Raw genomic sequence first — 115,343 nt, 5'->3', positions numbered from 1 at the left:
CAGACGCGACCGGTCACCAGCTGGAAAGGCCGGGTGGAGATTTCCTGACCGGCACCGGCCACGCCGATGACGACCGACTCGCCCCAGCCCTTGTGGCAGCACTCGAGTGCTGCACGCATCAGTTGCACGTTGCCGATGCACTCGAACGAGAAATCCACGCCGCCGTCGGTCATGTCGACGATGACTTCCTGGATCGGACGATCAAAGTCCTTCGGATTCACGCATTCGGTGGCGCCCAACTGCTTGGCGATCTCGAACTTGGCCGGATTGATATCGATGGCGATGATCCGCGAAGCCTTGGCTTTCACCGCACCGATCACGGCCGACAGACCAATGCCGCCCAGGCCGAAGATGGCCACGGTGTCGCCGGGCTTGACCTTGGCGGTATTGAGCACCGCGCCGATACCGGTGGTGACGCCGCAACCGAGCAGGCAGACCTTTTCCAGCGGTGCCTGTTTGTCGATTTTGGCGACCGAGATTTCCGGCAGCACGGTGTATTCGGAGAAGGTCGAGGTGCCCATGTAATGGAAGATCGGCTCACCCTTGTAGGAGAAGCGAGTGGTGCCATCCGGCATCAAACCCTTGCCCTGAGTGGAGCGGATTGCCTGACACAGGTTGGTCTTGCCCGAGCGGCAGAATTTGCACTGGCGGCATTCTGGGGTGTAAAGCGGGATGACGTGATCACCGACCACGACAGAGGTGACACCCTCACCCACCGCTTCGACGATAGCCCCGCCTTCATGTCCCAGAATCGAAGGGAAGATCCCTTCAGGATCGGCACCGGAAAGCGTGTAGGCGTCAGTATGGCAAACGCCGGACGCCACGACACGCAGCAGCACCTCGCCCGCCTTGGGCATGGCGACATCCACTTCCACGATTTCCAGTGGTTTCTTGGCCTCAAAGGCGACAGCAGCACGTGACTTGATCATCAATCTTCTCCGGCGAACTAAAACAAGGTGTGCAGTGTAGTACAGTGCCAATTGGCGAGTAATAGAGCCAAAAGCAAAACATTAATGCTGTACAGGGATAATCGATGTACACCAATCGCTGGGAAGGCCTCGATGAGTTCGTGGCGGTGGCCGAATGTGGCCAGTTCACTGCAGCAGCGCAGCGTCTGGGGGTGTCCTCTTCACACGTCAGCCGTCAGATCGTCCGGCTTGAAGAACGACTGCAGACTCGCCTGCTGTACCGCAGCACACGCAAGGTGGCGTTGACTGAAGCCGGTCAGACATTCCTGCATCACTGCCAGCGTCTGCAGGATGGACGCGAAGAAGCACTGCGCGCGGTGGGCGACCTCACCAGTGAACCCAAGGGACTGTTGCGCATGACCTGCGCCGTGGCTTACGGCGAGCGTTTCATCACGCCACTGGTGACTCGCTTCATGGACGTTTATCCGCATCTGCGGGTCGACATCGAGTTGAGCAACGACACACTCGATCTGGTCCACGAAGGCATGGACCTGGCGATACGGCTGGGACGCCTGCAGGACTCACGCATGGTGGCCACGCGCCTTGCACCTCGCCAGATGTACCTGTGCGCAGCACCGTCCTACATCGCACGCTACGGCCGTCCTCACAGCCTGTCGGAATTGAGTCGCCACAACTGTCTGATCGGTGGCAGCGATACCTGGTTGTTGCAGCAGAACGGACGGGAATTCTCTCAGCGTGTGCAGGGCAACTGGCGATGCAACAGTGGTCAGGCCGTCCTCGATGCGGCGTTGCACGGCGTCGGTCTGTGCCAGCTACCGGATTATTACGTGCAGAAACACCTGAAGAGCGGCGCGCTGATTTCGTTGCTGGAGATGCATCAGCCGCCCAACACGGCCGTCTGGGCGCTGTACCCACAGCAACGGCACCTTTCGCCCAAGGTGCGCAAGCTGGTGGACTATTTGAAGGAAGGTCTGTTGATGCGAGATGAGTACCGGCAGTAGCTGACGAAACTCTCAGCGACCGAACTCGCCCCGACGCAAACGCAGCCATTCAAGGTCTTCAGGTCGGGTGACCTTGATGTTGTCGGATCGTCCCTCGATCAGACGCGGCGACTGACCCGCCCACTCAATGGCTGAAGCTTCATCCGTGATGCTGACATCAGAGACCAGACTGTCCGCCAGCGCACGATGGAGCGCTCCAAGGCGGAACATCTGCGGCGTATAGGCTTGCCATATCATGCTGCGATCAACCGTTTCAGTTACGCGACCATTGCTGTCAGCGCGTTTGAGCGTGTCTCGCGCCGGAACGGCCAGCAGGCCTCCGACCGGGTCATCCGCCAGTTCGCTGAGCAGGTTGTCCAGGTCGCTACGGGCCAGATTCGGACGCGCCGCGTCGTGAACCAGCACCCAGTCATCATCACTGGCGCCCTGCGCATGCAGATGCAGCAAAGCGTTGAGCACCGAACCTGAGCGCTCCTTGCCACCGTCCACCCGCTGGATCCGGGAATCCAGCGCACAGGGCAAAGCGGGCCAGTAAGGGTCGTCCACGGCAAGGCTGATCACCAGACCCTTGAGACGGGGGTGATCCAGAAAACTTAACAGGCTGTGTTCGAGAATGGTCAGGCTGCCCAGTTGCAGGTACTGCTTGGGCCGATCTGCTGCCATACGGGCACCAATGCCCGCTGCAGGTATCACCGCCCAGAAGGCAGGGAGAAAGTCTTTCATGACACCTACTTTTTATTATTGCGCGAGCTGATAGAGGGTCTCGCCGTCCTTGACCATGCCCAGCTCATGGCGCGCACGTTCCTCGACGGTTTCCAGCCCTTTCTTCAATTCCATGACTTCAGCATCCAGCACGCGATTGCGCTCCAGCAACACCTGATTCTCGGCATGCTGATCCGCGATCTGCTGATTCAGGCTGGCCACTTGCGCAAGGCTGCCATTACCCACCCACAGGCGATATTGCAAACCGGCAAGCAACAGCAGCAGGATGAGGAACAACCAGTTAGGACTGCGCATTGAAATATCAGGTACCCAGTAGAAAAGACGGCAGAGCCAACACAACAAACAAATGACTGAGGGCATTGAGCCTGACATAAGCCAGGCTCAATCACTCCAGGTTAAAGCGGAGCGTCAGCATCGGCAGGGCGGACGGAACCGGATGAACCGTTTTCCCGCAACGCCCTGCGTCTTTTACCATCTATGGATCAACCGCGAAACTCGGCGCGGCCGTTATAAACGGCTTTGGAACCCAGTTGCTCTTCGATACGCAGCAGCTGGTTATACTTGGATACACGATCGGAACGGCACAGGGAGCCGGTCTTGATCTGGCCAGCAGCCGTGCCCACGGCCAGATCGGCAATGGTCGAATCTTCGGTTTCACCGGAACGGTGCGAGATCACGGCAGTGTAACCGGCAGCCTTGGCCATCTGAATGGCTTCCAGCGTTTCGGTCAGCGTACCGATCTGGTTGAACTTGATCAGGATCGAGTTGGCGATCTTCTTGTCGATGCCTTCCTTCAGGATCTTGGTGTTGGTCACGAACAGGTCGTCGCCCACCAGCTGGATCTTGTCGCCGATCTTGTCGGTGAGAATCTTCCAGCCTGCCCAGTCGGATTCGTCCAGACCGTCTTCGATGGAGATGATCGGATGCTTGCTGACCAGATCAGCCAGATAGTCGGCGAAACCGGCAGAATCGTATTCGCCTTCTTCGCTGAGCTTGTACTTGCCGTCCTTGTAGAACTCGCTGGCCGCGCAATCCAGGGCCAGGGTCACATCGGTGCCCAGCTTGTAACCGGCGTTGGAAACGGCTTCGGCGATGGCGCTGAGCGCTTCTTCGTTGGACGCCAGGTTAGGCGCAAAACCACCTTCGTCACCCACGGCGGTGTTCAGGCCACGTGCCTTGAGAACAGCCTTGAGGTGGTGAAAAATCTCGGTACCCCAACGCAGACCTTCAGCGAACGACTTGGCGCCCACCGGCTGAACCATGAATTCCTGAATGTCGATGTTGTTATCGGCGTGCTCGCCACCGTTGATGATGTTCATCATCGGGACTGGCATCGAGTAGACGCCCGGCGTGCCGTTCAGATTGGCGATGTGCGCGTACAGCGGCAGATCCTGATCCTGGGCAGCGGCCTTTGCGGCAGCCAGGGATACAGCGAGGATCGCGTTGGCGCCCAGGCTTGCCTTGTTCTCGGTCGCGTCCAGCGCGATCATCGCGTGGTCCAGCGCCTTCTGGTCTACCGGGTCCTTGCCCAGCAGCAGGTCGCGGATCGGACCGTTGATGTTGGCGACTGCCTTCAGAACGCCCTTGCCCATGTAACGGCTCTTGTCGCCATCACGCAGCTCCAGCGCTTCGCGCGAGCCGGTTGAAGCACCGGACGGCGCGCAGGCGCTGCCAATGATGCCGTTATCGAGGAGCACATCTGCTTCCACGGTGGGATTGCCACGGGAGTCGAGAACTTCACGACCTTTGATGTCGACGATTTTTGCCATTGTTGTAAACACTCCAAGATTGACGAAAACGACGCAGCTGGAAAACGATGTTCGCAATCAGACGCAGAAAACGGCAGGCCTGAATGCGACAACCCCGTCACGAATGACGGGGAACGGCACTTTACCGGAGAACCCTGCTCAAGCGGTCTCTACGATCGGAAAACTTTTCACAAGTTCATCCAGCGATTTGAGCTGAGCCAGGAAGGGCTCCAGCTTGTCCAGGCGCAATGCGCAGGGACCATCGCATTTGGCGTTGTCAGGATCCGGGTGGGCCTCGAGGAACAGACCGGCCAGATTCTGGCTGATACCCGCCTTGGCCAGGTCCAGGACCTGAGCGCGGCGACCACCGGCTGAGTCGGCACGACCGCCCGGCATTTGCAGGGCATGGGTCACGTCGAACAGAATCGGGTACTCGAACTGCTTCATGATGCCGAAGCCGAGCATGTCCACCACCAGGTTGTTGTAACCGAAGCTGGAACCGCGCTCGCACAGGATCAACTGATCGTTACCGGCTTCTTCGCACTTGGTCAGGATGTGCTTCATTTCCTGAGGCGCGAGAAACTGGGCTTTCTTGATGTTGATGACTGCACCGGTCTTCGCCATCGCGACCACCAGGTCGGTCTGGCGCGACAGGAAAGCAGGCAACTGGATGATGTCGCACACTTCGGCAACGACAGCAGCCTGCTCGGGCTCATGCACATCAGTGATCAACGGCACGTTGAAGGTGCGCTTGATCTCTTCGAAAATGCGCATGCCCTCTTCCAGGCCGGGACCACGGTAGGACGTCACCGAGGAACGGTTGGCCTTGTCGAAGCTGGCCTTGAACACGTAAGGGATACCGAGCTTTTCGGTAACCCGCACGTATTCTTCGCAGACCTGCATGGCCATGTCGCGGGACTCCAGCACGTTCATGCCACCGAACAGAACCATTGGTTTGTCGTTGGCGATCTCGATGGAGCCTACGCGGATGATTTTCTGAACCATGTGCTTATCTTCCCTATCAGGCATTCTTTTGACGTTGAGCCAGTGCGGCTTTCACGAAACCGCTGAACAGCGGGTGACCGTCGCGCGGCGTCGAAGTGAACTCCGGGTGGAACTGGCAAGCCACGAACCATGGATGATCAGGCGCTTCGACCACTTCGACCAGCGCACCGTCGCCGGAACGGCCGGAAATCTTCAGGCCGGCTTCGATCAACTGCGGCAGCAGGTTGTTGTTCACTTCGTAGCGATGGCGATGACGCTCGACAATCACGTCATTCTGGTAGCAATCGTGAACCAGCGAGCCCGACTCCAGTTGGCATTCCTGGGCGCCGAGACGCATGGTGCCACCCAGATCGGAGCTCTCGGTACGGGTTTCCACAGCACCGGTCGCATCTTCCCACTCGGTGATCAGACCCACGACAGCATGCGCGCTGGTGCGGTCGAATTCGGTGGAGTTGGCGTCTTTCCAGCCCAGCACGTTACGGGCAAACTCGATAACCGCCACTTGCATGCCCAGGCAGATACCCAAGTACGGAACCTTGTTTTCACGAGCGAACTGAACGGCTGTGATCTTGCCTTCAACGCCGCGCAGGCCGAAACCGCCCGGAACCAGAATCGCGTCCACGCCTTCGAGCAGGCCAGTGCCCTGATTCTCGATGTCTTCGGAATCGATGTAGCGCAGGTTGACCTTGGTGCGGTTGGTGATACCGGCGTGGCTCATGGCTTCGATCAACGACTTGTAGGCGTCGAGCAGTTCCATGTACTTGCCGACCATCGCGATGGTGACTTCGTGTTCAGGGTTGAGCTTGGCATCGACGACCTTTTCCCACTCGGACAGATCGGCGCCGCCGCACTGCAGACCGAAACGCTCGACGACGAAATCGTCCAGACCCTGCGAATGCAGGATGCCAGGGATCTTGTAGATGGTGTCGGCGTCTTCCAGCGCAATGACCGCGCGCTCTTCAACGTTGGTGAACTGGGCGATCTTGCGACGCGACGAGGTGTCGATCGGGTGATCGGAGCGGCAGACCAGAACATCAGGCTGCAGGCCAATGGAACGCAGTTCCTTGACGGAGTGCTGGGTCGGCTTGGTCTTGGTTTCACCGGCGGTGGCGATGTACGGCACCAGTGTCAGGTGCATCAGCATCGCGCGGCGTGCGCCGACTTCGAAACGCAGCTGACGAATGGCTTCGAGGAAAGGTTGGGACTCGATGTCGCCGACCGTGCCGCCGATTTCGACCAATGCCACGTCGGCATCGCCTGCACCCTTGATGATGCGGCGCTTGATCTCGTCGGTAATGTGCGGAATGACCTGAATGGTCGCGCCCAGATAATCACCACGGCGCTCTTTGCGCAGGACGTGTTCGTACACACGGCCAGTGGTGAAGTTGTTGTTCTGGGTCATGGTGGTGCGGATGAACCGCTCGTAGTGACCCAGGTCCAGGTCGGTTTCAGCGCCGTCGTGAGTGACGAACACCTCACCGTGCTGGAACGGGCTCATTGTGCCTGGGTCCACGTTGATGTAGGGATCCAGTTTGAGCATGGTGACTTTAAGCCCCCTCGCCTCCAGGATGGCCGCCAATGAAGCCGAGGCAATGCCTTTCCCCAATGAAGAAACAACACCGCCCGTGACGAAGATGTAGCGCGTCATGAAAAACCCTAGAAGTCTGCGTTAAAGCGGTCAGAGCCGCCGGGGAAAGCGAAGGAAGGCCGAAGCCCCCGATTACCGACAAAATTCACGGTGCACTCCCGAAACTGCTGCGTTGAAACCGACCGGCCGAAAGCCTGCCTATTACGCGCTACATTTTAAGAAATCGCCCCGTAAATACGGGTTGGTAACCGGCAACTTGTGTTGTTTCAAAAGAACCAACAGAAGCTGTATCAAGAAGGGAGCGTAGTCTACCTGAAAGGCCCTTTCAGCTCAAACTTTGGTCGCTGGTCGGTGCTGCCCAGCGCAATTGCCAGCTTCCATTGGGTGAAGCGTCCAGTCCAGCCAGCCCGGCGACCGCCAGCAGTTGGTCATCGCAGTACAGCAGCGGCAATCTGCCGCGGACGAACGTAGGCACACCGTGCTCGTTGAACAGGCGTTTGAGATCGCGATGACCTCGTCGTGCCACTTGCATGACTTCGCAGCCCTGACGATAACGCACCTCGAGCGGCCCTTGCGGCGCATCGCCCTGTATCGAGACACGCCCGTTACCGGGAAGGCTCAACCGCTGGTGAGGATCAGGCCAGATGAATACGCCTTCGACGGGGCGAAGCCAGGCCCGGGGCAGCCACCAGATGTGTCCCCGGGTGCGATGCAATTCTCCGTCGACCAGTCGCCAGACCGGCTGTGCGCCCTCTCCCGCGTCGCGCAAGGTGTCCCAGCCCGCCCAGTGATCGGTATCAGGCAAGCGGGTAAGTGGCGCGAGCCAGTGACGCAGTGCGTTGCGTTGGCGAGTCGCGGACAAATCTGCAAGAGGCCCGACAGCCAGCACGGGAAGGCCGAGCCAGACAAAGGACGTAGTGGCTTGAGCGGCGGCCAGATCCTGCTCGGCAAGCTCTCCCAGGAGCTCCTGGGCTTCGCCGAGATGACGGGCAGTGCGCGCCATACTGGAAACAGCCTGCGGCCATCTGGAGGTCAGCAACGGCATGACCTGTGCGCGCAGGAAATTACGGGAAAAGCGGACATCGTCGTTGCTGGAGTCTTCGATCCAGCCAAGGCCGTGCTCGCGTGCATAGCCTTCGAGTTCGCCACGCGAACAGTCAAGCAATGGCCTGACCAGATGCCCTTTTCCGAGCGCACGAGACTCAGGCATCGCCGCAAGCCCTCGAACACCTGCACCGCGCATCAAACGAAACAGCAATGTTTCAGCCTGATCGTCGCGGTGCTGTCCCGTCAGCAACACCTCACCCTCGCCCACCTGCGCCGAGAATGCTGCATACCGAGCCTCGCGGGCTGCCTGCTCGAGGCTGGCGCCTGACTCCACGTTCACTCTGATCATCTGCAGCGGCATATCGAGCGCCTGACAGACCTGCCGACAATGCTCAGGCCAGTCATCGGCAGCAACCTGCAGACCGTGATGAACATGAATCGCTTTCAGAGCGGGCAAAGTTTTGCGCCTGGCCAGTTCAGCCAGAAGATGCAACAGGACAGTGGAATCGAGACCGCCGGAGAAACCGACGTGCCAGACAGGCGCATCGCGCCAGGGCGCCAGGGCTTGGAGCAGCCTGGTGGGGAGATCATGACCGCTATGGCTTGAATGGGTCATTGATAAGGCCATTTGAAAAGTGTTGCTACACGCACGAGCGCAGGCTGCGCCACCAATGCCAACGCCAAATCCCTGAAGCGACAAAACTGTGGGAGACGCCTCCCACAGTTTTGCGTTTGCCATGAGAGGTGCCGCGTCAGCAACACAGCGCCCTCTCCACGATCACCTTACAAGCCGTAGCTCATCAGACGATCGTAACGACGGGCCAGCAGCGCGTCGTTGTCGAACTTCTTGAGCATTGCCAACTGGCTGCTCAGCTCTTCACGAATCGAAGCCGAGGCGGCAACCGGGTCGCGGTGTGCGCCGCCCAATGGCTCGGTGATCACCTTGTCGACGATGCCCAGGCCTTTCAGGCGCTCGGCGGTAATACCCATGGCTTCGGCGGCGTCCGGCGCTTTCTCGGCGGTTTTCCACAGAATCGAAGCGCAGCCTTCCGGCGAGATCACCGCGTAAGTCGAATATTGCAGCATGTTCAACTGGTCGCACACGCCGATGGCCAATGCACCGCCCGAGCCGCCTTCGCCGATGACCGTGGCGATGATCGGGGTTTTCAGACGCGCCATGACACGCAGGTTCCAGGCAATCGCTTCACTCTGGTTGCGCTCTTCAGCATCAATGCCAGGGTAGGCGCCCGGTGTGTCGATGAAGGTCAGGATCGGCATTTTGAAACGCTCGGCCATTTCCATCAGACGGCAGGCTTTGCGATAGCCTTCAGGGCGCGGCATGCCGAAATTGCGGCGTACCTTTTCGCGCACTTCACGGCCTTTCTGATGACCGATCACCATCACAGGCTGACCTTCAAGACGCGCAACGCCGCCCACGATGGCCGCGTCGTCGGAGAAGTGACGATCACCGTGCAGCTCATCGAACTCGGTGAAGATGTTCTGGATGTAATCCAGTGTGTACGGGCGACGGGGATGACGCGCCATGCGCGCAATCTGCCAGCTGGTCAGGTTGCCGAAGATACTTTCGGTCAGAGTCCTGCTCTTGTCCTGCAACCGGGAGATCTCGTCACCGATGTTCAGCGAGTTATCGTTGCCCACCAGGCGCAGTTCTTCGATTTTGGCTTGCAAGTCAGCGATAGGCTGTTCGAAATCCAGAAAATTCGGGTTCATAGGCATCCGTCTTGGGTCGACGGCCAAGAGGCCGGCCGGTTGATCCGTCTGCGCCTTTCCCTCAGGGAACAGGCGCGGTCAGGTCGAAATTAAAATTCAGGGCTGAGCGCAGATCTAGCCTGCGGCCTTCAGCGATACTGGAGAAAGACGTTCTCACGTCCGAACTGGTCACGCAGCGCTTGAATCAAGCTGTCTGCGGGATCGATTCGCCATGCTTCTCCGAACTGCAGCAACGCTTTGGCATCCTTACCGGTGTAATCCACCGTGATCGGACAGGCGCCACGATGGCGCCTGCACAGATCGCCGAGCCAGCGCAGCCGGTCACCCTTGAGCGCATCGGCATGCACCGTCACTCGCAGGCTTTCAGCCAGATTGGTCCGCGCATCCTCGATGCTCATGACGCGCTTGGCACGCAGCCTCAAGCCGCCGGAGAAGTCATCATTACTTACTTCGCCTTCAACCACCACCATAGCATCGGTCTGCAACAGTGACTGAGCCGAATGGAAGGCTTCGGCAAACAGTGACGCTTCGATGCGCGCCGAGCGGTCATCCAGGGTGATGAACCCCATCTTGTCGCCCTTCTTGTTCTTCATCACCCGCAGGGCAATGATCAGGCCTGCCACCGTCTGGGTGTCTCTGGCCGGTTTCAGGTCGATGATGCGCTGCCGGGCGAAACGACGTATCTCACCCTCGTATTCATCGATCGGGTGTCCGGTCAGGTAGAGACCCAGGGTTTCCTTCTCGCCACGCAAGCGATCCTTGAGGCTCAGCTCACGGGTCTTGCGATGATTGGCGTAGACGTCTGCATCTTCTTCGACGAACAGACCGCCAAACAGGTCCGAGTGACCACTGTCGCGGCTTCGCGCAGTCTGCTCTGCCGCCTGAATGGCTTCTTCAAGGGCCGCGAGCAACACCGAACGGTTACGGTCGATGTTGGCCTGATAGGCCTTGGGTTCCAGTTCAAAATATGGGCCGAGACGATCCAGCGCACCACTGCGGATAAGACCATCGAGGGTCCGCTTGTTCACGCGCTTGAGATCGACCCGGGCGCAGAAATCGAACAGGTCCTTGAAAGGCCCTTTCGAGCGCGCCTCGGTGATTGCCTCGACCGGCCCCTCGCCCACGCCCTTGATCGCGCCCAGACCATACAGAATCCGGCCATCGTCGCTGACGGTGAACTTGAACTCGGACGTGTTCACGTCCGGCGCGTCGAGGCGCAGCTTCATGGTGCGCACTTCTTCGATCAAGGTCACGACCTTGTCGGTGTTGTGCATATCCGCCGACAACACGGCCGCCATGAACGGCGCCGGGTAGTGAGTCTTCAGCCAGGCGGTCTGATACGACACCAGACCGTACGCGGCGGAGTGGGACTTGTTGAAACCGTAACCGGCGAATTTTTCCACCAGGTCGAAAATGTTACCCGCCAGATCCGGGTCGATATTGTTGGTCTTGCAGCCGTCGATGAAACCGCCGCGCTGCTTGGCCATTTCCTCGGGCTTTTTCTTACCCATCGCACGACGCAGCATGTCTGCACCGCCGAGGGTATAGCCCGCCATGACCTGCGCAATCTGCATCACCTGTTCCTGATACAGAATGATGCCGTAGGTCGGTGCCAGTACAGGCTTCAGGCCTTCATACTGATAGTCGACGTGCGGATAGGACAGCTCGGCGCGACCGTGCTTACGGTTGATGAAGTCGTCCACCATGCCCGATTGCAGCGGCCCCGGACGGAACAGGGCCACCAGTGCGATGAGGTCTTCCAGGCAGTCGGGCTTGAGCTTTTTGATCAGCTCTTTCATGCCCCGCGACTCGAGCTGGAACACGGCCGTGGTCTCGGCGCGCTGCAACAGCTGATAGGTCGGCATGTCATCCAGCGGGATGAACGCGATGTCCAGCGGCGCTTCGTTGACCTTGGCGCGGTCGCGGTTGATGGTTTTCAGCGCCCAGTCGATGATGGTCAGGGTTCGCAGACCGAGGAAGTCGAACTTCACCAGACCTGCCGCCTCGACGTCATCCTTGTCGAACTGGGTTACCAGACCGTCACCGGCTTCGTCGCAATAGATCGGCGAGAAATCCGTCAGCTTGGTGGGCGCAATCACCACGCCCCCGGCGTGTTTGCCCACGTTACGCACGACACCCTCGAGCTTGAGGGCCATCTCCCAGATTTCAGCCGCCTCTTCATCGACCTTGAGGAAGTCGCGCAGGATCTCTTCCTGTTCAAAGGCCTTCTCGAGTGTCATGCCGACTTCGAACGGGATCATTTTCGACAGGCGATCCGCAAGCCCGTAGGACTTGCCCTGCACCCGCGCCACGTCCCGCACCACCGCCTTCGCGGCCATGGAACCGAAGGTGATGATCTGGCTCACTGCGTTGCGGCCGTATTTCTCGGCCACATAGTCGATAACCCGATCACGACCATCCATGCAGAAGTCGACGTCGAAGTCGGGCATCGAAACCCGCTCCGGGTTCAGGAAGCGTTCGAACAGCAGGTCGTATTCAAGCGGATCGAGGTCAGTAATCTTCTGTACGTACGCCACCAGCGAACCGGCACCCGATCCACGGCCAGGACCTACCGGCACGCCGTTGCTCTTGGCCCACTGGATAAAGTCCATCACGATCAGGAAGTAACCGGGGAACCCCATCTGGATGATGATATCCAGCTCGAAATTCAGCCGGTCGACATAGACCTGGCGCTTGGCTTCGTAATCTTCGGTGGTGTCCTTGGGCAGCAGGACCGACAGGCGCTCCTCCAGACCATCGAAGGATACCTTGCGGAAATATTCATCGATGGTCGTGCCATCGGGGATCGGGAAGTTGGGCAGAAAGTGCGTGCCCAGCTTCACGTCGATGTTGCAGCGCTTGGCGATTTCGACGCTGTTGGTCAGCGCCTCGGGCAGGTCGCTGAACAGCTCGGCCATTTCTTCCGGGCTTTTCAGATACTGTTGATCGCTGTAGTTGTGCGAACGCCGAGGGTCATCCAGTGCGCGACCTTCACCGATACAGACGCGGGTTTCATGCGCTTCGAAATCGGTCTGCTTGATGAAACGCACATCGTTGGTCGCGACCAGCGGCGCGCCGTGGCGGTCAGCCAGGGCAACAGCGGCGTGCAGATGTTCTTCATCGTTGGCGCGGTTGGTGCGCTGCACTTCGATGTAGAAGCGATCCGGAAAGACCGTCATCCACTCACGCAGCAGCTCGTCAGCCTCGCCCGGATTACCGCCGAGCAACGCCATGCCAATCTCGCCTTCCTTCGCTGCCGACAGCGCGATCAGACCATCACTGGCCTGAGCGACCCATTCACGCTGGATCACGATCTGGCCGTTGCGCTGCCCTTCGATGAAGCCGCGCGAGATCAGCTCTGTCAGGTTGCGATAGCCCTGGGCGTTCATGACCAACAGACTGATACGGCTGAGCGCCGCGTCCTGGTCACGGCCAGCCAGCCACAGGTCGGCGCCGCAGATCGGCTTGATACCCGCGCCCTGGGCTGCCTTGTAGAACTTGACCAGCGAGCACATGTTGTTCTGATCGGTCACCGCGACGGCAGGCATGTTCATGCTGGTCAGCGCCTTGATCAGCGGCTTGACCCGGACCAGACCGTCGACCAGAGAGTATTCGGTGTGCAGGCGTAGATGAACGAAAGAAGCCGGCATGGTGATCCTATAGCGCGAAAACTGAAAACGAGGGCGCGATTGTAGCGAGACCTGACTGAAACGTCAGTCCTGCAACAACCCGATCGACGATGAAACCTGCGCCATCATGATGGCCGCTCGCGCCTCATGAGCAGCACGGACCGGCGCGAAGGAGCGCCGATGAATGGGGGTTGGCCCCAGACGAGCCAGAGCTTCGAGGTGTACCGGCGTCGGATAGCCCTTGTGACCACCCATGCCATACCCCGGATAAATGAGCTCGAACGCGGCCATTTCCCGGTCGCGGCTGACCTTGGCAAGGATCGAGGCTGCTGCAATCGCAGGCACTTTTGCGTCGCCCTGCACCACGGACGCCGAAGGCACTGACAACTGCGGGCAACGATTACCGTCAATCAAGGCCAGTTTCGGGGTGATGCTCAGGCCTTCGACAGCCCGTTTCATGGCAAGCATCGTGGCGTGCAGAATATTCAGCTCGTCGATTTCCTCGACTTCAGCCCGGGCGATGAACCAGCACAGGGCCTTTTCCTGAATTTCGTCGAACAGTTTCTCCCGGCGGGCTTCGGTCAGTTTCTTGGAGTCGTTGAGCCCCAGGATAGGCCTCGTCGGGTCCAGAATCACGGCAGCGGTGACCACAGCGCCGCACAGGGGGCCTCGCCCCACTTCATCGACACCCGCGACAAGGTCCTCGACCAGCGTGAAATCCAGACCTGTCTGTATCATTGGTTTACTCACAGTGAAGACGTTTGCCCAAGCAGACTCAGAACCGCATCGGCAGCCTGATTCGAGGCATCGCGGCGCAGCGTCCGGTGAATCTCGTCGAAGCCCTGAGTCTGCGCCTGACCTTCATCGATCAGCGGCAGCAGCGTTTCTGCCAGCGCTTCAGGTGTGGCCGCATCCTGCAGCAGTTCCGGCACCAGCAAGCGCTGAGCCAGCAGGTTGGGCAAAGACACATAGGGGCTTTTGACCAGTCGCTTCAGAATCCAGAAAGTAACCGGCGCCATACGATAGGCAACCACCATCGGTCGCTTGTAAAGCAGCGCTTCAAGCGTCGCCGTGCCGGAGGCTATCAAGACCGCATTGCACGCAGCGAGGGCCGTATGCGACCGACCGTCGAGCAGCGTGATCGGCAGATCGCGCCCCCGCAGCAGTTCTTCAATCTGGGTCCGACGCTGGGGGCTGGCACAGGGGAGCACGAAACGCAGGGTCGGACGCTGGGCGAGAAGGCGCTCGGCGGCATCGAAGAACAAGCCTCCCAGACGCCCTACTTCGCCACCGCGGCTGCCTGGCATGAGGGCAACAACTGGCACATCACCCGCCAGACCAAGCTCGCCACGAGCAACTGCACGGTCAGACTCAAGAGGAATCGTGTCAGCAAGTGGATGCCCGACAAAGCGGACCGGCACGCCTTTCTCTTCATAGAATCGGGCTTCGAACGGCAGAAGGGTCAGCATCAGATCGCAACCTTCGCGAATCTTCAGGACACGCTTCTGACGCCACGCCCAGACCGAAGGACTGACGTAGTGGACCGTCTTGATCCCGGCACGGCGCAGTTGAAGTTCGATATTGAGGGTGAAATCCGGGGCATCGATACCGATGAAGACATCGGGCTTTTCATTGATCAGCGTCTGAACCAGCAGCTTGCGTCTGGCGAGCAACTCGCGCAATCGGCCGAGCACTTCGACCAGCCCCATGACCGACAGGCGCTCCATGGGAAAGTACGACTGCATGCCCTGCGCTTCCATGAGCGGACCGCCAACGCCGATGAACTCGGCATCGGGATGCCGCGCCTTGATGGCACGCATCAGGCCTGAACCAAGGATGTCGCCGGAGGCCTCACCCGCCACCAGCGCGATACGCAATGGGCTTGCCATGTTCAGCGGGTAATGCCGCGGGTCGAAACCTGGATCGACTCGAGGAACACTGCCACTTCAGGGAAGAGCGCGGCAGGCTCGGCCAGATCGGCAACGGCCTGATCAATGGTCAGACCCTGGCGGTAGACAGTCTTGTAGGCCCGGCGCAGCGCATGAATGGCTTCCTCGGAGAACCCCCGACGACGCATGCCTTCGAAGTTCATGCTGCGCGCTTCGGCAGGGTTGCCGAACACGGTCACGAACGCCGGAACGTCCTTGCCGATGGCGGTGCCCATGCCGGAAAAGCTGTGCGCGCCGATATGGCAGAACTGATGCACCAGGGTGAATCCCGAAAGAATCGCCCAGTCATCAACATGCACATGACCGGCCAGCGCGGTGTTGTTGACCAGAATCACATGATTGCCGATCACGCTGTCGTGACCGATGTGCGCGTACGCCATGATCAGATTGTGATCGCCCAGCGTGGTCTCGGCGCGATCCTGGACCGTACCGCGGTGAATCGTCACGCCTTCACGGATCACATTGTGATCCCCGATCACAAGGCGAGTCTCCTCGCCCTTGTACTTGAGGTCAGGTGTATCTTCGCCTACCGATGAGAACTGGTAGATGCGATTGTGCTTGCCGATCCGGGTCGGTCCCTTGAGGACGACATGAGGACCGACCACTGTACCCTCGCCAATTTCCACACCGGGTCCGATGATCGACCAGGGGCCGACCTCCACGTTGTCGGCCAGAACGGCCGTCGGATCGATGATTGCGCGAGGGTCAATCAAACTCATAGCTTGCGTTCCGCACAGATGATTTCAGCGGAGCATACCGCTTTACCGTCAACAGTGGCCTTGCATTCGAACTTCCAGATCTGGCGCTTGGAGCTCAGAAAGTTGGCTTCCAGAACCAGTTTGTCACCCGGCAGCACAGGCTGACGGAAGCGCAGCTTGTCCGAACCCACAAAGTAATAAAGGGTGCCGTCGGACGGCTTCGCGTTCAACATCTTGAACGCCAGAATGCCTGCTGCCTGGGCCATGGCCTCAATGATCAGCACGCCCGGCATGATCGGATGCTGAGGAAAGTGGCCATTGAAAAAAGGCTCGTTGACGCTGACATTCTTGTAAGCGCGAATGGTCTTGTTCTCGATATCCAGTTCCGTGACGCGATCCACCAACAGGAACGGATAACGATGAGGCAGGTATTCGCGAATTTCTTTGATGTCCATCATTTCGAGGGGAAGCCTGTAGTAAAGATTAGGGGTGCTTCGCGATGGCGCAGCACCCCTCTACATCAAGGGGGCAGTTTATCGACTGTGCACGCTTGATATTAAAAAGGTATCAGCCATCAGATGGAGGATTACCGGCGCTGGTCACGGTCTCGACCATCTTTTCCAGTTTTTGCAGACGCCGGGCCATGTCATCGATCTTGCGCAGACGCGCCGCACTCTTGCGCCACTCGGCGGCTGGCTGCATTGCAGTGCCCGAAGAGTAGGAGCCTGGTTCGGTGATGGAATGGGTCACCATCGTCATGCCCGTGATGAAAACGCCATCACAGATCTCGATATGCCCCACCAGCCCCACGCCACCGGCCAGCATGCAGTGCTTGCCGATCTTCGTGCTACCGGAGATGCCTACGCAGGCCGCCATGGCCGTGTGATCACCGATCTGAACGTTGTGAGCGATCTGAATCTGGTTGTCCAGCTTGACCCCGTTACCGATCCGGGTGTCCGCCAGCGCACCACGGTCTATGGCGGTATTCACGCCGATCTCCACGTCGTCGCCAATGGAAACACCGCCAATCTGGGCAATCTTCTGCCAGACACCTTTCTCATTGGCAAAGCCGAAACCTTCTCCGCCCAGCACGGCCCCGGACTGAATCACCACACGCTTGCCAATGCGAACGTCGTGGTAAAGCGTCACACGGGGGGCCAGCCAGCCACCCTCGCCGATCTCGCAACGGGCACCGATAAAGCAATGTGCACCCACGGTGACCTGCGCAGCGATCCGTGCGCCGCTTTCGACGATCGCGAAAGCACCGATGCTGGCCGCAGGATCGACGACAGCATCGTCAGCGATGACCGCTGTCGGGTGGATACCGGCTGCAGCCTTCGGCTTGGGATCGAACAGATGGGAGATTCGGGCATACGCCAGATAAGGATCGGGCACCAACAGCGCGTCCCCGGCGAAACTGTCGGCATCTGCGGGCTTGAGCAGCACGGCAGCAGCCTGAGTGTCGATCAGGAATTTACGGTATTGGGGATTTGCCAGGAAGCTGATCTGATCAGGGCCGGCCTCTTGTAAAGTGGCCAGCCCATTGATGTCCTTATCCTGATCGCCACGTAACATGGCACCCAGGAACTCGGCCAACTGGCCGAGCTTGATGGTCGCGCTCATATTACTTCAGCTGATTCATGCGCTCGATGACCTGGCGAGTAACGTCATACTGAGGTTTGACGTCAATCACCGCACCGCGCTCGAATACCAGGTCGAAACCACCTTTCTTGATGACTTCTTCAACGGCCTGATCCAGCTTCGGCTTGAGCTGCTTGAGCATTTCACGGTCAGCAACGGCCTTGGCTTCGTTCAGCTCCTTGGACTGGAACTGGAAATCACGTGCTTTCTGCTTGAATTCAAGCTCCAGACGCTCGCGCTCAGGCTGAGCCATCTTGTCGCCGCCGCTTACCAGACGATCCTGGATGCCCTTGGCGCTGCTTTCCAGGCTTTTCAGCTTGGTCAGCTGCGGACCGAATTTCTTCTCGGCATCAACTGCGTATTTCTTGGCGGCGTCAGATTCCAGCAGGGCCATCTGATAGTTCAGTACAGCGATCTTCATGTCAGCAAAAGCAGGGCTTGCAACCAGAACGGTGGCCAGCAGTACCAATTGAGTCAACTTACGCACAATACAACTCCTACAGAATTCGTTGCGTTATCAAAGATCAGGCGCTTAGAAGGTCTGACCCAGGGAGAATTGGAAAACCTGTGTTTCGGAATCGTCGTCCGGCTTCTTGATCGGCATCGCCAGGGCGAAGCTCAAAGGACCAAGAGCGGTGATCCAGGTCACACCGACGCCGACAGAACTGGCCATGCCGGACAAATCGACGTTGTTGCATTCGACACGTTGACCATTGCGCGTTCTGCTGGAATCGCAATTGCTGTCGAAGACGTTACCCACATCCCAGAACACGGAGGTGCGCAGCGAGCGCTGATCCTTGATGAATGGCAGCGGGAACATGACTTCTACACCACCCTGGACCAGTACGTTGCCACCGAACGGCAGTGGATCCTGATCGGGGTCGACCGCTGTTCCAGGGTTGCGACCCGAACTTGGCGTGCTGCGAGGACCCAGCGTGCTGTCCTTGAAACCACGAACCGAGTTGAAGCCACCGGCGTAGTAGTTTTCATAGAACGGCAGGCCCGAGGTCGAACCGTAACCGTCGCCATAACCCAATTCGGTGTGCAGGCGCAGCGTGTAGTTGTCGGTGATCGGGTGGAAATACTGTGCACGGTAGTCAAGCTTGTAAAACGACAGGTCGCTTCCCGGCAGCGTGGTTTCGAACACCAGGCTCTGGGAATGACCACGGGTCGGCAGTACGCCCTTGTTCAGGGTGGACTCGGACCAGCCGGCGGACGCCTTGAAGTTCAGGAACTTGTCGCCTTCGCGGTTGGTGAAATCGAAGATTTCGTCAACGGTGTACGTACCGGTCTTGATCTCGTCCTGCTGTACGGTCAGGCCGTAGGTCAGACGGGAAGTTTCGCTGATCGGGTAACCCAGGCTCACACCGGCGCCAAGGCTGTCGACCGCATAGCTCGCCACGTCCACGTCGAGATCGTCGTAGTCGGTGGTGCGATAGAAGGCGTTGTAGCCCAGGCTGACACCGTCCGGCGTGTAGTACGGATCGACGTAGCTGAAGTTGTAACGGCTCTGGTACTCGGAACGGGTCAGACCGATGCTGACCTTGTTACCGGTACCCAGGAAGTTGTTCTGGCTGATCGACCCCCCCAGAATCAGACCGGCACTCTGTGCAAAACCGACGCTGGCGGTGATCGAACCGGACGCCTGTTCCTCAACCGCGTAGTTCACGTCCACCTGATCATCGGTGCCCGGCACGGCCGGCGTTTCGACGTTGACTTCCTTGAAGAAGCCCAGACGATCCAGACGGGTCTTGGACTGGTCGATCAGGTAGGTGGAAGCCCAACCGCCTTCCATCTGACGCATTTCGCGGCGCAGCACTTCGTCCGCAGACTTGGTGTTGCCACGGAAGTTGATACGGTTCACATAGGCGCGCTTGCCGGGATCGACCACGAAGGTGATATCGACCGTGTGATCTTCGTTATTCGGCGTCGGCACGCCGTTCACGTTGGCGAAGGTATAGCCTTCGTTACCCAGACGACGGGTGATCAGCTCGGAGGTCGTGGTCATGACCTTGCGCGAGAATACCTGACCTGGCTGAACCAGCATCAGGGACTTGACCTGGTCTTCAGGGACTTTCAGGTCACCGCTGAGCTTGACCGACTTGACGCTGTACTTCTCGCCTTCGTTGACGTTCACAGTGATGTAGACATTTTTCTTGTCAGGCGTGATCGAGACCTGGGTCGAGGCTATATCCATATTGATATAGCCACGGTCGAGGTAGTACGAACGCAGACGTTCCAGGTCGCCGGAAAGTTTCTCACGGGCGTACTTGTCGTCGTTCTTGAAGAAGGACAGCCAATTGGAGGTCTTGAGTTCGAACAGGTCGATCAGGTCCTCGTCGGGGAACACGGTGTTGCCCACGACGTTGATGTGCTGAATGGAGGCGACGGTGCCTTCATTGATGTTGATCTTGAGGCCGACACGGTTGCGAGGTTGCGGCACGACTTCGGCGGCAACCTCGGCAGAGTAGCGACCCTGGGCCACGTACTGACGCTGCAGTTCGTTACGCACGCCCTCGAGCGTGGCGCGCTGGAAAATTTCACCTTCAGCCAGACCCGATTGTTTGAGGCCTTTCATGAGGTCTTCGGTGGAGATCGCCTTGTTGCCTTCGATCTCGATGCTGGCAACAGAAGGACGCTCGACAACGGAGATGACGAGTACGTTGCCATCGCGACCCAGCTGGATATCTTGAAAGAAGCCGGTCTTGAACAACGCACGAGTGGCATCGACCAGACGACCGTCATCCGCCTGCTCGCCCACGTTGAGCGGCAGTGCGCCAAAGACACTGCCGGCGGAAACCCGCTGGAGGCCGTTGACACGGATATCGGAGATGGTGAAGGACTCGGCGTGAACTTCAGCGATCATCAGTGCGGCAAGAACCGCAGTTAGCAGCAGACGTTTCATGAAGTCCTTTCTTATTCCAACTGGCAATAAACAAACTGCCGCAAAATGCGGCAGATTCGCAACTCGGCAACGCTTTACAGTCGGCCCAGATCGTTGACCAGCGCGAGCAACATAACGCCCACAACCAGACTGATACCGATCTGCGCCCCCCAACCTTGAACCTTTTCCGAAAGGGGACGACCACGCGCCCACTCGATCAGATAAAACAGCAAATGCCCCCCGTCCAGGACGGGAATGGGCAGCAAATTCAGAACCCCGAGGCTTATACTCAGATAAGCGAGGAAGTTCAGAAAGTCTCCGATACCCGACTGGGCCGAAGCGCCCGCCACTTTAGCAATGGTTATCGGTCCACTCAAGTTTTTTACCGAGAGCTCACCGAACAACATTTTCTTGAGCGAATCCAGCGTCAGCACACTCATGGTCCAGGTACGCTTCACGCCCTCCGCCATGGCGGCGAAAGGACCGTAGCTGACCTCGCGGACCATTTCGGCTGGCCAGTCTACACCTTTGACGCCTGCACCCAGGTATCCGGCTGCCGCCTGACCTTCGCCACGCGCTGCCAGGGTGACAGGGATATCGAGCTGCGCACCATCACGCTCGATACGCAACGAAACCTTTGCCCCCGGACGCTCACGCACCCAGTCGACGACCTGCTGCCACTCGTTGAGCGGTTGACCATCCACAGAGATCAGACGATCCCCCATTCTGAGACCTGCTGCCTGAGCAGGTCCCTTCGGATCAAGCTCTTCCAGCACCGGCGGCAAGGCAGGTCGCCATGGGCGAATACCGAGGGACTTGATCGGATCGGGCTCTTCCGCGCCTTTCAACCAGTTATCCAGAACCAGCTCGCGGGAAGTATCGGCCGTAGAGCCAGGCTCACGAAGCGTGACAGCGACTGTACCGCTTTCGCCCAAGCGACGGACCAGTTGTAAATTGACCGCAGACCAGCCCGAAACAGGCTCGCCGTCGATGGACATGATTTCCTGCCCTGCTGCCAGACCGGCGTGCTGGGCGATACTTCCAGCTTCAACTGCGCCGATCACAGGACGAACCTGCTGCGTGCCCAGCATCGCCAGGACCCAGAAGAACGCAATGGCCAAAAGGAAATTGGCAACAGGACCTGCCGCGACGATGGCGAAACGCTGATACACCGTCTTGCGATTGAAGGACTGCTCGGCGAGCTCGGGCGGAACATTGCCTTCGCGCTCATCGAGCATCTTCACATAGCCGCCCAGAGGAATGGCCGCAACGACATACTCGGTGCCCTGACGGTCGTGCCAGCGCACCAGCGGCGTGCCGAAGCCTACGGAAAACCGCAGAACCTTCACACCACAGCGCCGTGCCACCCAGAAGTGACCGAACTCGTGAAAAGTGACCAGCACGCCCAGCGCAACCAGGGTGCCGACAATCATGTATAACGCACTCATCGACTTTCTCCGGGTACCGACTCATCGGCAAGTGTGTTTATCATCGCAGACCTTGGGACCTGCACGTGACGCACCACATCAATCCCTTCACTGATTCCTGCAGCTTCAACGACCGTGTCGTTCCAGCCACTGAGTGGCAAGCATTCGAGCCCGGCCATCTGCTGCGAATACCGCTTCGAGGTCTTCGACCTGAATGGCCGGCTCGAGATTCAACACATCCTCGATGATAGCGGCGATCTCCAGGTAACGAATACGCCCGTCCAGAAACGCAGCCACCGCAACTTCGTTCGCCGCGTTGAGCATCGCGGGAGCACTGCCGCCCGCCTCCGCCGCCTGACGAGCCAGTCGCAGACACGGAAAACGCTCTTCATCGGGTTCCTGAAAGTCCAGTTGGCCGATGCGAAACAGATCCAGCGGCGCCACACCCGATTCTACACGCGCAGGCCAGGCCAGCGCATTTGCGATTGGCGTACGCATGTCAGGATTGCCAAGCTGGGCGAGCACCGAGCCATCGACGTAATCCACCAGCGAGTGGATCACACTCTGCGGATGAATCACGACTTCCACCTGAGAGGGACGAGCATCGAACAGCCAGCAGGCCTCGATGAGCTCAAGCCCCTTGTTCATCATGGTGGCGGAGTCGACGGAAATCTTGCGCCCCATGGACCACACCGGATGGGCGCACGCCTGATCGGGTGTCACATGGTGCAGTTGATCCAGAGGCGTCTGACGGAACGGACCGCCCGAAGCGGTCAGCATGATGCGCCTGACACCGACCGCACCCAGACCGCGGGAAAAATCGGCAGGCAGGCATTGAAAGATCGCATTGTGTTCGCTGTCGATGGGCAGCAGGACCGCTCCGCTGTGACGGACCGCCTGCATGAACAGCGCGCCGGACATGACCAGCGCCTCCTTGTTGGCCAGCAGCACCTTCTTGCCCGCCTCGACAGCCGCCAGTGTCGGGCGCAGACCTGCTGCACCGACAATGGCTGCCATGACGGCATCGACCTGAGGGTGAGCCGACACTTGGCAAAGCCCTTCTTCTCCCACCAGCACGCGCGTGTCGAGCCCGACGGCAGCGAGATCATCCTGCAGCTTGCGCGCCGCGGCCTGCTCGGGCACCACGGCAAATTGCGGCGTATGCCTGATGCACAACGCCAGCAGCTCGCTCAGACGCGTGAAACCCGTCAGCGCAAACACCTGATAGAGCGACGGATGACGAGCGACCACATCCAGCGTACTCACACCGATGGAGCCGGTCGCACCCAGAACAGTGATCTGTTGCACACGACTCACATGACACCCCAGTCGGCAGCCCAGAGCAGCACTGCAAACACTGGAATGGCCGCAGTCAGACTGTCGATACGGTCCAGAACGCCGCCATGTCCCGGAAGCAGGTTGCTGCTGTCCTTCACACCCGACTGACGCTTGAACATGCTCTCGGTCAGATCACCGATCACCGAAATGAACACCACAACAGCAGCGCCCAGCAGACCGCCAATGAACTGAGCGACCGTCCAGTCGCGGGAAATGCCGACTGCCGCCGTAATACCGAGACTGACCGCCAGACCGCCGTAAACGCCTTCCCAGCTTTTACCCGGACTCACCTTGGGTGCCAGCTTGCGCTTGCCGAATGCCTTGCCCGAGAAATAGGCGCCGATATCGGCCGCCCATACCAGAACCATCACCGCAAGGATCAGCCAGTTGCCCAGCGGCCACTGCTTGATCAGCACCAGCCCCTGCCAGGCAGGCAGCAGGATGAGTAGACCGATCACCAGCTTGCAGGCGGCACTGGCCCAATGCTCACTGGAGTCCGGGTAGGTCAGCACCAGGAAGGTGGCTACCGCCCACCAGATGACGGCTGCAACCAGAACCCATGGCTCAAGGCCGGGCAGCAGGTACATGAGAAAAAGCAGCACAGCCACCACAGCGGCGTAGCCAATGCGCATCGACTGGGCGGCAAAGCCTGCAAGTCGAGCCCATTCCCATGCACCCAGCACGACCACGAAACCGATGAACAGCGCGAAGTACGCACCGGTCAGCAGAAAAAAGCCGCAAAGGGCAATCGGCAACAGAATGAGTGCCGTGATGATCCGTTGTTTCAGCATTAAGCCCGGGCTCCAGCTTCTACCTGCTCGCTCGTTTTACCGAAGCGACGTTGGCGGGAAGCGAAATCAGCCAGCGCAGCGCGCATGGCATCGTGTTTGAAGTCCGGCCAGAACAGGTCGGAGAAGTACAGCTCGGCATACGCCAGTTGCCAAAGCAGAAAGTTGCTGATGCGGTGCTCGCCACCCGTACGGATACACAGGTCCGGTAAAGGCAGGTCACCTGTGGCCAGGCAGGTCTGCAGCAGTTCCGGCGTAATGTCTTCCGGCTGCAGGTGACCGGCCTGAACTTCACGCGCCAGACGTTGAGCGGCCTGGGCGATATCCCACTGACCGCCATAGTTGGCGGCGATCTGCAGAACAAAGCGGCTGTTACCGGAAGTCCGCTGCTCGGCCTCACGCATTGCTGCCTGAAGCTCGGGATGAAAGCGCGAGCGATCACCGATGATTCGCAGACTGATGTCGTTTTCGTTCAGGCGCTTGGTCTCACGGCGCAAGGCCGTGAAGAACAGTTCCATCAGCGCACCGACCTCATCGGCGGGGCGCTGCCAGTTTTCACTGGAGAACGCGAACAGCGTCAGTACTTCGACCTTGGCTTCCGCGCACACCTCGATAACGGCACGCACGGCATCAACGCCCGCCTTGTGACCGGCAACACCTGGCAACAGGCGTTTCTTGGCCCAGCGATTATTGCCATCCATGATGATCGCAACGTGGCGTGGCACCGATGACGGCCCGGTCGGTTTTGTCTTTTCCATTAAAGCGCCCCGAACCTTATACGGCCATCAGGTCAGCTTCTTTTGTCTTGGTTGCAGCATCGATATCCGCTTCAGCCTTGTCAGTCAGCTTCTGGATATCGGCAGCGGCACGACGCTCTTCGTCTTCACTGATTTCCTTATCCTTGACCAGCTTTTTCAGGTCACCCAGCGCATCGCGGCGAATGTTGCGCACAGCAACGCGAGCATCTTCGGCAGCACTGCGCGCCTGCTTGGTGAAGCCCTTGCGGGTCTCCTCGGTCAGGGCAGGCATGGAGATCAGCAGCATCTCACCAAGGTTGGTCGGATTGAGGTTCAGACCCGCGCTCTGGATCGCCTTGTCGACGGCTGCCAGCATGTTGCGCTCGAAAGCCACGACCTGCAGGGTACGCGAGTCTTTCACAGTAACGTTGGCCACACCGCTCAACGGGGTGTCGGCTCCGTAGTAAGGCACCATCACGCTACCCAGGATACTCGGGTGGGCCTTGCCGGTACGAATCTGGCCAAAGGCATGGCTCAGGGATTCGAGCGATTTCTGCATGCGCGCCTGAGCATCTTTCTTGATTTCGTTGATCATTGTTGAACTTCCTCGATCAGGGTTCCTTCGGCGCCACCGTGGACAATATTCAGGAGGGCACCGGGTTTGTTCATATTGAAAACGCGCAACGGCATCTTGTGGTCGCGGCACAGGCAGATTGCGGTGAGATCCATGACGCCCAGCTTGCGATCCAGCACTTCATCATAAGAGAGACGATCGAACTTCTCGGCATTGGGGTCTTTGAACGGATCTGCGGTGTATACACCGTCAACCTTGGTTGCCTTGAGCACCACGTCAGCGTCGATTTCGATAGCACGCAGACAAGCGGCCGAATCTGTCGTGAAGAACGGATTACCCGTACCCGCAGCGAAGATCACCACTTCCTTGGCGCTCAGATGACGCATGGCCTTGCGGCGATCGTAATGATCCGTCACACCGACCATCGAGATGGCGGACATCACGATAGCAGTAATGTTAGCCCGCTCCAGCGCGTCGCGCATGGCCAGCGCGTTCATCACAGTGGCCAGCATGCCCATGTGATCGCCGGTGACGCGGTCCATGCCGGCAGCACTCAGTGCCGCACCACGGAACAGGTTGCCCCCGCCAATGACCAGCCCGACCTGAACACCAATACCGACCAACTGGCCGACTTCCAGCGCCATGCGATCCAGCACCTTGGGGTCGATGCCGAACTCTTCCGAGCCCATCAGGGCCTCGCCGCTGAGCTTGAGTAGAATGCGTTTATAGCGAGCCTGATAACCACTGCCCTGCTGAGCCATTGCGAATCTCTCCTGCGGCGTTTTCTGAAAAAATCTGTGCGGGCTATATGGAGCCTGCGCTTACTCTAGCCTGACGCTCCGAGAGCGTCGGGAGAATGCAGCCTTGTGAGCCGATTCTCAAAGGAAATTATTCCTTTTCTCTTTCGACAAAGAGGCCGCACGCGTGAGCGGGCAGCCTCTTTGGGGCGACGTATGGAAAACCGTCTTACTTCTTGCTTGCAGCTACCTGGGCAGCTACTTCTTCAGCGAAGTTGTCGACTGGCTTCTCGATGCCTTCGCCTACCTTGTAGTAGGTGAACGATACGATTTCAGCGCCAGCTTTCTTCGCCAGAGCACCCACGGTCAGCTCAGGGTTCTTGACGAACGCCTGCTCTACCAGGCTTGCTTCAGCCAGGAACTTGGAGATACGACCGGCAACCATCTTCTCGACGATTTCAGCAGGCTTGCCTTTGATCTTGTCTTCGTTCAGTTGCAGGAAGACGCCCTTCTCGCGCTCGATCGCTTCGGCCGAAACTTCCGAAGGCAGCAGGAATTCAGGGTTGCTGGCAGCAACGTGCATCGCGATGTCTTTGGCCAGTTCAGCGTCGCCGCCTTTCAGGACAACCACAACGCCGATCTTGTTACCGTGCAGGTAAGCATTGACCACGTCGCCTTCGATACGCGCCAGACGACGGATGTTGACGTTCTCACCAACCTTGGCAACCAGAGCGGTACGCTCGACTTCCTGAGCTTCGATCAGCGGAGCTGCGTCGGTCAGTTTGTCAGCGAATGCCTTCTCGATGCTGCTGGTCACGAAGTTCTTGAAGTCGTCCTGCAGAGCCAGGAAGTCGGTCTGCGAGTTCACTTCGATGATGACAGCGGACTTGTTGTCTTCAGCAACCTTGACAGCAATGGCGCCTTCAGCAGCAACGTTGCCTGCTTTCTTGGCGGCCTTGATCGCGCCGGAAGCACGCATGTCGTCGATTGCCTTTTCGATGTCGCCGCCAGCCTTGGTCAAGGCCTTTTTGCAATCCATCATGCCTTCGCCGGTACGCTCGCGCAGTTCTTTGACCAACGCTGCAGTAATCTCTGCCATTTCAAAATCCTCTTGGATAGGTCTTCAACCATTCCACCCGACTGAACGGGCGTGCAATTCTTGAAAATTCAGGGTGGCAGCGGCACATGACACTAAATCCATGCTCGCCCACCAACAAATCATTTCCTAGGTGGCAAAAAGGGGGCTAAGCCCCCTTTTCGCGTACTGAGTAAACGCCAGGCGTTTTTACTCAGCCTTCTACAGCTGCTGCAGCTGGAGCTTCTTCGACGAATACGTCGGTGCCGCCAGCAACATTGTTACGACCACGGATTACAGCGTCAGCCATCGAACCCATGTACAGCTGGATGGCGCGGATTGCGTCATCGTTGCCCGGGATGATGTAGTCAACGCCTTCAGGGCTGCTGTTGGTATCGACAACGCCGATGACCGGGATGCCCAGCTTGTTGGCTTCGGTGATCGCGATGCGCTCGTGATCAACGTCGATAACGAACAGAGCGTCTGGCAGACCGCCCATGTCCTTGATACCACCCAGGCTACGATCCAGTTTTTCCAGATCACGGGTGCGCATCAGGGCTTCTTTCTTGGTCAGCTTGGCGAAAGTACCGTCTTCTGCCTGTACTTCCAGCTCACGCAGACGTTTGATCGACTGACGGATGGTCTTGAAGTTGGTCAGCATGCCGCCCAACCAGCGATGGTCGACGTACGGCGAACCGCAACGTGCTGCTTCTTCAGCGACGATCTTGCCAGCGGAACGCTTGGTGCCGACGAACAGAATCTTGTTTTTGCCCGACGCCAGGCGCTCAACGAAAGTCAGAGCTTCGTTGAACATCGGCAGGGTTTTTTCAAGGTTGATGATGTGAATCTTGTTACGCGCGCCGAAAATGTATTTACCCATTTTCGGGTTCCAGTAACGGGTTTGGTGACCGAAGTGGACGCCGCACTTCAGCATATCGCGCATGGTGACTTGGGACATGATAGTTCCTTGATAAGTCGGGTTAGGCCTCCACGTATCCCAATGACCAACCAGTGGCATGAGCCAAAGGCACCCAGGTCATCGTGTCGACACGTGTGTGGGTTTAAGCTTTCAGGACGGACCTTGGAAAGCGGCGCATTTTATATCACAAAAGGAAAGAGAACGGAACTCCAATCAAGTGCTTGTTTCGCCACGTCTTTGCCGCCGTCTCGCGTGCATATAAAGGAAGCGATGATCACTCGTCGCGCGGCGGTCTGGTAGAATCGCGCCTTTGCGCACAGAACGCGCACACGACATGCCGAGAGACCCTGTATGACTATCACCCTCAAAACCCCGGAAGACATCGAAAAGATGCGCATTGCCGGCCGCTTGGCCGCCGAGGTCCTGGAAATGATCGGCCCTCACGTCAAGCCCGGTGTCACCACTGAAGAGCTGGATCGCCTCTGCCACGACTATATCGTCAACGAGCAGCAGGCCATCCCCGCCCCACTGAACTACAAGGGCTTCCCCAAGTCGATCTGCACCTCGATCAATCAGGTCGTCTGCCACGGTATTCCCGGTGAAAAACCGCTCAAGAACGGCGACACCCTGAACATCGACGTCACGGTCATCAAGGATGGCTATCACGGCGACACCAGCAAGATGTTTCATGTAGGCACCGTACCGGTATGGGCCGAGCGCCTGTCGCAGGTCACTCAGGAGTGCCTGTACAAAGCCATCGAGATCGTGCGCCCGGGTACCAAACTGGGTGACATTGGCGCCGTCATTCAGAAACACGCGGAAAAGAACGGCTTTTCGGTGGTTCGCGAATTCTGCGGCCACGGCATCGGCAAAGTGTTTCATGAAGAGCCGCAGGTCATGCACTTCGGCGAAGCGGGCACGGGTATCGAGTTGCTTGAAGGCATGACCTTCACCATCGAGCCAATGATCAATCAGGGCAAGGCCGACACAAAAATTCTCGGCGATGGCTGGACGGCGATCACCAAGGACCGCAAGCTCTCTGCCCAGTGGGAGCACACGATTCTGGTGACTGCCGATGGATACGAGATTTTCACCCTGCGCAGCGACGACACCATCGCGCACAAATCGCCATGAGTGATCGATAGACCCGTCCAACCGTCCGACACGAGGAAACCCGCTCCATGCCGCAGGTAGATCCTGATTTGTTCGACCGCGGCCAGTTCCAGGCCGAACTGGCACTGAAGGCAAGCCCCATCGCTGCCTTCAAGAAAGCCATCCGCAACGCGCGCGACGTGCTGGACGCGCGCTTCAGGTCAGGGCGCGACATTCGTCGCCTGATCGAGGATCGCGCCTGGTTCGTGGATAACATCCTGTGTCAGGCATGGGATCAGTTCGACTGGAGCGAAGACGCTGACATCGCGCTGCTGGCGGTCGGCGGCTATGGGCGGGGCGAACTGCACCCCTACTCCGATATCGACCTACTGATCCTGCTGGACAGTGCAGACCACGAAATCTTTCGCGAGCCCATCGAGCAGTTTCTGACCCTGCTGTGGGACATTGGCCTGGAGGTCGGACAGAGCGTTCGCTCAGTGGATGAATGCGCACAGGAAGGCCTCGCCGACCTGACCGTCATTACCAACCTGATGGAAAGCCGGACCATCGCAGGCCCCGAGCGCCTGCGCCAGCGCATGCTGGAAGTCACCAGCCCGCGTCACATGTGGCCCAGCAAGGATTTCTTCCTGGCCAAGCGCGCCGAACAGAAAAGCCGTCACCACAAATACAACGACACCGAGTACAACCTTGAGCCGAACGTGAAAGGCTCACCCGGTGGCCTGCGCGATATCCAGACCATCTTGTGGGTGGCCCGGCGCCAATACGGCACCCTGAACCTGCATGCCCTGGCAGGTGAAGGCTTTCTGCTGGAAAGCGAGAACAACCTGCTGGCGTCTTCTCAGGAATTCCTGTGGAAGGTCCGCTATGCCCTGCACATGCTGGCCGGACGCTCCGAAGACCGGCTGCTGTTCGACTATCAGCGCAGCATTGCCAGCCTGCTGGGTTATGAAGACAGCGACGCCAAGCTCGCCATCGAACGCTTCATGCAGAAGTACTACCGCGTGGTCATGAGCATCGCCGAGCTGAGCGACCTGATCATCCAGCACTTCGAAGAAGTCATCCTGTCGGACGACGACAGCGGCACGCCGCAGCCCCTCAACTCCCGCTTCCAGTTGCACGACGGCTATATCGAAGCGACGCACCCGAACGTGTTCAAGCGTACCCCGTTCGCCATGATCGAGATTTTCGTGCTGATGGCCCAGCACCCGGAGATCAAGGGCGTGCGCGCCGACACCATTCGCCTGCTGCGCGAACACCGGCACCTGATCAACGACGACTTCCGCAACGATATTCGCAACACCAGCCTGTTCATCGAGCTGTTCAAGTGCGAAATCGGTATCCACCGCAACCTGCGACGCATGAACCGCTACGGCATTCTGGGTCTCTACCTGCCTGAGTTCGGCCACATTGTCGGCCAGATGCAGCATGACCTGTTCCACATCTATACCGTCGATGCGCACACGCTGAACCTGATCAAGCACCTGCGCAAATTGCAGTACACCGAGGTGTCGGAGAAATTTCCGCTGGCCAGCAAGATCATGGGCCGTCTGCCGAAGCCTGAACTGATCTACCTGGCCGGCCTGTATCACGACATTGGCAAGGGCCGTGGCGGCGATCACTCCGAACTGGGCGCGGTAGATGCCGAAGCCTTCGGCGTGCGTCACCACTTGCCGAACTGGGACACCCGTCTGATCGTCTGGCTGGTGAGTCATCACCTGGTGATGTCGACCACCGCGCAGCGCAAGGACCTGTCCGATCCGCAGGTCATCCACGATTTCGCTCAGTTCGTGGGCGATGAGGTTCATCTGGATTACCTGTACGTGCTCACCGTTGCCGACATCAATGCGACCAATCCCACGCTCTGGAACTCGTGGCGCGCCAGCCTGCTGCGCCAGCTGTACACCGAGACCAAGCGTGCACTGCGCCGTGGCCTTGAGAACCCGGTCGATCGCGAGGAACAGATCCGTCGCACTCAGATCGCAGCGCTGGACATCCTGGTGCGCAACGGCACTGATCCCGATGACGTCGAACAACTCTGGTCGGCTTTGGGTGATGACTACTTCCTGCGCCACACCGCAGGCGACGTGGCCTGGCACAGCGATGCGATCCTGCAGCAGCCCGCCGATGGCGGCCCGCTGGTGCTGATCAAGGAAACCACGCAACGGGAATTCGAAGGCGGTACGCAGATTTTCATCTATGCACCGGACCAGCATGACTTCTTCGCCGTGACCGTGGCAGCGATGGATCAGCTGAACCTGAACATTCACGACGCACGCATCATTACCTCCAGCAGCAAGTTCACACTCGACACCTATATTGTGCTGGACAACGAAGGCGGTTCGATCGGCGACAATCCGATACGCGTTCAGGAAATCCGTGAGGGCCTGACCGAAGCCCTGCGCAACCCGGATGACTACCCGACCATCATCAAGCGGCGCGTGCCCAGGCAGCTCAAGCATTTCGCCTTCGCGCCACAAGTCACGATTCACAACGATGCACAGCGCCCGGTCACCGTACTCGAACTGCTGGCCCCGGATCGCCCGGGCCTGCTGGCACGCATCGGCAAGATTTTCCTGGAGTTCGACCTGTCGCTGCAGAATGCCAAGATTGCGACACTGGGCGAGCGGGTGGAGGACGTGTTCTTTATCACAGATGCCGACAATCACCCGCTGTCCGATCCGCAGCTGTGCAGCCGATTGCAGGAGGCGATCATCAAGCAACTGAGTGTCAATTCGCAGCCAAGCGGCGAGATGCGACTCAGTATTTAACCTTCGACGCAGTCCTTGAGAGCCTTTACCTCATGAACAACGCCATGCAACTGCTTCAGCCTTATCCGTTCGAGAAGCTCCGTGCCCTGCTCGGCGGCGTGACGCCCAACCCGGAAAAACGTCCGGTTGCGCTGTCCATTGGTGAGCCCAAGCATCGCTCTCCCGACTTTGTCGCCAAAGCGCTGGCCGACAACCTGGACCAGATGGCGGTCTATCCGACCACACTGGGCATCCCGGCACTGCGTGAAGCGATTGCAGGCTGGTGCACGCGCCGGTTCGACCTGCCTGAAGGCTGGATGGACCCGGCACGCAACGTTCTGCCGGTCAACGGCACACGCGAGGCGCTGTTTGCCTTCACGCAGACTGTGGTCAACCGCAGCGACGACGGGCTGGTCATCAGCCCTAACCCGTTCTATCAGATCTATGAGGGCGCAGCCTTTCTGGCAGGTGCACAGCCTTACTACCTGCCGTGCCTGAGCGAAAACGGTTTCAACCCGGATTTCGATGCGGTGACGCCGGATATCTGGAAGCGTTGCCAGATTCTGTTTCTGTGCTCACCGGGCAACCCGACCGGTGCATTGATTCCGGTGGACACCCTGAAGAAGCTGATCGCCCTGGCTGACGAACACGACTTCGTGATCGCCGCCGATGAATGCTACAGCGAGCTGTACTTCGACGAGCAGACGCCGCCACCCGGCCTGCTCAGCGCCTGCGTGGAACTGGGTCGCAAGGACTTCAAACGCTGTGTGGTGTTCCACAGTCTGTCCAAGCGCTCCAACCTGCCTGGCCTGCGCTCGGGCTTCGTGGCGGGCGATGCGGACATTCTCAAGGCATTCCTGCTGTATCGCACCTACCACGGCTGCGCCATGCCGGTTCAAACTCAACTGGCCAGCATCGCAGCCTGGAACGACGAAGCGCATGTTCGTGCGAACCGCGACCTGTACCGTGAGAAGTTCGATGCTGTGCTAGACATCCTCGCACCCGTGCTGGATGTGCAACGCCCGGACGGCGGCTTCTATCTGTGGCCGAACGTCGGCACAGACGACGCTGCCTTTTGCCGCGACCTGTTCGTCGATCAGCATGTGACCGTCGTGCCCGGCTCATACCTGTCACGTGAAGTCGATGGCGTCAATCCGGGCGCCGGCAGGGTTCGTCTGGCGCTGGTTGCGCCGCTGGCCGAATGCATCGAGGCCGCCGAACGCATTCGTGATTTCGTGCGCAAGTAAGCCTGCCACTGCGCCGCGCGCAATGTGCGGCGCAATATTTACTTAACACCTGCACCCTTTTTCTGCTGGCTATCTTCGTGGCCCATTTATCGCGCATCCCGACAGGGACGCGCCTCACACGAAGATGACCCGTATGCCCGAATCACAAACCCGAGAAAACCTGCCACTGCTCTGTTCCATGCGCGACGCAGAGGACTATCAGGCGTCCTACGAGACCGCCATTCGCGAAAACCCGGCCAACGCTTCCATCACACCGACCTACGAATCGGAAACAGGCTACGCCTCGGACGTCACCGAGCGCGAACCACGCATTCTGGTTGCGTTCAACAAGTACTGGGCGCGTGGCAGAACCCTGAAGATCGAATTCCTCAAGAACCCACCCGCCCCGCTGACTCAGCCAATCATCGATGCAGCTCGCAAGTGGCTGCCGCACGTGAACCTGAAGTTCGAATTCGTCACCAGCGGCCCCAGCGACATTCGTATCGGCCTCAACACCCACCTGAACTGGAGCGAGCTGGGCACTGACGCCCTGCTGGTCGCGCAGGACAAGGCCACAATGGAATTCAATTTCGGGGAGATATTCGAGGGCGATCTACGGCCAAAAGCCGAGCTGGAACGCATTGTCCTGCACGAGTTCGGACATGCGCTGGGCGCCGTTCATGAGCATCAGCATCCGGATGCCGGAATCCCCTGGAACGAGCCGGTGTTGCGTCGCCTGCTTGCCCAGGCAGGCTACAGCGATGAATTGGTGGCCAGAAATTTTCTCGATCAATACGAAGCGGCTGACTTTCACTATTCAGCCTATGACAAGGACTCAATCATGCACTTCGATATTCCGAACGGCCTGACGCTGGGCGATTTCGAAATCATCAATACCGGCAAGACACTGAGTGCAAAAGACATCGAACTCATGCAGTCGATCTACCCTGACCGCAGCAATTCGAAATTTGAAAAGCCGTAACACAGTCTGATTCTGAACTGATTGGCGCGTCATTGATGCACAAGGCTTACGTGACGCGCCTTTCAGAGAACGCCTAATCCCGAACCCTCAACGTTTCAGCAATCCATCCCACAGCCCAACTGACAGGATCATGAGACCGCATCGGCAACAGCGGTTTTCCTTCCCGCGCTGCCATCCGCCCTTCTACCTCGGCCTGGCTGTGTATCCAGATTGTGTTCTGTTTGAAGCCTTCCGCGCGTTGACGTTCCCTGTAATAACGTTGTCGGATAAGCGCCGCTTCCCTCTTCTTTTCCTGTTCAGACATAACGCACCCGATCTTACATGTGGTACATCATCATTACTCTTCACCGCCCATCGCTCAAGAGTAAGACGGGTGAAATGTTCTTCACCTAAAGTGGTCGAGGCGCCTGTGCCAGACAGCCAAAGCGCTAACTGCGCTGACGTGGCATAATCACCGGCCAAAATTCACGGGAGGCAACAGGGAACATCCGGCAACGCCCGTCTCCCTGCACAATTCAATGACTTACACCCTGTTCGGCATCAAAGCCTGCGACACCATGAAAAAAGCACGTACCTGGCTCGACGAGCATTCCGTCAGCTACGACTTTCATGATTACAAGACGCAAGGCATCGACCGCGAGCACCTGACTCAGTGGTGCAACGAGCACGGCTGGCAAGTGGTGCTGAACCGGGCGGGCACGACTTTCCGCAAGCTCGACGATGCGCAGAAAGCCGATATCGATCAGCCCAGGGCCATTGAATTAATGCTCGCGCAACCGTCCATGATCAAGCGCCCTGTGCTCGATCTGGGCGACAAGACCTTGATTGGCTTCAAACCAGACCTGTATGCAGCGGCCGTTCAGTAAGCCGGGACGCTACTGATTAGCCCTTAGATAAGTTACGAGGTATTCGCATGTCCACTACCCTGTTCAGCCTGGCCTTCGGCGTTGGCACTCAAAATCGCGAAGGCGCCTGGCTGGAAGTGTTCTACGCACAGCCTGTGATCAACCCTTCGGCCGAGCTGATTGCGGCCATCGCGCCAGCGCTGGGCTACACCGGCGGCAACCAAGCGATCACGTTCAATGTCGATCAGTCCTACAAGCTGGCCGATGCTGTCAAATCGATCGACGCGACGCAGGCTGCATTGCTCAACCGTCTGGCCGAGAGCCACAAGCCGCTGGTTGCCACACTGCTGGCTGAAGATGCACCGCTGACGTCGACCCCTGAGGCTTACCTCAAGCTGCACCTGCTGTCCCATCGTCTGGTCAAGCCGCACGGCCTGAACCTGACCGGCATTTTCCCGTTGCTGCCGAACGTGGCCTGGACCAGCCAGGGCGCTGTGGACCTGAGCGAACTGGCCGAGCGTCAGCTGGAAGCCCGCCTGAAAGGCGAACTGCTGGAAGTGTTCTCGGTGGACAAGTTCCCGAAAATGACCGACTACGTCGTGCCGAGTGGCGTTCGTATCGCTGACAGCGCACGTGTACGCCTCGGCGCCTACGTCGGCGAAGGCACTACTGTGATGCATGAAGGTTTCGTCAACTTCAACGGCGGTACCGAAGGTCCGGGCATGATCGAAGGCCGTGTGTCGGCTGGCGTCTTCGTCGGCAAGGGTTCCGATCTGGGCGGCGGCTGCTCCACCATGGGCACCCTGTCCGGCGGCGGCAACATCGTCATCAAGGTCGGCGAAGGCTGCCTGATCGGTGCCAACGCAGGTATCGGTATTCCGTTGGGCGATCGCAACACCGTGGAATCGGGTCTGTACGTGACGGCCGGTACCAAGGTTGCCCTGCTCGACGAGAACAACGAGCTGGTCAAAATCGTCAAGGCGCGTGAGCTGGCCGGTCAGAACGACCTGCTGTTCCGTCGCAACTCGCAGACCGGCGCTGTGGAATGCAAGACCCACAAGTCGGCCATCGAGCTGAACGAAGCCCTGCACGCTCACAACTGATGCCGTGTGCGGGTTCGGAACGCCGTGTTCCGAACCCGCTTCACCCAGCCGGATGAATCATGCCCCTCCTTTCCCCCTGGCGCGCTGACTTTCCTGCCATCGCCGCCCTGCAACGGCAAGGCCAGACCTATCTGGACAATGCCGCCACTACGCAAAAACCCCAGGCATTGATCGATGCCCTGACTCATTACTACGCCAACGGTGCCGCCAATGTGCATCGTGCGCAGCATCTGCCCGGCGCCCACGCCACCCAGGCATTCGAAGACAGCCGCAGCAAGACGGCCCACTGGCTCAATGCGGGCGACTCGGGACAGATTATTTTTACCCACGGCGCGACCTCGGCGCTGAACCTGCTCGCCTACGGTCTGGCACACGAGTTCGCGGCGGGTGACGAAATCGTCATCAGTGCGCTGGAACATCACGCCAACCTGCTGCCCTGGCAGCAACTGACGCAACGCCTGGACCTCAAGCTGGTGGTTCTGCCGCTGGACACCAACGGCGTCATCGACTGCGTGGCCGCCGCTCACCTGATCGGGTCCCGTACGCGACTGTTGGCGATCAGTCAGCTCTCCAATGTGCTCGGCACCTGGCAGCCACTGCAGCGGCTCATCAACCTGGCCAAGGCACAGGGCGCCCTGACGGTCGTGGACGGTTCACAAGGCGTGGTCCATGGACGCCATGACATTCAGGCGCTGGGCTGCGACTTCTATGTGTTTTCGAGCCACAAGCTATACGGCCCCGAAGGACTCGGCGTGCTGTTCGGCCGCAACGACGCGCTGCCCAGCCTTGCGCACTGGCAGTACGGCGGCGAGATGGTGTTGACCGCCGACTATCATCATTCGAAGTTTCGCCCTGCCCCGCTGGGTTTCGAAGCCGGTACGCCGCCTATCGCCAGTGTGATCGGCCTCGGTGCGACGCTGGACTATCTCGACAGCCTGGACCAGCAGGCGGTGGCAGAACATGAACTCAAACTGCATCGCCGCCTGTTCGAAGGCCTGCAACAACGTGACGGCATTCAGGTGCTCGGTTCCCCGGACCTGGCGCTGGTCAGCTTCGTGGTCGAAGGCGTGCACAATGCCGATCTGGCGCACCTGCTGACCGAACAGGGCATTGCCGTACGTGCCGGTCATCACTGCGCCATGCCGTTGCTCAAGAGCCTGGGGCTGCCGGGCGCGATTCGCGCTTCGCTCGCGCTGTACAACGACTCCGATGACCTTGTTCATTTTTTCAATGCGCTGGATCAGGCACTGGAGCTGCTCAGATGAGTCTTCCTCCGCTTGCCCGGACCGCACTCGATATCTTCAGCCAGCAGCAAGGCTGGGAGCAACGCGCGCGCCTGCTGGTGCAGTGGGGCGACCAACTGCCGCCGTTGAGCGATGACGAAAAGTCGGATGAGCATCTGGTGCATGGCTGTGAAAGCAGGGTCTGGTTGAACGGCGAGGTCGACGCAGGACACTGGCAGTTCCGCGCCAGCAGCGATGCGCGCCTGATACGCGGTCTGGTTGCTCTGCTGCTGGCAAGAGTGAATGGCCTTTCGGCAGAGCAACTGCAGGCTGTGGACTTGCCGGACTGGTTCAGTCAGTTGGGGTTGAGCCGCCAGCTGTCACCCTCGCGCAGCAACGGCCTGAACGCCGTACTGCAGAAGATGCGAACGCTCACTCAAGCCTGATCGGCGACTGGCGCAGCAGGTTTGACCCGCTCCGAAGGGCGTCGTGTGCCCGCCACCAGTTTGTCCACGGCGCGCGTGGCGGCGATCATGCCGAACGATGCGGTGACCATCATCACTGCGCCAAAGCCGCCCGCGCAGTCCAGCTTGACCCCTTCACCGACAAACTTTTTCTCAAGGCAGATGCTGCCATCCGGCTTCGGATAACGCAGTTGCTCGGTGGAGAACACGCACGGAACGCTGTAGTGACGGTTCGGGGTTCGCGAAAAGCCATAGTCGCGGCGCAGGGTCGAACGCACTTTGGAAGCCAGCGGATCGTTGAAGGTACGGTTCAGGTCGGCGATCTGGATCAGCGTCGGATCGATCTGCCCGCCTGCGCCACCGGTGGTGACCATCTGGATCTTGCGCCGTTTGCACCAGGAGATCAGTGCCGCCTTGGCGTTGACGCTGTCGATGCAATCGATGACGAAATCCAGCTCCGGCGTGATGCACTCGGCCATGGTGTCGCGGGTCACGAAGTCAGCCACCGCATGCACCACGCAGTCCGGGTTGATGGATCGAATACGCTCGGCCATCACCTCGACCTTCGCACGACCAACGGTGCTGTCCAGCGCATGCAGCTGGCGATTGGTGTTGCTCACGCAGACATCGTCCATGTCGAACAGCGAAATCTCGCCCACACCGCTGCGCGCCAGCGCTTCCGCCGCCCACGACCCCACGCCGCCGATACCGACTACCGCCACGTGCGCGGCACGCAGACGCTCCAGCCCCTCGATGCCGTACAACCGGGCGATGCCTGCGAAACGTGGATCTTCTGCGCTCATGACCAATACCTCAAAAACCGGCGCGCATTATAGGGTGTGATGCGCGATGAAGCATCTGCCAGTGCACATGGCTCGTCAGAAACGGCTTATCGTGGCAGAGACAGTCATATCCGAACGCTGGATTCTTCGTTTTGCTATAAGATAACGGCCTTTTCGCGCCCCCAGTCTTGCTACCGGAGTTCTGTACATGACGGCCCCTTCCGATCTTTCGCCTACCCTGCAGCTTGCCTGCGACCTGATCCGTCGACCGTCGGTCACGCCAGTCGATGCCGACTGTCAGACCGTGATGATGCAGCGCCTGGGCGATGCCGGTTTCAAGCTTGAGCCGATGCGTATCGAAGACGTGGACAATTTCTGGGCGACCCATGGCAACCACGAAGGTCCGGTGCTGTGTTTCGCCGGTCACACCGATGTGGTGCCGACCGGCCCGGTCACGGCCTGGCAGAACGATCCGTTCGATGCGCTGATCGACGAGCACGGCATGCTATGCGGACGTGGCGCAGCGGACATGAAGGGCAGTCTGGCGGCCATGTTGGTGGCGGCCGAGCGGTTCGTGGCCGACCATCCCGATCACCGTGGTTCGGTTGCATTTCTGATCACCAGCGATGAAGAAGGTCCGGCGCATCACGGCACCAAGGCCGTCGTCGAGCGTCTGGCGGCGCGCAAGGAACGTCTGGACTGGTGCATCGTCGGCGAGCCATCGAGCACCACGCTGGTGGGCGACGTGGTCAAGAACGGTCGTCGCGGTTCGCTGGGCGCCAAACTCACTGTGCGTGGCAAGCAGGGTCATGTTGCCTATCCGCATCTGGCGAAGAACCCGATTCACCTGACTGCGGGCGCGCTGGCCGAGCTGGCTGCCGAGCATTGGGATAACGGCAACGACTTCTTTCCACCGACCAGCTTCCAGATTTCCAACCTCAATTCCGGCACCGGCGCGACCAACGTGATTCCGGGCGATCTGGTGGCGGTGTTCAATTTCCGCTTCTCCACCGAGTCGACCGTCGAAGGACTGCAGCAGCGCGTCGCCACGATTCTCGACAAGCATGAACTGGACTGGCACATCGACTGGGCGCTGTCCGGCCTGCCATTCCTGACCGAACCGGGTGCCCTGCTGGACGCTGTGTCCGCGAGCATCAAGAGTGTGACCGGCCGCGACACCAAGGCTTCGACCAGCGGCGGTACGTCCGACGGGCGCTTCATCGCGACGCTGGGTACTCAGGTCGTGGAGCTGGGCCCGGTCAACGCGACGATCCATCAGGTCAACGAGCGCATTCTGGCCAGCGATCTTGATGTATTGACCGAGATCTACTACCAGACACTGGTCAAGTTGCTCGCCTGATGCTGACTTGTCCTATCTGCTCGGGGCCGCTCGTTTCGGCCGACAATGGCGTGGTCTGTCCCGCCAATCATCGCTTTGACCGTGCGCGGCAGGGTTATCTGAACCTGCTGCCGGTGCAGCACAAGAACAGCCGCGACCCTGGCGACAATCAGGCGATGGTCGAGGCGCGGCGTGATTTTCTCAACGCGGGCCATTACGCACCGATAGCCCGCAGGCTCGCCGAACTGGCGGCTGAACGCATGCCCGCTCACTGGCTGGACATCGGCTGTGGCGAGGGTTATTACACCGCGCAAATTGCCGAAGCCCTGCCAAGGTCCGACGGGTATGCGCTGGATATTTCCCGCGAGGCCGTGAAGCGCGCCTGCCGCCGGGATCCGAAGGTGACGTGGATGGTGGCGAGCATGGCCCGCGTACCGTTGCCAGACGCTAGTTGTCAGTTTCTGGCCAGCGTCTTCAGCCCGCTGGACTGGGCCGAAGCCAAGCGCCTGCTGACACCCGGTGGCGGGCTGATGCGCGTCGGGCCGACCAACGACCACCTGATGGAACTGCGCCAGCGCCTGTACGATGAAGTGCGCGATTACGCCGATGACAAACACCTGGCGCTGGTCCCGGAAGGCATGCAACTCCAGCACAGTGAAACGCTGCGCTATACCTTGAAGCTGATCGACGGTCAGTCACGCGCCGATCTGCTGGCCATGACGCCTCATGGCTGGCGCGCCAGTGCCGAACGTCGCACCGCGGTCATCGAACAGCCCGGACCATTCAAGGTCACCGTTTCCATGCGCTACGATTATTTCGTGCTGCAATAAGCATTCAAAAAGAGGCACCCATGCGCCAACCCGATATCGAGATTTATCTGAAAGACGAAGACGTCGACCACAAGGCCATCGCCCAGTGGCTCGGCGAAGCTATTGGCCCCTGCAGCGAGTGGGTACAGAAAGGCCAGACCTGGAAGTGCAAGGCAGGCAACGTGCCTGTGACCTGGCTGCCGAAGGCCGTGGGTAAGTGGAACAGCCTGTTCCTGGAAAGCGACCAGACGCCATGGGACGACGACATCGCCTGCGCCCGCGCCGCGTTTGCTGCGCTGAACGTGGAAGTGCGCTGCGCACCCGGGACATGGGTGGAAGAGGAAAGCGACGATACCGCCGATCGCTGGATGCGCATCAGCGCCGACGGTGAAGAAGAGATCACCTGGAAGACGTCGTAAGCGACAGGATTGCAGCGGACTCAACAACAGTCACAAACCCTGCCGAACTGATCATGCCGGCGCATAGCGTTGACCGGCAGCCCGGACGCGGAGCGTCCTGAGAGGCGTTACCACGCTGGAGCGTGGGAACGATCAGGGATATCAAGCACACTGATCGTGCCCATCGCGTGGGCATGCAGCCCGTGACGCTCTGCGTCACATCACGGCCGGACGCGGAGCATCCTGAAAGGCGTGGTAACGATCCGCGCTTGCACGTCACCGCTTTTGCCCATCGCCTCGGGATGCGTCACACTGACGCCATCTCGGGCAATCGCCCTTTATTCAGCAGAAGCCGTATGACCCGCTCTCCGTTCCGCCGTCTTGTATTCGGCACGCTGCGCCGTTTGCTGTACCTCTGGGTTCGCTCGGAAACCATCAATCAATCGTCTTTCACGCTCAATCTGGATCGCAGCCGGCCGGTGTTCTACGCCCTGCAATCGCCATCGATCAGCGATCTGGCCGTGCTCGACACCGAATGCCGCAAGGCCGGTCTGCCTCGCCCGGTGTTGTCGGTGTCGGTCGGCGATCTGATGGAGCCTGCTGCGTTCTTCTACCTGACGCCCTCTCCCGACTGGCTAGGCCGTCACGACAAACGCGGTGCGCCACCGACGCTGGAGCGGCTGGTGGCTGCGGTCGGTCAGAACCCGACCGAGGATGCGCAGATCATTCCAGTCAGTGTGTTCTGGGGGCAATCACCTGATCGTGAGTCGAGCGCCTGGAAGCTGCTGTTCGCCGACAGCTGGGCGGTCACAGGACGCCTGCGTCGTCTGGTGAGCATTCTGATTCTGGGCCGCAAGACCCGTGTGCAGTTTTCTGCGCCCATTCACCTGCGTGAGCTGGTCGACGAGAACAAGGGCTACGAGCTGACCCTGCGCATGACCCAACGTCTGCTGCGCGTGCACTTTCGCAACCTGAAGAGCGCAGTGATCGGACCTGACGTGTCGCACCGGCGCAACGTGGTCAAGGGGCTGCTGGACGAGCCGCTGGTCAAGCAGGCAATCCTGGAAGAAGCCCAGCGCGAAAAGATTTCCGAGGAAAATGCTCGCGAGCTGGCACTGCGCTACGGCAACGAGATCGCTTCGGACTACACCTACTCGGCGATCCGTTTTCTGGAAGTGGTGCTGAGCTGGTTCTGGAACAAGATTTACGACGGCATCAAGGTCAGTCACATCGAAGGCGTGCAGGAAGTCGCGCCGGGTCATGAAGTCATTTATGTGCCTTGCCATCGCAGCCACATCGATTACCTGCTGCTCTCCTACCTGCTGTTTCGCAATGGTCTGACGCCTCCGCACATTGCTGCGGGCATCAACCTCAACATGCCGGTCATCGGCAGTCTGTTGCGGCGCGGCGGCGCGTTTTTCATGCGTCGCACGTTCAAGGGCAACCCCCTGTACACCGCCGTGTTCAATGAATACCTGCACACCCTGTTCACCAAGGGTTTCCCGGTCGAGTATTTCGTGGAAGGCGGCCGCTCGCGTACCGGGCGCATGCTGCAACCCAAGACCGGCATGCTGGCCATCACGATGCGCAGCTTCTTGCGCAATTCGCGCATGCCCATCGTGTTCATCCCGGTGTACATCGGTTACGAGCGCGTACTTGAAGGCCGTACGTACCTGGGCGAACTGCGCGGTGCGACCAAAAAGAAAGAATCGATCTTCGACATCTTCAAAGTCATCGGCGCGCTCAAGCAGCGCTTCGGTCAGGTATCGGTGAACTTCGGCGAACCGATCAAGCTGGCCGAGTTTCTCGACTCCGAACAGCCGGACTGGCGTGAACAGGAGCTGGCTCCGCAATTCAAACCGGACTGGCTGAGCGGCACCACCCATCGTCTGGGTGAGCGCGTGGCTCAGCACTTGAACGAAGCGGCTGCCGTCAACCCGATGAATCTGGTGGCCGTGGCGTTGCTGTCGACGCATCGTCTGGCGCTGGATGATCAGGCCATGGAACGGGTGCTCGACCTGTACCTGACGCTGCTGCGCGCAGTCCCTTATTCCCCTCACACGACGCTGCCGGAAGGCGACGGCCGTGCGTTGATCGAACACGTGAAAGGTATGGACCTGCTGGCCGAGCAGAAGGATGCGCTGGGCAAGATTCTGTACCTGAACGAACAGAACGCGGTACTGATGACCTACTACCGCAACAACGTGCTGCACATTTTTGCGCTGCCGTCGTTGCTGGCCAGTTTCTTCCAGAGCTCTTCGCGCATGAGCCGGGAGCTGATCCTGCGCTACACACGGGCGCTGTATCCGTACCTTCAATCCGAGCTGTTCATCCGCTGGCCGCTCAACGAGCTGGATGAGGTCGTGGATCAGTGGCTGGCCGCCTTTGTCGAGCAGGGCCTGCTGCGTCGCAAGGACGACGTGTACATCCGCCCGGAGCCAAGCTCGCGCGAGTTCGTCCTGTTGACCCTGCTGTCCCGCGCCATCGCCCAGACCCTGCAGCGCTTTTACATGGCCATCGCTCTGCTGCTTAACAGCGGCCAGAACACCCTGAGCCCGGAAGAGCTGGAGGACCTGTGTACGGTCATGGCCCAGCGACTGTCGATTCTGCACGGCCTCAACGCGCCGGAATTCTTCGACAAGAGCCTGTTCCGCCACTTCATCCAGACCCTGCTCGACCTGGGCGTATTGCGCAAGGACACAGCGGGCAAGCTGAGTTACCACCCGCTGCTGGGCGATCTGGCTGAAGGCGCCGCGAAACGCGTATTGCCAGCCGAAATCAGGTTGTCGATCCGTCAGGTGGCATTGCATAGCGGTGAAGATGAGCAAAACATCAGCGCCGAGGAAGGAGCGGCGTAGTTCTCACTTGAAGAAGCCTGTCTCAGCGGGGCATTTTCGTGCCTCGCTGTCCGTACAACAGCCGCGCCCCCTCCTTGCCCGCCCCATATAGGGTCCGCCTGATATTCGTTTGAGCGTCGCTCATTTTCCCGGTGTCAAACACCCGCACCGACTTCCTGATACGCTCAATGCTTACAGCGCCGATATCTGCCTCGACGCTGCTTCCAAGACCTCACCAAAAAGGATGCTGCCATGCTTCGCCCCACGTTTTCCTTTGCCGGCCTCTGTGCAGGCCTGCTGCTGTCGGCCAACGTCTTCGCCCTGTCGCTGGGTGATCTGTCGCAATCCGATGCTACGGGCGGCCTCAAGGATGCCCTGACCCAGGGCGCACAGGTTGCGGTCAAGCAATTGGGCGTGCCGGGTGGTTTCAGCAAGAACGAGGAAGTGCGTATCGAACTGCCCGGAAAACTGGGTCAGGTCGCCAAGAAAATGAAAATGCTCGGCATGGGCACTCAGGTCGATCAACTGGAAACCAGCATGAACCAGGCAGCAGAAGCTGCCGTCCCGCAAGCCCAGGCGCTGCTGGTGGATGCGGTGAAGAAGATGAGCGTGACCGACGCCAAGTCGATTCTCAGCGGTGGCAAGGATTCGGCAACGCAATACTTGAGCAGTAGCAGCCGCGAGCAGATCCGTACCAAATTCCTGCCCATCGTCAAGAAAGCCACCGATCAGGTCGGTTTGGCGCAGAAGTACAACGCTTTCGCAGGCAAGGCCTCATCACTGGGCCTGCTGGACACCAAAAGCGCGAACATCGAAAGCTACGTGACAGAGCAGGCGCTCAATGGCCTGTTCGAGATGATCGCCAAGCAGGAAGAAAGCATCCGCGCCAACCCGGCCGCCGCCGCAACAGGACTGGCGAAGAAAGTGTTTGGCGCGTTGTAAGTACGTCGTCATGAACTCGTGGGAGGCGGGTTGCCGGCGATGAGGTCGACGCGGTATGCCAGAAAAACGCGTCATCGTTCATCGCCGGCAAGCCGCCTCCCACAGTCCGGTGAGCTGCGGTCGACGACAGGGTGACGCCTCCCACGGTCCGTTACTCACCGCGATAACAGCCGACTTATATACCCTCAACCTTCTTCACCCTGAACCACGCCGCATACAGCGCGGGCAGAAACAGCAGCGTCAGCGCAGTGGCGACGATCAGACCGCCCATGATGGCAACGGCCATCGGGCCGAAGAACAGGCTGCGCGACAGCGGGATCATCGCCAGTACGGCCGCAAGAGCCGTCAGTACGATGGGCCGGAAGCGACGCACTGTGGCTTCGATGATCGCGTGCCACTGATCCAGGCCTGCGGCAATGTCCTGCTCGATCTGATCCACCAGAATCACCGAGTTGCGCATGATCATCCCCGAGAGCGCAATGGTGCCCAGCATGGCCACGAAGCCGAACGGTTGATTGAAGATCAGCAGGAACAGCGTTACCCCGATCAAGCCCAGCGGTGCGGTCACGAACACCATGAGCATGCGCGAGAAGCTGCGCAACTGGATCATCAGCAGGGTCAACACGACGACGATGAACAAGGGAACGCCTGCGTTCACCGAATTCTGTCCGCGTGCGGAATCCTCCACCGTACCGCCAACCTCCAGCAGATAACCGTCCGGCAACTCGGCACGTACCCCATCCAGGGTCGGCATGATCTGCTTCACCAGCGTCGCCGGTTGATCCTTGCCATAGATGTCAGCACGCACGGTCACACTGGGCAGGCGGTTGCGGTGCCAGATCACGCCTTCTTCAAATCCGTACTCCAGCGTCGCCACCTGAGACAGCGCGACGCTGGCGCCGTTTTGCGTCGGAACGGCCAGGCTGGACAGCGCTTCCAGTTGCTCGCGCTCATTGCGTGTGCCGCGCACCATGATGTCCACCAGTTCGTCGTCTTCGCGATACTGACTGACGGTTGAACCCGTGAGTGAGTTTCGCAGGAAGGCCGAGAGGTCGGCGGTGGTCACGCCCAGCGCCCGTGCGCGATCCTGATCGATGTTCAGGTGTACGACCTTGCTCGGCTCCTCCCAGTCCAGGTGGACATTGGACACATGAGGATTCTCGCGAACCTTGTCCTGCACCTTGCGGGCCAACGCCCTGACCACTTCGATGTGCTCGCCAGTGACACGGAACTGCACCGGATAGCCCACAGGCGGGCCGTTTTCCAGACGCGTCACCCTGGAGCGCAGGGTCGGAAACTGCTCATTAAGATGAGTGATCAGCCAACCGCGCAGCGCCTCGCGATCCTCGATGCTGCGGGTGAGCACCACGAACTGGGCGAAGCTGGGCGCAGGCAGTTGCTGGTCCAGTGGCAAATAGAAACGCGGCGAGCCGGTGCCTACATACGCGACGTAGTTGTCGATGCCTTCGTGGCCCTTGAGCATCTGTTCCAGACGCTTGACCTGCTCGCCGGTGTTGACCAGCGACGAGCCTTCGGCCAGCTTCAGGTCCACCATCAGTTCCAGACGCCCGGAAGCCGGGAAGAACTGCTGCGGGACGAACTTGAACATCACTACCGACAGGACGAACAGGCCGACCGTGGCAACGATCACCGTCTTGCGGCGCCGTACGCACCAGCCCACCAGTGCGCGAACACGTTTGTAGAACGGCGTCGCATAGGGATCAGGGGCATGGCTGCCATGCTTGGCTGCATGCCGCTTGGCGAGATCCGGCAACAGGCGGTCGCCCAGATAAGGCACGAACATGACTGCCGCGATCCACGAGGCGATAAGCGCGATGGTCACCACCTGAAAGATCGAGCGTGTGTACTCACCGGTACTCGATTGCGCGGTGGCAATCGGCAGGAAGCCCGCTGCCGTGATTAGCGTGCCGGTCAACATCGGGAATGCCGTACTGGTCCAGGCGAAGCTGGCGGCCTTGAGCCGGTCGTAGCCCTGCTCCATCTTGATTGCCATCATTTCCACGGCGATGATCGCGTCATCCACCAACAGACCCAAGGCAAGCACCAGCGCCCCCAGCGAAATCTTGTGCAGGCCGATGCCCAGGTAATACATGGTCGCAAAGGTCATCGCCAGCACCAGCGGAATGGCCAGCGCGACCACCATGCCGGTGCGGACACCCAGCGAGAAGAAGCTCACCAGCAACACAATGATCAACGCTTCGGCCAGTACCTGAACGAACTCGCCGACGCCGGTCTTTACCGCAGCCGGCTGATCGGACACCTTGCGCAACTGCATGCCGACCGGAAGGTTCTTCTGTAACCGGGCGAACTCGGTTTCCAGCGCTCGTCCCAGCACCAGAATGTCGCCGCCGTCCTTCATGGCCACTGCCAGACCAATCGCATCCTCGTCCATGAAGCGCATGCGCGGCGCAGGCGGGTCGTTGAAGCCACGGTGTACATCCGCCAGATCGCTGATTCGAAACGTGCGGTCGCCCACGCGGATCGGGAAGTTGCGTATCTCGTCCACGCTCTGGAACTGCCCGCTGACCCGCAGCTGGATTCGTTCACTGGAGGTCTCGAAGAAGCTTGCCGAGGACACCGCGTTCTGCGCCTGCAGTGCCTGTTGCACCTGTTGCAACGGCAAGCCCAGCGTGGCCAGCTTGACGTTGGACAGCTCGATCCAGATCTTCTCGTCCTGCAACCCGATCAGTTCGACCTTGCCGACATCCTTGACCCGTTGCAGCTGAATCTGAATCCGGTCGGCGTAATCCTTGAGTACCGCGTAATCAAAACCCTGGCCGGTCAGCGCATAGATATTGCCGAAGGTCGTACCAAACTCATCGTTGAAGAACGGCCCCTGAACGTCGGGCGGCAGGTTCTGGCGAATATCGCCGACCTTCTTGCGGATCTGATACCAGAGATCAGGCAGGTAGGCAGAAAAGATCGAATCACGCGCCACGAAGGTGACGGTGGATTCTCCAGGCCGCGAGAACGACGCGATGCGCTCATACTCGCCGGTTTCCATGAGTTTCTTTTCGATGCGATCCGTGACCTGTCGGGCCACTTCCTCGGCGCTGGCGCCCGGCCACAATGTGCGGATCACCATGGCCTTGAAGGTGAAGGGCGGGTCTTCACTCTGCCCCAGTTTGGTGTAGGACAGCGCGCCCACGATGGCCAGAACGATCATCAGGTACAGCACGACCTGGCGGTGACGCAGCGCCCATTCGGAAAGATTGAAGTGCATCGGGCCTACTCCCTGGCAGCCAGTTTCACGGCCCGATTGCTGCGATCCACCGGACGGACACGCTCACCCTCACGCAATACATGTCCACCTGCGGCCACGATCCAGTCGGTTTCCTGCACACCCTGAACGATTGGCACCGACTCCTGACCATACGGGCCAACCTGGACCGGGACTCGCGTCACAGTGCTGTCAGGGCTGACACGCCAGACATACGTCGCTCCGTTCTCGGCGGTGACCGCCGAGAGCGGCACCGCCAGCGGCACGGCATGCTCGGCCGCAATGAATACCCGCGCGCTCTGGCCAAGCTCTGCGGGAACCTGCCCGCTGGCAAACGCCACCCGCGCCGCGAAGGTGCGCGAACGGGGATCGGCGGAAGGTGAAAGCTCACGAATGCGGCCTGGGAAGCGCCGATCGCGAAGTGTCCAGAGCTCGACAGAGACCGGCTGGCCGACCTTGAAGCGGGCAAAATTCTGTTCCGGAAGGCTGATCAGCACTTCTCGCTCACCGTCGGCGGCCAGGGTGAAGACCGTCTGCCCGGCAGCAACCACCTGCCCGACCTCCACCGAACGCCTGGCGATCACGCCGTCCTGAGACGCACGCAGAACGGCGTAAGCCGTCTGATTGTCAGCCACCGTCAGCTCGGCCTTGATCTGCTTGAGTCGGGCTTCGCCTGAGCGATAGAGGTTTTCGGCGTTGTCGTATTGCGAGCGGCTGACCATCTGCCGGTCCAGCAGGGTCTTGTACCGATCCCGCTCGGAACGCACCAGTTGCAGGTTGGCTTCGGCGGCAGCGACCTGTGCACGGGTGGCGTCCAGTTGCAGGCGTACGTCCTGCGCATCCAGTTCGGCAAGGGGCTGGTTGGCCTTGACCCGCTGCCCCTCCTCGACCAGCCGCTTGCTGACCTTGCCGGCAATACGAAACGCCAGCTCAGGCTCAAAGCGGGCACGCACTTCGCCAGGGTAGCTGTCCATGGATTGAGCGGAAGGCAGCGGCTGCACCACCATCGCGGGGCGCACGAAAACCGGGGCGGTGGTTTCCTGACCGCACGCTGTCAGCAGCGAGACCAGACACAGCGGCACGAGAAGCGGCATGACATCGCGGAGCATGATGTAAACCTTCATCAAAACAGGCTTGGAATAATTGTACTGGCGAGTATATTAAAAATTATCAAACTCACCAGTACATTATTTGAACCTTATGCCTGATACCCCATCCAACAGCGGCCCCGGCCGCCCCAAGGACCTCGAGAAGCGCAAGGCCATTCTCGAATCCGCGAAGAATCTGTTCGTCAGCAACGGCTACGTGAATACCAGCATGGATGCGATCGCCAGCGAAGCCGGCGTCTCCAAACTCACGGTCTACAGCCATTTCACCGACAAGGAAACGCTGTTTTCAGCCGCCGTGGTGGCGCGTTGCGAAGAGCAGATGCCTGCCGCGCTGTTTCATCTGGCAGAAGGCGCGACGGTCGAGACAGCGCTACTGAATATCGCCCGAGCCTTTCAGTGCCTGGTCAACAGCCCGGAATCCCTGGACCTGCATCGCTTGATGGTGACGCTGGGCACTCAGGACCCGCAGCTGTCGATGATCTTCTTCGAGGCCGGTCCGCAAAAGCTGGTCAGCGAGATGGAACGCGTGCTGGTCGAGATCGACGCAACCGGCAGCCTGCGCATCGAAAGCCCGCGCAGGGCTGCCGAGCATTTTCTGAACATGGTCAAAGGCATTCACAACTTCCGGCTGCTGGTGGGATGCAGCACACCGCCGGACGCGGATACCGCTGAGCGGCATGTTCAGGAAGTCGTGAAACTGTTCATGCGGGCCTATCAGCCTGAACAATGATGGACAGGCACGACCGGGTTAATCCACAGCCTTGGGCTTGAGGGCTTTCTTCGGGTAGATGTCGTAGCGGCTGGATTTGCCATCCAGCGCGTAACCCGGCTTGGGGCCATCGATGCAGGGTGCCTTGCGCGGACGCTTGACGACCACACGGTGCGTGGCCAGTGCCAGCGCGGCTTCCAACAAGGCAGGCGCGTCCATGTCATCGCCTACCAGCGGGCGGAACAGGCGCATCTCTTTTTTGACCAGTGCGGTTTTTTCCCGGTGCGGGAACATCGGATCGAGGTAGATCACCTGCGGCGCCTCGCCCTGCCAGTCACGAATCAGCTCAATCGAGTTGCCGGTCAGCAAACGCATCTGACCGATGATCGAACCCACGTCGCGGTCATGGCGCCCGCGTGACAGCCCATCTTCCAGCAAGGCGGCGATAATCGGTTGCCGCTCGATCAGGCTCATCTCGCAGCCCAGGCTCGCCAGTACGAACGCATCCTTGCCCAGCCCCGCCGTGGCATCCAGCACGCTGGGGCGGATACCCGGTTGAATGCCGACGGCCTTGGCAATCATCTGCCCGGTGCCACCGCCAAAAAGCCTGCGATGAGCCACCGCTCCTTCGACAAAATCGACCCGCACCGCGCCGGGCGCATCGTCACCCAGCTGTTGCAATTGCAGGCCATCGTCGGTCACCTGCAGCGCAAAATCAGCCTGTTCATCCTGCAACGGCAGACCCAGACGCTCGGCCCACGCGGCCGCCTGATCCTGCCCGTCCGCTGTCAGGGCTTCGACCCGGATACGACTGCCTGCCTGCTGTTCACTCATTACGTCCACACACTCAAAAAATGTTAATGATCAGCAAAATCTGCCGATAACCAAGTATCCGGCATTTTGCCAGACCCAACGCCAGTACTGATCGCTATGTCAGACATTGTTCAAACATCCATTGGCTATTTGTCGCACTCAGGCGACTTTAGCGTCCGCAACAGCCGCACCCTTGGTGGTGTCACGCAGTTGTGGTCGGATGCTTTTGCACGTGCGATGGCTGATCAGGTTGCCGACAGCACGCCGATTCCGGTCCACCCAAGCAGTGTGGAAGTGGACGTCGAGACCGGCGAACCCGTCGCAGGCGCCAAGACCCTGAGCAAGATCGTCGAGCAGCGTGCCTGCCCGGTGGCCGACACCGAGGTCAAGCCGCCAGAGCCGCTGTTCCTGCCAATCGCCGAATTCGAACTCGATCTGCTGCCACCGCCAGCCGAGCCGTTCAGCATTGCCGACATGATCGAGCAACAACGTCATCTGGAATTCGAAAGCAACTGGGTGCGCCCGACCGTCCTCAATGCTCACAGCGATGTGACACCTGGCCCGGCACCACAGACCCGTCCACTGCACCTGCCTATCGCAGAGCTCGAATGGGACCTGGCTGACAAGCCTGCCCTGCCCCTCGACGAAAAGACCATCGCCACCCAACAGCGCCAGTTCGATTACGAGAACGTCTGGGCTCGTCCGCTGATTCTGCAAAACCTGCGCATGGCAGCCTGATCAGCGACACACCTGCCAACGCCCCATGTCCACATGAAAATGATCACGATGCGCCGCGTTGTATTCCGGCCCCAGCACCGTGCTGAAATTCCTGCAGGCCCCGTCGCGAACCAGCCTTAGAAAACGCCCCTTGTCCCCTGCGTCATTCCAGTCCTTGAGCAGGTTGATGCGCTGACCATCTGCCAGGCGAAAACCGGCGATGTCCAGCGCATTGGCCGTCGCATGCTGGCTGAGCCGGCTATTGGCGCGGTTATAGATATTGCGGCAGGCAAAACTGCCCAAGTGATCAATACGTGCAACGCGCTGACCGAACACTGTCTCGGCTGCCGGCTGCAGCGTGTGAATGTCGAACAGCACATAGGCCACAGCAAGCGGGCAGCTGGCCAGAAAGCTGCTGCTCAGTGCCACATCGCCGCCCTGCACACGCAGGGTGTTCTCCAGCGGACATCGCGCCGACGCAGGGCTGTCCGCCTGCCGGCTGAAACGCAGACCCGACGCACTCAACACCTGATCACACAGCGCCGGATCATCACGCAGGCGCGACAGTTTGAACGGCGTCAACAGATTGGGTTCGGCGCGCACATCCAGCGGTGCCCAGGGATTCCATTGCGGCGGTACGTCGATCCAGCCCCGCCACACCGCAACCACTCCGACCGCACACAGGATCAGCAACAACAGGAACACACGCATGCTCAGCCCTTGAACAGATCGTTCAGTTGATCGAAGGGCAGCGCCTGTCCGGCGTAGTTGAAGGTGCCGTAGTTGCGGATTTCCTCGGCAGCGCGATAAAGACCACCGAAGGCTGCCCGCGCCAGCGAGGAACCGACGCTGATGCGTTTGACGCCGCACTCGCTCAGATCCGCCACCGACAGTGTCACGCCGCCCAGGCCCATGAGGATATTGACGGGCTTGGGGGCGACCGCACGCACTACCGCGATGACTTCATCCCGGGTCCGCAGGCCCGGTGCGTAAAGCACGTCCGCCCCTGCTTCGGCGTAAGCCTCAAGTCTGCGCAAGGTGTCAGCGAAATCCATCCGCCCGTTCAGCAGGTTTTCGGCCCGCGCCGTGAGCATGAACGCAAATGGCAGGCTGCGCACCGCAGCGGCCGAAGCCCGGACGCGCTCCACCGCCAGATCGAAGTCGTAAATCGGATGGTCTGCCCGCCCGCTGGCATCTTCGATGGAGCCACCCACGATGCCCGCCGCTGCCGCCTTGAGCAGCGTTTGCGCGCAGCCTTCGGGGCTGTCGGCGAAGCAGTTTTCCAGATCGGCAGCGACAGGAAGCGAGGTGGCCGCCACGATATCCGCCACGTTGGCGAGCGTGTCATCACGGCTGATCGCACCCTCGGCGTCCGGACGACCCAAGGTAAACGCGAGGCCTGCGCTGGTCGTCGCCAACGCTTCGAACCCCATCGAGGCCAGCAGTTTTGCCGAACCGGCATCCCAGGGATTGGGCATCACGAAGGCGCCATCGCGTTCATGCAAGGCCTTGAACGCCTGCGCTTTGAGAAGTTGTTGCGAGTCCATGTGCGTGCTCTCCGGGTGAAGGGCTTCAATCAACCCACACCTATCGACCTCAGAGCAAGCCCAACTGCTCCACCTGTGGACCTCGGTCCAGCTCAGGCAGCGGTGGCAGCCCTGGCAGGCGCACCCTCAATTGCTCATGAAAACGTCGCGCCAGCTCGGGCGCGCGCAGGTTGTCCGGTGTGTGCAGGAACACGTAAGGCACCCGCCCTTCTTCGATCCAGACCGCGACTTTTTCCACCCACTGCACCAGAAACGGGTCATTGGCCTCAAGCTCAGGGCGGCCAATGAATCGGACCTGAGGGTGCTGAGTGAGCGCTGCCGGACGTGCAGGCACCTTGGGTTTCTTGGACTGCGCGTGCAGGACCGCGGGGTCGCTGGATATGCAACTGAACAAGGCACGCGAATCCAGACAGATGCGCTCGATACCGCGATCCAGCAGCAGACGATTGAGCATGCGTTCCTCATCGCCCTTCATGAAGAACGCCATGTTGCGGACTTCCACAGCGAGCGGCACATTCAGTTCATCAATGAAACCGACCAGCTCAGCCAGGCGTTGCGGCGTGAAACTGGCCGACAGTTGCAACCAGAACGGTGCAACTCGCTGACCCAGCGGAGCCATCAATTGAATGAAAGTCTCAGCAGCGGTTACTTGGGCACGCAGGTCACCGTCGTGGCTGATGTCACGGGGAAATTTGGCGGTGAAGCGAAAGTCTTCAGGCATCACTTCAGCCCAACGCTGCACGGTGGAGGCCGCGGGACGGGCATAGAAAGTGGTATTGCCTTCGACAACATTGAAAACCTGCGAGTACAGGCTCAGGAAATCAGTCGGGCGGGCGTCATCGGGATACAGCGAATCGCGCCAGGCGTTTTCGCTCCAGGACGGGCAGCCGAGGTAATAAGGCAGACCGGACACAATCAGACGTGAAGATCGAGCCCCGATACTTCAAGGTCCCAATCCACAAAGCTGGCCGTAGTCAGGTAACTGGCCAGGGCGTTGGCGACACGAGAGCTCATGGAGCGGGGAAAGATGATGTCCTGAGGACGTGCAGGTACGTTGCCAGTACTGCCGATCGGACCCTGGTCAGCGTCGCGACGGGACGCGCGCGCAGGCACCGGCAGATCAACGTCGGTGGTGACTTCTTCGAAAGAACCCTCAACCGTCGAAGGCTGCTTCTGCGGCTTTCGCTTGATGGGGTAAGAACGTTGTGATGGTCCGTCGATGCGCATCAATATTTACTCGGCTTCTGTAGTGGCAATTTAACGTTACAGTCCGGATACTGGCAAACTTCCTAACGTTAACTAGACCACACATATTGCAAATTGTTTGAGCCCGAGCGTTTTAAGTCACACTAAAACGATAAACGGTAGATGGCAAATTGATACAACCGTTGCAATCGCCCTAACTTGCGAGTTGCCGCGCGAGTACTAACGCGCCTTCGGCGTGGCAACCTTGTCACGCAGATACACCGGCTGCGCATCATCGGCCTGAACGGCTTCGCCGCGCTGCCAGGCAAAGGTGGCCAGTGTCAAAAGGTCCTGAGCGTGCGGCAGCAGGCCTGCATCATGCCCTGACAACGCAACCGGGATACGCTCGGCGTAGCCCCACCCCGTACCGGCACCGAACCACTCACCCGTTATGTCAGCGGGCAGTGCAGCCAGTTCCGGCGCCATCACCGCTTCGGCACCGACCAGACGCATCTCGCCTCCTGTTTCACGATAACAGCCCCAATACACCTCATCCATTCGCGCATCGATGGCAGCCGCCACCTGCGACACGCCTCGCTCGCGAAAGGCACGCTGTGCCAGCACTGCCAGATTGGAGACCGGCAATACCGGACGCTCCAGCGCGAATGCCAGCCCCTGAACCACGCCAATAGCAATCCGTACGCCGGTGAACGCACCCGGACCACGGCCGAACGCAATGGCATCCAGCGCCGACATCGCAATACATGCCTCGGCCAGCAGGTCCTTGATCATCGGCAACAGGCGCTGGGCATGCAGGCGCGGAATCACCTCGTAGTGGCTCAGTACCTTGCCGTCATGCAGCAAAGCGACCGAGCAGGCTTCAGTGGCGGTGTCCAGGGCCAGCAAGGTGGTCATCGGTGTGTCCGTCGTCGTGGAAAAGTGGCGCAGTATAAATGACAAATGGCCCGCAAGCGGGCCATTGTCGAGAAGCGATGTCGAATCAGCTCAGTGCTTTCAGCACTTTGGCGGTGATCTCTTCTACAGAGCCAACACCTGGGATGTGGCTGCACTTTGGCTTGCCATTCTGAGCGCTGAGTTTGCTGTAGAACTCCACCAGCGGCTTGGTCTGCTCGTGGTAGACAGCGAGGCGATGACGCACGGTTTCTGCCACATCGTCAGGGCGCTGAACCAGATCTTCGCCAGTCACATCGTCCTTGCCTTCAACCTTGGGCGGGTTGTAAACCAGATGGTAGGTGCGACCGGATGCCGGGTGAACACGGCGACCGGACATACGCTGGACGATTTCTTCGTCATCGACAGCGATTTCCAGCACATGGTCGATTTCCAGACCGGCTTTCAGCAATGCCTCGGCCTGTGGAATGGTGCGCGGGAAGCCATCGAACAGCACGCCGTTCTGGCAGTCCGGCTCAGCCAGACGGTCCTTGATCAGGCCGATGATCAGATCATCGGAGACCAGACCGCCCGAATCCATGACGCTCTTGGCCTTGATGCCCAGTTCTGTACCGGCCTTGACCGCTGCGCGCAGCATGTCGCCTGTCGAAATTTGCGGGATGCCGAACTTTTCAGTGATGAATTTTGCCTGAGTACCTTTACCGGCCCCGGGAGCTCCCAGCAGAATCACGCGCATCGTCATGCTCCTCAAATTTTTTATATGGAAATCATCGGATTCGCCTCAGGGGCCAATCTAAAAAATGAATCAGGCCAATAGGCCAAAAGGCTGATCAAGATACACAGCAGACCGTAGCCGCACAAGCCGCCAAAAGTCGCAGTAACCGCAGGGGCACTGGCGTGCAGGCCGAGGTCATTGAACGGTACGACCTGCTGCAACCCCTCCGGCAGGTTAGCCTTTAAACGCTTCACCCGCCGTGATCCTGATCAAACCCAGCGCCTGCCACTCGGGCCAGGCCGTCAGCCGGTGTTGCGCAGCCCGGCGGCAATTCCCGCCACAGACACCAGCAACGCCAGTTCCAGAGGGCTGTCCAGATGCGCCTCACGGTGGCGCGAGCGCGACAGCAGTTCAGCCTGGAGCAGATGCAACGGATCCAGATAGGTATTGCGCAGGCTTATGAATTCGAGGGTTTCGGGGCTGTGTGCCAGCAATTGCGTCTGCCCGGTCAGGCCCAGCACCACATCGCACGCCTGCGACAATAGGTCGCGCAAATGTGAGCCTAAATGTTGCAGCTCTTCGCTGACCAGACGTTCGTCGTACAGCCGTGCAATATCTGAATCCGCCTTGGCCAGTACCATTTCCAGCATGTCGATGCGGGTTCTGAAGAACGGCCAGCGTTCGCGCATCTGCGCCAGCACATCGCCGTCTCCACGCTCCAGCGCCTTGGTCAGCGCCGCTTCCCAGCCCAGCCAGGCGGGCAGCATCAGGCGTGTCTGGGTCCAGGCGAAGATCCACGGGATGGCACGCAGACTCTCCACACCGCCTTCGCGGCGTTTGGCCGGTCGGCTGCCCAACGGCAGGCGACCCAATTCCTGCTCGGGCGTGGCCTGGCGGAAATACTCGACAAACTCCGGGTTCTCTCTGACCACCGCCCGATAGGCGCTGACGCCATCACTGGCCAACTGGTCCATCATCGTGCGCCACGCCGGCTCAGGCAGTGGCGGCGGCAACAGGGTCGCTTCCAGTACAGCAGCCAGATAAAGGTTGAGGTTCTGCTCGGCAATGTCCGGCAGGCCGAACTTGAAGCGGATCATTTCACCCTGCTCGGTGGTGCGGAAGCGTCCCGCCACAGAGCCCGGAGGCTGCGACAGAATCGCCGCGTGGGCCGGGCCACCACCACGTCCGACCGTACCGCCACGGCCATGGAACAGCAGCAGTTCGACCTGTTGATCGCGACAGATCTGTACGAGTTTTTCCTGCGCCCGGTACTGCGCCCAAGCCGCTGCGGTCGTGCCAGCGTCCTTGGCCGAGTCGGAATAACCGATCATCACTTCCTGAGGACCGTGCAGACGCGACCGATAACCCGGCAAACCCAGCAGTGTTTCGATGACCGGTCCGGCGTTGTCCAGATCCGCCAGAGTTTCGAACAACGGCACGACGCGCATGGGTCGTTGCAGCCCGGACTCTTTAAGCAGTAACTGCACCGCCAGCACATCCGACGCTGCGCCCGCCATGGAGATGACATAAGAGCCCAGCGATGCCGCCGGTGCCGCCGCCACTTCGCGACAGGTTGCCAATACTTCGGCTGTGTCTGCGGCGGGTTTGAAATAGCCGGGCAGCAGCGGACGACGGTTGTTCAGTTCACGCAACAGAAACTCGATGCGGGTCTGCTCGTCCCATTCCTCGTAACGGCCCAGCCCCAGATAATCGGTAATTTCAGTCATGGCCGCGCAATGGCGGCTGGAATCCTGACGCACGTCCAGACGCACCAGGAACAGACCGAAGGTCACGGCACGACGCAGGCAGTCCAGCAGCGGACCGTCAGCAATCACGCCCATGCCGCACTCGTGCAGTGACTGAAAACAGAGCATCAAGGGTCCGATCAGCTCGCGATTGTCGTGCAACACGGCTTCAGGCGCAGGCTGAGTGACGGTCAACGACGCATTGGCCCAGTTACGGGTCGCTCGCAGGCGTTCGCGCAGGCGCTTGAGTTCGGTGCGATAGGGCTCGGCACTGTCGCCGACACGGGCGCGCAACGCGTCGCTGGCCTGCTGCATCGACAGGTCGGCAGCCAGACTGTCCACATCACGCAGATACAGGTCGGCGGCCATCCAGCGCGCCAGCAGCAATACTTCACGAGTGACAGCCGCCGTGACATTCGGGTTGCCGTCCCGGTCACCGCCCATCCACGAGGCGAAGCGGATCGGGGCCGCTTCGAGGGGCAAATGCAGGCCGGTCGCTGCCTGCAGCGCCAGATCGGCCTTGCGCAGGTAGTTGGGAATGGCGTGCCACAGCGAATGCTCGATGACCGCAAAGCCCCACTTGGCTTCATCGACCGGGGTCGGGCGGATACGACGGATCTCTTCGGTGTGCCAGGCTTCGGCGATCAACCGCTGCAGACGCGAGGTGATCTGTTCACGCTCCAGACTGTTGAGATCACGATGGTCCAGCGCAGCAAGCTGCGCGGCAATCGCGTCGTATTTCTGAATCAGCGTGCGCCGGGCCACTTCGGTGGGGTGCGCGGTGAGCACCAGTTCGATCTCCAGCTTGCCCAACTGTCTCGCCAGCGCATCAGGAGCATGACCTTCGGCCTTCAGGCGCTCCAGCAGTTCGGGCAGTACCCGGGATTCGAACGGGTGCGGCTGCGAGTCGTCGCGGCGATGCATGAGCTGGTATTGCTCGGCGATGTTCGCGAGGTTAAGGAACTGGTTGAACGCGCGGGCCACTGGCAGCAGTTCATCGTCTTCCAGGCCATCGACACTGGAGCTGAGGGCTTCGGCACCTTCAGCAGAGCCACGTCTGCCTGCCTTGGCGCTCTTGCGAATACGCTCGATCTTGTCGAGAAAATCAGCCCCGCGCTGTTCGCGAATCGTATTGCCCAGCAGCTCACCCAGCAGGTGAACGTCTTCGCGCAGTCGCGCATCGATATCGGCCATCGTTCCCTCTCCCGGTTTTTTATTGGGGCTTTTTGTCTGATCGCTTACCCGAACTGAACGGGTGTATTGAAATCCGCTTTGCCAACAGTGCATCAAAAGCGCGCTCGCCGACAAATCCTTGTGCATGAAATTATCTGTCCGTGCCACGAATGCCATACAGGCTAATCTCATGCATGAGCCACACAACGACTCCATCACGCAACAGACTCGCCACAAGCGAGCCCATCGAGAAGACAGTCAGGAGAAGTCACCATGAAAATCCGCGAACTGGCCCGCCACTGGGAAAATAATGCCAAGGGTCGCCTGACCAGGACCCGCTATGCGATTCATCTGGATATCGAATCCGCCGCGCGACTGGCCGCACTGTGCGAGATGTACCCCAAACATCACCCTGAAGAGTTGCTGGGCGAGTTGATCGGCGCGGCAATGGAAGAACTGGAAGCCAGCTTTCCTTACGTCAAAGGGCCGCATGTCGTGGCGACAGATGAGGAAGGCGACCCCCTTTATGAAGACATCGGCGCCACGCCCCGCTTCCTGGCACTGTCCAAACGTCACCTGCATGAACTGTCTGAGGAGCTGGACACGCCAGTCGATGAACCCGGCCAGGTGTAACACCGCCGATTCTGCCAGGGCCCACGCCCGTAAAGGGCCGGGCCTGACGGCTCGCTCTGTATGTGCACCCTATTGAGTACGACATATAAAACGTTCTCGCCCGCTCACGAAATATTTATGTGAACTATTCAAAAACCCCGCAGGTCCGAGCCATTAACCATTACAGGAAAGCCTGAAGAGCATCAGGTGGTTGCATGACCCGATGCCCGGCCTGAATAAAAACTGTCATGGATAACCACGTTCGGAGTCAGACAATGGAGTTGATCACCATGAACACCCCTACTGCCAATACCACGTTCAAAAGCCTGCGCGGGCTGAAACTCGCTGCGCTGGCGCTGGGTAGCACCTTCATCCTGGCCGGCTGTGCGGGCAACCCGCCGTCGGAGCAGTACGCGGTCTCTCAGTCGGCCGTCAACAGCGCAGTGAGCGCCGGCGGTACTGAGTTCGCAGCGGTGGAAATGAAGTCGGCTCAGGACAAGCTCAAGGAAGCTGACCTCGCCATGCAGGACAAAAAGTACGACGAAGCGCGCAAGCTGGCCGAACAGGCCGAGTGGGATGCCCGAGTGGCAGAGCGTAAGTCTCAGGCTGCCAAGGCTGCCAAAGCCGTGCAGGATGCTCGTCAGGGCGTCAACGAACTACGTGACGAAGGCATGCGCCAGGTGCAGTGAGCACCGCCATCAACCTTTGGTTTTCATGCATTCGTAATCGATTAAAGGACGACCCTAATTATGCGTAAACAATTGATGATCCCTGCCCTGCTGGCCATGAGCGTTGCTTTGGCTGCCTGCGCCACCAAGCCGAACCCTAATCTGGAACAGGCGCGTACCAACTTCACCTCCCTGCAGACCAACCCGGACGCCACCAAGGTTGCCGCGCTGGAAACCAAGGACGCGAGCGAATGGCTGGCCAAGGCTGAACAGGCGTTCCGTGATGACGCTGACGCCAAGAAAGTCGACCAACTGTCTTACCTGACCAACCAGCGTGTTGAACTGGCCAAGCAGACCATTGCCCTGCGCAACTCCGAAGCCGCTCTGCAGAACGCTTCTGCCGACCGTGCCAAGGCTCGTCTGGAAGCGCGTGACGCCCAGATCGCTGCGCTGAAGAATAGCCTGAACGCCAAGCAGACCGAACGCGGTACCCTGGTGACTTTCGGTGACGTGCTGTTCGACTACAACAAGGCCGAGCTGAAGCCAGGCGCCCAGGGCGACATCGGCAAGCTGGCTGCTTTCCTTCAGGAAAATCCTGATCGCAAAGTGATCGTTGAAGGCTACACCGACAGCACCGGTTCGGCTTCCTACAACCAGTCGCTGTCCGAGCGCCGCGCCAATTCGGTTCGCATGGCGCTGACCCGCATGGGCGTAGACCCGACTCGCATCGTTGCGATGGGCTACGGCAAGGAATATCCGGTTGCTGACAACACCAGCAACTCGGGCCGTGCCATGAACCGTCGTGTAGAAGTGACCATTTCCAACGACAACCAGCCGGTTGCTCCACGCTCTTCGATGAAATAATCGACTGAGCGGCTGTACCTGAAGCCCCGCCTGCGCATACAGGCGGGGCTTTTTCATGGGCGCTTCACGGGCGTGTCGACGCCTGCTTAGTGATACAGCGCACGGCCTGCCTGCGATCGTCGACCAGCACGCCGGACAGCCCGGTACGCGACGTGTCGAACAGCACCAATACCCCATTGATGCACTGCGCCACTTCTGCCGCAGGCGTGGCGGCGATCTTGTAGTCCTCTCCGGGCACGGTCTTGAGCAGCGTGAACTCGCTCAGTAACAGCGCGTCCTCGGGTCTCGCGAAATGCAGGTAGCCGTAGTACCACAGGCAACCGACCGTACCGATGATGCTCGCGATGCCGGTGAGAATCATGCCCCTGACGTTACGCTCATCACTCATTCCTGCGTCTCGGGTTGCTTTGAGGTTGCCGGGTAATTGGGTACTTCGGCGAGGCGGCGCAGCCCGTTGAAATGCTGTGGATCTTCCAGATAGCGGAGCATGACCTGCCGCCACAACGGATCGGCGAAGGTCTGCACATGCCCGCCGCGGGTCAGTTGCAGCACACGAGGCGGTGGTGCGGCCTTGTAGACACTGATTCCGTTGACCAGCGGCACCAGGGTGTCATCCATGCTGTGAAAGATCAGCATCGGGGTGCCAGCCATCCTGGGCAGACCGTTGACGGCACTGTCGCCATCAGGAATGAACCATGACAATGGCGTCCTGAACGGCAACGTCAGCCAGGAGTTGCTGAGTGAATTTCGCGCGACGTCCCTGTAGCTCGCAGGCACACCGTCGAGAACCAGCGCCTTGATTCTGGATCGCTCGTCGGGATGCTCCGACAGGTAGTGCACAGCCAGCGCACCACCGATGCTCTGACCCAGCACCACCAATGGTTTGCCTTGCACCTCTGGCGCGGTTTTCAACCAGTCGAAGGCGGCCTGAATGTCCTGATAGATCGCGGGCAGGCTAGGCTCGCCCTGCGACTGGCCATAGCCGCGATAGTCGAGCATCAGGACCTGATAGCCCTGTTCGGGCAGCCACCAGCTTCCGCCCAGATGCCAGGACATATTGCCGCCATTGCCATGCAGGTGCAGCACCGTGCCCTTGACCGGCACGCCCGCCTTCGCCGGGAGCCACCAGCCGTGCAGGCGAGTGCCGTCTGCAGCGGTCAGATTGACGTCTCGGTATTCCAGACGCGCCTTGTCCGGGGTGAACGGCAGACCCGGTTCCGGGTAGAACAGCATCGAACTGCAGCCGGCAAGACTGAGGAGCAAGGCAAGGATGCTGATCAGTTTCAAATGTGGGGTTCCTTGAGAGAGTCAAAATGGTGCCCGTGACGCCCTGCGTCACCTTCGAGAGCGGACGCGGAGCGTCCTGAGAGGCATTCCCACGCAGAGCGCTCGTCGTTATACACAAGCCTATCAAACACTGATCGTGCCCATCGCTCCGCGTGGGCATGCCTCCCGTGACGCTCCGCGTCACAAATGGCACAGACTGCGGATTCAGTGAGCCGAGCGCATGGCTCCAGTCACCTTTTCGCCCCTCGGCGACTTACTTTGAGAGGCCAAAGTAAGCAAAGCCTTTTGCTCCGGTTCCGGCCCCGGCTTCGCCGGGGTTCCTTCGTCCTGACACTGATTCGGGGGTCGCTGCAAATGGGCCATCCATGGCCCAGTGCAGCTCAATCGGCATCCATGCCGATTGCCCCCCGAATCAGCGCCAGGACTCAGCCTTCACCCACGTCGCGATCTGCGGTGTTCATGCCATCGCGCTACAAAAGCGCATCAGTGCTGCTGCCTCACTGGATGGCCAGATGACTTGTGTATAACGATGAGCGCAGAGCGTGGGAACGATCATCAGGCCACATCACACGGCTAGAGAATATTCGAGTAATCCGCCTCGATACGATCCAGGCTCAGGTGGTTGAGGAAGTTGGAGAAGCACATCCAGGCTGACAGGGCGTTCATGTCGCGGAACTGCTCGGGCAGGTATTTGGGTGCGACCACCAGGCCTTCATCGACCAGTTGGCGAAGGGTGCGCATGTCTTCCAGCGTGGTCTTGCCGCAGAACAACAGGGGCACCTGTTCCAGCTTGCCCTTGCGCACGGCCAGCTGAATGTAGTTGTAGACCATGATGAAGCCTTTGAGGTACGACAGGTCCTTGGTGAACGGCAGCCCGTTGGGCACCGAACCTCGGAACACCCGGCTGGCGTTGCCGTAGCTTTCCGGCATGCCGAAGCCCTGCTCGCGATAGAACTCGAACACCTGCAGAAAGTCCGCGCCCTCTTCGGCCATGTGAATGGCTCGCGTGCGGTTGGTGAGCTTGCGCAGACGGCTGGGGTAGGAGGCAAAGGCGATGACTTCCATGAGAATCGCCAGCCCTTCCTGAGTCACGGTCGATGAAGGCGGGCCTTTGGAGAGGAAGGTGCAGATCGGCTGGTTCTGCCCGTTCAGCGTAGTGCCGACATGGACCAACCCTTCATGAACTTCCAGCGCCCGCACGTCGCGCTCGTTGAACATCGCGTCGCTGCGAATCTTGATGTAGTCCGCGCCCGCTGCCGCATCTGCCACGATACCGTCGGACTCAAAGACACGAATGGTTTCCTCGGCCTCGCCGAACACCCGGTTCAGACGCGACTGCAGCAAGGCCACGGCGTCCTTGGCAGTCAGAGTCTTCGGTTCGTCCTTGAGATCGCCACGCCCGGCGATGTTGTTCAGGTAATCGGACAGCATCAGTCCCAGATCGGCCAGCGTTGGATCGCCTGCGTGAAACGCATCGGAGGCCGCGCCATACAGTTCCTGAGAGATCAGCCCGAAGTCCGGTGTGCCACGCGCTTCGAGCATGCGGATCACCATGCGGTATTCCCGACACATCCGGCGCATGATCTGCCCCACCGGATTGAACTGGCCCAGTTGGCGCGTGACGTCGCGCTCGATGTTCTGGAATTCCTGCTTGAGGGCACTGGAATCGAAGCCCAGCGGGCGATTCTCGTAATAGGCACGGTCCACGGCAGGCAGGGCCTTGCCCTTGGCGGCGAGAAAATCCCGGCGAACCGTGTCGTCCCACTTCACTGCATCCAGCACGCGAATCGGTGTCTGCGCGGCAACGATCCGATCCGATAAAACACGAATAGTCTGCTGGTACTCGTCCACCCGGTACTCCTTGGCTGGCGGGCTATTGCCCTGCTACTTGGCGGCGCGCCTGTAACGCGCGACCTCCTGAAAAACATCTGAATTGGCGGGATCGTCAAGGTACCCGAATACCTGCTCCAGAGGGCTGGAAATCAGGAGTCCCTTGCCCGTTTCATTTTCGACCGGCTGACCAGCCAGACTGCCTTGCTCGACCCACTGACCGACGCGGTCCATGTCCAGACTATAGACAACCAGCTCACCGCTGCGGGTCAGCTCGAAACCTCCAATGCCATAGTCAGCGCCATATTTGGCCGGTAGCTTCGCCGAGAGGTACCAGCGACTGCCGTGGTGCGTCACCGTCACGGTGTACTCATCGCCGTGACGTCGATCGCCCTTGCGGTAGCTGACGGCCTTGTAACGGTTGACCCCGGCACGCGAGACGTCCAGTTCCAGCGGCTCGCCCCAGGCGTTCTTGCTAGTCCACTGGCCCAGCAACCCCGAAGGCGCAGCTTCATGGGCGGGTATCGGGTCCTTGAAGGTCACCAGACAGCCGCTCAACAACAAAAACGACAGCGCAATCAACACGCGCCAGGTCTTCATGGGGTTCTCCTGAACAGAAGCAGCGTCACCCTCGAACCGGTTGAGGGGTTCCCAGCACCAGACGCATCTGGCGGGTGAGCATACAGAGGATTTCTTCGTCCGCCTGACGCAGCGGGCCATGAAGCAGGCCCTGATATTCCATCCGGCGGATGAGCCCCGTCAACACTTGCGCGTCCTGATAAGGCTGCAACGAGCCAATCACCTGAAAAAACTGGCAACTGCCCTGCAGCAGGATTTCCTGATGCGCCATGACCAGCGGGGTCAGACGCGGGTTGATCAGCGCCTCGTGGTAGAACGCATGTTCGGCAATCAGGTAGTCGCGCCGGGTGAGCAACTGGTGGCGAATGTGCTCCATCACCATTTTGGCAATGTCGTCGGCCAGCTTGAAACGGTCGCTGGGACTGCCGGAACTGCGGGCCATCATGTCGCGCAAGATGACTTCGGTGTTCTGCCATAACCTGGCCAGGTAGTCTGCGCTGCGCTGCACGTACTGGGCGAAGGCATCGGTCAACAGGTCGTCGATGTCCTTGAAGTAATAGGTCGTCGCCGACAGCGGTACGCCCGCCTCCGCAGCCACGGCCCGGTGGCGTACGGCACGCACGCCGTCACGCACCACAATGCGCATGGCGGCATCGAGAATCACCTGCCTGCGCTGCTCGCTCCCTTCTCGACTGGCCTTGCGACCCTGATACTTGACACTTCTGGCCACCGCGCTCGCTACCCCGGCAGCCCCTTCTCTGGCAATCGTCACACTATCGTCCTTATAAACTCGTCCTGAAAAAGACCCAAAAAAAAGCCGCCCATTCGAGGCGGCTTTCTTTTTTTTCGTTACGCCTGCGGGCGCATGTGCGGAAACAGGATCACATCCCGGATCGACGGCGAGTTGGTGAGCAGCATCACCAGGCGGTCGATACCGATCCCCTCACCGGCTGTCGGCGGCATGCCGTACTCCAGCGCACGCACGAAATCAGCGTCGTAGTGCATGGCCTCGTCGTCACCGGCGTCCTTGTCGGCCACCTGAGCCTGGAAGCGTTCGGCCTGGTCTTCCGCGTCATTGAGCTCGGAATAGGCGTTGGCGATTTCGCGACCACCGATGAACAGCTCAAAACGGTCGGTCACGCTCGGGTTGTCATCGTTGCGACGTGCCAGCGGCGAAACTTCGAACGGGTACTGGGTAATGAAGTGCGGCTGCTCCAGCTTGTGCTCGACCAGTTCTTCGAAAATCATCACCTGCAGCTTGCCCAGACCTTCGAAGCCCAGCACCTTGGCGCCGGCCTTCCTGGCGATGGCGCGTGCCTTGTCGATGTCCTGCAGATCGGCTGCGGTCAGTTCAGGGTTGTACTTGAGGATCGAGTCGAACACCGACAGGCGCACGAACGGCTCGCCAAAGTGGAACACCTTGTCGCCATACGGCACGTCGGTGGTGCCCAGAACCAGTTGAGCCAGTTCGCGGAACAGCTCCTCGGTCAGGTCCATGTTGTCTTCGTAGTCGGCATAGGCCTGGTAGAACTCGAGCATGGTGAACTCGGGGTTGTGCCGGGTCGAAACGCCTTCGTTACGGAAGTTGCGGTTGATCTCGAATACCTTCTCGAAGCCACCGACAACCAGACGCTTGAGGTACAGCTCAGGCGCGATACGCAGGAACATTTCCATGTCCAGCGCGTTGTGGTGGGTTTCGAACGGCTTGGCTGCCGCGCCACCGGGAATGGTCTGCAGCATCGGCGTTTCGACTTCGAGGAAGTCGCGCTTCATCAGGAAGCTGCGGATGTGGGCAATCACCTGCGAACGCACGCGGAAGGTCTCGCGCACGTCTTCGTTGACGATCAGGTCGACGTAACGCTGACGATAGCGCTGTTCGGTGTCGGTCAGGCCGTGGTGTTTGTCCGGCAGCGGACGTAGCGACTTGGTCAGCAGGCGCACGGACGTCATTTCGACATACAGGTCGCCCTTGCCGGAACGGGCCAGGGTGCCTTCGGCGGCAATGATATCGCCCAGGTCCCAGGTCTTGACTTCGGCCAGGGTTTCTTCCGGCAGTGTCTTGCGGTTGACGTAGACCTGGATGCGACCGGTCATGTCCTGAATCACCATGAACGAGCCACGGTTAAGCATGATGCGACCGGCAACCTTGACCGGAATAGCTGCTGCAGCCAGATCTTCCTTGGTCTTGTCGACGTACTGTTTCTGCAGGTCGTTGCAGTAGCTGTCGCGGCGGAAGTCATTCGGGAAGGCCTGACCCTTGGCACGGCCGGCAGCAAGCTTTTCCTTGCGCAGGGCGATCAGGGTGTTTTCTTCCTGTTGCAGGGCTTGCGGGTCGAGTTGTTGGTCGCTCATGTCTTCAGTCATTCCATCACAGGTTCGTTGCCCCGGTTCATCCGGGTTCGCGGGCAAGGCGGATAGCCGTCCCGGACGCTTGCACAGGATCGCGCTCACGGCGCGAATACTGCGAAGCGTGCATTACAGCCCTTGTTTGAGGCTTGCGATCAGATACTCGTCCAGATCACCGTCGAGCACCTTGTCGCAGTCGCTGCGCTCGATGTTGGTCCGCAGGTCCTTGATGCGCGAGGCATCCAGCACGTAGGAGCGAATCTGATGACCCCAGCCGATATCAGACTTGGTGTCTTCCAGCGCCTGGGACGCTGCATTGCGTTTCTGAACTTCCTGCTCATACAAACGGGCCCGCAGCATTTTCATGGCGGTGTCCTTGTTCGCATGCTGGGAACGTTCGTTCTGGCAGCTGACCACGGTGTTGGTCGGAACGTGGGTGATACGGACCGCCGAGTCGGTGGTGTTTACGTGCTGACCACCGGCGCCGGAGGAGCGGTAGGTGTCGATCCGCAGGTCCGACGGGTTGATGTCGATTTCGATGTTGTCATCGATTTCCGGCGACACGAACACGGCCGAGAACGAGGTGTGGCGACGGTTGCCGGAGTCGAACGGGCTCTTGCGCACCAGACGGTGTACGCCGATCTCGGTCCGCAGCCAGCCAAAGGCGTATTCGCCCTTGATGTGCACGGTCGCGCCTTTGATACCGGCGACTTCGCCAGCGGAAAGTTCCATGATGGTGGCGTCGAAGCCGCGCTTGTCAGCCCAGCGCAGGTACATGCGCAGCAGGATGTTGGCCCAGTCCTGCGCTTCGGTACCGCCGGAGCCGGCCTGGATATCCAGGTAGGCGTTGTTCTGGTCCATTTCGCCGCTGAACATGCGACGGAATTCCAGCTTTTCCAGCGATTCGCGAAGGCGTTCGACTTCGGCGGCAACATCATCGACGGCAGCCTGGTCTTCTTCCTCGGCCGACATCAGCAGCAGGTCCTTGGCATCGACCAGACCGGACGTCATTTCGTCCAGCGTGTCGACGATCTGCGCCAGCAAGGCACGTTCGCGGCCCAGGTTCTGCGCGTATTCAGGGTTGTTCCAGACGTTTGGATCTTCGAGCTCGCGATTGACTTCGGTCAGACGATCATGTTTGTGATCGTAGTCAAAGATACCCCCGAATAGTTTCGGAGCGCTCGGACAAATCCTTGATGCTGTTTAGGATCGGGTTGATTTCCATGGTGGGCAGCACTCGCAGGCGAAATTTTCAAAGCCGACGAGTATACCCCAGGCAACACCATGAAAGCAGCCCGTCGGGCAGGCGTTGTGCAGCCAATTTTATTGAATACGTGCGTTTCTGGCAGGAGATGCCCCGTTGCCCCTGATACGGCACTGTCTGGCTGCAAACACCTCCCGCAAAAACGTATTCATTCAGCAGATCACGTGTTGTTTGATAAGAGTCGGCCTGGCAGCAACTCCGGACGGCTCAGCCCACCGATACCTGATTGCGGCCATTGTGCTTGGCCACGTACAACCCCTTGTCGGCGTCAAGAATCAGTTGGCGACTGTGTGAGCCGACCTGTGGAGAAACTGTGGCCACGCCGATGCTGACGGTGAGGTGAGAGCCTTCGGCAGGCGCTACGTGGGGGATGTTCATGCCCACCACGCTCTGACGCAATTTTTCAGCGATCAGCCGCGCGCCACCCGGCGAGGTGTTGGGCAGCACCATCGCAAACTCTTCGCCACCATAGCGGGCAGGCAGATCCGAGGGCCGACTGCAGCTGTTGCGAATGGCCTTGGCCACCTGCCGAAGGGCCTCGTCGCCTTCCAGATGCCCGAAGCTGTCGTTGTAGGCCTTGAAGAAATCGACGTCGATCATCAGCAGCGACAACTGGGTCTGGTCACGGGTCGCGCGACGCCATTCCAGCTCCAGATACTCATCAAAATGACGGCGGTTCGACAGCCCGGTCAGGCCATCGGAGTTCATCAGGCGCTGCAGGACCAGATTGGTATCGAGCAATTGCTGCTGGCTGACGCGCAGTGCACGGTACGCCTCGTCACGCTGCAGCAGGGTCATGTAAGAACGCGAGTGATACAGGATGCGGGCAACCAGTTCGATGTTGTCCGGCAGCTTGACCAGATAATCATTGGCACCGGCGGCGAACGCGGCGCTCTTGATCAGCGGATCTTCCTTGGTGGACAGCACGATGATCGGGATATCGCGGGTCAGCGGGTTGCTGCGGTATTCACGCACCAGCGTCAGACCGTCCAGGCCGGGCATGACCAGGTCCTGAAGAATGACCGTCGGCTTGATCTGCACAGCCTGGGAGATGGCCTGATGCGGATCGGCGCAGAAGTGGAAATCGATCGAGCTTTCGTTGGCCAGACCACGCCTGACCGCCTCGCCGATCATCGCCTGATCGTCGACCAGCAGCACCATCGCAGAGTTTTCATCCGGTGTTTTGATCTCGTCCATCTGCAGATCATGCATGAAGTTTCTCCTGGTGACCAAGCAGCGGTGAGTTCATCTGGACAGTCATTGAGCGAATACCTCCACGAGCCGCGGAGCGATGGCCGTCAGTGGCCGAATCTCGACCGCCGCATCAATGGCTGCAGCCGCCTTGGGCATGCCGTACACCGCAGAACTTGCCTGATCCTGAGCGATGGTCAGGAATCCGCGCTCACGCATGGTCTTGAGCCCGGTCGCGCCGTCGCGCCCCATGCCTGTCAATAAAACGCCCACAGCATCTCCATTCCAATAACGAGCCACACTTTCGAAAAACACGTCGATCGAGGGCCTGTAGATTTCATTCACTGGCTCTGCCGTGTAGGCCAGCGTGCCGCCTTTCAACAGGCGGATGTGGTGGTTGGTGCCCGCCAGCAGAACCTTGCCACTCTGGGGCACCTGACCTTCGCGAGCCAGTAGCACAGGGATTCCTGACGCACTGGACAGCCACTCGGCCATGCCGGCTGCGAAGACCTGATCCACATGCTGCACCAGCACGACTGCCGCCGGGAAGTTCGAAGGCAGGGCCTTGAGCAGAATCTCCAGAGCAGCCGGCCCGCCCGCCGACGAACCGATGGCAACCAGACGGTCACGCCGGACAGACTCACGCAGCGGCGTGGCGACGGTCCGCTCATGGGTGTTGCGCTGCCCCATGAGCCATTCGATATTCAGAATCTTGCGCAGCAGCGGTGCCGCCGCCTCTTTGGGATTACCTGCGCCAATGGCGGGGGTGTCCACCACATCCATCGCACCGTGCCCCATGGCTTCGAATACGCGATGCACGTTCTGCTCGCGGTCCACGGTCACTATGACAATAGCGCACGGTGTGCTGGCCATGATCTGGCGAGTGGCTTCGACGCCATCCATGACCGGCATGATCAGGTCCATCAGGATCAGATCAGGCGTCTGTTCAGCACAGCAGCGCACCGCTTCGGCGCCGTTGCCGGCCACCCATATCACCTGATGCAATGGCTCGAACGCCAGCGCTCGACGCAGCGCTTCGACAGCCATGGGCATGTCATTGACAATAGCGATCTTCATGCCTGCGCATCCCCTATCAGCTCGACCACAGCGTCGAGCAAGGCATCATCATGGAAACTGGCCTTGGCCAGATAATAATCGGCGCCCGCATCCAGTCCGCGGCGTCGATCTTCCTCACGATCCTTGTAGGAAACCACCATTACAGGCAGTGATTGCAGCCGAGTATCCCGACGCAACAGGGTGACCAGCTCGATACCGTCCATGCGCGGCATGTCGATGTCGGTAATCAGCAGGTCAAAATCTTCGGAACGCAAAGCGTTCCAGCCGTCCATGCCATCCACGGCAACCGACACTTCGTAGCCGCGCCCGACCAGCAGCTTGCGTTCCAGCTCACGCACCGTCAACGAGTCATCGACTACCAGCACGCGTTTGCGCGATACGCTGTCTGCCTGACGGTTACGACGGTCGATGCGTTCCAGACGTCCGGTATTGAGCAGCTTCTCGACGGAGCGCAGCATGTCTTCGACGTCGATGATCAGCACCACCGAGCCATCGTCGAGCAGCGCACCCGCCGAAACATCCTGAACCTTGCCCAGCCGCGCATCCAGCGGCATCACCACCAGCGTGCGCTCACCAATGAAGCGCTCGACCGCAACGCCGTAGACCGCGTCGCGCTCGCGAATCACCACGACCTTGAGCGCTTCGCCAGTGTCTTGCGATGCAGGACGGTGCAACAACTGACTGGCGGACACCAGGCCGACATGACGTTCTTCGTCCCAAAAGTGCTGGCGTCCCTCGAGCTGCACAATCTCATCGGGCTGCAGATCGCGCATACGCTCGATATGCGCCAGCGGGAAGGCGTAGGCTTCGCCGCCGACCTCGACCACCAGGCTGCGCACCACCGACAGGGTCAACGGCAACTCGATTCTGAAGCGACTGCCCTCGCCTGCCCACTGCTGCAATTCGACGCTGCCATGCATCTGGCGAACCATGTGTTGCACAGCGTCGAGACCGACTCCGCGACCGGACACCTGTGTGACCTTGTCGCGCATGCTGAAACCGGGCAAAAACAGAAAACTCAGCAGTTCCTCTTCGCTCAACTGGGCGGCGGTGGCGGCAGGCGACAGGTTGCGCTGCACAATGTTCTGACGCAGACGCTCAAGGTCCACGCCGCCGCCATCATCACTGAGTTCCACCACCAGCAGACCGGCCTGGTGCGAAGCCTGCAGACGGATCAGCCCTTCCGGTTCCTTGCCGTGTGCCGCCCGCTTTTCAGGTGACTCGATGCCATGATCGACCGCATTGCGCAGCAGGTGCGTCAGCGGAGCCTCGAGTTTTTCCAGCACGTCCCGGTCGACCTGGGTCTTGTCCCCCTCGATCTGCAGACGAACCTGCTTGCCCAGCTCGCGCCCCAGATCACGCACCATGCGTGCCTGCCCCGACAATACGTCGGCGAAGGGCCGCATGCGACAGGCCAGCGCAGTGTCATACAACAGCTGCGCTCGCTGCCCCGACTGCCAGCCGAACTCGTCCAGCTCGGCAGTCTGCTGAACCAGCATCTGCTGCGCCTGGGACAACAGGCTGCGGGCGTCTTCCAGGGCCTTTTGCGCATCGGCATTCAGACCGCCCTCGCCGACGCTGACACCCAAGGCTTCAAGCGCCCGGTCGGTGCTGCTCTGCAAGCGCTTGAGGCGTTGCATGCCGGCCAGCAGAGGCTTGAGGCGCTGGGTCTCGACGAGGGATTTGCTCGACATGTCGAGCAGACCGTTGAGTCGCTCGGCGGTGACTCGCAGCACCCGTTCGCCGCCCTCGGCCACCCGGCGATCCTTTAGCGGCGCAGCGGACGGCGTCTCGGGTTCGGCCCTGGGCGGAACGCTCGCTGGCTCCGGACGCAGATCGGCCGCCAGTGGATCGGCAGGCGACTCGCTCGGTGGCGCTGGCGTGGCCGATGCTTCGAGCTGTTGCAAGGCGCTCGCCAGCAGCGGATCCGGCATGGGCACGCTGACTGTTCGTGCCGTCCCGGCACCTGAAGCCAGCAACGTGTTCAGCCTTTCGACGTAAGCGTCGATGTCGGGCTGGCCGACGCTGTTACCGCCCGGCGTCGCAATGCGCATCAGCAGATCGGTGCCGAACAACAGGGCGTCGATGTGATCAGGCTGGAGCAGCAGTCGCCCTTCCTGAGCACTGACCAGACAGTCCTCCATCACATGCGCAACGCTGACACCGAACTCGACGCCGACAATCTTTGCCGCGCCCTTGAGCGAGTGAGCGGCGCGCATGCAGGCTTCCAGTTGATCGGCCTGGGTCGGGTTACGCTCGAGCGCCAGCAGACCCGCACTCAGGACTTGAGTCTGCGCATCGGCTTCCAGCGTGAACAGTTCGAACAGCGAGGCGTCGCGCATTTCATCTGGGGTCATGTAAGGCTCCGGTGCACCGCCGACAGCAACTGATCTTCATCGAGCCAACGCAGGCTTCGGCCTTTCCATTGCAGAACCCCTCGGGTAAAGCGCGCATTGGCGTGCGTGCCGGAGGCCGAAGCAGCTTCCAGTTCGCCTTCTTCAATGGCATGAATACCGTCGACTTCGTCCACCGGCACAACAACAGGACCACCTTCCGCCGCCACGATCAGCATGCGCGGCACCGTTCGTGCGGACTGGGCAATCATTGGATTGCTGTCCAGCCCCAGCAACTCGACCAGCGAGATACAGGCCACCAAAGCACCGCGAACGTTGGCGACGCCCAGCAACGCGCGCGAGCGTTGATGCGGCAGGGAGTGGATCGTCTGCGCAGGCGCAACTTCGGACAGGCAACGCGATGCCAGACCCAGCCATTCTTCGCCCAGACGAAAGACCAGAATCGAGCGCGTCTTGATATCGCGCTGCAGGACAGAGCCGTGAAACTGTTCGTGGTTTTCCTGTGCATGGGAATAGCGGTCAAGCAGCCGTGTGGCCGCCGCCGAATAGACCGCACAGTTTCGGCAATGAATGTGGTCTTCCAGCAAGGGACAGGAACGATCACCGTGAACGCCGATGCGATTCCAGCAGTCGTCGATGTCCTGGGCCTGGTCATGGGTAAGGCTTGAAAAACCGGACGGGCCCGTCATCAGTTGTTTCCTTGTTTATTCGCACCGCGCACGGCGCGGTCCTGCAATCGGCGTGCACCGGCGCTGTCGCCTCTGGCGGCCAGCAACGCCGCCATCTGCGCCAGTGATTCCGAATGCTGCGGCTGAAGGTAGAGCGCCTTGCGGTAAAACCCTTGAGCCTCCGCGACGCGACCCTCCACTTCACTGAGCAACCCCAGCCAGTAGAACACCTGAGCCACTGGCTCGTGCTGTTGCAGATAACGCTCGCAGGCAGCTCGCGCCTCGACTGTCTTGCCCTCGTTTGCCAGGCTGGCAATGCTCGCCAGCAGCGCGGCACTGTCGGCGTTGCCGGTTGCTGCAGCCGGTTTATTGCCGGGGGCAAACGCCGTCGTGTTTCGCGACGCAGGCTGGGCGGCAGGCGTGCGTGGAGTTGGCTCGGGGGCCGGGCGTGCTATCGGTTTGTTTACCGGAGCAGGCGCAGTGGCTGTCGCAGCCATTTCCCGAGGCGCATGACGAAAAACGAAGGACTGGGCGATGCCCAGCGAGCGCATGCCAATGGCGGACAGCAGGTTGCCCTCGGCCGGGCCGATGAAGAGCACGCCGTCTTCACGGGTCAGCTGCTTGAGGACCTGAAAGACATGTTGCTGCGTCGGCCGGTCGAAATAGATCACCAGATTGCGGCAGAAGACGATGTCGTAGGCCACCTGGGTCGCCAGTTTGGGATCGAGCAGGTTGCCGGGCTGAAAATCGATGCAGCCACGAACCAGATCGGAAATCTCGAAGCTTTCGCCTACCGGGGTGAAAAAACGCTCGCGAAAGCTCAGGTCGCTGCCACGAAACGAGTTCTTTCCGTATACGCCGTGCTTGGCGCGTGCAATCGAAACAGGACTGATATCAATGGCATCGACCTTGAACTGCCGGACGCCGATACCGGCCTCAATCAGCGCCATGGCAATCGAGTAAGGCTCTTCACCCGTCGAACACGGCAGACTGAGAATGCGCAACGGTCTTGCGCCATCCAGCGTAGTAATGCGCTCGCGGGCCAGTTTACCCAGCGTCACGAAGGATTCCGGGTAGCGAAAAAACCAGGTCTCCGGGACGATCACGGCCTCAATCAGCGCCTGCTGCTCCTGAGCTGAAGTCACCAGCAGATGCCAGTACGCATCGCTGTCAGGGCATTTCGCCAAGGCCGCTCGCTGGCGCAAGGCACGCTCGATGATGGCCTCGCCAACCGACGTCACGTCCAGTCCGATGCGTTCCTTGAGGAAACTGAAAAAGCGCGAATCATCACTCATGGCGCATCCTCGAGCGATTCCAGATCCAGTGGCGGCACCGGATACAGCAACTCGCGCACCGGTTCACTCAGCAGTTCCTGAACATGGATCCATTGCAGCAGGCCCTGCTCGTCCTCACGGACCGGCCCCAGATAAGGTGACAGGCGATTGTCCAGCCCGTACTCCTTGAACTGCGAAACCGGGCAACGCAGGGTTTCGGTGGCCTGTTCCAGAATCAGCCCGAGCAACTGCGCAGGATGCTGGTCGTCGTGCCGGTAATGCACCAGCACCATACGCGTGCTGGTCCGCGCCCTGGCAGGCTGGCCGGAGTTCAACGCGCTGATATCGATCACCGGCACGATCTCGCCCCGGTGGGCGAAAATGCCTGCAACCCAATGCGGCGCCCGGGCAATCGCCTTGAGCTTCACACGCGGCAGAATCTCGGCGATTTCGGTCGCCTCCAGCGCATAGCGGTCTTCACCGATGCAGAACAGCAGAAACAGTTTGTTCGACGCGGGCAACGCGACGTTACGCCTGGGCGATTGATCCATCATTGGCGGTGCTCAGACCTTGAATCGCGATACGCCACTGCGCAGCCCGACCGCCACCTGACTCAACTCGTCGATGGCGAAACTGGCTTGACGCAATGACTCAACCGTCTGGCTGCTGGCATCGGCCAACTGCACCAGCGCCTGATTGATCTGTTCGGCGCCCGTGGCCTGAGCCTGCATGCCTTCGTTGACCATGAGCACGCGCGGGGCCAGTGCTTGGACCTGATGAATGATCTGCGACAACTGCTCTCCGACCTGCGTGACTTCGTACATGCCGCGTCGCACTTCCTCGGAGAACTTGTCCATGCCCATGACACCCGCAGACACCGCAGACTGGATTTCCCGCACCATCTGCTCGATGTCGTAAGTGGCTACAGCCGTCTGATCGGCCAGACGACGCACTTCGGTGGCGACCACGGCAAAACCACGACCGTATTCACCCGCCTTCTCGGCTTCGATGGCCGCATTGAGCGACAGCAGGTTGGTCTGATCGGCCACCTTGACGATGGTCACCACCACCTGATTGATGTTGCCGGCCTTCTCGTTGAGGATCGCCAGCTTGGCGTTGACCAGATTGGCCGCGCCCATGACCTGATGCATGGTGTCTTCCATGCGTGCCAGGCCCTGCTGGCCGGAGCCAGCCAGAATCGAAGCCTGATCGGCCGCCGAGGTGACCTCGGTCATGGTGCGCACCAGATCACGGGACGTCGCAGCGATTTCACGCGACGTCGCGCCGATCTCGGTGGTGGTTGCAGCAGTTTCCGTGGCGGTGGCCTGCTGCTGACGCGACGTGGCGGCAATTTCAGTGACCGAGGTGGTGACCTGTACCGACGAGCGCTGAGCCTGAGAAACCAGAGCGGTCAGGTCGGCCATCATGTCGTTGAAGCCGGTTTCGACCACGTTGAACTCGTCCTTGCGCGCCAGATTCAGACGCGAACTCAGGTCGCCCGTGCGCATGGTTTCGAGAATCCGGACAATGAGTTGCATCGGCGCAATGATCGAACGCATCAACAGCAGCCCGCATGCAGCGGCGGCCATGACGGCAATAAACAGCGAAAAGACCATGCTGATCTTGGCACTCAGCACGGCATTGACGATGTTGTCGGTTGCGCGATCCGCCAACTGTTTGTTGGCCACGATCAGTTCATTGAGTTGTTTGCGACCATCCGTCCAGACCGGATTGGCCTCACCGTAGAACTCCGAACGAGCGCCCGCGTAGTCGCCGCGCTCGAACTTGGCATGCACGTCGGCGAGCAGCCGGGAATAGGTTTCGCGGCGCTTTTCAAAGACGGCGAAGCTGGCCCTGTCGCTGTCATCGAAGATGGACTTCTTGTAGCCGTCCATCTGGGTCTGCAATGTGTCATCGAAACCCTGGAACTGATCCTTTTCCTGCTTGGTCAAGGCACGACCCTGACCTTCGCCGATCAACTCGAGCGTGCGGATATAGCTCTCGCCCCAGGCGCTGCGCACCAGGGTGCTGTAGTAGACACCCGGCAACGCGTCGAGGCGCACCTGTTCTTCGCTGGACTCGATCGACAACAAGCGCGAGTAAGACACAACGACCATCAGCAGCATGATCGCGATAATGACGGCAAAACTCGCCAGAATGCGTTGGCGCAACGTCCAGTTCTTCACAGTCAGCCCTCAGGAGTTCAACGACGGCATCCGGCCGTGTTCAAGAAGCGGACCGACAGACGGTCCAAGCCGCGTGAGTATAGCCCAGCGTTTCAGCCATTAGCGGGTGATATGAAAATGAAATGACGGTCAGCAGGTATATGCCCGTATTCATGGGTTGAACACGGGTAGGAGACTCGGCAAAACGGGGCTGAAAACAAAAGTTTCTGACTGAATGTATACCTCACCACGTCTTCGACGTAGCGCTGTCGCGCAGCAAACAGCGGTCTGTGGGAGGCGGGGCATGTATTGAACCGGGCGGGTTCGTTAACTGAAACCCGGCCCGGGAAAACATACGCTGGCGACGATTTATTACGCGTCCCTGACCTGCCCTTCCAGTTCGGCCTTGAGCCCTGGGTCCAGCTTCAACGCGCGGGCCAGTTCATCCAGATAGGCACGTTCCATGAAGTGTTCCTGATCCACCAGCATCACACTGGCGATGTACATTTCTGCGGCCATTTCCGGCGTGGTCGCTGCCCGCGCGACTTCGGCCGGGTCCAATGGCTTGTTCAACTCGGCATGCAGCCAGCTTTGCAAGGTCTGATCGGTGCTCAGCTTGCTGAACTCGCCTTCGATCAGCTCGCGTTCACGCTCGTCCACATGGCCATCGGCCTTGGCAGCCGCCACCAGCGCTCGCAGGATCGCCTGACTGTGCAACTCGGCTTCCGAGTCCGGCAGGCGGTCGATGGTCTGCGGCTCGCGCTGGCCGGTCATGCCCTGACTGGCCTGCCAGTTGTTGTAAGCCTTGTAGGCCAGCACACCCAACGCCGCCAGACCGCCGTATTTCAGCGCCTTGCCGCCCATGCCTCGAGAGCCTTTGCCCCTGAGCAGGCTCATTGCACCGGCCGCCAGCGCGCCACCGCCCGCACCGGACAACAGGCCGCCCAAACCGCCCTGGCTGCTCTGGCCGCCGCTTTTATTACCGCCGAGAAGGCTGCCCAGTCCGTCCATCAAAGAATCACTCCCTGAAGACGGCTTGCCGGACCTGGACTTGCCGTTGACCTTGTCCTGCAACATGTTCTGACCAGATTTGAGCAACTGATCGAGTAAGCCACGCGTATTCACAGGGAACCTCCACAGGATTGTCAGATGAATCATTGACCAGCAGGTTAAACAGAAGTGACAAAACGCCTGTGACAGGTGTGCTTCCAGATGTTGCGACTGGCCGCAGACCGGGCCCCATCCAGATCGAGTCCACCCTGCATCAGAAAAGACGCAACCCTTGAGAATCGAAATGGTCGATTCATGTGGATGCCAAAAAAGAGGACAATGCGAGCCACTTATCTGGATCGGACGTCGATGCAATCGACGCTCATCACTCTTCCTTTACTGTCCAGCCGTCCATCGGGAGCTTGCTGAAGTGATATCACGAGTCGGCTTCCCTGCAGGCAGCAGCGAAGCAGCCCAGACAATCAGGACCAAAGACTGGGACCAGACCTCGCTCGGTCCTGCGGACCAATGGCCTGTGGCGTTGAAGAATGCCCTCAACCTGATCCTCAACAGCCCGGAATCCATGTACCTGCTGTGGGGCCCGGAACTGATCTTCTTCCACAACGATGCTTATGCGCCGATTCTCGGACCGCGAAAGGAGCGGGCCATCGGCGCTCTGATGCACGAGCTGTGGGCGGATGTCTGGGATCAGGTGCTGCCATTGGTCGAGCAGGCGTTGAACGGCCAGGCTGGTCGATGGCAGGACATGCCGCTGACCATGGCGCGCTTCGGTGAAATCGAGCAGACCTGGTGGTCGTTCTCATTCTCGCCATTGATTGATGAGCACGGCGTCACCGTCGGAATGTTCTGCACCACCAACGAGACCACACAGCATGTGCTGGATCAACGAGCGCTTCAGGCCAGCGAGAGCAAACGTCACGAACTGATCGAAGAGTTGATCGAACACGAAAAGCAGCAGACCGCCAAGCTTGAGCAGCGCACGCTGGAGCTGGACACCTTCTGGAAGATCTCGCCCGATCCGCTGGCCATGCTCGATTTCAACGGCATTTTCCTGAGGGTCAATCCGGCCTGGACCGCCCTGCTCGGCCGTACCGAACGTGAACTGATCGGCACCTCAATCATGGACCTGCTTCACCCGGACGATGTCGCAAGCACGCAAAATGCCCTGACGCACACCATCAGTCAGGTCCTGCCGCTGTTTGAAAACCGTTATAAACATGTCGATGGCACGTATCACTGGTTCGGCTGGACGGCCGCGCCGAGCAACGGCGTCATCTTCGCGCTGGGCAAGCACCTGACCAATGAGAAGCAGCGCATCGAAGCACTGCGCATTACTGAAGAAGCACTGCGTCAGTCACAGAAGATGGAGGCGGTCGGACAGCTCACCGGTGGCCTCGCGCATGACTTCAACAACCTGCTGATGGGCGTCAGCGGCAACATGGAGTTGCTTCAATCGAGGGTGAAGCAAGGGCGTTTCGCAGAACTGGACCGTTACATCGGCTCGGCACTGGAAGGTTCAAGGCGCGCGGCCTCGCTGACGCATCGATTGCTGGCCTTTTCACGCCGCCAGACGCTTGATCCAAAGGCAACCGATGTCGACCAGTTGATCGCAGGCATGGATGAACTCATCAGACGTACCGTGGGGCCTGCCATCGACATGCAAGTGCGCCCCACACAGGGGTTGTGGTCGACCATGGTTGACCCGCATCAACTGGAAAACTCACTGCTGAACCTGTGCATCAATGCCAAGGACGCCATGCCTGACGGTGGCCAGCTGCTGATCGAGACCGGCAATCGCTATCTGGACAGTCCGACGGCAGCGAAACATGAGCTGACGGCGGGTCGCTATGTGGAACTGACGGTCAGCGACACGGGCACAGGAATGACCAAGGAAGTGATGGGACGGGCATTCGATCCGTTTTTCACCACCAAACCCATCGGTATGGGTACAGGCCTCGGACTGTCGATGATTTACGGCTTTGCCCGGCAATCCGGCGGAGGTGTAAGCATTTTTTCGGAGACAGGGAAAGGCGCGAAACTCAGTATTCTCCTGCCGATGTTCGAAGGTCAGGCCGAACCCGTCCTGCATGACTGCGCTATACCGGTGCCTTCGCAGAACGCTGGCGGCGAAACCGTGATGGTCGTCGATGACGAGCCAACGGTACGTCTTTTGATCACCGAAGTGCTGGAGGATCTGGGGTATCTGGTGCTGCAGGCCGACCGAGGTTCGGCGGCGCTGGAAATTCTGCAATCGAAGGCGGCAATCGATCTGCTCGTGACCGATGTCGGCCTGCCCGGCGGCATGAACGGCCGTCAGGTTGCAGACGCGGCCAGAGCGGTGCGCCCCGATCTGAAAATACTCTTCGTGACCGGCTACGCGGAAAACGCCGCGCTCGCACACGACACGCTGGAGCCCGGCATGTACGTGCTGCCCAAGCCCTTCTCCATCGCAGCACTGACCGGACGGGTGACCGAGTTGCTGGACAGCGCGAATGAGCGGTTGTAGCGCTTGCGCTTAGAAGACTCAGGACCGTGGGAGGCGGCTTGCCGACGATGAAGGATGACTCGATTTCCCTGACATACCGCGTCGGCTGCATCGCCGGCAAGCCGCCTCCCACAAAAACGTGTTCAGTCAGCAGATTACGTGTTGTTTGATAAGAGGTGGCTTGCCACCTCTCCCTGGCTTCCCTACCAAACCCTCTGCCAAACCGTCAGTCCCGCAGATCGGACTCATGAATCGGCTGGTCGCGATGTGTCGCGCGCTGGTATTGCGCGGGCCAGGTGGCCAGTCGTCCGCCGAGATCGTCATCGGCATGCAGCGGCCAGTACGGATCACGCAGCAGCTCCCGGGCCAGCAGGATGATGTCGGCCTGACCGGTACGCAGGATGTGCTCTGCCTGCGCAGGCTCGGTGATCATGCCGACTGTGCCGGTCGCGATGCCGGATTCCTTGCGCACGCGCTCAGCGAAACGGGTCTGGTAGCCAGGGCCGACCGGGATTTCCGCCTTGGCAGCGGTGCCGCCCGAGGACACATCAATGAGGTCTGCGCCCAGCGCCTTGAGGCGACGTGCCAATTCAACGGTCTCGTCAGGGTTCCAGCCATCCTCTACCCAGTCGGTCGCCGAAACGCGCACGAACAGCGGCAACTCTTCCGGCCAGATCGCGCGGACCGCTTCGGTCACTTGCAGGGTCAGACGAATGCGGTTTTCAAACGAACCACCGTACTCATCCGTGCGCTGATTGCTCAGCGGAGAGAGGAACTGATGCAACAGGTAACCATGCGCCGCGTGGATTTCGACGACTTTGAAACCTGCCGTCAACGAACGGCGGGCCGCGTCCACGAATGCCTGGATCACTTCCTGAATCTGGATGTCGCTCAGTTTCACCGGAGCGGTGTGTTGCGGGTCGAAGGCAATCGCCGACGGACCCACCGGGGTCCAGCCGCCTTCGCTCTCGGGGATGCTGCCGTGTTTACCCAACCACGGACGCCAGGTGCTCGCCTTGCGTCCGGCATGTGCCAACTGGACACCTGCAACGGCGCCCTGCGCAGTGATGAAACGCGTGATGCGCTGCAACGGCTCAATCTGCTCGTCGTTCCACAGGCCAAGGTCTTCCGGGGTAATGCGACCATCCGGCGTCACCGCCATGGCTTCAGTGATCACCAGTCCCGCGCCACCGACGGCACGGCTGCCCAGGTGCACCAGATGCCAGTCATTGGCCAAACCATCGACACTGGAGTACTGGCACATGGGCGACACAGCAATACGATTACGCAGCGTCAATTGGCGCAGGGTATAGGGCTCAAGCAGCAGGCTCATGGCAACCTCTCATAGTGAAAATTCGGGTGTCCCGGCTCGTGTTCAGCGAGCAGCTTTCAGGGGACAGAGCCTAGTCGACAACCCATGAGTCTGAGGGGTTCCTGCTTATTCTCAACGTGGCGCGATGTGCACCACCATCAGTTGGACGGTTTCGTTGCCACGAAACTCGTTCAGGTCCAGTTTGTAAGCAAGCTCGACCCAGCGAATGTTGGGGTTGGGCCAGATGTCGCGATCCACGCTGAAAGCAATACCGTCCAGCTTGACGCTGCCGCACTCTGTCTTGAGCACCATCTTCAAATGCCGCTCACCGACCACGCGTTGTTCCACCAACTGGAACACGCCATGAAACAGCGGCTCAGGGAAATGCTGCCCCCAGGGCCCTGCATTACGCAGCGCGCGAGCCAGTTCCAGATGAAACTCTTCGACCGCCAGCGAGCCGTCCGATAGCAAGCGTCCGGTCAGGTCCTGCTCATCAAGCTGGCGCCGTACTTCCTGATCGAACGCCTCGGCGAACGCCGGAAAGTGCTCTTCGGGCAAGGACAGACCCGCTGCCATGGCGTGCCCGCCGAACTTGCTGATCAGGTGCGGATGAGCCGCTGCCACTGCGTCCAGCGCGTCACGAATATGAAATCCCGGCACCGAGCGGGCAGAGCCTTTGAGCACGCCCTCCCCGGCGCTGGCAAACGCGATGGTCGGACGGTGATAACGCTCTTTCATGCGCGATGCCAGAATGCCGATCACGCCCTGGTGCCAGTCCGGCTCGAACAGGCACAGGCCGAACGGCATGGATTCGACCGGCAGGTCCTTGAGCTGGGCCAGTGCTTCACGCTGCATGCCCTGCTCGATGGATTTGCGGTCCTGATTCAGTTCATCCAGTTGCACAGCCATTTCACGCGCCAGCGTCGGGTCGTCACAGAGCAGGCATTCGATGCCCAGGCTCATGTCATCCAGACGCCCCGCCGCGTTCAGGCGCGGACCGAGGATAAACCCCAGGTCGGTGGAGGTAATACGTGACGGCTCGCGACGTGCCACTTCCAGAATCGCGCGCAAGCCAGGTCGTGCGCGACCGGCGCGTATGCGCATCAGACCCTGATGCACCAGAATGCGGTTGTTGGCGTCCAGCGGCACAACGTCCGCCACGCTGCCCAGCGCCACCAGATCCAGCAGTTCGCCCAGATTGGGCTGGGCGCGCTGATTGCGTTCGAACCAGCCGCTGTCACGCAGGCGCGCGCGCAACGCCATCAACACGTAAAAGATCACGCCGACGCCCGCCAGTGATTTGCTGGGGAACATACAGCCGGGTTGATTGGGATTGACGATGGCGTCGGCTGCCGGAAGCTCGTGACCCGGCAAGTGGTGATCGGTGACCAGCACCTGCAAACCGGCTGCCTTGGCGGCTGCCACGCCCTCGACGCTGGAGATGCCATTGTCGACGGTGATCAGCAACTGCGGCTTGCGCTGCAGTGCGACCTCGACGATTTCCGGCGTCAGGCCGTAGCCGTACTCGAAACGGTTCGGCACCAGATAGTCGACATGCTCGGCTCCCAGCAGGCGCAGCCCCAGCACACCGACGGTACTGGCCGTTGCACCGTCGGCATCGAAGTCGCCGACGATCAGCATGCGCTGACGTTCCTCCAGCGCGGTCACGAGCAAGTCGACGGCGGCATCGATGCCCTTGAGCTGTTGGTACGGAATCAGTCGCGCCAGGCTCTTGTCCAGTTCGGCCTCACTCGCCACCCCCCTCGCCGCGTACAGGCGGGTGAGCAACGGAGGCAGATCGCCAAGGAAAGGCAGGGTGTCGGGCAACAGACGAGGTTCGATGCGCATGCGGGTCAGCTGATTCTCTTGATGTGTCGGTACAGGGTAAACAGTGCGGTATCAGCCGCGCTCGCCAGCGAGCCACTGCAGCTGGACTTCGTGCTGGCCACGGTCATCAGTAACGAACACAGTGCCTTCACTGATCATCACGTCCCACTTGATGACGCGCGGCATGTCTTTGGCCAGCACTTCGAGGATTTCCTGCGGAACGGCAGCGATGTTCACGTTCTTCAGGTTCTTGATCGCCGGAATGACCTTGCCTTCCCAGACCCGCAGACTGCCGTAGGCCAGCAGACTGGTGCGCTCGGTACGACGCGAACACCAGGTCAGGCGGTCGGCATCGGGCTGGCCGACTTCGATCCAGTGCAGAACACGGTCATCCAGGCTTTTTTCCCACAGCGCCGGTTCGTCTACATCAGACAGACCGCGACCGAAGGCAAGCTGCTCGTTGTACCAGAAGGCATAGGCCAGCAGGCGCACGGTCATGCGCTCTTCGGTTTCCGAGGGGTGACGGGCGATGGTCTGCTTGACGCTTTCGTAAACGCCCCGGTCGAGGTCGGTCAGGTTCAGTTCGAATTTGTAGGTCGTGGACGGCTGGGCCATGAACGGGCTTCTAGAGTCTGGAGGAAAGACGACAAGTCTAACCGATGCAGGGCCCCGCAAACGAATCGGTACGTGGATCGGCTTGCCGGACAGCGAAAATCAGATAGCCTCATAAACGCAGAACCACCCTGATATGTGACGCCAGCGGCCCGGAGCGACTCAAAAGCCTGTTACTTGACACACTTGGCCTATGACATTTTCGAGGATGAGACAGACGAATGATTCTTCGTGCCTCGTACTGCGTAATGATTCGCCTGCTGCTGACGCTGTTGTGGCTTGCCGTACCCGGCACTAGCCAGGCGCGGGAAACATTGACCTGGCTGTTGCGCGACTTGCCGCCCTCGACGATCTTTTCGGGGACCATGCAGGGCCAGGGCGCCATCGATCAACTCATGCCCCTGCTGACCGCCGGGATGCCCGAATACGATCACGTGGTGATGCATGTCAACAGAGCCCGAGCCATGCAAACGCTCAACGACGGCACGACTCTGAGCTGCGATCCGACCATGCTCTGGACACCCGAGCGCGCCAGAACCATTGTGTTCTCCATTCCGGCCTTCGTGCTGTACAGCAGCGGACTTGTCGTGTTCAAGGAAGACATGGTGAAGATCGAGCCTTTCGTCTCGCAAGGCAAAGTCGACCTCGAGGCTCTAATGGCCAGCAATACCATCAAGCTCGGTGCAGTTGCCGAGCGCAGTTACGGAGGCGTTATCGACAAGACGCTTGAAGAAAGCCATGAACAGACCCTGAGCCTGCACTATGGCAGCGACGCGGTCGGGAGCCTGTTGCAGATGGCGCGGGCCGGACGCCTGCAGGGCCTGCTCGGTTTCTGGTTCGAAGCGCGCTACCAGGCGCTGCAGCAGGGGATCAGTCCACAAGAGCTGACTTTTTTGCCTATCGTCGAAAATCCCGTGTACCAACTGGCCTACATCGGTTGCAGCAATACGCCCGAGGGCAGGCAGGCCATGCAACTCATCAACCGGGAAATGCGCACTCTGCGCGAAAGCAGCCTGATGGGACTTTATGCACAGTGGCTGGCCCCCGAACAGCGTGGCGATTACCTGCGCGACGTAAAGGCCATCTTCGACAAAAACTGATTCGCAGAAAAGACAAACCCCGGGCAGAGTCACACTGCACGGGGCAATCAGAAGATGCTTCGTCAGACGCTGATCAAGGGAGCGGCGAGCGTCCCTTGGTCTTCATTGTCATCAGGCGAATGTCGGAGCACCGACAAACGTACGGCTCATCGCTGCGTTGCGCATGGCAGCAATGACGCAGGGCTCGATCCTGCCTTCGGCAACCATCAAGTCACGATGAAGCCCGTCGACCACATCCGTCAGTTGACGTTTGTCACCCAATTGATCGGCAGTGAACACGCGCTCGATCACACAGGCACCCGATGCGTCTCTCAACGTCACAAGACGTTCGCCACGTGCGCCGGCCGGGCCGATGCTGGCCTTGTAGGGAGCCAGCGCTTCGCTTAGCAGTAAGCTGATATTTTCCATATGAACCACCACTCAACTGTTTGAATGCAAAGGTGCCAATCAATGACCGTCGGCGACGGCAGAAAGTTCTTTTCTGCGTTGCACTGTCGGCGACGTTCTCTGAATTCGAGCATGCCTGCTGAATGTGACAGGGAAAAAACCGGGGTTCGACAGGCCTCCCTCGACGTCTACCGGGTGGCTGTCGCCTGCTTACAATGCAAATTGTTATTCGCTCTGTAGGAATTTTCAGCAAAGATAAGCGCCATCGCCTACAAACTACCTCTCTCTGGCGCACCTTTGATAAACAACCGACTCAGATGAAATACCATTAGCCCCCCTCTGACGGAGCCGTGCCTTGAGCGCATCCACCGGTCACCCCTTGCGTATCATCCTGGCTGATGACCACCCCATTTTTCTGATCGGACTACGCGTCGTGCTTGAGCAAAACAACGCCGCAGCGGTGGTTGCGCAGGCGAGCAATCCCGACGAACTGCTGGCAGCGCTCAACGAACATGACTGTGATGTGCTAGTGACAGATTTCATGATGCCGGTCGAGCAACAGAACGACGGCCTGCGTCTGCTGCAACGCATCAAGCGGGACTTTCCGGACTTGCCCGTAGTAGTGGTGACAACCCTGAGCAATGCCGGACTGTTTCAGGCGATGCTGGATCTCGACGTTCAGGGCCTGTTGAGCAAAGCCAGTGTGGCCGGAGAGCTGCCTGCCGCCATCGAGAGCGTCCGCCGTGGACGAGTCTTTCTGGCCGATTCGGTGCGCAGGGTGCTGCAGGACGCTCAGCAGTTGGGGCCTGATTCACCGCTGGCGCTCGAACAGTTGTCGCCCAGAGAACTGGAAGTACTGCGCCTGCTGTCGGCCGGCCATGCGGTGGGCCGGATCGCGACTCAGCTCAACCGCAGCAAGCAGACCGTCAGCGCTCAGAAAGTAAGCGCCATGCGCAAGCTGGGTGTGGCGAATGACGCAGCGTTGTTCATGTATCTGCAGGAACATGGTCTGTCGTAAGCACGGGGGCATGTGCGTGGGAAACCGCGCTGCGCTCGAACAGCCATCGTGCCAGATCCACCGGGGCCATCGGCCGGGCAATGAAATAGCCTTGAATGGCCAGTGTGCCGAGCGCCAACACGCTGTGAAAATCATCCAGGGTTTCGACGCCCTCCACCACCACGTTCATGGACAAGCGCTGAGCCATGACCATCGCACCGGCAACGACGGCAGCCTTGCGAGGGTCGTCGCTCAAGCCCCGCACGAAATCGGTGGGAATCTTCAGTTCGCTGAAAGGCAACTGCAGCAGACGATCAATGTTCGAGGCCCCCATACCGAAGTCGTCGATAGACAATTTGCAGCCCTGCATGCAAAGCCTTAACAGCTCTTCCAATTGCCAGTTCTGTGGCTGTTGCGCGTCCTGCTCAAGGATTTCCAGCGTCAGCACACTGGCCGGCAACTCATGACGCGCAAGCGCCTGCATGATCTGTTCAGCGAAATCCATCTGCTGGAGTATCTGCGGTGCAATATTCACCGATACCGGTAGTGCCCGCCCCTGCTCACGGTTCATCTGCGCCGAAAACGCCAGCGCCTGATCCAGCACACGCCAGGTCAACGGCTCGATCAGTCCTTCGGCCTCGATGACCTCCATGAACCGGCCCGGTGTCAGCAGGCCGTACACTGGGTGCTGCCAGCGCACCAGCGCCTCGGCACCCAGAACATCACCGTCGAGACTGACCTTTGGCTGAAAGTGAGCGACCCATTGCGTGGCGCACGCTGCAGGCTCCATGGCGTCGCCGAACAACTGCAGAGCATTCAGCACGCAGGCCGCATGCCGCTCAGGAGCTGATTCTTCGACCTTGAGCGCAGGTGGCTGATAAGCCTTGAACAACTCGCTCAAGGCTGCGGCGGATGCAGGTTTGGACAGGCAACCCAGCACTTCCAGGCCCTGAGCAACGGCAAGACGGGCTACGCCTTCAAGTATCGAGGTGGCCGTACTGCTCAGGATGATCAGGGCATTGGCCATGTTCTCGGCAGCCAGATAACGAATCAGCTCCAGGCCATCCGGACCTTCCATCTGCAAATCACAGATGGCGATATCGACAGGACCACGGCTGTTCAGGGATTCACGGGCCGCTTCGACACTTTCAGCGGTTCGCACATCGAAAATCTGATTGGCGTTGAGCATCTGGTGCAACGCCATCAATTGAAAGGGGTGGTCTTCGAGAACCAGAACCTTGAGTGAAAACACAATCATGCCTATCGGGGAAAAAGCCATCGGGCCCAGAGAGGCCGTACTCTAGAGGCTCGAGAAAGCGATCCCCATAGGACAAGTCTTAAAACGCCACCCCCGACCCCGGTGCACCATGAGCAGTGTGTTCATCCAGGCTGAGGCGATATTTCGGGCAGTTCCACCAGATGCTCTTCGATGTCCATGCGCAGGCTGCCGATGGCCATCTCCAGTGCCGGCCAGCGTTCAAGCGTATCGGTGTCGGCCTCGCGCCGGGTGGCGTCATCCAACGCCATGCACGCCCTGGCCAACGGCATGGCATCGATCAGGCTGGCAGCGCCCTTGAGGCGGTGCAGCGATGCTCCAAGTGTCGGCCAGTCCCGCGAATGCACGGCGGCTTCCAGCGCCGAGTGTTCATGCAGAAGGTTTTTCCAGAGTTCGGCCAGCAGACGCTGCATCTGTTGTTGATTGGCCTGGGTCATGCGCTGCAAGGTCTGAAGATCGAAGGTCGGCTCTCGGACCAGCTCTGCCAGTTCATGGGCCAGACGCTCCAGCGACAAGGGCTTTATCAGCAGGCCGTCCATGCCCGACGCTTCACAGCGCAGATTTTCATCACTCAGCGCATTGGCCGTGCAACCGATGACGGGGCACCGCTGGCGCCGCTCCTGCACCTCGATACGCCTGATGGCTTCTGTCAGGGCATAGCCACTGATGCCTGGCATATTGCAATCGGTGATAACGGCATCGAATTCGCCTTCACGCCACACGTTCAGCGCAGTTTCGCCGCCGTCGACAGGCACCACCTGATGGCCGAGAAACTCGAGCTGACGGGTCAGCACCATACGATTGGCGGACAGGTCATCGACCACCAGCAAATGCAGACTGCGCTGGTCTGCAGGCGTCGCGACGGATTCTCCATCCGGTGCGACGGCGTGCTGAACTCTGGCGAACGAAACGTCGATGGCAATCCGCGTCCCGTTACCCGGCTCACTGTGCAAGCTGATATCACCGCCCATCAGTTCCACCAGTTGGCGGGAGATACTCAGCCCGAGCCCGGTACCGCCGTACCGGGCGGCCGTGTCCTCGCTGGCCTGAATGAAAGGCTGAAATACCTGTTGCTGACGCTCCGGCTCGATACCAGGGCCGCTGTCCTCGACACCGATACGGATACGCGACTCCGTGGCGCCGTCGGCGGGCTGTGCCTCAAGTGTCTGTACAGTAATCACCACGGCGCCCTGGCCGGTGAACTTCAACGCGTTACCCACCAGATTGTGCAGGACCTGACGCAGCCTCAACGGGTCCAGCCAGTAATCGCCTTTCACTCGCTCGTCGAGCTCAAGACGAAGCGCCAGCCCTTTCGCTTCGGCCTGAGCGGCGAACAGATGAACAACGCCCTCGAAGAAGGTCTGCAAGGATGTGACTTCAAGGGACAACTTCATGCCCCCGGCTTCGATGCGGGCCAGATCCAGACTGTCGCCCACCAGCGCCACAAGCTCCTGAGCCGAGCGATGCGCCACCCGAATGGCCTGGGAAGGCTGATGCCCAAGACGCAGCGCCTGCGCGCACTCAAGCTCCAGCAGACCGATGATTGCGCCCATCGGGGTGCGAATTTCATGACTCATGGTAGCCAGAAATTCGCTTTTGGCCGCGTTCGCCTGATCCGCCTGGCGCAGCGCTTCTTCCAGCTGCTGCTCCAGCCGCTTGCGCTCGGTTATATCGATCCAGCCACCCAGCAACCCCTGTAACTGGCCGTCCGCGCCGAAGAAAGGCACCGTCCATTGCCAGGCATCCACACGCTTGCCGTAAAGCTCCATGGTGCGATCGGCAAAAATCGGCTGATGATCCTCCAGCAGTTTCACGTAATCGGCGTGCATCTGCTCGGCCACCGAGCGAGGTATCAGATCGACATCGGTCAGTCGTCGGCCATTCAGTTGCTCGAAACTGACGCCGAAGCTTTCTTCGTAACTGCGGTTACAGGAAATCAGCCGACCTTTGAGATCGCGCACATAGATCGGGTTGGGAATGCCATCGAGCAATGCGCGCTTGAAGGCCAACTGGTCACTCAATTGCCTTTCCACCCGCAGACGCTGACGAATCTGCGCCTTCAGCCTGCTGCTCCAGAGCAGCGATACCAGACCGGTCAACAGCGCCAGCATCACCGCCCATATGACCCATTGCGGTATGCGGTTCCAGAGCGAAGGCTGGGGTAAGGTCGAGCCCAGCCACTTCACTCTGATGGAGCGCAGTTCGGCGACTGGGAACTCTTCCAGCGCCTTGTTGAGAATGCCCAGCAACTCGGGTTGCGACTTGACCACTGAAAACCGGTCCGGCGACCATTTTCCGTCAACGCTGCGGGCGACCTTCAGCTCGCCGGACGGAAACAGATAGGCGCCTGCCTCGTTCTGAATGGTTGCATCGGCAACACCGCTTTCCACCATCGACCGCGCCTGATCATAGGTGTTGGCAAGCTTTAGCTGAATCTGTGGATACTCGCGCCGTATCTGATCTTCAAGGGCATGCCGGGCGGGCAAGGCAAGTACCCGCCCTTCCAGGCTTGCCAGCGAGACATTGGAAGAACTGTCGGAGCGCACGACGAAAACCCAGCTGTTGCCGCCGAAGGAATAGGTGAAATCCAGAAACCGCCGACGCTCCGGGTTTTCCGCAAGCGTGGTGTTCATGTCGGCCATGCCGGTGCGCAAGGCGTCTATGCTCTGCTGCGTGGAAGGCACTTCGCGGTGAATGAACTGCAGACCGGTCATGCGTGATATGCGCGCCAGTACATCGATATTGAGGCCCACCCACTGTCCATTCCGGTCCTTGTAGATATAGGGCGGATGTTGGGTGGTGGATACCGTGACGCTGGGATGCTTGACGATCCAGCGCCGCTCTGCCCCCGTCAGACTGATGCGTTGCCCTGCCAGATCTGCGCCCAGCCCCACCGTCCAGCGTCCGGTGACTTCGCGACAGACAGCGGGATCGATGCTGGCCAGCGCACGGTCGATCAGGCCCAACAATCGTTGTTCCTGTGCACGCACCGCGAATGCGAACCCCACGGGTGGCAGTGCGCTTTCGAACTTGATTTGCAAGCCCAGATAAGGCCGCAGCGCGATGTAGGAACGAACGATGACCTCATTACCGATGAAGACGTCCGCCTCGCCCTGACTCAAGGCCTCGAGCGCGCTGTAGAGATTGGGAGCGATGATGATCTCGCTCTCCGGATAGGCGCGATGCACGACATCCGAATCCGCATAGCCGTCGAGCAAAACCACTTTCTTGCCTGCAAGACTGAGCGAAGGACTGAGGTCGTTACCGCGGCCGACCACGATCGAGCGATCCGGCATGTATTCGGTGGAAAACGCCAGCTCCTTCACACCCCGTTCGAACCCATTGGCGCTGGTCAGTATGTCGATGCTGCCATTGCGCAGTGCGTCGATGGCTTCCTCGCGCTGGGCGAATCCGGTGACTTGCATGGATATGTTGAGCTGATCGCCGACCAGCCCCAGGTAGTCGGCACTGATGCCCTGATAGCGATTGCGGTCACTGGTGATATCGATGGGTTCGTAGTCGGCAATGGCGATACCGACGCGAAGCACCTTGCGCTGATCCAGCCACTTCCGGTCCGAGGCTTCCAGCGGAAGGTCGGGAGAAGCCAGAAAGGGGGCGGTCAGGGTAAACGGCAGGCTTTGCGCCGCGTCCACCGCTTGAGCAAAAACAAGAATCAGCAGAAAAGCCATCGCATGCCAGACGCGATCACCCGTTACTTTGACTGTCCCCCTGACAACACCTTGCATACTTGCTTGCTTCACAACGACCAACTCATCTGTATGAACTGAAAACCCCTGGAAGTTTGGCACGTAGAAACGAGAAGGCCCGCTGGTGGGCGGGCCTAAAGTTGTTACACAACGATTCCGTCAGAGCGGTTTTCCGCGGTTGCCATGCTGGCTGACGAAAGCCTGTATGGCTTTCAGGTCATTGGGCAGAACCGTGCAGCGTTCGTCACGCTCGAAAAGATCAGACATATGTGCAGGTAGCTCAAGTGCTTTTCCTACGCCCGCCTTCTCGACTGCCTCGGGGAACTTGACCGGATGCGCCGTGCCCAGAATCACCATAGGCGTGTCCAGGCTGCGGCGGCATTCGCGTGCCGCCCTGACACCGATTGCAGTATGCGGGTCCAGCAGTTCGCCGGTCTTTGCAAACACATCGGCGATGGTTTCGCAGGTCTCTTCGTCACTCACTGCCAGAGAATCGAACAGCTTGCGGGTCTCGGTCCAGCGCTCTTCTTCGACGCTGAAACCGCCACCCTGCCTGAAGTTGCTCATCAGCTCGGCAATGGCCAGGCCGTTGCGACCGTGCATGTCGAAGAGCAGGCGTTCGAAGTTGGACGACACCATGATGTCCATCGACGGCGACAGCGTGGCGTGCAGGGTTTCCTTGACGTACTGGTTGCCGCTCATGAAGCGGTGCAGGATGTCGTTGCGGTTGGTGGCCACGATCAGTTGATTGATCGGCAGGCCCATGTTGCGGGCCAGATAACCGGCGAAGATGTCGCCGAAGTTGCCGGTCGGTACCGAGAACGACACCGAGCGCGCAGGGCCGCCCAATTGCAGCGAGGCGTGGAAGTAGTAAACGATCTGGGCCATGATCCGCGCCCAGTTGATCGAGTTGACCGCGACCAGACGAGTACCTTTCAGAAAGCTCTGATCGGCGAAGCTGGCCTTGACCATTTCCTGGCAGTCGTCGAAGTTGCCTTCCACGGCGATGTTGTGGATGTTGTCACCGAAAATGGTGGTCATCTGGCGACGCTGAACGTCCGACACACGATTGTTCGGGTGCAGGATGAAGATATCGACGTTGTCACAGCGACGGCAGCCTTCAATGGCAGCCGAGCCGGTATCACCGGACGTGGCCCCCATGATGACGACGCGCTCGCCACGCTTGGCCAGCACGTAATCCAGCAGACGACCGAGCAGCTGCAGGGCGAAATCCTTGAACGCCAGCGTCGGGCCGTGGAACAGTTCCAGAACCCATTCGTTACCGTTCAACTGACGCAACGGTGCAATGGCGCTGTGGGAGAACACGCCGTAGGTTTCTTCGAGAATCTGCTTGAAGTCCGCGTCCGGAATGCTGCCGGTCACGAACGGCCGCATCACCCGGAAAGCCAGCTCGTGGTAAGGCAGACCTGCCCAGGACGCGATCTCTTCCTGGGTGAAGCGCGGCAGGTTTTCCGGCACATACAGGCCGCCATCGGTGGCCAGTCCGGCCAGCAGCACATCTTCGAAATTCAGCGCAGGCGCTTGGCCGCGAGTACTGATATAGCGCATGGGATCAAACCTTTGGTCTGAGCGTCGAGCCCGCAGGCTCGCCGCCTTGATTAATTCAGATGTTCAACACGGATGCGAACCACCGGGCCCACTACGTCCTGCAGGGCTTCCAGCGCTTCAATGGCGTCGTTGATACGCTGCTCGATCACACGGTGCGTCAGCAGAATCATCGGTACCAGACCGTCATGCTCTTCGACTTCCTTCTGCATGATCGACTCTATATTGATGCCACGCTCGGACAGGATGCTCGCCACCTGAGCCAGAACGCCCGGATGATCCTTGGCCTGGATACGCAGGTAATAGGCGCTTTCACAGGCCTCGATCGGCAGGATCGGATGAGCCGACAGCGAATCGGGCTGGAAGGCCAGATGCGGTACGCGGTTTTCCGGATCAGAGGTCATGGCGCGCACGACATCCACCAGGTCGGCGATGACCGAGGAGGCGGTCGGCTCCATGCCTGCACCGGCACCGTAGAACAGCGTCGAACCGGATGCGTCACCGTTGACCATTACAGCATTCATCACGCCGTTGACGTTGGCGATCAGACGGTCGGCGGGGATCAGGGTCGGATGCACGCGCAACTCGATGCCTTGCGCAGTGCTGCGCGCTACACCCAGATGCTTGATGCGATAGCCCAGCGCTTCGGCGTAATTCACGTCGGCGGTGGTCAGCTTGGTGATGCCTTCGGTGTAGGCCTTGTCGAACTGCAGCGGGATACCGAATGCGATGGATGCCAGGATGGTCAGCTTGTGAGCAGCGTCGATACCCTCGACGTCGAACGTCGGGTCCGCTTCGGCATAGCCCAGCGCCTGCGCTTCAGCCAGGACGTCCGGGAAGGTGCGGCCCTTCTCGCGCATTTCGGTGAGGATGAAGTTGCCCGTGCCGTTGATGATACCGGCCACCCAGTTGATACGGTTTGCCGAGAGGCCCTCACGAATTGCCTTGATGACCGGGATGCCGCCGGCGACCGCCGCTTCGAACGCAACGATGACGCCCTTCTCGCGCGCCTTGGCGAAGATCTCGTTGCCATGAACGGCAATCAGCGCCTTGTTGGCGGTGACCACGTGTTTGCCGTTTTCGATGGCCTTGAGCACCAGCTCGCGGGCGACCGTGTAGCCACCAATCAGCTCGATGATGATGTCGATTTCAGGGTTGCTGGCAACAGCGAACACATCGCTGGTGGTAGGCGTACCGGTAATCTGGCAGTTGGGGTTTGGTGTACGAACCGCAATTTGCGCAACTTCGATTCCACGCCCGGCTCGGCGGGCAATCTCCTCGGCGTTACGTTTGAGTACGTTGAAAGTACCGCCACCGACAGTACCCAGCCCACATATGCCTACTTTGACCGGTTTCACTGATGAACTCCCCGAAAAACAGCCGATCCTGAATCGGCTGTGAAAACAGTCGCGTATCGCCACGCGACTACAATTTAGCGAGACGGCGGCAAGGCCGTTGTATCACGACGCAGCGCCAAAGCTGCGCCAGGTATTACTTGGCACCCAGCGCCAGCTTGGCGACCTGGGCTGCAGGCTGATAGCCCGGGATGACCTGACCATCGGCCAGAACGATCGCCGGCGTGCCATTCACACCGATGGACTGACCCAGCTCGTACTGTTTGGTGACCGGGTTGTCGCACTTGGCAGCCTTGATGTCCTTGCCGTCGACCATACGGTCCATGGCGCCCTTGCGGTCCTTGGAGCACCAGACGGCCTGCAACTGCTCGTCACCCGGAGAACCCAGACCCTGACGCGGGAAGGCGAGATAACGCACTTCAACGCCCATCTTGTTCAGCTCGCCGACTTCTTCATGAAGCTTGTGGCAATAGGGGCACGTGGTATCGGTGAACACGGTGATGTGCGATTTGGTTTCACCCACGGCCGGGTAAACCACCATCTCGGCGGCCGGAATGGCATTGATGGTCTTGGAAATGGCCAGACGCTCGGTCTTCTCGGTCAGGTTGACCGGCTTGCCGTTCTGGACCTGAAACAGGTAACCCTGAACCACGAATTGCCCGTCGGCGCTGGCATACAGCACGCGGCCACCCTTGAGCTTGACCTCGTAGAGGCCATTGAGCGGGCTGGGTGCGATGCTTTTCACCGGAAGTTCCAGTTTGAGCGTATCGAGGGTCCTGCGAATGGCCTGCTCAGGAGCGGCATCGGCCAAGACAAACGTGCTGAACGTACCAGCCAGCGCAACAACGGCGGCAGCAAAAATCTGGGGCAAGCGCATGAATACTCCTATCGACGGCGGACAGGCCGACCACTGCGCAAACGTAGCAGGTCGGCCTGGTTCTGCGAAACCGGCAAAGCCTATCACATAAGGCCCGCGAGGCCGACTGGCTGTCATCAAAGCAGACAGTTTCCATGGCGACTTATCGATTTTTCCGGTCAAAGGAGTGGAGAGCTTACCTACGAAGAGCATCTATCGTGGTTATGTTTACTCAGTAGTAGTGCACCTATAAATCTTGACATGACCTATCCCAAGACAGAGCCATCCGCCTCGTAACGTTCAAGTATTGTCAACTTGAGCAACGCATCGTCACCATCACAATCCGTCATCCAGGCAAACCATATATCAGGCAAAGAAACTTCAGCAGGAAATTTTTCGAGCTTGTAGGTTTGCATATTTTTCTTGCTTCTCCACGACTTCAGATAGACATGCTGAGGCCCTTCGTGACCAATCGAAAAAACGCTATTGCCTTCCATGACTATCGTGGCCAAATAAGCCAACCCTCCGTTCCTTGTTCTATGAACCCAACCATCCTCATTCACCGCCAAATAAACGGTTCCGGCTTTCAAATTAGCCAAAGGTGAAACATCTTTCTCATCATAACAAACTAACTTGGGGGCCGCCAAAAGCTCTGGCTGAGCAACATCCTCTTCCCAAATGGTATATCCCTGAACGCTACCTCCCGCGCTCAAGACTTCTCTTGGATACTCTTGGTCTGAAAAAGAATCGTACGAAACCTGACCAACCTCTTTATGCTCAAGGGGGGCCGGTCTACAAGACAAAATATATGCACCTTCACTGTTTGGCTGAAAGTGAACATGGAGTGATTTTTTAAGCACCGAATTGGCACAAAGGTAATCATGTGATTCAAGGCGGCGATTCTCACCTGCCTCAACAATCTTGAAAAAACCTAATTGGGTTCCATCGACAAGCTCGAGACGAGCCAGAAACGAGCCTTCACAATTTTCACTGGACATGACAATCTTCCTTGATAGCGGGCATCATCGCCCTAATCTTCAGAATAGTTGCCAAACAGCTGCCCCACCCTCATAAACAAAGATCGATTGACCATAATGATCTAACCCGACAGCACACTAAATGCGGGCCAGAGTTGGTTGCACTCCGACTACCCCCGCGGATGGTGCCTGGCATGCAGATCCTGAAGCCTTGCACGTGCCACATGAGTGTAGATTTGCGTCGTGGACAGGTCGCTGTGACCCAGCAACATTTGCACAACGCGAAGATCGGCGCCGTGGTTGAGCAGGTGCGTGGCAAACGCATGGCGCAGCGTGTGCGGGGACAGGGATTTATCGATGCCCGCGACCATGGCCTGATGCTTGATCCGATGCCAGAAAGTCTGGCGGGTCATCTGTTCGCCGCGCTGGCTGGGGAACAGCACATCACTGGGACGACCGTTCAAGAGTTCGTCGCGGGCACCGCGCATGTACCGTTCGACCCAGACAATGGCTTCCTCGCCCATCGGTACCAGACGTTCCTTGCTGCCCTTGCCCATCACCCGCAGCACGCCCTGACGGAGATTGACCTGCTCCAGCGTCAGACTGATCAGCTCGGTCACGCGCAGACCGCAGGCATAAAGCACCTCCAGCATTGCCCGGTCCCGCTCGCCAATGGGCTCACTCAGGTCGGGCGCCGTCAGCAGCGCCTCGACGTCAGCTTCGGACAACGACTTGGGCAGCGGCTTGCCCAGTTGCGGCATGTCGACCTGCAGGGTGGGATCCACAGCGATCAGTTTTTCGCGCAGCAGGTAACGATAGAAACCCCGCGCACCCGACAGAAAACGCGCGGTCGAGCGCGGCTTGTAGGACTGATCCACCCGCCAGGCCAGATGATCGAGAATAGCCTCGCGCCCGGCAGTGGCCAGGTCCACGTTGCGTTCCTGCAGCCAGCCGTGAAACAGGGCCAGATCGCTACGATAGGCGTCTCGGGTGTTGTCAGACAGGCCCTTCTCCAACCAGAGGGCGTCGAGAAACTGGTCAATCAGCGGGTGGTCGATGGCAGGCATGGGTACTCGGGCTTAAGCAGCAGGACGAAGATGCATCATTAAACACCAGACAATAAAAAAGCAGCCCGAAGGCTGCTTTTTTCATGCATCGAAAAACTGTATCAGGACAGTTTTTCCTTGATGCGAGCTGCTTTACCGGACAGGTCACGCAGGTAGTACAGTTTGGCCTTGCGAACGTCACCGCGACGTTTCACAGCCATGCTGTCGATTTGCGGGCTGTAGGTCTGGAAAGTACGCTCAACGCCAACACCGTTGGAGATTTTACGAACAGTGAAAGCACTGTTCACGCCACGGTTACGCTTGGCAATTACAACGCCTTCAAAGGCCTGCAGACGAGCGCGGTCGCCTTCCTTCACTTTCACCTGAACGACAACGGTGTCGCCCGGGGCAAAGGTAGGGATCTCTTTGGTCATCTGCTCTGCTTCGAGGGCAAGAATGATTTTGTTAGTCATGCTGGTGCTCCTAAGGTAATCCGTCTGGATCGACCATCGATACGTTAACTATCGTCCCGCTCGCGGATGTATTCCGCCAGCAGCTTCTTCTCTTCTCCAGAAAGCGAGCGGCTTTCCAGAAGATCAGCGCGTCGTTCATAGGTCCGCCCAAGGGACTGCTGTAAACGCCAACGCCGGATGTGCGCGTGATTGCCACTTAGCAACACGTCGGGAACACGCTGATCCGCATACACCTCAGGTCGGGTGTAATGCGGGCAATCCAGCAGACCGTCCGTGAAGGAATCTTCCTCCGCGGAGTCCACATGCCCTAAAGCTCCAGGCAGCAGCCGCGTAACCGCGTCAATCAGGACCATCGCCGGCAGCTCGCCACCGGAAAGAACATAGTCACCAATCGACCACTCTTCATCGACATGAGCCTCAATAAAGCGCTCGTCAATGCCTTCATAACGACCGGCGATGAGGATAATCGCGTCCTCTTGCGCCAGTTCGCGTACCGCAGACTGATCCAGCTTGCGGCCTTGTGGCGACAGGTAGATCACCTTCGCCGCATCCCCCGCCGCTTGCCTGGCCTGAACCAGAGCATCTTCAAGGGGCTTGATCTTCATCACCATGCCCGGACCACCGCCAAATGGGCGATCATCCACAGTGTGATGGCGATCAGTGGTGTAATCCCGCGGATTCCAACAGGTAAGCTGCAACAGCCCCTGTTTCACCGCACGGCTGGTAATGCCGTATTCGCTGATGGCGAAAAACATCTCGGGAAACAGACTGATGACTTCTATGCGTAGGCTAGCCATGGCACTCAGAAGTCCGCATCCCAATCCACCTTCATCTCGCCAGCACCCAGGTCGACTGCCAACACGCATTGCTCCGTATAGGGCAACAGGCGTTCACGATCATCCAGGCTGCCCGCGCAGGGCTTTACAACCATTACATCGTTCGAACCGGTTTCGAGCAGGTGATCGATTTTCCCGAGCAGTTGCCCGAGTTGGTCAATGACCTTGAGGCCTTCAAGCTGGTACCAGTAGTACTCGCCATCGTCCAGATCAGGGAACAGGTTACGCGGCACGCAGATTTCGTAACCGGAGAGAAGACGGGCTTCTTCACGATCATCGAGACCTTTGAGCTTTGCGACCAGAAACTTGCTCTGCAAGCGTCCGCTGACCAGCTCAACCTGCTTCTCAACGCTGCCTTCGCGCCGAAGCGTCCAGGTTTTGTAGTCCAACAGGTTTCCAATCGGATCAGTAAAGGAAAAAACCTTCACTTCGCCGCGAACGCCATGAACTGAGTAAATCTTGCCAATGACGATCAGATCGTCGGCAGGTGCAGGCGTCGCGTTCATAAGACTCAGGCCGCGGCCTTTGCCTTGTTGTGCTCTTTGAGCAGCTGTGCAACGCGCTCGGAAGTTTGTGCACCCACGCTCAACCAGTAGTTGACGCGTTCTTCGTTAACGGACAAACGGATTTCCTGACCACGGGCAACCGGGTTGAAGAAACCAACCTGTTCCTTGTGGGAACCGTCACGAGCGTTGCGGCTGTCGGTTACGGTCAAGTGGTAAAACGGGCGCTTTTTGGAGCCGCCAAGGGCAAGACGGATGGTTAGCATTGAACATCGTTCCTGTAGTCGGTGCTGCAAATCTAAGATGCACAGCGGGCATAGGTGCCCGAAAGGCCGCATATTCTAAGGAATATCCCGACTTTTGCAAATGTCTTTTTCCGGCGCCTATTGGCGTGCCGTCCAGATTTGCTGGAGCGCTGTCGGTATGACAGCACGTAGAAGCCCGCACAACGCGGGCTGAGCGGGGGTCGCCCCCCATGCGGGACGCGCGCAAGACACTACGCGCGCGACACAATCACATCTTTGGCATGCCGCCGCCGGGGAACATTCCACCCATGCCGCGCATCATTTTCGCCATTCCGCCCTTGGCGGAGAACTTCTTCATCATCTTCTGCATCTGCTTATGCTGCTTGATCAGACGCCCGATGTCCTGAACCTGGGTTCCCGAACCCATCGAAATGCGGCGCTTGCGCGAACCGCTGATCAGATCGGGATCACGGCGCTCGGCCGGCGTCATCGAGTTGATGATGGCTTCCATCTGCTTGAACTGCTTCTCGGCTGCACCCTGCGCGTTGCCCATCTGTGACAGGTTGACGCCGCCGATGCTCGGCAGTTTGTCCATCAGGCCGCCAAGGCCGCCCATGTTCTTCATCTGTTGCAGCTGATCGCGGAAGTCTTCGAGGTCGAAACCCTTGCCCTTCTTCAGCTTCTTGGCCAGCTTGTCGGCCTTGTCCTTGTCGAGGGTCTGTTCGGCCTGCTCGATCAGGCTGAGCACGTCGCCCATGCCGAGGATTCGCGAAGCGATACGGTCCGGGTGGAACGGCTCGAGCGCGTCGCTCTTCTCGCCCATACCGATGAACTTGATCGGCTTGCCGGTGATGGCCCGTACCGACAACGCGGCACCGCCACGAGCATCACCGTCGACCTTGGTCAGGATCACGCCGGTCAGCGGCAGCGCATCGCCGAATGCCTTGGCGGTGTTGGCAGCATCCTGGCCGGTCATGGCGTCGACGACGAACAGCGTCTCGGCCGGCTTGACCGCCGCGTGCAGCGACTGGATCTCGCCCATCATCTCGGCGTCGATGTGCAGACGGCCGGCGGTGTCGACGATCACCACATCAATGAATTTGAGTTTGGCTTCTTTAATAGCCGCCTGGGCGATGTCCACCGGCTTCTGGCTGATGTCGGACGCAAAGAACGTCACGCCGATATCGTTGGCCAGGGTTTCGAGCTGCTTGATGGCGGCGGGACGGTAGACGTCGACCGAAACCACCATCACGGTTTTCTTCTTGCGCTCTTTAAGGAAGCGCGCCAGCTTGCCGGCAGTCGTGGTTTTACCCGCACCCTGCAGACCGGCCATCAGCACGACGGCTGGCGGTGTGACGTTGAGCACCAGGTCTTCGTTGGCGGCACCCATCAGGCTTTCGAGTTCGGCCTGGACGATCTTCACGAACGCCTGGCCCGGCGTCAGGCTGCGCGACACTTCGGTGCCGACCGCACGTTCCTTGACGTTGTTGACGAAGTCCTTCACCACCGGCAGCGCGACGTCGGCTTCGAGCAAGGCCATGCGCACTTCGCGCAGCGTGTCCTTGATATTGTCCTCGTTCAGCTTGGCCTTGCCAGTTACGTGGCGAAGCGTCTGCGAGAGGCGGTCTGTCAGATTTTCAAACATGGGCGATCCTTTCAGGCTCTCGTCGAACCCCGGTTGATGCGGCCCGGCCCGTGATGCAGAAATGGCGCTCGGCGAGCCTGCGGCTTGAGCAGGTGGCGGATTATAGCGAAGACTCCGCTGCACGGACACCACGCAGACTGCTTCTGTGGTCTTTCGTGATTTGCCGGTTCTATGCCAAACTCAGCGTCTTTTCAGGCCCGTCCATCAGGATCTATGTCCCCTTTGCCACCCAGCCTGCTCCCAAGCCTCGCCGCCGCCAGTCTTTACGCCGCTGCGACCGTCTATCAGGGTCTTCGTCTGAGCCAGAGCGTCAGGCCTGACAAGCGGCTGCTGTACCTGCTCGGCACGCTTGCCGTGATCGCCCATGCCATCGGCCTGTTCTCGCAACTGGCACGCCCGGTCGGCCTTGGTCTGGACTTCTTCAATTCGGCCAGCCTGATTGCTGCGTCGGTGATCGTCGTGACTCTGATCGCCACCACCCGCATCCCGGTAGAAAACCTGCTTGTCCTGCTGTTCCCTCTCGGCATGATCACCGCCCTGCTGGCGCAGTTTGCGCCGAGTGGCACGGTGCAGCCGATCGACGAAGAGCCGGGCATTCTCAGCCATATTCTGCTGTCGCTGCTGGCCTATGGCATGTTTACCATCGCAGCATTCCAGTCCCTGCTGTTGCTGGTGCAGGATTACCAGCTCAAGCACAAGCATCCGCTGGGCCTGATCAAGAATTTCCCGCCCTTGCAGACGATGGAAAGCCTGTTGTTCGGTTTCCTGTGGGCAGGCTGGATACTGCTGTCGCTGTCGCTGATTTCCGGCTGGGTGTTCGTCGAAAACCTGTTCGCTCAGCATCTGGCGCACAAGACCCTGCTGGCCTGTCTGGCCTGGATCGTGTTCAGCGTGCTGCTGTGGGGCCGTAACCGCCTCGGCTGGCGTGGACACAAGGCCATCCGCTGGACGCTGGGTGGCTTCTGCCTGCTGATGCTGGCCTATTTCGGCAGCAAGCTGGTACGCGAATTCATTCTGCATATCTGACGGGCGATGATCATGGATAACCTGCCCATCGCCCCGCTGCTTGGCGTTCTGGCGCTATTGATACTCTGGTCCGGTCTGTTCACCGCAGTGGAGAACGCCCACCAACAACTCAAGATCATGCGCGCAGGCAGCCGTCCCGGCGACTCGACGCTTCCCGAACTGGCCTTCAACCTCAACAGCCTGATTCTCTGTAATACGTTGATCAGGGTGCTGATCACCGTGATTGCGACCCTGATTGCCGCCGATTACTGGTTCTACAACGGGCCGACCGTGGCCTGGCTGGGCACCGCTGGCGTGCTGCTGGTGTTTGGCGAGTACATGCCGCGCCGTCTGGCCAGCCGCTATCCCGTCTCGACACTGCACCTGGGCAACGGCCTGCTGCGCTTGCCAATGATGATCGTCCGACCGGTGACCTGGGTGTTCAATACCCTTGCGAAAACCCTGCTGCGTCCTGTTCTCAAGGGCAATGTGCAGGACCCTGGCCGGGAGTTCGACGAAGAAGCACAGCAAACCCCTCATCACGACGGCGTTCAGGAACATTACCCACGCGCCAACGTGCTGTCCGGCATTCATGCGCTGAACAGCATCACCGTGAATGACATCCTGATTCCGCGCAGCGAAGTGGACGGCGTCAACCTTGACGACTCCATCGAGCTGATCATCGAGCGCCTGATCATTTCCCGTCACACGCGCCTGCCGGTGTTTCACAACGACATCAATCAGGTGCAAGGCATCATCAACACCCGCGACATCAGCCACCTGCTGCCCAAGGGCACGCTGACCAAGGAACAGCTGCTGTCGGTCTGCTATGAACCGTACTTCGTGCCAGAAAGCACGCCGCTGCAACTGCAACTGCTCAACTTCCACAAGCAGCAGCGCCGCCTTGGCATCGTGGTCGATGAGTATGGCGAAGTGCTGGGCATCGTCACGCTCGAGGACATTCTTGAGGAAATCGTCGGCGAGTTCGAAAGCGAGCAGACGCTCGATAATCCGCATATCAAACGCCAGGAAGACGGCCGCCTGGAAGTGGAAGGCGCCGCCTCTATCCGTGATCTGAACAAGAGCCTGGGCTGGCACCTGCCGTCTGACGGCCCGAAAACCCTGAACGGACTGGTCACCGAGGCACTGGAGACCATTCCCGAAGCGCCGGTCTGCCTGAAGATTGGTCCATACCGGCTGGAAATTCTGGAAACCGAAGACAACCGTGTGACGCGCGTCGCCATGTGGCAGAACGCGCCGAGCCTGGTGTTCAAGTAAGGAACGATTCAGCGCCGTGTAAGCACTTGTTTCAGATCCAGTCCGCTTCCTATAATCGAGACGCTTATCCAGCCCGGCCGTCGTTGTGCTACCCGCACGCCAGACGATAGGCCTGTAGCCTGAACGCTTCAATTCTCTGGCTCGCGCCCTTACCCATGAGCGCGGCCATTGCCCTCTCGCCCAACCGGGCTACGCTGCTCAGCGCTGCGCCATAATGACGTAACAACCACAATAACGAAGACTTGCCGTCGCGCATGCCGTGCCGACCGGCAAGATGACCGTCAGGGATAACCGCATGACCAGCACCTCAACCGCTCACGAAGACACCGCAGCTGCGCCGCCCGCCAACTCTGCGACCCGCGTCGCCACGGCCAGCTTCATCGGCACGGCCATCGAGTTCTATGATTTCTACGTTTACGCCACTGCCGCCGCGCTGGTGATCGGCCCGGTGTTCTTTCCGCAAACGTCCGGCACCGCACAGATGCTGTCGTCATTTCTGACCTTCGGTATCGCCTTCCTCGCGCGCCCGCTGGGCTCGGCACTGTTCGGCCACTTTGGTGATCGCATCGGCCGCAAGTCAACGCTGGTGGCTTCGCTACTGCTGATGGGCATCTGCACCACCCTTATTGGCGTATTGCCGGGCTACGCAACCATTGGTGCCTGGGCGCCGATCCTGCTATGCGTGCTGCGCTTCGGCCAAGGGCTTGGACTGGGTGGCGAATGGGGCGGCGCTGCGCTTCTGGCGACGGAAAACGCACCCAAGGGCAAGCGCGCCTGGTTCGGTATGTTTCCGCAGCTGGGTCCTTCGATCGGCTTTCTTGCCGCCAACGGCCTGTTCCTGACTCTGGCGATGACCCTGAGCGACGAGCAGTTCCGTGACTGGGGCTGGCGGATTCCGTTTCTGCTCAGCGCCTTGCTGGTCATGGTCGGGCTGTACGTGCGCCTGAAGCTTGAAGAAACCCCGGTGTTCGCCAAGGCCATGGCTCGTCATGAGCGGGTCAGAATGCCCATCGTGGAAACCTTCCGCGATCACTGGAAGCCGATGCTGCTGGGCGCCGCTTCGATGGTTGTGTGCTATGCGCTGTTCTATATCTCGACGGTGTTTTCCCTGAGCTACGGTGTCTCGACACTGGGCTATACGCGGGAAACCTTCCTGGGGCTGCTGTGCTTCGCCGTTCTGTTCATGGCAGCCGCCACGCCGCTGGCAGCGCTGGCGAGCGACCGTTTCGGACGCAAACCGGTCCTGCTGGTCGGTGGCGTGCTGGCGATTCTGTCGGGCTTTGCCATGGAACCGCTCCTGACCCACGGCACCACATGGGGCGTGGCACTGTTCCTGTGCATCGAACTGTTCCTGATGGGCGTCACCTTCGCACCGATGGGCGCGCTGCTACCTGAGCTGTTTCCGACGCAAGTTCGTTACACCGGGGCATCGGCTGCCTACAACCTGGGGGGAATCGTCGGGGCTTCGGTCGCACCCTTCTTCGCCCAGAAACTGGTAGCGATGGGAGGACTGAGCTGGGTGGGCGGGTATGTGTCGGCGGCGGCGCTGATCAGCGTGCTCGCGGTGCTGTGCCTGAAAGAGACACGCAATGAGGACTTGAATCAGGTGGGTTGAACACATCCCTGATCGTGCCCGTGGGCACGATCAGGGACAACGTTACAGCTCGACCTTGACCGCCTGCGATGCGCGGGTGGCTTTGGCGCGGGCAGCTTCAATGGATTCGTCACGCGCCAGGGCTACGCCCATACGGCGCTGACCATTGACTTCCGGCTTGCCGAACAGACGCAAGGCAGTGTCCGGCTCGGCCAATGCTGCACCGAGGTTGGAGAACGCGGTCTGCGTCGACTGACCTTCGACCAGAATCACTGCCGAAGCCGACGGGCCGAACTGGCGGATCAACGGAACCGGCAGGCCCAGGATGGCGCGGGCGTGCAAAGCGAATTGCGACAAGTCCTGGGAAATCAATGTCACCAGACCGGTGTCATGCGGGCGCGGCGACACTTCGCTGAACCACACCTGATCACCCTTGATGAACAGCTCAACCCCGAAGATGCCGCGACCGCCCAGCGCCTCGGTCACAGCCTTGGCCACGCGCTCGGACTCTGCCAGCGCTGCCGGGCTCATCGCCTGTGGCTGCCAGGATTCCTGGTAATCGCCCTTCTCCTGTCGATGGCCGACCGGCGCACAGAATGTGGTGCCGCCCACATGACGCACGGTCAGCAGGGTGATTTCGTAATCAAAGTCGATGAACCCCTCGACGATCACACGGCCTTTACCGGCACGCCCGCCTTCTTGCGCGTAATCCCAGGCTTTCTGTACGTCGTCAGCGCTTTTGAGCAGGCTCTGGCCCTTGCCCGACGAACTCATGACCGGCTTGACCACACATGGGAAGCCCAAATCCTGGACCGCCTTGCTGTAGGCCTCGAAGGTGTCGGCAAAGTAGTAAGGCGAAGTCGGCAGCTTCAGCTCTTCAGCGGCCAGACGACGAATGCCTTCGCGGTTCATGGTCAGCTGCGCTGCGCGAGCGGTCGGGATGACGGTGAAACCTTCGGCCTCCAGCTCTACCAGCGTGGCGGTGGCGATGGCCTCGATTTCCGGAACGATGAAATGCGGCTTCTCGGCCTCGATCACTGCGCGCAGCGCGGCGCCGTCGAGCATGTTGACCACGTGGCTGCGGTGCGCAACCTGCATCGCCGGGGCGTTGGCATAGCGGTCGACCGCAATCACCTCGACGCCCAGGCGTTGCAGCTCGATCACGACTTCCTTGCCAAGCTCGCCGCTGCCGCAGAACAATACGCGCGTCGCGGTAGGCGACAGTGGAGTTCCGATTTGAGTCATCTCAGGTCCTCGTGGAGCAGATATCGAGGGCAGCCCGCCGTGTGCGAGCAACCGCTGTGGAGAAAGGCGCGCAATTTACCATGAAGCCCCGACAAATGGGGGCTCAACCCGGACAAGCATTGTTGCGTGCCCGCCAGGCCATGATCATCCAGACAACAGTCACTCCGGCAAACTTGGAGAGCAGCGCGGTCAGAATCACGGGTGTTGTCAGGGCGTCGATCATGCCGAAGAAGATGAAGGTGTCCAGCGGAATGCTCAACGCCGAACTGATCCACAGACGGTCGCGCAGTGGTCGCCTGGTGATGCTGAATACCAGCCAGTCGATGCATTCGGATACCGCAAATGCCGTGGCACTGGCCAGGGCAATGGTCGGATCGCTGGTGACATAGGACAGCACCAGCGCCGCCAGCATGGCGAGAATCGCGCCGTGGCCGAACCGGATCTGCACCATGTCGCGCAGCACGAACACCAGCCCGCCCCAGGCCGACCAGATGATATCAAGATGCGGTGCACTGGAAAACGCGAAGTTGATCAGCACGACGCTGCCGATGTAGGCGATCAGAAAAAGCATGGGCGGGTACTGTTGCCTGAAAAATGGGTGCCAATGGTAGCAGCAGGGAAAGCCGGGGTGGATATAGCGCCGCAGGTTTGATCCAGAGAAAACCCGTGGGAGGCCCACTAAGTCTTCGGCGCTATGATTCGGCAGGGCTCAACCCTTGCCACCCACCGTCCACATCATCCCGCTGGCCCTGGCCCGATCTTCACACAGGCCGAGCACAACACGGCGCTCGTCATTGCTCATGCGACTCCAGCGGGTGATTTCGCTGACGGTGCGCTGGCAGCCGGTGCAGATATCATCTTCGTCCAGCGCGCAAATGCTGACGCAGGGCGAACGGACCGGCTTTTCGACTATCGATTCAGTGCTCATCAATCTTCCTGCACCGCCAGGTCGCGGGCATAGCGTTGGGCGTTGTGGACGTAATGGGCAGCGCTGGCTTCGAGCATTTTCTTCTGCACATCGGTCAGCTCGCGGACAATCTTGCCCGGCGAGCCCATCACCAGCGAGCCATCGGGAATGACCTTGCCTTCGCCGATCAGTGAATTGGCGCCGATGATGCAGTACTTCCCGATCTTCGCCCCATTGAGGATGACCGCGTTGATACCGATCAGGCTGTAATCGGCAACGCTGCAGCCGTGAAGCATGGCGTTGTGGCCTATGGTCACGCCCTTGCCGATGTTCAGCGGCGAGCCCATGTCGGTGTGCATCACTGTGCCGTCCTGCACGTTACTGTTTTCGCCGATATGAATCAGTTCGTTATCGCCACGCAACACGGTGTTGAACCACACACTGGCCCCCGCCTCCAGCCTGACCTTGCCGATCAGCACCGCATTGGGTGCGACCCAGCTTTGCGGATCGGTCTGGACGCGGGATTCTCCCAGTCGGTATTTCATGCGGTTTCCTCAGGCTGGCCATGCTCCTGGGCATGACGCTTTATGGATGACACGGTGCTCAGGTGGTAGAACGTTCGGGCGGATGATGCAGGCTGATCTGCGTGCCGTACATCACGTTGACCAGTTCGACGATCATGATTGCGGTCAGCCCCCAGATCTTGTACTCGCCATAACGGTAGCTGGGGACGTACCAACTGCGTCCTTCGTAGTCGATCCGGTGCGTGTGTTCGCGGGTGTCCTGACGAAAGAACTCCAGCGGCACACTGAACACGGCGGCGATTTCACCATCGTTGGGCCGGTACTCGACAAAGTCGGGAATCACGCCCACATACGGTGTGACCTTGATACCGTGCTTGGAGATCAGCGGGCTCAACGGGCCGACGATTTCCACCAGGCCGGGTGGCAGGCCGATCTCTTCTTCGGCCTCGCGCAAGGCCGTGAAAATCAGGTCAGGGTCTTCGGGATCGCGCCGCCCGCCGGGAAAGGCGACTTCACCGCCATGGGTCGAAAGCCCGCTGGCGCGCAGGGTGAGAATCAACTCCGGTTCGTCACTGCGAGTGACAGGCACCAGCACTGCGGCCTCGGGAAAGGAGCGATCCGTCTCAAGGGTGTCCGGCGTATGACTGACTACACGGCGAAGTAGCTCATCCAGCATGGCAAATCTCGATCTGTTGCTTACCGGCACTATGCACCAAAGCTGCGAAGTGCCCAAGCCCTTGTAGGACAAGTCGCCCCACATAGACGCTTGCTCATCGGCGGCGGGACAAGCCAAGATAGCGCCTGCATTCACTATCGACCGACACCATGAAATTTTGCAGCCAGTGTGGCAACCCCGTCATCCAGCGCATCCCCGAAGGCGACAGCCGCCTGCGGTATGTCTGCGAGCATTGCCACACCATTCATTATCAGAATCCCAACATCGTCGCCGGTTGTCTGGTGACGCTGGGCGACAAGGTGTTGCTGTGCCGTCGCGCCATCGAGCCGCGCCTGGGCTTCTGGACACTGCCAGCCGGGTTCATGGAGAACGGCGAGACCATCGAACAGGCGGCACGGCGCGAGACAGTCGAAGAAGCCTGTGCGGCCCTGGGTGAGCTGCATCTGTACTCAGTGATCGATGTGCCACACATCAATCAGGTGCATGTGTTCTACCGCGCAGAGATGGCAACCGAGGACTTCGCTGCCGGTATTGAAAGCCTCGAAGTGCAATTATTCGAAGAAGCCGACATTCCGTGGCAAGACCTGGCTTTCATGACGGTCAGGCGTACCCTAGAATGCTTCTTCGCGGATCGGCGTCGGCAGGTTTACCCGGTTCATACCAGTGCCCTTCCCCCGTCACGCCCAATGCAGGTTTCTTAATTCAGCTTCGCAATCGAGATTGGCTCTTTTGAGCCCTCAGGGAAATGGTAATGCGCTGGTTGCTCGCTTTCGTCTGCATGTTGTTCGTCCCGCTGTCCCAGGCTGCTTTCACTCAAACCATCGTGCCCAAGGGCAGTGAACAGAAGATCATCAACAATAAGGTGATCAACACCGAAAGCATCGCCGACAAGAAAATCGACAAGGTGCTGGTGCTCAAGTCGGTGCGTCAGTTGCAACTGATCAGCGGCGGCGAAGCGTTGAAGACCTATCGGATTTCTCTGGGCAAGAACCCCAAGGGCACCAAACTTCAGGAAGGCGATCAGCGTACGCCTGAAGGTTTCTACTGGCTCGACTGGCGTCAGCCAAGCGGTAACTACAACCTCTCGATGCACATCTCCTACCCGAACATTTCGGACTCGGCGCGCGCACGGCGTGAGGGCGTAAAGCCGGGCAGCATGATCATGATTCACGGCACGCCGGTGGATGAGGAGTACCCGGAGTGGTATTTCCATACGCTCGACTGGACCAACGGCTGCATCGCGCTGAAGAACAACGACATGCGCGAGATTTGGGATCTGGTGAAAGACGGGACAATGATCGAGATAAGGCCGTAGTCGGGCCAGTCAGACTCGGTGTGATCTTGAGACCGGACGCGGAGCGTCCTGAGAGGCGTTACCACGCAGAGCGTGGTAACGATCAATATCCAGCCCAAAACGCTCACGACCTGCACACTGATCGTGCCCATGCTCCGCGTGGGTATGCAGCCCGGGACGCTCCGCGTCCCATTCGTGCTGACACACAGGCATTTCAACGACAGAACCTAGAACTCTTCCAGCCGCCACACTTCATAAGCAGGTGTTTCGTAGGGATGGCTCTGCTTGAGCGCCGCCACTGCCTGCTGAATCAGCTCATCGGCCACAACCAGCTCGACCTTCCACTCCTCCACCTGCTCAACCACGCCGCCCTGCCCGATAAATGGCTGACTGCCATCCAGCGGGCGGAACTGACCGTGGCCGAGCACTTGCCAGCAACATTGGTCGTAAGCGCCGATCCGCCCTGCACCAGCAGCGAATACGGCATTCTTGACCTCGTCCACATGGCTCGGCGGAACAAAGAAGGCAAGTTTGTACATGTGCCGCCAGCCCGCCTTAGTTAACCCAGGCGCGGGCGTTGCGGAACATACGCATCCAGGCGCCGTCTTCGTTCCAGTCCTCAGGACGCCACGAGTTCTGAACAGCGCGGAACACACGCTCAGGGTGCGGCATCATGATGGTGACGCGACCGTCGAGAGTGGTCAGACCGCCGATACCGCGCGGCGAACCATTCGGGTTGGCCGGGTAGGTTTCGGTGACCTTGCCGTGGTTGTCCACGAAACGCAGCGCGACTGTTCCGGATACGTCAGCTTCCAGCAGCGCATCAGCGTTGCGGAACTCTGCGTGGCCTTCGCCATGAGCGATGGCGATCGGCATACGCGAACCGGCCATGCCTTGCAGGAAGATCGACGGCGACTCCTGGATCTGCACCATCGCGACGCGGGCTTCGAACTGCTCGGAGCGGTTGCGTACGAAGTGCGGCCAGAACTCGCTGCCCGGAATCAGTTCGTGCAGGTTGGAGAGCATCTGGCAACCGTTGCACACACCCAGGGTGAAGCTGTCAGTACGCTCGAAGAAGCCTTGGAAAGCATCGCGGGCGCGGCTGTTGAACAGCGCCGACTTGGCCCAGCCTTCACCGGCACCCAATACGTCGCCGTAAGAGAAGCCACCACAGGCAACCATGCCCTTGAAGTCATTCAGATCGACACGACCAGCCAGGATGTCGCTCATGTGCACGTCAATGGCGTTGAAACCAGCGCGGTCGAACGCAGCAGCCATTTCAACCTGACCGTTGACGCCCTGCTCACGCAGCACAGCCACCTGAGGACGTACACCGGTCTTGATGTAAGGCGCGGCGATGTCATCGTTGACGTCGAAGCCCAGCTTGACGGTCAGGCCAGGGTTATCTTCTTCCAGCAGCGCGTCGAATTCCTGATCGGCGCATTCGGCGTTGTCGCGCAGACGCTGGATCTGATAGCTGGTCTCAGCCCACTGACGCTGCAGCAGACGACGCTGCCCGGTAAAGACCGGCTCGCCCGCGAAGCTGATGACCACTTCATCGTTGTTCACCGGCTGACCGATGACCGACACACAATCTGCCAGACCGGCCGCGCTGAACTGAGCCAGCACCAGCGGCGTGGCGTCCTGACGAACCTGGATGACCGCACCCAGTTCTTCGTTGAACAGAATCTCGTTCAGTTCGGACGCGTTGTCAGCCAGACCGTCGAGGTGCAGCTTGAGGCCGCAGTGACCGGCGAAGGCCATTTCCAGGGTGCTGACCAGCAAGCCACCGTCGGAACGGTCGTGGTAGGACAGGATGTGGCCGTCGGCATTCAGACCCTGAACCACGGCGAAGAACGCCTTGAGGTCTTCAGCGTCATCGACGTCCGGAGCCAGGCGACCCAGCTTGCCGTGAGTCTGGGCAAGAATGGAGGCGCCCATACGGTTCTGGCCACGACCCAGATCGATCAGGATCAGGTCAGTGATGCCCTTGTCCATGCGCAGCTCTGGGGTCAGGGTCTTGCGAATATCAACTACAGGCGCGAAGCCGGTCACGATCAGCGACAGTGGCGACGTTACACTCTTCTCTTCGCTGTCATCGCTCCAGCGGGTCTTCATGGACATGGAGTCCTTGCCCACCGGAATGGTCAGGCCCAGCTCAGGGCACAGTTCCATACCGACCGCTTTCACGGTGTCGTACAGACGGGCGTCTTCACCCGGGTGACCGGCGGCCGACATCCAGTTGGCCGACAGTTTGATGTCGGACAGCTTCTCGATGCGCGAGGCCGCGATGTTGGTCAGGGTTTCGCCGATGGCCATGCGACCCGATGCCGGAGCATCCAGCAGCGCCAGCGGAGTCCGCTCGCCCATGGCCATGGCTTCGCCGGTATTGACGTCGAAGCTAGTGGCGGTCACAGCGCAGTCAGCGACAGGCACCTGCCACGGACCGACCATCTGATCGCGGGCCACAAGGCCGGTAATGCTACGGTCGCCGATAGTGATCAAAAAGCTCTTGCTGGCAACCGCCGGGTGACGCAGCACGCGCTGAACGCTTTCTTCGATGTCCAGCGTGCTCGGATCGAAATCGTCGCCCATCTCGGCTTCGCGCTCGACCGAACGGTGCATGCGCGGGGCCTTGCCCAGCAGCACTTCCAGCGGCATGTCCACCGGGTTGTTGCCGAAATGGCTGTCGGTCACGGTCAGTTGTGGCTCGGCAGTCGCCTCGCCCACCACAGCGAACGGGCAACGCTCGCGCTCGCAGATCGCCTGGAAGCGGTCGAAGTCTTCAACGCCCACCGCCAGAACGTAACGTTCCTGGGATTCGTTGCTCCAGATTTCCAGCGGGGCCATGCCCGGCTCGTCGTTTGGCACGTTACGCAACTCGAAACGACCGCCACGACCGCCATCGTTGACCAGCTCAGGGAAAGCGTTGGACAGACCACCGGCACCCACGTCATGGATGAAGCTGATCGGGTTGCGGTCGCCCAACTGCCAGCAACGGTCGATGACTTCCTGGCAACGACGCTCCATTTCAGGGTTTTCACGCTGAACCGAAGCAAAATCCAGATCCGCAGAGCTGGTGCCGGTCGCCATCGATGAAGCAGCACCGCCGCCCAGACCGATCAGCATGGCCGGACCGCCCAGCACGATCAGCTTGGAACCGATAGTGATCTCGCCCTTCTGGACGTGATCTTCGCGAATGTTGCCCATACCGCCAGCCAGCATGATCGGCTTGTGGTAACCGCGGACTTCGTCGCCATGCGGTGTGGTGATCGATTGCTCGAAGGTACGGAAGTAACCGGTCAGCGCAGGACGGCCGAACTCGTTGTTGAACGCCGCGCCACCCAGCGGGCCTTCGATCATGATGTCCAGCGCGGTCACGATACGATCAGGCTTGCCGTAAGGCTTCTCCCAGGGTTGCACGAAGCCCGGAATCTGCAGGTTGGAAACGGTGAAACCGGTGAGACCAGCCTTCGGCTTGGCGCCGCGACCGGTTGCACCTTCGTCGCGAATCTCCCCACCGGAACCGGTCGATGCGCCCGGGAACGGAGCGATTGCGGTCGGGTGGTTGTGCGTCTCGACCTTCATCAGAATATGCACCGGCTCCTGCACCGCGCCGTACTGGCGGGTTTCCGGATCCGGGAAGAAGCGACCGGCGACATTGCCGACGATCACCGAAGCGTTGTCCTTATAGGCAGACAGAACGCCTTCGCTGTGCATCTGATAGGTGTTCTTGATCATGCCGAACAGGCTTTTTTCCTGGCTCTGGCCATCGATATCCCAACTGGCGTTGAAAATCTTGTGGCGGCAGTGCTCGGAGTTGGCCTGGGCAAACATCATGAGTTCGATGTCGTGCGGGTTGCGACCCAGCCCGTTGAAGCTGGTGACCAGATAGTCGATTTCGTCTTCGGCCAGAGCCAGACCCAATTCAACGTTGGCCTTTTCCAGCGCAGCGCGACCGCCACCCAGGATATCAATCGCCGTCAACGGCTTGGGCTGGGCATGGCTGAACAGACCGGCGGCCTGTTCGTGGTCGCCCAGGACCAGTTGAGTCATGCGGTCGTGCAGGCTGTCGGCGATGGACTGAGCGTCGGCGTCGCTGAACTGGCCTTCTACATAGAAGGCGATCCCGCGTTCGATGCGTTGAATCTTCGCCAGACCGCAGTTGCGAGCGATGTCGCTGGCCTTGCTCGACCATGGCGAAATGGTGCCAAACCGTGGCAACACCAGAAACAGACGGCCACTCGGCTCTTGAACCGGCACGCTTGGGCCGTATTTCAAGAGACGGTCGAGAACCTGCTGTTCTTCGCTGGACAGAGCGTCAGTGACGTCGGCGAAGTGAGCGAATTCAGCGTACAAGCCACTGACAGCTGAAACTTTTTGTTTCAGTTGTTCTAGTAATTTGCTGTGGCGGAAGGCAGAAAGGGCAGGAGCACCGCGCAGGATCAACATCTTCGGGACAGCCTCGGGAAGGGGGTGTGCTTTGAGGCCGCGTATTCTAGCCTAAACTGGGACGTTGATCACCCAAAACGGCAGCATTCCATGCGCCCGAATGTCACTCCACCTTCGAAAACGCGACAAATGCTATCAAAATGCCGTTGCCTATCAGACGCAAGCATCGCTGTCGAGATATGGCGCCCGGTGCGCTTTGCGTATACTGCACCGATGTTCTTCAGACCCGATTTCCGCACTCGTTGCGCCAAGTGGCTCATCGCAACCGGACTCTTCCTGATGCTCAGCGCCTGTGTGGATAAACCCAACACACTGGAGCGGGTCAAGGAGGACGGCGTGCTGCGCGTGGTCACTCGCAACAGTCCGGCCACCTACTTCCAGGATCGCAACGGTGAAACCGGCTTCGAATACGAGCTGGTGAAGCGCTTTGCCGAAGATCTGGGTGTGGAACTTAAGATCGAAACCGCCGATAACCTGGACGACCTTTTCGACCAGATGAACAAGCCGGGAGGCCCGGTACTGGGCGCCGCCGGTCTGATCGACACGGAAAAGCGCAGGCAGCAGGCCCGCTTCTCTCACTCCTACCTCGAAGTCACGCCACAGGTCGTCTATCGCAACGGCCAGTCACGCCCGACCGATGCGGGTGATCTGGTCGGCAAACGCATTGTAGTGCTCAAGGGCAGCAGCCACGCCGAACAGCTCGCCGCGCTGAAAGCGCAGAATCCCGGCATTGAATACGAAGAATCCGACGCGGTGGAAGTCGTCGACTTGCTGCGCATGGTCGATGAAGGCCAGATTGACCTCACGCTGGTCGATTCCAACGAACTGGCAATGAACCAGGTCTACTTCCCCAACGTACGCGTCGCCTTCGACCTGGGTGAAGCCCGCGAACAGCGCTGGGCTGTGGGGCCGGGCGAAGACAACAGCCTGCTCAACGAAATAAACGCCTATCTGGACAAGGTCGAGAAGAACGGCACCCTGCAGCGTCTTAAAGACCGTTACTACGGCCATGTCGACGTACTGGGTTATGTCGGCGCGTATACCTTCGCCCAGCATCTGCAGGAACGCCTGCCCAAATACGAGAAGCACTTCCAGACGTCCGCCAAGAAGGAACAGGTGGACTGGCGTC

102 protein-coding genes and 1 pseudogene (2 of these 103 running past the window's edge) are annotated in these 115,343 nt (G+C 59.7%); 28 read left to right on the top strand and 75 right to left on the bottom strand.

Features of this window, described 5'->3' with window-relative positions; translation table 11 throughout:
• Nucleotides 1-929, bottom strand: the 5' portion of a protein-coding gene (locus AC0IXS_RS21705; protein ID WP_004879060.1) for an S-(hydroxymethyl)glutathione dehydrogenase/class III alcohol dehydrogenase. The gene continues 184 nt to the left of window position 1, outside the view; only the first 929 of its 1,113 coding nucleotides appear in the window; it begins with the start codon at nucleotides 927-929; the stop codon falls past the left edge of the window.
• 104 nt (nucleotides 930-1,033) lie between these two features.
• Between AC0IXS_RS21705 and AC0IXS_RS21700 the strand changes: the two genes are divergently transcribed.
• A complete protein-coding gene (locus AC0IXS_RS21700) occupies nucleotides 1,034-1,930 on the top strand; it encodes a LysR family transcriptional regulator (RefSeq protein WP_025994477.1) in 897 nt (298 codons plus the stop codon).
• Nucleotides 1,931-1,942: 12 nt separating this feature from the next.
• Here AC0IXS_RS21700 and ispD read toward each other — a convergent pair whose 3' ends face one another.
• The 23 genes from ispD to rpsB form a co-directional block, all read right to left on the bottom strand.
• Nucleotides 1,943-2,653, bottom strand: a complete 711-nt coding sequence (gene ispD, locus AC0IXS_RS21695) for a 2-C-methyl-D-erythritol 4-phosphate cytidylyltransferase (protein WP_057408639.1) — start codon at nucleotides 2,651-2,653, stop codon at nucleotides 1,943-1,945.
• Nucleotides 2,654-2,668: 15 nt separating this feature from the next.
• Nucleotides 2,669-2,947 carry a cell division protein FtsB gene (gene ftsB / locus AC0IXS_RS21690; RefSeq protein ID WP_004879054.1) on the bottom strand — a complete coding sequence of 93 codons (279 nt, stop codon included), beginning with the start codon at nucleotides 2,945-2,947 and terminating at the stop codon, nucleotides 2,669-2,671.
• Nucleotides 2,948-3,135: 188 nt separating this feature from the next.
• Entirely contained in the window at nucleotides 3,136-4,422 is a 1,287-nt protein-coding gene (gene eno, locus AC0IXS_RS21685) for a phosphopyruvate hydratase (protein WP_057408640.1), read from the bottom strand.
• Nucleotides 4,423-4,560: 138 nt separating this feature from the next.
• Nucleotides 4,561-5,406 carry a 3-deoxy-8-phosphooctulonate synthase gene (gene kdsA, locus AC0IXS_RS21680; RefSeq protein WP_057408641.1) on the bottom strand — a complete coding sequence of 282 codons (846 nt, stop codon included), beginning with the start codon at nucleotides 5,404-5,406 and terminating at the stop codon, nucleotides 4,561-4,563.
• A gap of 16 nt (nucleotides 5,407-5,422) precedes the next feature.
• Nucleotides 5,423-7,054 carry a CTP synthase gene (locus tag AC0IXS_RS21675; RefSeq protein ID WP_025994480.1) on the bottom strand — a complete coding sequence of 544 codons (1,632 nt, stop codon included), beginning with the start codon at nucleotides 7,052-7,054 and terminating at the stop codon, nucleotides 5,423-5,425.
• A 265-nt stretch (nucleotides 7,055-7,319) separates the two neighbouring features.
• Nucleotides 7,320-8,657, bottom strand: a complete 1,338-nt coding sequence (gene tilS / locus AC0IXS_RS21670) for a tRNA lysidine(34) synthetase TilS (protein WP_057408642.1) — start codon at nucleotides 8,655-8,657, stop codon at nucleotides 7,320-7,322.
• A 167-nt stretch (nucleotides 8,658-8,824) separates the two neighbouring features.
• Nucleotides 8,825-9,772 carry an acetyl-CoA carboxylase carboxyltransferase subunit alpha gene (locus tag AC0IXS_RS21665; RefSeq protein ID WP_004879043.1) on the bottom strand — a complete coding sequence of 316 codons (948 nt, stop codon included), beginning with the start codon at nucleotides 9,770-9,772 and terminating at the stop codon, nucleotides 8,825-8,827.
• A gap of 128 nt (nucleotides 9,773-9,900) precedes the next feature.
• Complete coding sequence (gene dnaE / locus AC0IXS_RS21660; protein ID WP_471825650.1) at nucleotides 9,901-13,422, bottom strand: DNA polymerase III subunit alpha; 3,522 nt, start codon at nucleotides 13,420-13,422, stop codon at nucleotides 9,901-9,903.
• Between the two features lie 63 nt (nucleotides 13,423-13,485).
• A complete protein-coding gene (gene rnhB, locus AC0IXS_RS21655) occupies nucleotides 13,486-14,136 on the bottom strand; it encodes a ribonuclease HII (protein WP_471826277.1) in 651 nt (216 codons plus the stop codon).
• Nucleotides 14,137-14,147: 11 nt separating this feature from the next.
• On the bottom strand, nucleotides 14,148-15,290 hold the full coding sequence (lpxB, locus tag AC0IXS_RS21650; RefSeq protein ID WP_057408645.1) for a lipid-A-disaccharide synthase: 1,143 nt from the start codon (nucleotides 15,288-15,290) through the stop codon (nucleotides 14,148-14,150).
• Nucleotides 15,291-15,292: 2 nt separating this feature from the next.
• A complete protein-coding gene (gene lpxA, locus AC0IXS_RS21645; RefSeq protein WP_471825648.1) occupies nucleotides 15,293-16,069 on the bottom strand; it encodes an acyl-ACP--UDP-N-acetylglucosamine O-acyltransferase in 777 nt (258 codons plus the stop codon).
• Nucleotides 16,066-16,506, bottom strand: coding sequence for a 3-hydroxyacyl-ACP dehydratase FabZ (gene fabZ, locus AC0IXS_RS21640; protein ID WP_004879034.1), 441 nt, complete (start codon nucleotides 16,504-16,506; stop codon nucleotides 16,066-16,068). Before fabZ ends, lpxA begins: the two co-directional genes overlap by 4 nt.
• Before the next feature lie 109 nt (nucleotides 16,507-16,615).
• On the bottom strand, nucleotides 16,616-17,671 hold the full coding sequence (lpxD, locus tag AC0IXS_RS21635; RefSeq protein ID WP_057408646.1) for a UDP-3-O-(3-hydroxymyristoyl)glucosamine N-acyltransferase: 1,056 nt from the start codon (nucleotides 17,669-17,671) through the stop codon (nucleotides 16,616-16,618).
• A gap of 1 nt (nucleotide 17,672) precedes the next feature.
• Nucleotides 17,673-18,176 carry an OmpH/Skp family outer membrane protein gene (locus AC0IXS_RS21630; RefSeq protein ID WP_002554721.1) on the bottom strand — a complete coding sequence of 168 codons (504 nt, stop codon included), beginning with the start codon at nucleotides 18,174-18,176 and terminating at the stop codon, nucleotides 17,673-17,675.
• Nucleotides 18,177-18,221: 45 nt separating this feature from the next.
• A complete protein-coding gene (bamA, locus tag AC0IXS_RS21625) occupies nucleotides 18,222-20,594 on the bottom strand; it encodes an outer membrane protein assembly factor BamA (RefSeq protein WP_088235799.1) in 2,373 nt (790 codons plus the stop codon).
• A 74-nt stretch (nucleotides 20,595-20,668) separates the two neighbouring features.
• Nucleotides 20,669-22,021 carry a sigma E protease regulator RseP gene (rseP, locus tag AC0IXS_RS21620; RefSeq protein ID WP_122667639.1) on the bottom strand — a complete coding sequence of 451 codons (1,353 nt, stop codon included), beginning with the start codon at nucleotides 22,019-22,021 and terminating at the stop codon, nucleotides 20,669-20,671.
• A 105-nt stretch (nucleotides 22,022-22,126) separates the two neighbouring features.
• Complete coding sequence (gene ispC, locus AC0IXS_RS21615) at nucleotides 22,127-23,317, bottom strand: 1-deoxy-D-xylulose-5-phosphate reductoisomerase (protein WP_122667640.1); 1,191 nt, start codon at nucleotides 23,315-23,317, stop codon at nucleotides 22,127-22,129.
• A complete protein-coding gene (locus AC0IXS_RS21610) occupies nucleotides 23,314-24,129 on the bottom strand; it encodes a phosphatidate cytidylyltransferase (protein WP_057408650.1) in 816 nt (271 codons plus the stop codon). Before AC0IXS_RS21610 ends, ispC begins: the two co-directional genes overlap by 4 nt.
• Entirely contained in the window at nucleotides 24,129-24,884 is a 756-nt protein-coding gene (uppS, locus tag AC0IXS_RS21605) for a polyprenyl diphosphate synthase (RefSeq protein ID WP_057408651.1), read from the bottom strand. The genes AC0IXS_RS21610 and uppS overlap by 1 nt, the downstream gene beginning before the upstream one ends.
• 16 nt (nucleotides 24,885-24,900) lie before the next feature.
• Nucleotides 24,901-25,458 carry a ribosome recycling factor gene (gene frr, locus AC0IXS_RS21600; RefSeq protein WP_024686173.1) on the bottom strand — a complete coding sequence of 186 codons (558 nt, stop codon included), beginning with the start codon at nucleotides 25,456-25,458 and terminating at the stop codon, nucleotides 24,901-24,903.
• Nucleotides 25,455-26,198 carry a UMP kinase gene (pyrH, locus tag AC0IXS_RS21595; protein ID WP_004879021.1) on the bottom strand — a complete coding sequence of 248 codons (744 nt, stop codon included), beginning with the start codon at nucleotides 26,196-26,198 and terminating at the stop codon, nucleotides 25,455-25,457. Before pyrH ends, frr begins: the two co-directional genes overlap by 4 nt.
• Before the next feature lie 205 nt (nucleotides 26,199-26,403).
• The gene (gene tsf, locus AC0IXS_RS21590; RefSeq protein ID WP_025994493.1) at nucleotides 26,404-27,273 is read right to left on the bottom strand and encodes a translation elongation factor Ts; all 870 of its coding nucleotides are present in this window, start codon (nucleotides 27,271-27,273) and stop codon (nucleotides 26,404-26,406) included.
• Nucleotides 27,274-27,463: 190 nt separating this feature from the next.
• Nucleotides 27,464-28,207 (bottom strand): 30S ribosomal protein S2, encoded by a 744-nt coding sequence (gene rpsB, locus AC0IXS_RS21585; protein ID WP_004879016.1) that lies wholly within the window; start codon nucleotides 28,205-28,207, stop codon nucleotides 27,464-27,466.
• 312 nt (nucleotides 28,208-28,519) lie between these two features.
• Here rpsB and map point away from each other — a divergent pair, with 312 nt between their 5' ends.
• From map to AC0IXS_RS21565, 4 genes are all read left to right on the top strand, one after another.
• Nucleotides 28,520-29,302, top strand: coding sequence for a type I methionyl aminopeptidase (map, locus tag AC0IXS_RS21580; RefSeq protein WP_029241713.1), 783 nt, complete (start codon nucleotides 28,520-28,522; stop codon nucleotides 29,300-29,302).
• A 47-nt stretch (nucleotides 29,303-29,349) separates the two neighbouring features.
• The gene (locus AC0IXS_RS21575) at nucleotides 29,350-32,049 is read left to right on the top strand and encodes a [protein-PII] uridylyltransferase (RefSeq protein ID WP_471825642.1); all 2,700 of its coding nucleotides are present in this window, start codon (nucleotides 29,350-29,352) and stop codon (nucleotides 32,047-32,049) included.
• Between the two features lie 32 nt (nucleotides 32,050-32,081).
• Nucleotides 32,082-33,275 carry a succinyldiaminopimelate transaminase gene (gene dapC / locus AC0IXS_RS21570; RefSeq protein ID WP_122424226.1) on the top strand — a complete coding sequence of 398 codons (1,194 nt, stop codon included), beginning with the start codon at nucleotides 32,082-32,084 and terminating at the stop codon, nucleotides 33,273-33,275.
• 133 nt (nucleotides 33,276-33,408) lie between these two features.
• Complete coding sequence (locus AC0IXS_RS21565) at nucleotides 33,409-34,236, top strand: matrixin family metalloprotease (RefSeq protein WP_122690783.1); 828 nt, start codon at nucleotides 33,409-33,411, stop codon at nucleotides 34,234-34,236.
• A gap of 73 nt (nucleotides 34,237-34,309) precedes the next feature.
• On the opposite strand, the gene AC0IXS_RS21560 is transcribed toward AC0IXS_RS21565, so the two are convergent.
• Nucleotides 34,310-34,540: a hypothetical protein gene (locus AC0IXS_RS21560; RefSeq protein ID WP_122690784.1), complete on the bottom strand. Its 231-nt coding sequence runs from the start codon at nucleotides 34,538-34,540 to the stop codon at nucleotides 34,310-34,312.
• A 214-nt stretch (nucleotides 34,541-34,754) separates the two neighbouring features.
• Between AC0IXS_RS21560 and AC0IXS_RS21555 the strand changes: the two genes are divergently transcribed.
• Genes AC0IXS_RS21555 through AC0IXS_RS21540 form a run of 4 tightly spaced genes read left to right on the top strand, consistent with a single transcriptional unit; the run spans nucleotide 34,755 to nucleotide 37,853 of the window.
• The gene (locus tag AC0IXS_RS21555; protein WP_004879002.1) at nucleotides 34,755-35,102 is read left to right on the top strand and encodes an ArsC family reductase; all 348 of its coding nucleotides are present in this window, start codon (nucleotides 34,755-34,757) and stop codon (nucleotides 35,100-35,102) included.
• A gap of 47 nt (nucleotides 35,103-35,149) precedes the next feature.
• Entirely contained in the window at nucleotides 35,150-36,184 is a 1,035-nt protein-coding gene (gene dapD / locus AC0IXS_RS21550; RefSeq protein WP_004879000.1) for a 2,3,4,5-tetrahydropyridine-2,6-dicarboxylate N-succinyltransferase, read from the top strand.
• 59 nt (nucleotides 36,185-36,243) lie between these two features.
• On the top strand, nucleotides 36,244-37,449 hold the full coding sequence (locus AC0IXS_RS21545) for an aminotransferase class V-fold PLP-dependent enzyme (protein ID WP_122667643.1): 1,206 nt from the start codon (nucleotides 36,244-36,246) through the stop codon (nucleotides 37,447-37,449).
• A complete protein-coding gene (locus AC0IXS_RS21540; protein ID WP_057408659.1) occupies nucleotides 37,446-37,853 on the top strand; it encodes a SufE family protein in 408 nt (135 codons plus the stop codon). Before AC0IXS_RS21545 ends, AC0IXS_RS21540 begins: the two co-directional genes overlap by 4 nt.
• Here the strand turns inward: AC0IXS_RS21540 and tcdA are convergent.
• Complete coding sequence (gene tcdA / locus AC0IXS_RS21535) at nucleotides 37,844-38,674, bottom strand: tRNA cyclic N6-threonylcarbamoyladenosine(37) synthase TcdA (protein ID WP_057408660.1); 831 nt, start codon at nucleotides 38,672-38,674, stop codon at nucleotides 37,844-37,846. The two genes, AC0IXS_RS21540 and tcdA, sit on opposite strands and share 10 nt — an antisense overlap.
• Nucleotides 38,675-38,861: 187 nt before the next feature.
• Between tcdA and dapE the strand changes: the two genes are divergently transcribed.
• From dapE to AC0IXS_RS21510, 5 genes are all read left to right on the top strand, one after another.
• Nucleotides 38,862-40,013 carry a succinyl-diaminopimelate desuccinylase gene (dapE, locus tag AC0IXS_RS21530; RefSeq protein WP_057408661.1) on the top strand — a complete coding sequence of 384 codons (1,152 nt, stop codon included), beginning with the start codon at nucleotides 38,862-38,864 and terminating at the stop codon, nucleotides 40,011-40,013.
• On the top strand, nucleotides 40,013-40,822 hold the full coding sequence (locus tag AC0IXS_RS21525) for a putative RNA methyltransferase (protein WP_471825637.1): 810 nt from the start codon (nucleotides 40,013-40,015) through the stop codon (nucleotides 40,820-40,822). Before dapE ends, AC0IXS_RS21525 begins: the two co-directional genes overlap by 1 nt.
• 20 nt (nucleotides 40,823-40,842) lie before the next feature.
• Nucleotides 40,843-41,220, top strand: a complete 378-nt coding sequence (locus AC0IXS_RS21520) for a hypothetical protein (protein WP_057408663.1) — start codon at nucleotides 40,843-40,845, stop codon at nucleotides 41,218-41,220.
• 335 nt (nucleotides 41,221-41,555) lie between these two features.
• Complete coding sequence (gene plsB, locus AC0IXS_RS21515) at nucleotides 41,556-44,057, top strand: glycerol-3-phosphate 1-O-acyltransferase PlsB (protein ID WP_471825635.1); 2,502 nt, start codon at nucleotides 41,556-41,558, stop codon at nucleotides 44,055-44,057.
• Nucleotides 44,058-44,288: 231 nt separating this feature from the next.
• Nucleotides 44,289-44,978: a DUF4197 domain-containing protein gene (locus AC0IXS_RS21510; protein ID WP_004878979.1), complete on the top strand. Its 690-nt coding sequence runs from the start codon at nucleotides 44,289-44,291 to the stop codon at nucleotides 44,976-44,978.
• Nucleotides 44,979-45,153: 175 nt separating this feature from the next.
• Here AC0IXS_RS21510 and AC0IXS_RS21505 read toward each other — a convergent pair whose 3' ends face one another.
• Nucleotides 45,154-48,222: an efflux RND transporter permease subunit gene (locus AC0IXS_RS21505; RefSeq protein WP_449125106.1), complete on the bottom strand. Its 3,069-nt coding sequence runs from the start codon at nucleotides 48,220-48,222 to the stop codon at nucleotides 45,154-45,156.
• Between the two features lie 5 nt (nucleotides 48,223-48,227).
• Nucleotides 48,228-49,328: an efflux RND transporter periplasmic adaptor subunit gene (locus AC0IXS_RS21500; protein ID WP_471825632.1), complete on the bottom strand. Its 1,101-nt coding sequence runs from the start codon at nucleotides 49,326-49,328 to the stop codon at nucleotides 48,228-48,230.
• Between the two features lie 91 nt (nucleotides 49,329-49,419).
• Here AC0IXS_RS21500 and AC0IXS_RS21495 point away from each other — a divergent pair, with 91 nt between their 5' ends.
• Nucleotides 49,420-50,058: a TetR/AcrR family transcriptional regulator gene (locus AC0IXS_RS21495; protein ID WP_057408665.1), complete on the top strand. Its 639-nt coding sequence runs from the start codon at nucleotides 49,420-49,422 to the stop codon at nucleotides 50,056-50,058.
• Nucleotides 50,059-50,076: 18 nt separating this feature from the next.
• Here AC0IXS_RS21495 and AC0IXS_RS21490 read toward each other — a convergent pair whose 3' ends face one another.
• On the bottom strand, nucleotides 50,077-50,871 hold the full coding sequence (locus AC0IXS_RS21490) for a class I SAM-dependent methyltransferase (protein ID WP_122564422.1): 795 nt from the start codon (nucleotides 50,869-50,871) through the stop codon (nucleotides 50,077-50,079).
• A gap of 96 nt (nucleotides 50,872-50,967) precedes the next feature.
• On the opposite strand from AC0IXS_RS21490, the gene AC0IXS_RS21485 reads away from it, so the two are divergent.
• Nucleotides 50,968-51,588 (top strand): hypothetical protein, encoded by a 621-nt coding sequence (locus AC0IXS_RS21485; RefSeq protein ID WP_004878953.1) that lies wholly within the window; start codon nucleotides 50,968-50,970, stop codon nucleotides 51,586-51,588.
• Here the strand turns inward: AC0IXS_RS21485 and AC0IXS_RS21480 are convergent, their stop codons facing one another.
• From AC0IXS_RS21480 to ppc, 8 genes are all read right to left on the bottom strand, one after another.
• Nucleotides 51,589-52,278 (bottom strand): extensin-like domain-containing protein, encoded by a 690-nt coding sequence (locus AC0IXS_RS21480; protein ID WP_057408667.1) that lies wholly within the window; start codon nucleotides 52,276-52,278, stop codon nucleotides 51,589-51,591.
• Between the two features lie 2 nt (nucleotides 52,279-52,280).
• A complete protein-coding gene (locus AC0IXS_RS21475; RefSeq protein ID WP_122667646.1) occupies nucleotides 52,281-53,114 on the bottom strand; it encodes an isocitrate lyase/PEP mutase family protein in 834 nt (277 codons plus the stop codon).
• A gap of 49 nt (nucleotides 53,115-53,163) precedes the next feature.
• Nucleotides 53,164-54,027, bottom strand: a complete 864-nt coding sequence (locus tag AC0IXS_RS21470) for a DUF72 domain-containing protein (protein WP_161987287.1) — start codon at nucleotides 54,025-54,027, stop codon at nucleotides 53,164-53,166.
• Nucleotides 54,028-54,029: 2 nt separating this feature from the next.
• Nucleotides 54,030-54,341, bottom strand: coding sequence for a hypothetical protein (locus AC0IXS_RS21465; RefSeq protein WP_122490998.1), 312 nt, complete (start codon nucleotides 54,339-54,341; stop codon nucleotides 54,030-54,032).
• 198 nt (nucleotides 54,342-54,539) lie between these two features.
• Nucleotides 54,540-55,214: a tRNA (adenosine(37)-N6)-threonylcarbamoyltransferase complex dimerization subunit type 1 TsaB gene (gene tsaB, locus AC0IXS_RS21460; RefSeq protein WP_057408671.1), complete on the bottom strand. Its 675-nt coding sequence runs from the start codon at nucleotides 55,212-55,214 to the stop codon at nucleotides 54,540-54,542.
• A gap of 85 nt (nucleotides 55,215-55,299) precedes the next feature.
• Nucleotides 55,300-55,947, bottom strand: a complete 648-nt coding sequence (adk, locus tag AC0IXS_RS21455; RefSeq protein ID WP_057408672.1) for an adenylate kinase — start codon at nucleotides 55,945-55,947, stop codon at nucleotides 55,300-55,302.
• A gap of 20 nt (nucleotides 55,948-55,967) precedes the next feature.
• Nucleotides 55,968-56,180: a hypothetical protein gene (locus AC0IXS_RS21450; protein WP_122455631.1), complete on the bottom strand. Its 213-nt coding sequence runs from the start codon at nucleotides 56,178-56,180 to the stop codon at nucleotides 55,968-55,970.
• 48 nt (nucleotides 56,181-56,228) lie between these two features.
• Nucleotides 56,229-58,865: a phosphoenolpyruvate carboxylase gene (ppc, locus tag AC0IXS_RS21445; RefSeq protein WP_057408674.1), complete on the bottom strand. Its 2,637-nt coding sequence runs from the start codon at nucleotides 58,863-58,865 to the stop codon at nucleotides 56,229-56,231.
• A gap of 252 nt (nucleotides 58,866-59,117) precedes the next feature.
• Here ppc and AC0IXS_RS21440 point away from each other — a divergent pair, with 252 nt between their 5' ends.
• The 3 genes from AC0IXS_RS21440 (at nucleotide 59,118) to lptF (ending at nucleotide 60,988) form a co-directional block, all read left to right on the top strand.
• Entirely contained in the window at nucleotides 59,118-59,477 is a 360-nt protein-coding gene (locus AC0IXS_RS21440) for a pilin assembly protein (RefSeq protein ID WP_471825626.1), read from the top strand.
• Between the two features lie 254 nt (nucleotides 59,478-59,731).
• Nucleotides 59,732-60,145 (top strand): DUF4398 domain-containing protein, encoded by a 414-nt coding sequence (locus AC0IXS_RS21435; protein ID WP_057408675.1) that lies wholly within the window; start codon nucleotides 59,732-59,734, stop codon nucleotides 60,143-60,145.
• 60 nt (nucleotides 60,146-60,205) lie between these two features.
• Entirely contained in the window at nucleotides 60,206-60,988 is a 783-nt protein-coding gene (gene lptF / locus AC0IXS_RS21430) for a lipotoxin F family OmpA-related lipoprotein LptF (protein WP_004878931.1), read from the top strand.
• A 64-nt stretch (nucleotides 60,989-61,052) separates the two neighbouring features.
• Here the strand turns inward: lptF and AC0IXS_RS21425 are convergent, their stop codons facing one another.
• From AC0IXS_RS21425 to AC0IXS_RS21355, 15 genes are all read right to left on the bottom strand, one after another.
• Nucleotides 61,053-61,376 carry a hypothetical protein gene (locus tag AC0IXS_RS21425; protein WP_057408676.1) on the bottom strand — a complete coding sequence of 108 codons (324 nt, stop codon included), beginning with the start codon at nucleotides 61,374-61,376 and terminating at the stop codon, nucleotides 61,053-61,055.
• The gene (locus tag AC0IXS_RS21420; protein ID WP_057408677.1) at nucleotides 61,373-62,275 is read right to left on the bottom strand and encodes an alpha/beta hydrolase; all 903 of its coding nucleotides are present in this window, start codon (nucleotides 62,273-62,275) and stop codon (nucleotides 61,373-61,375) included. Before AC0IXS_RS21420 ends, AC0IXS_RS21425 begins: the two co-directional genes overlap by 4 nt.
• A gap of 573 nt (nucleotides 62,276-62,848) precedes the next feature.
• The gene (locus tag AC0IXS_RS21415; protein WP_029241803.1) at nucleotides 62,849-64,126 is read right to left on the bottom strand and encodes a flavohemoglobin expression-modulating QEGLA motif protein; all 1,278 of its coding nucleotides are present in this window, start codon (nucleotides 64,124-64,126) and stop codon (nucleotides 62,849-62,851) included.
• Between the two features lie 33 nt (nucleotides 64,127-64,159).
• Nucleotides 64,160-64,705 carry a hypothetical protein gene (locus tag AC0IXS_RS21410; RefSeq protein ID WP_122690794.1) on the bottom strand — a complete coding sequence of 182 codons (546 nt, stop codon included), beginning with the start codon at nucleotides 64,703-64,705 and terminating at the stop codon, nucleotides 64,160-64,162.
• A 25-nt stretch (nucleotides 64,706-64,730) separates the two neighbouring features.
• A complete protein-coding gene (locus AC0IXS_RS21405; protein WP_029241801.1) occupies nucleotides 64,731-65,456 on the bottom strand; it encodes a TetR/AcrR family transcriptional regulator in 726 nt (241 codons plus the stop codon).
• Between the two features lie 77 nt (nucleotides 65,457-65,533).
• On the bottom strand, nucleotides 65,534-67,036 hold the full coding sequence (lysS, locus tag AC0IXS_RS21400) for a lysine--tRNA ligase (protein ID WP_025992984.1): 1,503 nt from the start codon (nucleotides 67,034-67,036) through the stop codon (nucleotides 65,534-65,536).
• 123 nt (nucleotides 67,037-67,159) lie between these two features.
• Nucleotides 67,160-68,255, bottom strand: a protein-coding gene (gene prfB, locus AC0IXS_RS21395; RefSeq protein WP_096766619.1) for a peptide chain release factor 2 whose coding sequence is annotated in 2 segments (ribosomal slippage) — nucleotides 67,160-68,182 and nucleotides 68,184-68,255 — 1,095 coding nt in all. Because the reading frame shifts where the segments join, the coding sequence is not laid out codon by codon here.
• 246 nt (nucleotides 68,256-68,501) lie between these two features.
• Nucleotides 68,502-69,506: a response regulator gene (locus AC0IXS_RS21390; protein WP_004878915.1), complete on the bottom strand. Its 1,005-nt coding sequence runs from the start codon at nucleotides 69,504-69,506 to the stop codon at nucleotides 68,502-68,504.
• 45 nt (nucleotides 69,507-69,551) lie between these two features.
• On the bottom strand, nucleotides 69,552-70,562 hold the full coding sequence (gene cheB, locus AC0IXS_RS21385; protein ID WP_004878914.1) for a chemotaxis response regulator protein-glutamate methylesterase: 1,011 nt from the start codon (nucleotides 70,560-70,562) through the stop codon (nucleotides 69,552-69,554).
• Nucleotides 70,559-72,919, bottom strand: coding sequence for a hybrid sensor histidine kinase/response regulator (locus AC0IXS_RS21380; RefSeq protein WP_057409020.1), 2,361 nt, complete (start codon nucleotides 72,917-72,919; stop codon nucleotides 70,559-70,561). Before AC0IXS_RS21380 ends, cheB begins: the two co-directional genes overlap by 4 nt.
• Nucleotides 72,916-73,605, bottom strand: coding sequence for a chemotaxis protein CheW (locus AC0IXS_RS21375; protein WP_122690796.1), 690 nt, complete (start codon nucleotides 73,603-73,605; stop codon nucleotides 72,916-72,918). Before AC0IXS_RS21375 ends, AC0IXS_RS21380 begins: the two co-directional genes overlap by 4 nt.
• Entirely contained in the window at nucleotides 73,605-74,879 is a 1,275-nt protein-coding gene (locus AC0IXS_RS21370) for a CheR family methyltransferase (protein WP_471825621.1), read from the bottom strand. Before AC0IXS_RS21370 ends, AC0IXS_RS21375 begins: the two co-directional genes overlap by 1 nt.
• Nucleotides 74,876-75,412, bottom strand: coding sequence for a chemotaxis protein CheW (locus tag AC0IXS_RS21365; protein ID WP_004878906.1), 537 nt, complete (start codon nucleotides 75,410-75,412; stop codon nucleotides 74,876-74,878). Before AC0IXS_RS21365 ends, AC0IXS_RS21370 begins: the two co-directional genes overlap by 4 nt.
• 9 nt (nucleotides 75,413-75,421) lie before the next feature.
• Nucleotides 75,422-77,044 carry a methyl-accepting chemotaxis protein gene (locus AC0IXS_RS21360; RefSeq protein ID WP_057409022.1) on the bottom strand — a complete coding sequence of 541 codons (1,623 nt, stop codon included), beginning with the start codon at nucleotides 77,042-77,044 and terminating at the stop codon, nucleotides 75,422-75,424.
• A 351-nt stretch (nucleotides 77,045-77,395) separates the two neighbouring features.
• Nucleotides 77,396-78,148: a tellurite resistance TerB family protein gene (locus AC0IXS_RS21355; protein WP_057409098.1), complete on the bottom strand. Its 753-nt coding sequence runs from the start codon at nucleotides 78,146-78,148 to the stop codon at nucleotides 77,396-77,398.
• Between the two features lie 295 nt (nucleotides 78,149-78,443).
• On the opposite strand from AC0IXS_RS21355, the gene AC0IXS_RS21350 reads away from it, so the two are divergent.
• Nucleotides 78,444-80,540 carry a response regulator gene (locus AC0IXS_RS21350; protein ID WP_471825618.1) on the top strand — a complete coding sequence of 699 codons (2,097 nt, stop codon included), beginning with the start codon at nucleotides 78,444-78,446 and terminating at the stop codon, nucleotides 80,538-80,540.
• A 205-nt stretch (nucleotides 80,541-80,745) separates the two neighbouring features.
• On the opposite strand, the gene AC0IXS_RS21345 is transcribed toward AC0IXS_RS21350, so the two are convergent.
• The 3 genes from AC0IXS_RS21345 to AC0IXS_RS21335 form a co-directional block, all read right to left on the bottom strand.
• Nucleotides 80,746-81,852 carry an NADH:flavin oxidoreductase/NADH oxidase gene (locus tag AC0IXS_RS21345; protein ID WP_057409024.1) on the bottom strand — a complete coding sequence of 369 codons (1,107 nt, stop codon included), beginning with the start codon at nucleotides 81,850-81,852 and terminating at the stop codon, nucleotides 80,746-80,748.
• A 111-nt stretch (nucleotides 81,853-81,963) separates the two neighbouring features.
• Nucleotides 81,964-83,679: a single-stranded-DNA-specific exonuclease RecJ gene (gene recJ, locus AC0IXS_RS21340; RefSeq protein WP_471825615.1), complete on the bottom strand. Its 1,716-nt coding sequence runs from the start codon at nucleotides 83,677-83,679 to the stop codon at nucleotides 81,964-81,966.
• A 51-nt stretch (nucleotides 83,680-83,730) separates the two neighbouring features.
• Nucleotides 83,731-84,273 (bottom strand): YaeQ family protein, encoded by a 543-nt coding sequence (locus AC0IXS_RS21335; RefSeq protein WP_057409026.1) that lies wholly within the window; start codon nucleotides 84,271-84,273, stop codon nucleotides 83,731-83,733.
• Between the two features lie 218 nt (nucleotides 84,274-84,491).
• Between AC0IXS_RS21335 and AC0IXS_RS21330 the strand changes: the two genes are divergently transcribed.
• Nucleotides 84,492-85,370: a TIGR02285 family protein gene (locus AC0IXS_RS21330; RefSeq protein ID WP_057409027.1), complete on the top strand. Its 879-nt coding sequence runs from the start codon at nucleotides 84,492-84,494 to the stop codon at nucleotides 85,368-85,370.
• A gap of 111 nt (nucleotides 85,371-85,481) precedes the next feature.
• On the opposite strand, the gene AC0IXS_RS21325 is transcribed toward AC0IXS_RS21330, so the two are convergent.
• Entirely contained in the window at nucleotides 85,482-85,778 is a 297-nt protein-coding gene (locus AC0IXS_RS21325; protein WP_057409028.1) for a DUF3509 domain-containing protein, read from the bottom strand.
• 334 nt (nucleotides 85,779-86,112) lie between these two features.
• On the opposite strand from AC0IXS_RS21325, the gene AC0IXS_RS21320 reads away from it, so the two are divergent.
• The gene (locus AC0IXS_RS21320) at nucleotides 86,113-86,775 is read left to right on the top strand and encodes a response regulator (protein ID WP_057409029.1); all 663 of its coding nucleotides are present in this window, start codon (nucleotides 86,113-86,115) and stop codon (nucleotides 86,773-86,775) included.
• Here AC0IXS_RS21320 and AC0IXS_RS21315 read toward each other — a convergent pair.
• From AC0IXS_RS21315 to ffh, 12 genes are all read right to left on the bottom strand, one after another.
• Complete coding sequence (locus tag AC0IXS_RS21315; protein WP_161987267.1) at nucleotides 86,744-88,012, bottom strand: EAL domain-containing response regulator; 1,269 nt, start codon at nucleotides 88,010-88,012, stop codon at nucleotides 86,744-86,746. The two genes, AC0IXS_RS21320 and AC0IXS_RS21315, sit on opposite strands and share 32 nt — an antisense overlap.
• Before the next feature lie 122 nt (nucleotides 88,013-88,134).
• Entirely contained in the window at nucleotides 88,135-91,719 is a 3,585-nt protein-coding gene (locus AC0IXS_RS21310) for a transporter substrate-binding domain-containing protein (RefSeq protein WP_057409099.1), read from the bottom strand.
• A gap of 177 nt (nucleotides 91,720-91,896) precedes the next feature.
• Nucleotides 91,897-93,306, bottom strand: a complete 1,410-nt coding sequence (gene thrC, locus AC0IXS_RS21305; RefSeq protein ID WP_025995102.1) for a threonine synthase — start codon at nucleotides 93,304-93,306, stop codon at nucleotides 91,897-91,899.
• Between the two features lie 50 nt (nucleotides 93,307-93,356).
• On the bottom strand, nucleotides 93,357-94,661 hold the full coding sequence (locus AC0IXS_RS21300; protein WP_004878879.1) for a homoserine dehydrogenase: 1,305 nt from the start codon (nucleotides 94,659-94,661) through the stop codon (nucleotides 93,357-93,359).
• 133 nt (nucleotides 94,662-94,794) lie between these two features.
• Nucleotides 94,795-95,535 (bottom strand): bifunctional protein-disulfide isomerase/oxidoreductase DsbC, encoded by a 741-nt coding sequence (dsbC, locus tag AC0IXS_RS21295; RefSeq protein WP_057409032.1) that lies wholly within the window; start codon nucleotides 95,533-95,535, stop codon nucleotides 94,795-94,797.
• Nucleotides 95,536-95,780: 245 nt separating this feature from the next.
• Nucleotides 95,781-96,512, bottom strand: coding sequence for a hypothetical protein (locus AC0IXS_RS21290; protein ID WP_122667656.1), 732 nt, complete (start codon nucleotides 96,510-96,512; stop codon nucleotides 95,781-95,783).
• A 149-nt stretch (nucleotides 96,513-96,661) separates the two neighbouring features.
• Nucleotides 96,662-97,558: a site-specific tyrosine recombinase XerD gene (xerD, locus tag AC0IXS_RS21285; protein ID WP_122435783.1), complete on the bottom strand. Its 897-nt coding sequence runs from the start codon at nucleotides 97,556-97,558 to the stop codon at nucleotides 96,662-96,664.
• A 101-nt stretch (nucleotides 97,559-97,659) separates the two neighbouring features.
• Nucleotides 97,660-98,010: a 50S ribosomal protein L19 gene (rplS, locus tag AC0IXS_RS21280; protein ID WP_004878874.1), complete on the bottom strand. Its 351-nt coding sequence runs from the start codon at nucleotides 98,008-98,010 to the stop codon at nucleotides 97,660-97,662.
• Nucleotides 98,011-98,054: 44 nt separating this feature from the next.
• Nucleotides 98,055-98,807 carry a tRNA (guanosine(37)-N1)-methyltransferase TrmD gene (gene trmD / locus AC0IXS_RS21275; RefSeq protein WP_471825611.1) on the bottom strand — a complete coding sequence of 251 codons (753 nt, stop codon included), beginning with the start codon at nucleotides 98,805-98,807 and terminating at the stop codon, nucleotides 98,055-98,057.
• Between the two features lie 5 nt (nucleotides 98,808-98,812).
• Nucleotides 98,813-99,352 carry a ribosome maturation factor RimM gene (rimM, locus tag AC0IXS_RS21270; protein WP_004878870.1) on the bottom strand — a complete coding sequence of 180 codons (540 nt, stop codon included), beginning with the start codon at nucleotides 99,350-99,352 and terminating at the stop codon, nucleotides 98,813-98,815.
• Nucleotides 99,353-99,357: 5 nt separating this feature from the next.
• Nucleotides 99,358-99,615: a 30S ribosomal protein S16 gene (gene rpsP / locus AC0IXS_RS21265; RefSeq protein ID WP_024685933.1), complete on the bottom strand. Its 258-nt coding sequence runs from the start codon at nucleotides 99,613-99,615 to the stop codon at nucleotides 99,358-99,360.
• Nucleotides 99,616-99,862: 247 nt separating this feature from the next.
• Nucleotides 99,863-101,239: a signal recognition particle protein gene (gene ffh, locus AC0IXS_RS21260; RefSeq protein WP_004878868.1), complete on the bottom strand. Its 1,377-nt coding sequence runs from the start codon at nucleotides 101,237-101,239 to the stop codon at nucleotides 99,863-99,865.
• A 213-nt stretch (nucleotides 101,240-101,452) separates the two neighbouring features.
• On the opposite strand from ffh, the gene AC0IXS_RS21255 reads away from it, so the two are divergent.
• The 3 genes from AC0IXS_RS21255 (at nucleotide 101,453) to AC0IXS_RS21245 (ending at nucleotide 105,137) form a co-directional block, all read left to right on the top strand.
• A complete protein-coding gene (locus AC0IXS_RS21255) occupies nucleotides 101,453-102,265 on the top strand; it encodes a cytochrome C assembly family protein (RefSeq protein WP_057409035.1) in 813 nt (270 codons plus the stop codon).
• A gap of 12 nt (nucleotides 102,266-102,277) precedes the next feature.
• A complete protein-coding gene (locus tag AC0IXS_RS21250; protein ID WP_057409101.1) occupies nucleotides 102,278-103,522 on the top strand; it encodes a transporter associated domain-containing protein in 1,245 nt (414 codons plus the stop codon).
• A gap of 295 nt (nucleotides 103,523-103,817) precedes the next feature.
• Nucleotides 103,818-105,137 (top strand): MFS transporter, encoded by a 1,320-nt coding sequence (locus tag AC0IXS_RS21245; RefSeq protein WP_122667657.1) that lies wholly within the window; start codon nucleotides 103,818-103,820, stop codon nucleotides 105,135-105,137.
• A 42-nt stretch (nucleotides 105,138-105,179) separates the two neighbouring features.
• Here AC0IXS_RS21245 and purT read toward each other — a convergent pair whose 3' ends face one another.
• The 5 genes from purT to AC0IXS_RS21220 all read right to left on the bottom strand — a co-directional run bounded on the left by purT (nucleotide 105,180) and on the right by AC0IXS_RS21220 (nucleotide 108,468).
• On the bottom strand, nucleotides 105,180-106,361 hold the full coding sequence (gene purT, locus AC0IXS_RS21240) for a formate-dependent phosphoribosylglycinamide formyltransferase (RefSeq protein WP_057409037.1): 1,182 nt from the start codon (nucleotides 106,359-106,361) through the stop codon (nucleotides 105,180-105,182).
• Nucleotides 106,362-106,464: 103 nt separating this feature from the next.
• Nucleotides 106,465-106,932, bottom strand: a complete 468-nt coding sequence (locus AC0IXS_RS21235; protein WP_004878860.1) for a VUT family protein — start codon at nucleotides 106,930-106,932, stop codon at nucleotides 106,465-106,467.
• 138 nt (nucleotides 106,933-107,070) lie between these two features.
• Nucleotides 107,071-107,289 carry a DUF1289 domain-containing protein gene (locus AC0IXS_RS21230; RefSeq protein WP_057409038.1) on the bottom strand — a complete coding sequence of 73 codons (219 nt, stop codon included), beginning with the start codon at nucleotides 107,287-107,289 and terminating at the stop codon, nucleotides 107,071-107,073.
• Complete coding sequence (locus tag AC0IXS_RS21225; protein ID WP_057409039.1) at nucleotides 107,289-107,813, bottom strand: gamma carbonic anhydrase family protein; 525 nt, start codon at nucleotides 107,811-107,813, stop codon at nucleotides 107,289-107,291. Before AC0IXS_RS21225 ends, AC0IXS_RS21230 begins: the two co-directional genes overlap by 1 nt.
• A gap of 58 nt (nucleotides 107,814-107,871) precedes the next feature.
• Nucleotides 107,872-108,468, bottom strand: coding sequence for a CoA pyrophosphatase (locus AC0IXS_RS21220; protein ID WP_004878851.1), 597 nt, complete (start codon nucleotides 108,466-108,468; stop codon nucleotides 107,872-107,874).
• A 149-nt stretch (nucleotides 108,469-108,617) separates the two neighbouring features.
• On the opposite strand from AC0IXS_RS21220, the gene AC0IXS_RS21215 reads away from it, so the two are divergent.
• On the top strand, nucleotides 108,618-109,169 hold the full coding sequence (locus tag AC0IXS_RS21215; RefSeq protein ID WP_122667658.1) for an NUDIX hydrolase: 552 nt from the start codon (nucleotides 108,618-108,620) through the stop codon (nucleotides 109,167-109,169).
• Between the two features lie 191 nt (nucleotides 109,170-109,360).
• Nucleotides 109,361-109,783, top strand: a pseudogene (locus AC0IXS_RS21210) (L,D-transpeptidase family protein); the annotation flags it as partial.
• A gap of 206 nt (nucleotides 109,784-109,989) precedes the next feature.
• Here the strand turns inward: AC0IXS_RS21210 and AC0IXS_RS21205 are convergent.
• Nucleotides 109,990-110,301, bottom strand: a complete 312-nt coding sequence (locus AC0IXS_RS21205) for a YqfO family protein (RefSeq protein WP_057409042.1) — start codon at nucleotides 110,299-110,301, stop codon at nucleotides 109,990-109,992.
• Between the two features lie 16 nt (nucleotides 110,302-110,317).
• Nucleotides 110,318-114,214, bottom strand: a complete 3,897-nt coding sequence (gene purL / locus AC0IXS_RS21200; RefSeq protein ID WP_449124441.1) for a phosphoribosylformylglycinamidine synthase — start codon at nucleotides 114,212-114,214, stop codon at nucleotides 110,318-110,320.
• A gap of 213 nt (nucleotides 114,215-114,427) precedes the next feature.
• Here purL and mltF point away from each other — a divergent pair, with 213 nt between their 5' ends.
• On the top strand, nucleotides 114,428-115,343 hold the 5' portion of the coding sequence (mltF, locus tag AC0IXS_RS21195) for a membrane-bound lytic murein transglycosylase MltF (protein WP_081021729.1). The gene runs 575 nt beyond the window's last position; the window shows 916 of its 1,491 coding nt (coding positions 1-916); the start codon lies at nucleotides 114,428-114,430; its stop codon lies beyond the right edge, outside the window.

It is taken from the genome of Pseudomonas sp. AC016, from assembly GCF_979253365.1.
The sequence above is the reverse complement of the archived record's forward strand: the minus strand, read 5'-3'. Positions and strand labels throughout refer to the sequence as shown.

What these genes read in the sequence shown, in the direction of transcription:
- AC0IXS_RS21325 (WP_057409028.1), bottom strand. Translation starts at nt 85,778, where the DNA reads ATGGAAAATATCAGCTTACTGCTAAGCGAAGCGCTGGCTCCCTACAAG.
- AC0IXS_RS21375 (WP_122690796.1), bottom strand. Translation starts at nt 73,605, where the DNA reads ATGACGGGCCCGTCCGGTTTTTCAAGCCTTACCCATGACCAGGCCCAG.
- AC0IXS_RS21235 (WP_004878860.1), bottom strand. Translation starts at nt 106,932, where the DNA reads ATGCTTTTTCTGATCGCCTACATCGGCAGCGTCGTGCTGATCAACTTC.
- lpxD (WP_057408646.1), bottom strand. Translation starts at nt 17,671, where the DNA reads ATGAGCGCGACCATCAAGCTCGGCCAGTTGGCCGAGTTCCTGGGTGCC.
- ispD (WP_057408639.1), bottom strand. Translation starts at nt 2,653, where the DNA reads ATGAAAGACTTTCTCCCTGCCTTCTGGGCGGTGATACCTGCAGCGGGC.
- rpsB (WP_004879016.1), bottom strand. Translation starts at nt 28,207, where the DNA reads ATGTCCCAAGTCACCATGCGCGATATGCTGAAGTGCGGCGTCCACTTC.
- dnaE (WP_471825650.1), bottom strand. Translation starts at nt 13,422, where the DNA reads ATGCCGGCTTCTTTCGTTCATCTACGCCTGCACACCGAATACTCTCTG.
- AC0IXS_RS21435 (WP_057408675.1), top strand. Translation starts at nt 59,732, where the DNA reads ATGGAGTTGATCACCATGAACACCCCTACTGCCAATACCACGTTCAAA.
- AC0IXS_RS21610 (WP_057408650.1), bottom strand. Translation starts at nt 24,129, where the DNA reads ATGCTGAAACAACGGATCATCACGGCACTCATTCTGTTGCCGATTGCC.
- rseP (WP_122667639.1), bottom strand. Translation starts at nt 22,021, where the DNA reads ATGAGTGCGTTATACATGATTGTCGGCACCCTGGTTGCGCTGGGCGTG.
- ppc (WP_057408674.1), bottom strand. Translation starts at nt 58,865, where the DNA reads ATGGCCGATATCGATGCGCGACTGCGCGAAGACGTTCACCTGCTGGGT.
- AC0IXS_RS21525 (WP_471825637.1), top strand. Translation starts at nt 40,013, where the DNA reads ATGCTGACTTGTCCTATCTGCTCGGGGCCGCTCGTTTCGGCCGACAAT.
- AC0IXS_RS21315 (WP_161987267.1), bottom strand. Translation starts at nt 88,012, where the DNA reads ATGATTGTGTTTTCACTCAAGGTTCTGGTTCTCGAAGACCACCCCTTT.
- AC0IXS_RS21560 (WP_122690784.1), bottom strand. Translation starts at nt 34,540, where the DNA reads ATGTCTGAACAGGAAAAGAAGAGGGAAGCGGCGCTTATCCGACAACGT.
- AC0IXS_RS21520 (WP_057408663.1), top strand. Translation starts at nt 40,843, where the DNA reads ATGCGCCAACCCGATATCGAGATTTATCTGAAAGACGAAGACGTCGAC.
- purT (WP_057409037.1), bottom strand. Translation starts at nt 106,361, where the DNA reads ATGACTCAAATCGGAACTCCACTGTCGCCTACCGCGACGCGCGTATTG.
- adk (WP_057408672.1), bottom strand. Translation starts at nt 55,947, where the DNA reads ATGCGCGTGATTCTGCTGGGAGCTCCCGGGGCCGGTAAAGGTACTCAG.
- cheB (WP_004878914.1), bottom strand. Translation starts at nt 70,562, where the DNA reads ATGAAGATCGCTATTGTCAATGACATGCCCATGGCTGTCGAAGCGCTG.
- eno (WP_057408640.1), bottom strand. Translation starts at nt 4,422, where the DNA reads ATGGCAAAAATCGTCGACATCAAAGGTCGTGAAGTTCTCGACTCCCGT.
- AC0IXS_RS21370 (WP_471825621.1), bottom strand. Translation starts at nt 74,879, where the DNA reads ATGAGTGATGATTCGCGCTTTTTCAGTTTCCTCAAGGAACGCATCGGA.
- AC0IXS_RS21245 (WP_122667657.1), top strand. Translation starts at nt 103,818, where the DNA reads ATGACCAGCACCTCAACCGCTCACGAAGACACCGCAGCTGCGCCGCCC.
- lysS (WP_025992984.1), bottom strand. Translation starts at nt 67,036, where the DNA reads ATGAGCGACCAACAACTCGACCCGCAAGCCCTGCAACAGGAAGAAAAC.
- dapD (WP_004879000.1), top strand. Translation starts at nt 35,150, where the DNA reads ATGTCCACTACCCTGTTCAGCCTGGCCTTCGGCGTTGGCACTCAAAAT.
- AC0IXS_RS21215 (WP_122667658.1), top strand. Translation starts at nt 108,618, where the DNA reads ATGAAATTTTGCAGCCAGTGTGGCAACCCCGTCATCCAGCGCATCCCC.
- frr (WP_024686173.1), bottom strand. Translation starts at nt 25,458, where the DNA reads ATGATCAACGAAATCAAGAAAGATGCTCAGGCGCGCATGCAGAAATCG.
- lpxB (WP_057408645.1), bottom strand. Translation starts at nt 15,290, where the DNA reads ATGGCAAGCCCATTGCGTATCGCGCTGGTGGCGGGTGAGGCCTCCGGC.
- AC0IXS_RS21250 (WP_057409101.1), top strand. Translation starts at nt 102,278, where the DNA reads ATGGATAACCTGCCCATCGCCCCGCTGCTTGGCGTTCTGGCGCTATTG.
- tsaB (WP_057408671.1), bottom strand. Translation starts at nt 55,214, where the DNA reads ATGACCACCTTGCTGGCCCTGGACACCGCCACTGAAGCCTGCTCGGTC.
- AC0IXS_RS21575 (WP_471825642.1), top strand. Translation starts at nt 29,350, where the DNA reads ATGCCGCAGGTAGATCCTGATTTGTTCGACCGCGGCCAGTTCCAGGCC.
- AC0IXS_RS21230 (WP_057409038.1), bottom strand. Translation starts at nt 107,289, where the DNA reads ATGAGCACTGAATCGATAGTCGAAAAGCCGGTCCGTTCGCCCTGCGTC.
- xerD (WP_122435783.1), bottom strand. Translation starts at nt 97,558, where the DNA reads ATGCCTGCCATCGACCACCCGCTGATTGACCAGTTTCTCGACGCCCTC.
- rpsP (WP_024685933.1), bottom strand. Translation starts at nt 99,615, where the DNA reads ATGCTAACCATCCGTCTTGCCCTTGGCGGCTCCAAAAAGCGCCCGTTT.
- AC0IXS_RS21440 (WP_471825626.1), top strand. Translation starts at nt 59,118, where the DNA reads ATGAAAATCCGCGAACTGGCCCGCCACTGGGAAAATAATGCCAAGGGT.
- plsB (WP_471825635.1), top strand. Translation starts at nt 41,556, where the DNA reads ATGACCCGCTCTCCGTTCCGCCGTCTTGTATTCGGCACGCTGCGCCGT.
- AC0IXS_RS21505 (WP_449125106.1), bottom strand. Translation starts at nt 48,222, where the DNA reads ATGCACTTCAATCTTTCCGAATGGGCGCTGCGTCACCGCCAGGTCGTG.
- fabZ (WP_004879034.1), bottom strand. Translation starts at nt 16,506, where the DNA reads ATGATGGACATCAAAGAAATTCGCGAATACCTGCCTCATCGTTATCCG.
- trmD (WP_471825611.1), bottom strand. Translation starts at nt 98,807, where the DNA reads ATGGCTAGCCTACGCATAGAAGTCATCAGTCTGTTTCCCGAGATGTTT.
- AC0IXS_RS21205 (WP_057409042.1), bottom strand. Translation starts at nt 110,301, where the DNA reads ATGTACAAACTTGCCTTCTTTGTTCCGCCGAGCCATGTGGACGAGGTC.
- AC0IXS_RS21490 (WP_122564422.1), bottom strand. Translation starts at nt 50,871, where the DNA reads ATGAGTGAACAGCAGGCAGGCAGTCGTATCCGGGTCGAAGCCCTGACA.
- AC0IXS_RS21310 (WP_057409099.1), bottom strand. Translation starts at nt 91,719, where the DNA reads ATGGCTTTTCTGCTGATTCTTGTTTTTGCTCAAGCGGTGGACGCGGCG.
- ffh (WP_004878868.1), bottom strand. Translation starts at nt 101,239, where the DNA reads ATGTTTGAAAATCTGACAGACCGCCTCTCGCAGACGCTTCGCCACGTA.
- AC0IXS_RS21565 (WP_122690783.1), top strand. Translation starts at nt 33,409, where the DNA reads ATGCCCGAATCACAAACCCGAGAAAACCTGCCACTGCTCTGTTCCATG.
- thrC (WP_025995102.1), bottom strand. Translation starts at nt 93,306, where the DNA reads ATGCGCTATATCAGTACTCGCGGCCAAGCGCCTGCGCTGAATTTCGAA.
- dsbC (WP_057409032.1), bottom strand. Translation starts at nt 95,535, where the DNA reads ATGCGCTTGCCCCAGATTTTTGCTGCCGCCGTTGTTGCGCTGGCTGGT.
- tilS (WP_057408642.1), bottom strand. Translation starts at nt 8,657, where the DNA reads ATGACCCATTCAAGCCATAGCGGTCATGATCTCCCCACCAGGCTGCTC.
- AC0IXS_RS21335 (WP_057409026.1), bottom strand. Translation starts at nt 84,273, where the DNA reads ATGGCCCAGCCGTCCACGACCTACAAATTCGAACTGAACCTGACCGAC.
- AC0IXS_RS21255 (WP_057409035.1), top strand. Translation starts at nt 101,453, where the DNA reads ATGTCCCCTTTGCCACCCAGCCTGCTCCCAAGCCTCGCCGCCGCCAGT.
- AC0IXS_RS21410 (WP_122690794.1), bottom strand. Translation starts at nt 64,705, where the DNA reads ATGAAGACCTGGCGCGTGTTGATTGCGCTGTCGTTTTTGTTGTTGAGC.
- uppS (WP_057408651.1), bottom strand. Translation starts at nt 24,884, where the DNA reads ATGGAAAAGACAAAACCGACCGGGCCGTCATCGGTGCCACGCCACGTT.
- AC0IXS_RS21380 (WP_057409020.1), bottom strand. Translation starts at nt 72,919, where the DNA reads ATGACCCCAGATGAAATGCGCGACGCCTCGCTGTTCGAACTGTTCACG.
- kdsA (WP_057408641.1), bottom strand. Translation starts at nt 5,406, where the DNA reads ATGGTTCAGAAAATCATCCGCGTAGGCTCCATCGAGATCGCCAACGAC.
- AC0IXS_RS21345 (WP_057409024.1), bottom strand. Translation starts at nt 81,852, where the DNA reads ATGAGCCTGCTGCTTGAGCCCTATACCCTGCGCCAATTGACGCTGCGT.
- AC0IXS_RS21225 (WP_057409039.1), bottom strand. Translation starts at nt 107,813, where the DNA reads ATGAAATACCGACTGGGAGAATCCCGCGTCCAGACCGATCCGCAAAGC.
- rimM (WP_004878870.1), bottom strand. Translation starts at nt 99,352, where the DNA reads ATGAACGCGACGCCTGCACCTGCCGACGATCTGATCGTCATTGGCAAG.
- AC0IXS_RS21485 (WP_004878953.1), top strand. Translation starts at nt 50,968, where the DNA reads ATGTCAGACATTGTTCAAACATCCATTGGCTATTTGTCGCACTCAGGC.
- AC0IXS_RS21330 (WP_057409027.1), top strand. Translation starts at nt 84,492, where the DNA reads ATGATTCTTCGTGCCTCGTACTGCGTAATGATTCGCCTGCTGCTGACG.
- AC0IXS_RS21545 (WP_122667643.1), top strand. Translation starts at nt 36,244, where the DNA reads ATGCCCCTCCTTTCCCCCTGGCGCGCTGACTTTCCTGCCATCGCCGCC.
- recJ (WP_471825615.1), bottom strand. Translation starts at nt 83,679, where the DNA reads ATGCGCATCGAACCTCGTCTGTTGCCCGACACCCTGCCTTTCCTTGGC.
- lpxA (WP_471825648.1), bottom strand. Translation starts at nt 16,069, where the DNA reads ATGAGTTTGATTGACCCTCGCGCAATCATCGATCCGACGGCCGTTCTG.
- AC0IXS_RS21700 (WP_025994477.1), top strand. Translation starts at nt 1,034, where the DNA reads ATGTACACCAATCGCTGGGAAGGCCTCGATGAGTTCGTGGCGGTGGCC.
- lptF (WP_004878931.1), top strand. Translation starts at nt 60,206, where the DNA reads ATGCGTAAACAATTGATGATCCCTGCCCTGCTGGCCATGAGCGTTGCT.
- purL (WP_449124441.1), bottom strand. Translation starts at nt 114,214, where the DNA reads ATGTTGATCCTGCGCGGTGCTCCTGCCCTTTCTGCCTTCCGCCACAGC.
- AC0IXS_RS21510 (WP_004878979.1), top strand. Translation starts at nt 44,289, where the DNA reads ATGCTTCGCCCCACGTTTTCCTTTGCCGGCCTCTGTGCAGGCCTGCTG.
- bamA (WP_088235799.1), bottom strand. Translation starts at nt 20,594, where the DNA reads ATGAAACGTCTGCTGCTAACTGCGGTTCTTGCCGCACTGATGATCGCT.
- AC0IXS_RS21220 (WP_004878851.1), bottom strand. Translation starts at nt 108,468, where the DNA reads ATGCTGGATGAGCTACTTCGCCGTGTAGTCAGTCATACGCCGGACACC.
- tcdA (WP_057408660.1), bottom strand. Translation starts at nt 38,674, where the DNA reads ATGAGCGCAGAAGATCCACGTTTCGCAGGCATCGCCCGGTTGTACGGC.
- AC0IXS_RS21425 (WP_057408676.1), bottom strand. Translation starts at nt 61,376, where the DNA reads ATGAGTGATGAGCGTAACGTCAGGGGCATGATTCTCACCGGCATCGCG.
- AC0IXS_RS21475 (WP_122667646.1), bottom strand. Translation starts at nt 53,114, where the DNA reads ATGGACTCGCAACAACTTCTCAAAGCGCAGGCGTTCAAGGCCTTGCAT.
- ftsB (WP_004879054.1), bottom strand. Translation starts at nt 2,947, where the DNA reads ATGCGCAGTCCTAACTGGTTGTTCCTCATCCTGCTGCTGTTGCTTGCC.
- AC0IXS_RS21390 (WP_004878915.1), bottom strand. Translation starts at nt 69,506, where the DNA reads ATGCATGATCTGCAGATGGACGAGATCAAAACACCGGATGAAAACTCT.
- rplS (WP_004878874.1), bottom strand. Translation starts at nt 98,010, where the DNA reads ATGACTAACAAAATCATTCTTGCCCTCGAAGCAGAGCAGATGACCAAA.
- AC0IXS_RS21675 (WP_025994480.1), bottom strand. Translation starts at nt 7,054, where the DNA reads ATGACGCGCTACATCTTCGTCACGGGCGGTGTTGTTTCTTCATTGGGG.
- AC0IXS_RS21465 (WP_122490998.1), bottom strand. Translation starts at nt 54,341, where the DNA reads ATGCGCATCGACGGACCATCACAACGTTCTTACCCCATCAAGCGAAAG.
- map (WP_029241713.1), top strand. Translation starts at nt 28,520, where the DNA reads ATGACTATCACCCTCAAAACCCCGGAAGACATCGAAAAGATGCGCATT.
- AC0IXS_RS21495 (WP_057408665.1), top strand. Translation starts at nt 49,420, where the DNA reads ATGCCTGATACCCCATCCAACAGCGGCCCCGGCCGCCCCAAGGACCTC.
- dapC (WP_122424226.1), top strand. Translation starts at nt 32,082, where the DNA reads ATGAACAACGCCATGCAACTGCTTCAGCCTTATCCGTTCGAGAAGCTC.
- AC0IXS_RS21365 (WP_004878906.1), bottom strand. Translation starts at nt 75,412, where the DNA reads ATGATGGATCAATCGCCCAGGCGTAACGTCGCGTTGCCCGCGTCGAAC.
- AC0IXS_RS21540 (WP_057408659.1), top strand. Translation starts at nt 37,446, where the DNA reads ATGAGTCTTCCTCCGCTTGCCCGGACCGCACTCGATATCTTCAGCCAG.
- AC0IXS_RS21290 (WP_122667656.1), bottom strand. Translation starts at nt 96,512, where the DNA reads ATGTCCAGTGAAAATTGTGAAGGCTCGTTTCTGGCTCGTCTCGAGCTT.
- AC0IXS_RS21480 (WP_057408667.1), bottom strand. Translation starts at nt 52,278, where the DNA reads ATGCGTGTGTTCCTGTTGTTGCTGATCCTGTGTGCGGTCGGAGTGGTT.
- AC0IXS_RS21665 (WP_004879043.1), bottom strand. Translation starts at nt 9,772, where the DNA reads ATGAACCCGAATTTTCTGGATTTCGAACAGCCTATCGCTGACTTGCAA.
- AC0IXS_RS21555 (WP_004879002.1), top strand. Translation starts at nt 34,755, where the DNA reads ATGACTTACACCCTGTTCGGCATCAAAGCCTGCGACACCATGAAAAAA.
- dapE (WP_057408661.1), top strand. Translation starts at nt 38,862, where the DNA reads ATGACGGCCCCTTCCGATCTTTCGCCTACCCTGCAGCTTGCCTGCGAC.
- pyrH (WP_004879021.1), bottom strand. Translation starts at nt 26,198, where the DNA reads ATGGCTCAGCAGGGCAGTGGTTATCAGGCTCGCTATAAACGCATTCTA.
- AC0IXS_RS21500 (WP_471825632.1), bottom strand. Translation starts at nt 49,328, where the DNA reads ATGCTCCGCGATGTCATGCCGCTTCTCGTGCCGCTGTGTCTGGTCTCG.
- tsf (WP_025994493.1), bottom strand. Translation starts at nt 27,273, where the DNA reads ATGGCAGAGATTACTGCAGCGTTGGTCAAAGAACTGCGCGAGCGTACC.